This window comes from Labrys sp. WJW, from assembly GCF_001676615.1.
GTDB classification, from domain to species: Bacteria; Pseudomonadota; Alphaproteobacteria; order Rhizobiales; family Labraceae; genus Labrys; species Labrys sedimenti.
The window spans coordinates 1-115,343 of the sequence record NZ_LYXZ01000001.1; the positions used below are offsets into that span (position 1 = coordinate 1).

Annotated in this window: 91 protein-coding genes and 1 pseudogene (1 of these 92 running past the window's edge); 51 read left to right on the forward strand and 41 right to left on the reverse strand. The window is 64.7% G+C overall.

Annotated features, from left to right (window positions below; translation table 11 throughout):
* Positions 1-95: 95 nt before the first annotated feature.
* Together BA190_RS00005 and BA190_RS00010 are read right to left on the reverse strand one after the other, a co-directional pair.
* Positions 96-1,034, reverse strand: coding sequence for a hypothetical protein (locus tag BA190_RS00005; RefSeq protein WP_068281364.1), 939 nt, complete (start codon positions 1,032-1,034; stop codon positions 96-98).
* Positions 1,035-1,160: 126 nt separating this feature from the next.
* Complete coding sequence (locus tag BA190_RS00010) at positions 1,161-6,776, reverse strand: autotransporter domain-containing protein (RefSeq protein WP_305773769.1); 5,616 nt, start codon at positions 6,774-6,776, stop codon at positions 1,161-1,163.
* Between the two features lie 407 nt (positions 6,777-7,183).
* Between BA190_RS00010 and BA190_RS00015 the strand changes: the two genes are divergently transcribed.
* The 3 genes from BA190_RS00015 (at position 7,184) to dapF (ending at position 9,702) form a co-directional block, all read left to right on the forward strand.
* The gene (locus BA190_RS00015) at positions 7,184-8,044 is read left to right on the forward strand and encodes a helix-turn-helix domain-containing protein (RefSeq protein ID WP_068281366.1); all 861 of its coding nucleotides are present in this window, start codon (positions 7,184-7,186) and stop codon (positions 8,042-8,044) included.
* 179 nt (positions 8,045-8,223) lie between these two features.
* Entirely contained in the window at positions 8,224-8,667 is a 444-nt protein-coding gene (locus tag BA190_RS00020) for an SRPBCC family protein (protein WP_068281866.1), read from the forward strand.
* A gap of 51 nt (positions 8,668-8,718) precedes the next feature.
* Complete coding sequence (dapF, locus tag BA190_RS00025; RefSeq protein WP_245314455.1) at positions 8,719-9,702, forward strand: diaminopimelate epimerase; 984 nt, start codon at positions 8,719-8,721, stop codon at positions 9,700-9,702.
* Between the two features lie 38 nt (positions 9,703-9,740).
* Here the strand turns inward: dapF and BA190_RS00030 are convergent, their stop codons facing one another.
* Positions 9,741-11,219, reverse strand: a complete 1,479-nt coding sequence (locus BA190_RS00030) for an aldehyde dehydrogenase (RefSeq protein WP_068281368.1) — start codon at positions 11,217-11,219, stop codon at positions 9,741-9,743.
* Positions 11,220-11,293: 74 nt separating this feature from the next.
* Positions 11,294-12,784 (reverse strand): APC family permease, encoded by a 1,491-nt coding sequence (locus BA190_RS00035; RefSeq protein ID WP_068281369.1) that lies wholly within the window; start codon positions 12,782-12,784, stop codon positions 11,294-11,296.
* A gap of 287 nt (positions 12,785-13,071) precedes the next feature.
* Between BA190_RS00035 and BA190_RS00040 the strand changes: the two are divergent.
* The 11 genes and pseudogenes from BA190_RS00040 to hpaH form a co-directional block, all read left to right on the forward strand.
* A pseudogene (locus BA190_RS00040) lies at positions 13,072-13,848 on the forward strand (IclR family transcriptional regulator); the annotation flags it as partial.
* Positions 13,849-13,916: 68 nt separating this feature from the next.
* A complete protein-coding gene (locus BA190_RS00045; protein WP_068281370.1) occupies positions 13,917-15,170 on the forward strand; it encodes a Tm-1-like ATP-binding domain-containing protein in 1,254 nt (417 codons plus the stop codon).
* Positions 15,167-15,817 carry an HAD family hydrolase gene (locus tag BA190_RS00050; protein ID WP_068281371.1) on the forward strand — a complete coding sequence of 217 codons (651 nt, stop codon included), beginning with the start codon at positions 15,167-15,169 and terminating at the stop codon, positions 15,815-15,817. The genes BA190_RS00045 and BA190_RS00050 overlap by 4 nt, the downstream gene beginning before the upstream one ends.
* An 11-nt stretch (positions 15,818-15,828) precedes the next feature.
* Positions 15,829-17,187 (forward strand): aspartate aminotransferase family protein, encoded by a 1,359-nt coding sequence (locus tag BA190_RS00055; protein ID WP_068281868.1) that lies wholly within the window; start codon positions 15,829-15,831, stop codon positions 17,185-17,187.
* Position 17,188: 1 nt separating this feature from the next.
* Positions 17,189-18,472, forward strand: coding sequence for an aspartate aminotransferase family protein (locus tag BA190_RS00060; protein WP_068281372.1), 1,284 nt, complete (start codon positions 17,189-17,191; stop codon positions 18,470-18,472).
* A gap of 7 nt (positions 18,473-18,479) precedes the next feature.
* Entirely contained in the window at positions 18,480-19,490 is a 1,011-nt protein-coding gene (locus tag BA190_RS00065; RefSeq protein WP_068281373.1) for a phosphotransferase enzyme family protein, read from the forward strand.
* A gap of 57 nt (positions 19,491-19,547) precedes the next feature.
* Positions 19,548-19,934 carry a 5-carboxymethyl-2-hydroxymuconate Delta-isomerase gene (locus BA190_RS00070; protein WP_068281374.1) on the forward strand — a complete coding sequence of 129 codons (387 nt, stop codon included), beginning with the start codon at positions 19,548-19,550 and terminating at the stop codon, positions 19,932-19,934.
* 37 nt (positions 19,935-19,971) lie between these two features.
* Positions 19,972-21,489 carry a 5-carboxymethyl-2-hydroxymuconate semialdehyde dehydrogenase gene (gene hpaE, locus BA190_RS00075; protein WP_068281375.1) on the forward strand — a complete coding sequence of 506 codons (1,518 nt, stop codon included), beginning with the start codon at positions 19,972-19,974 and terminating at the stop codon, positions 21,487-21,489.
* 226 nt (positions 21,490-21,715) lie between these two features.
* The gene (gene hpaD, locus BA190_RS00080) at positions 21,716-22,696 is read left to right on the forward strand and encodes a 3,4-dihydroxyphenylacetate 2,3-dioxygenase (protein ID WP_068281376.1); all 981 of its coding nucleotides are present in this window, start codon (positions 21,716-21,718) and stop codon (positions 22,694-22,696) included.
* Positions 22,697-22,788: 92 nt separating this feature from the next.
* Positions 22,789-23,661: a fumarylacetoacetate hydrolase family protein gene (locus BA190_RS00085; RefSeq protein ID WP_245314457.1), complete on the forward strand. Its 873-nt coding sequence runs from the start codon at positions 22,789-22,791 to the stop codon at positions 23,659-23,661.
* Between the two features lies 1 nt (position 23,662).
* On the forward strand, positions 23,663-24,466 hold the full coding sequence (gene hpaH, locus BA190_RS00090) for a 2-oxo-hept-4-ene-1,7-dioate hydratase (RefSeq protein ID WP_068281378.1): 804 nt from the start codon (positions 23,663-23,665) through the stop codon (positions 24,464-24,466).
* 184 nt (positions 24,467-24,650) lie between these two features.
* Here the strand turns inward: hpaH and BA190_RS00095 are convergent, their stop codons facing one another.
* Positions 24,651-25,430: an HAD-IIA family hydrolase gene (locus BA190_RS00095; RefSeq protein ID WP_068281379.1), complete on the reverse strand. Its 780-nt coding sequence runs from the start codon at positions 25,428-25,430 to the stop codon at positions 24,651-24,653.
* A 309-nt stretch (positions 25,431-25,739) separates the two neighbouring features.
* Here BA190_RS00095 and BA190_RS00100 point away from each other — a divergent pair, with 309 nt between their 5' ends.
* The 4 genes from BA190_RS00100 (at position 25,740) to BA190_RS00115 (ending at position 31,098) form a co-directional block, all read left to right on the forward strand.
* Positions 25,740-27,302, forward strand: coding sequence for an ABC transporter substrate-binding protein (locus tag BA190_RS00100; RefSeq protein WP_068281380.1), 1,563 nt, complete (start codon positions 25,740-25,742; stop codon positions 27,300-27,302).
* Between the two features lie 79 nt (positions 27,303-27,381).
* Positions 27,382-28,362, forward strand: coding sequence for an ABC transporter permease (locus BA190_RS00105; RefSeq protein ID WP_068281381.1), 981 nt, complete (start codon positions 27,382-27,384; stop codon positions 28,360-28,362).
* A 2-nt stretch (positions 28,363-28,364) separates the two neighbouring features.
* Positions 28,365-29,273, forward strand: a complete 909-nt coding sequence (locus BA190_RS00110) for an ABC transporter permease (protein WP_068281382.1) — start codon at positions 28,365-28,367, stop codon at positions 29,271-29,273.
* Position 29,274: 1 nt separating this feature from the next.
* Positions 29,275-31,098 carry an ABC transporter ATP-binding protein gene (locus BA190_RS00115; RefSeq protein ID WP_068281383.1) on the forward strand — a complete coding sequence of 608 codons (1,824 nt, stop codon included), beginning with the start codon at positions 29,275-29,277 and terminating at the stop codon, positions 31,096-31,098.
* A gap of 200 nt (positions 31,099-31,298) precedes the next feature.
* Here the strand turns inward: BA190_RS00115 and BA190_RS00120 are convergent, their stop codons facing one another.
* Entirely contained in the window at positions 31,299-32,525 is a 1,227-nt protein-coding gene (locus tag BA190_RS00120; RefSeq protein WP_068281384.1) for an allantoate amidohydrolase, read from the reverse strand.
* A gap of 7 nt (positions 32,526-32,532) precedes the next feature.
* The gene (locus BA190_RS00125; protein ID WP_068281385.1) at positions 32,533-33,933 is read right to left on the reverse strand and encodes an amidase; all 1,401 of its coding nucleotides are present in this window, start codon (positions 33,931-33,933) and stop codon (positions 32,533-32,535) included.
* Positions 33,934-34,254: 321 nt separating this feature from the next.
* Between BA190_RS00125 and BA190_RS00130 the strand changes: the two genes are divergently transcribed.
* Positions 34,255-35,208 carry a phosphotransferase gene (locus BA190_RS00130; RefSeq protein WP_068281386.1) on the forward strand — a complete coding sequence of 318 codons (954 nt, stop codon included), beginning with the start codon at positions 34,255-34,257 and terminating at the stop codon, positions 35,206-35,208.
* The gene (locus tag BA190_RS00135) at positions 35,208-36,167 is read left to right on the forward strand and encodes a choline kinase family protein (protein WP_068281387.1); all 960 of its coding nucleotides are present in this window, start codon (positions 35,208-35,210) and stop codon (positions 36,165-36,167) included. The genes BA190_RS00130 and BA190_RS00135 overlap by 1 nt, the downstream gene beginning before the upstream one ends.
* Before the next feature lie 291 nt (positions 36,168-36,458).
* Here the strand turns inward: BA190_RS00135 and BA190_RS00140 are convergent, their stop codons facing one another.
* Together BA190_RS00140 and BA190_RS00145 are read right to left on the reverse strand one after the other, a co-directional pair.
* Positions 36,459-37,409, reverse strand: coding sequence for a helix-turn-helix domain-containing protein (locus BA190_RS00140; protein ID WP_068281388.1), 951 nt, complete (start codon positions 37,407-37,409; stop codon positions 36,459-36,461).
* Between the two features lie 111 nt (positions 37,410-37,520).
* Positions 37,521-38,447: a DeoR/GlpR family DNA-binding transcription regulator gene (locus BA190_RS00145; protein ID WP_245314459.1), complete on the reverse strand. Its 927-nt coding sequence runs from the start codon at positions 38,445-38,447 to the stop codon at positions 37,521-37,523.
* A gap of 293 nt (positions 38,448-38,740) precedes the next feature.
* Here BA190_RS00145 and BA190_RS00150 point away from each other — a divergent pair, with 293 nt between their 5' ends.
* The 3 genes from BA190_RS00150 (at position 38,741) to BA190_RS00160 (ending at position 41,216) form a co-directional block, all read left to right on the forward strand.
* Entirely contained in the window at positions 38,741-40,081 is a 1,341-nt protein-coding gene (locus BA190_RS00150) for an aspartate aminotransferase family protein (protein ID WP_068281389.1), read from the forward strand.
* 241 nt (positions 40,082-40,322) lie between these two features.
* The gene (locus tag BA190_RS00155) at positions 40,323-40,847 is read left to right on the forward strand and encodes a hypothetical protein (RefSeq protein ID WP_156771298.1); all 525 of its coding nucleotides are present in this window, start codon (positions 40,323-40,325) and stop codon (positions 40,845-40,847) included.
* Positions 40,848-40,946: 99 nt separating this feature from the next.
* On the forward strand, positions 40,947-41,216 hold the full coding sequence (locus BA190_RS00160; RefSeq protein WP_256390515.1) for an Hpt domain-containing protein: 270 nt from the start codon (positions 40,947-40,949) through the stop codon (positions 41,214-41,216).
* Positions 41,217-41,232: 16 nt separating this feature from the next.
* Here BA190_RS00160 and BA190_RS00165 read toward each other — a convergent pair whose 3' ends face one another.
* From BA190_RS00165 to BA190_RS00195, 7 genes are all read right to left on the reverse strand, one after another.
* Positions 41,233-42,660 (reverse strand): glycosyltransferase, encoded by a 1,428-nt coding sequence (locus BA190_RS00165; protein ID WP_068281392.1) that lies wholly within the window; start codon positions 42,658-42,660, stop codon positions 41,233-41,235.
* Positions 42,657-43,652, reverse strand: a complete 996-nt coding sequence (locus tag BA190_RS00170) for a HEAT repeat domain-containing protein (RefSeq protein WP_245314460.1) — start codon at positions 43,650-43,652, stop codon at positions 42,657-42,659. Before BA190_RS00170 ends, BA190_RS00165 begins: the two co-directional genes overlap by 4 nt.
* A gap of 44 nt (positions 43,653-43,696) precedes the next feature.
* Entirely contained in the window at positions 43,697-45,460 is a 1,764-nt protein-coding gene (locus tag BA190_RS00175; RefSeq protein WP_068281394.1) for a YaiO family outer membrane beta-barrel protein, read from the reverse strand.
* Entirely contained in the window at positions 45,457-45,852 is a 396-nt protein-coding gene (locus BA190_RS00180; protein WP_068281395.1) for a response regulator transcription factor, read from the reverse strand. The genes BA190_RS00175 and BA190_RS00180 overlap by 4 nt, the downstream gene beginning before the upstream one ends.
* Positions 45,853-45,874: 22 nt before the next feature.
* Positions 45,875-47,014 (reverse strand): hypothetical protein, encoded by a 1,140-nt coding sequence (locus BA190_RS00185; RefSeq protein ID WP_156771299.1) that lies wholly within the window; start codon positions 47,012-47,014, stop codon positions 45,875-45,877.
* A 449-nt stretch (positions 47,015-47,463) separates the two neighbouring features.
* Positions 47,464-47,859 carry a response regulator gene (locus tag BA190_RS00190; RefSeq protein WP_068281397.1) on the reverse strand — a complete coding sequence of 132 codons (396 nt, stop codon included), beginning with the start codon at positions 47,857-47,859 and terminating at the stop codon, positions 47,464-47,466.
* Positions 47,860-47,863: 4 nt separating this feature from the next.
* Complete coding sequence (locus BA190_RS00195) at positions 47,864-50,299, reverse strand: ATP-binding protein (RefSeq protein WP_068281398.1); 2,436 nt, start codon at positions 50,297-50,299, stop codon at positions 47,864-47,866.
* Positions 50,300-50,607: 308 nt separating this feature from the next.
* Here BA190_RS00195 and BA190_RS00200 point away from each other — a divergent pair, with 308 nt between their 5' ends.
* Entirely contained in the window at positions 50,608-53,736 is a 3,129-nt protein-coding gene (locus tag BA190_RS00200) for a LysM domain-containing protein (protein WP_068281399.1), read from the forward strand.
* A gap of 54 nt (positions 53,737-53,790) precedes the next feature.
* Here the strand turns inward: BA190_RS00200 and BA190_RS00205 are convergent, their stop codons facing one another.
* Positions 53,791-54,834 carry an EscU/YscU/HrcU family type III secretion system export apparatus switch protein gene (locus BA190_RS00205; RefSeq protein WP_068281400.1) on the reverse strand — a complete coding sequence of 348 codons (1,044 nt, stop codon included), beginning with the start codon at positions 54,832-54,834 and terminating at the stop codon, positions 53,791-53,793.
* A 142-nt stretch (positions 54,835-54,976) separates the two neighbouring features.
* Between BA190_RS00205 and BA190_RS00210 the strand changes: the two genes are divergently transcribed.
* A complete protein-coding gene (locus tag BA190_RS00210; protein ID WP_068281401.1) occupies positions 54,977-55,801 on the forward strand; it encodes a lipopolysaccharide assembly protein LapB in 825 nt (274 codons plus the stop codon).
* A 37-nt stretch (positions 55,802-55,838) separates the two neighbouring features.
* On the opposite strand, the gene BA190_RS00215 is transcribed toward BA190_RS00210, so the two are convergent.
* The 3 genes from BA190_RS00215 to sctV are packed head-to-tail and all read right to left on the reverse strand — an operon-like array spanning position 55,839 to position 59,911.
* Positions 55,839-56,312 (reverse strand): hypothetical protein, encoded by a 474-nt coding sequence (locus BA190_RS00215; RefSeq protein ID WP_068281402.1) that lies wholly within the window; start codon positions 56,310-56,312, stop codon positions 55,839-55,841.
* Between the two features lie 14 nt (positions 56,313-56,326).
* A complete protein-coding gene (locus BA190_RS00220; RefSeq protein ID WP_245314461.1) occupies positions 56,327-57,700 on the reverse strand; it encodes a type II and III secretion system protein family protein in 1,374 nt (457 codons plus the stop codon).
* Positions 57,701-57,748: 48 nt separating this feature from the next.
* A complete protein-coding gene (sctV, locus tag BA190_RS00225; protein WP_068281404.1) occupies positions 57,749-59,911 on the reverse strand; it encodes a type III secretion system export apparatus subunit SctV in 2,163 nt (720 codons plus the stop codon).
* Between sctV and BA190_RS35635 the strand changes: the two genes are divergently transcribed.
* Complete coding sequence (locus BA190_RS35635) at positions 59,904-60,281, forward strand: hypothetical protein (protein WP_156771300.1); 378 nt, start codon at positions 59,904-59,906, stop codon at positions 60,279-60,281. The genes sctV and BA190_RS35635 overlap by 8 nt on opposite strands.
* Here BA190_RS35635 and BA190_RS00235 read toward each other — a convergent pair.
* From BA190_RS00235 to BA190_RS35640, 3 genes are all read right to left on the reverse strand, one after another.
* Positions 60,236-60,673 carry a hypothetical protein gene (locus BA190_RS00235; protein WP_068281406.1) on the reverse strand — a complete coding sequence of 146 codons (438 nt, stop codon included), beginning with the start codon at positions 60,671-60,673 and terminating at the stop codon, positions 60,236-60,238. The genes BA190_RS35635 and BA190_RS00235 overlap by 46 nt on opposite strands.
* Entirely contained in the window at positions 60,670-61,578 is a 909-nt protein-coding gene (locus tag BA190_RS00240; RefSeq protein ID WP_162275030.1) for an FHA domain-containing protein, read from the reverse strand. The genes BA190_RS00235 and BA190_RS00240 overlap by 4 nt, the downstream gene beginning before the upstream one ends.
* 235 nt (positions 61,579-61,813) lie before the next feature.
* Positions 61,814-61,990 (reverse strand): hypothetical protein, encoded by a 177-nt coding sequence (locus BA190_RS35640; RefSeq protein WP_156771301.1) that lies wholly within the window; start codon positions 61,988-61,990, stop codon positions 61,814-61,816.
* Between the two features lie 211 nt (positions 61,991-62,201).
* On the opposite strand from BA190_RS35640, the gene BA190_RS00245 reads away from it, so the two are divergent.
* The 3 genes from BA190_RS00245 to BA190_RS00255 all read left to right on the forward strand — a co-directional run bounded on the left by BA190_RS00245 (position 62,202) and on the right by BA190_RS00255 (position 71,038).
* On the forward strand, positions 62,202-63,071 hold the full coding sequence (locus tag BA190_RS00245; protein WP_245314463.1) for a MurR/RpiR family transcriptional regulator: 870 nt from the start codon (positions 62,202-62,204) through the stop codon (positions 63,069-63,071).
* Positions 63,072-63,154: 83 nt separating this feature from the next.
* Entirely contained in the window at positions 63,155-70,750 is a 7,596-nt protein-coding gene (locus BA190_RS00250) for an SH3 domain-containing protein (RefSeq protein ID WP_068281409.1), read from the forward strand.
* 108 nt (positions 70,751-70,858) lie between these two features.
* On the forward strand, positions 70,859-71,038 hold the full coding sequence (locus BA190_RS00255) for a hypothetical protein (RefSeq protein WP_068281410.1): 180 nt from the start codon (positions 70,859-70,861) through the stop codon (positions 71,036-71,038).
* 238 nt (positions 71,039-71,276) lie between these two features.
* Here the strand turns inward: BA190_RS00255 and BA190_RS00260 are convergent, their stop codons facing one another.
* Positions 71,277-71,960, reverse strand: a complete 684-nt coding sequence (locus BA190_RS00260; protein ID WP_068281411.1) for a L,D-transpeptidase — start codon at positions 71,958-71,960, stop codon at positions 71,277-71,279.
* Between the two features lie 279 nt (positions 71,961-72,239).
* Between BA190_RS00260 and BA190_RS00265 the strand changes: the two genes are divergently transcribed.
* From BA190_RS00265 to BA190_RS00325, 13 genes are all read left to right on the forward strand, one after another.
* A complete protein-coding gene (locus tag BA190_RS00265; RefSeq protein ID WP_156771302.1) occupies positions 72,240-72,914 on the forward strand; it encodes a type III secretion protein in 675 nt (224 codons plus the stop codon).
* Entirely contained in the window at positions 72,911-73,093 is a 183-nt protein-coding gene (locus BA190_RS00270) for a hypothetical protein (RefSeq protein WP_068281412.1), read from the forward strand. The genes BA190_RS00265 and BA190_RS00270 overlap by 4 nt, the downstream gene beginning before the upstream one ends.
* Positions 73,094-73,143: 50 nt before the next feature.
* Positions 73,144-73,578 carry a hypothetical protein gene (locus BA190_RS00275; RefSeq protein ID WP_068281413.1) on the forward strand — a complete coding sequence of 145 codons (435 nt, stop codon included), beginning with the start codon at positions 73,144-73,146 and terminating at the stop codon, positions 73,576-73,578.
* 32 nt (positions 73,579-73,610) lie between these two features.
* A complete protein-coding gene (sctJ, locus tag BA190_RS00280; protein WP_068281414.1) occupies positions 73,611-74,423 on the forward strand; it encodes a type III secretion system inner membrane ring lipoprotein SctJ in 813 nt (270 codons plus the stop codon).
* On the forward strand, positions 74,420-75,034 hold the full coding sequence (locus tag BA190_RS00285) for a hypothetical protein (protein ID WP_068281415.1): 615 nt from the start codon (positions 74,420-74,422) through the stop codon (positions 75,032-75,034). The genes sctJ and BA190_RS00285 overlap by 4 nt, the downstream gene beginning before the upstream one ends.
* A 3-nt stretch (positions 75,035-75,037) precedes the next feature.
* Positions 75,038-75,661, forward strand: a complete 624-nt coding sequence (sctL, locus tag BA190_RS00290; protein WP_068281416.1) for a type III secretion system stator protein SctL — start codon at positions 75,038-75,040, stop codon at positions 75,659-75,661.
* Positions 75,658-77,010: a FliI/YscN family ATPase gene (locus BA190_RS00295; protein WP_068281417.1), complete on the forward strand. Its 1,353-nt coding sequence runs from the start codon at positions 75,658-75,660 to the stop codon at positions 77,008-77,010. Before sctL ends, BA190_RS00295 begins: the two co-directional genes overlap by 4 nt.
* Positions 77,011-77,020: 10 nt before the next feature.
* Positions 77,021-77,503: a YscO family type III secretion system apparatus protein gene (locus BA190_RS00300; RefSeq protein ID WP_245314464.1), complete on the forward strand. Its 483-nt coding sequence runs from the start codon at positions 77,021-77,023 to the stop codon at positions 77,501-77,503.
* Positions 77,504-77,510: 7 nt separating this feature from the next.
* Entirely contained in the window at positions 77,511-78,590 is a 1,080-nt protein-coding gene (gene sctQ / locus BA190_RS00305) for a type III secretion system cytoplasmic ring protein SctQ (RefSeq protein ID WP_068281419.1), read from the forward strand.
* Positions 78,583-79,236, forward strand: coding sequence for a type III secretion system export apparatus subunit SctR (sctR, locus tag BA190_RS00310; RefSeq protein ID WP_068281420.1), 654 nt, complete (start codon positions 78,583-78,585; stop codon positions 79,234-79,236). The genes sctQ and sctR overlap by 8 nt, the downstream gene beginning before the upstream one ends.
* Before the next feature lie 24 nt (positions 79,237-79,260).
* Positions 79,261-79,533 (forward strand): EscS/YscS/HrcS family type III secretion system export apparatus protein, encoded by a 273-nt coding sequence (locus tag BA190_RS00315; RefSeq protein ID WP_068281421.1) that lies wholly within the window; start codon positions 79,261-79,263, stop codon positions 79,531-79,533.
* A complete protein-coding gene (gene sctT / locus BA190_RS00320) occupies positions 79,533-80,339 on the forward strand; it encodes a type III secretion system export apparatus subunit SctT (RefSeq protein ID WP_068281422.1) in 807 nt (268 codons plus the stop codon). Before BA190_RS00315 ends, sctT begins: the two co-directional genes overlap by 1 nt.
* 222 nt (positions 80,340-80,561) lie before the next feature.
* On the forward strand, positions 80,562-81,347 hold the full coding sequence (locus BA190_RS00325; protein WP_156771303.1) for a putative hydro-lyase: 786 nt from the start codon (positions 80,562-80,564) through the stop codon (positions 81,345-81,347).
* Positions 81,348-81,363: 16 nt separating this feature from the next.
* On the opposite strand, the gene BA190_RS00330 is transcribed toward BA190_RS00325, so the two are convergent.
* From BA190_RS00330 to BA190_RS00380, 11 genes are all read right to left on the reverse strand, one after another.
* A complete protein-coding gene (locus BA190_RS00330) occupies positions 81,364-82,434 on the reverse strand; it encodes an LLM class flavin-dependent oxidoreductase (protein ID WP_068281424.1) in 1,071 nt (356 codons plus the stop codon).
* Between the two features lie 156 nt (positions 82,435-82,590).
* Positions 82,591-83,475: an ABC transporter permease gene (locus tag BA190_RS00335; RefSeq protein ID WP_068281425.1), complete on the reverse strand. Its 885-nt coding sequence runs from the start codon at positions 83,473-83,475 to the stop codon at positions 82,591-82,593.
* Positions 83,472-84,410 (reverse strand): ABC transporter ATP-binding protein, encoded by a 939-nt coding sequence (locus tag BA190_RS00340; RefSeq protein ID WP_082979349.1) that lies wholly within the window; start codon positions 84,408-84,410, stop codon positions 83,472-83,474. Before BA190_RS00340 ends, BA190_RS00335 begins: the two co-directional genes overlap by 4 nt.
* Before the next feature lie 47 nt (positions 84,411-84,457).
* Complete coding sequence (locus BA190_RS00345) at positions 84,458-85,456, reverse strand: ABC transporter substrate-binding protein (protein ID WP_245314498.1); 999 nt, start codon at positions 85,454-85,456, stop codon at positions 84,458-84,460.
* A gap of 191 nt (positions 85,457-85,647) precedes the next feature.
* A complete protein-coding gene (locus BA190_RS00350) occupies positions 85,648-86,682 on the reverse strand; it encodes an NADP-dependent oxidoreductase (protein WP_068281427.1) in 1,035 nt (344 codons plus the stop codon).
* Positions 86,683-87,008: 326 nt separating this feature from the next.
* Positions 87,009-87,446 carry an RpiB/LacA/LacB family sugar-phosphate isomerase gene (locus BA190_RS00355; protein ID WP_068281428.1) on the reverse strand — a complete coding sequence of 146 codons (438 nt, stop codon included), beginning with the start codon at positions 87,444-87,446 and terminating at the stop codon, positions 87,009-87,011.
* Positions 87,447-87,491: 45 nt separating this feature from the next.
* Positions 87,492-88,259 carry a triose-phosphate isomerase gene (locus BA190_RS00360; protein WP_068281429.1) on the reverse strand — a complete coding sequence of 256 codons (768 nt, stop codon included), beginning with the start codon at positions 88,257-88,259 and terminating at the stop codon, positions 87,492-87,494.
* Positions 88,260-88,322: 63 nt separating this feature from the next.
* Positions 88,323-89,276 (reverse strand): sugar-binding transcriptional regulator, encoded by a 954-nt coding sequence (locus tag BA190_RS00365; protein WP_068281430.1) that lies wholly within the window; start codon positions 89,274-89,276, stop codon positions 88,323-88,325.
* Positions 89,277-89,304: 28 nt separating this feature from the next.
* On the reverse strand, positions 89,305-90,237 hold the full coding sequence (locus BA190_RS00370) for a sugar phosphate isomerase/epimerase (protein WP_068281431.1): 933 nt from the start codon (positions 90,235-90,237) through the stop codon (positions 89,305-89,307).
* A gap of 7 nt (positions 90,238-90,244) precedes the next feature.
* The gene (locus BA190_RS00375) at positions 90,245-91,786 is read right to left on the reverse strand and encodes a glycerol-3-phosphate dehydrogenase (RefSeq protein WP_068281432.1); all 1,542 of its coding nucleotides are present in this window, start codon (positions 91,784-91,786) and stop codon (positions 90,245-90,247) included.
* Positions 91,783-93,381, reverse strand: a complete 1,599-nt coding sequence (locus BA190_RS00380; RefSeq protein WP_068281433.1) for an FGGY-family carbohydrate kinase — start codon at positions 93,379-93,381, stop codon at positions 91,783-91,785. The genes BA190_RS00375 and BA190_RS00380 overlap by 4 nt, the downstream gene beginning before the upstream one ends.
* Before the next feature lie 728 nt (positions 93,382-94,109).
* Here BA190_RS00380 and BA190_RS00385 point away from each other — a divergent pair.
* The 8 genes from BA190_RS00385 to BA190_RS00420 all read left to right on the forward strand — a co-directional run bounded on the left by BA190_RS00385 (position 94,110) and on the right by BA190_RS00420 (position 106,220).
* Positions 94,110-94,766, forward strand: coding sequence for a DUF2291 family protein (locus tag BA190_RS00385; protein WP_068281876.1), 657 nt, complete (start codon positions 94,110-94,112; stop codon positions 94,764-94,766).
* A complete protein-coding gene (locus tag BA190_RS00390) occupies positions 94,763-96,307 on the forward strand; it encodes a sugar ABC transporter ATP-binding protein (protein ID WP_068281434.1) in 1,545 nt (514 codons plus the stop codon). The genes BA190_RS00385 and BA190_RS00390 overlap by 4 nt, the downstream gene beginning before the upstream one ends.
* A 128-nt stretch (positions 96,308-96,435) precedes the next feature.
* A complete protein-coding gene (locus tag BA190_RS00395) occupies positions 96,436-97,479 on the forward strand; it encodes an ABC transporter permease (protein ID WP_068281435.1) in 1,044 nt (347 codons plus the stop codon).
* A gap of 106 nt (positions 97,480-97,585) precedes the next feature.
* Positions 97,586-98,533, forward strand: coding sequence for a D-ribose ABC transporter substrate-binding protein (locus BA190_RS00400; protein WP_068281436.1), 948 nt, complete (start codon positions 97,586-97,588; stop codon positions 98,531-98,533).
* A gap of 139 nt (positions 98,534-98,672) precedes the next feature.
* Positions 98,673-99,539 (forward strand): DeoR/GlpR family DNA-binding transcription regulator, encoded by an 867-nt coding sequence (locus BA190_RS00405; RefSeq protein WP_068281437.1) that lies wholly within the window; start codon positions 98,673-98,675, stop codon positions 99,537-99,539.
* Positions 99,540-99,607: 68 nt separating this feature from the next.
* Positions 99,608-101,131, forward strand: coding sequence for an FGGY-family carbohydrate kinase (locus BA190_RS00410; RefSeq protein WP_068281438.1), 1,524 nt, complete (start codon positions 99,608-99,610; stop codon positions 101,129-101,131).
* Between the two features lie 39 nt (positions 101,132-101,170).
* Positions 101,171-102,826 carry a glycerol-3-phosphate dehydrogenase/oxidase gene (locus BA190_RS00415; protein ID WP_068281439.1) on the forward strand — a complete coding sequence of 552 codons (1,656 nt, stop codon included), beginning with the start codon at positions 101,171-101,173 and terminating at the stop codon, positions 102,824-102,826.
* Positions 102,827-103,388: 562 nt separating this feature from the next.
* A complete protein-coding gene (locus tag BA190_RS00420; protein ID WP_068281440.1) occupies positions 103,389-106,220 on the forward strand; it encodes an autotransporter domain-containing protein in 2,832 nt (943 codons plus the stop codon).
* 65 nt (positions 106,221-106,285) lie between these two features.
* Here BA190_RS00420 and BA190_RS00425 read toward each other — a convergent pair whose 3' ends face one another.
* From BA190_RS00425 to BA190_RS00450, 6 genes are all read right to left on the reverse strand, one after another.
* Positions 106,286-107,908, reverse strand: coding sequence for an MFS transporter (locus tag BA190_RS00425; RefSeq protein WP_068281441.1), 1,623 nt, complete (start codon positions 107,906-107,908; stop codon positions 106,286-106,288).
* On the reverse strand, positions 107,905-109,038 hold the full coding sequence (locus BA190_RS00430; RefSeq protein ID WP_068281442.1) for an HlyD family secretion protein: 1,134 nt from the start codon (positions 109,036-109,038) through the stop codon (positions 107,905-107,907). Before BA190_RS00430 ends, BA190_RS00425 begins: the two co-directional genes overlap by 4 nt.
* A 217-nt stretch (positions 109,039-109,255) precedes the next feature.
* On the reverse strand, positions 109,256-111,067 hold the full coding sequence (gene edd, locus BA190_RS00435; RefSeq protein WP_068281443.1) for a phosphogluconate dehydratase: 1,812 nt from the start codon (positions 111,065-111,067) through the stop codon (positions 109,256-109,258).
* Positions 111,068-111,200: 133 nt separating this feature from the next.
* The gene (locus tag BA190_RS00440) at positions 111,201-111,983 is read right to left on the reverse strand and encodes an ATP-binding cassette domain-containing protein (protein WP_068281444.1); all 783 of its coding nucleotides are present in this window, start codon (positions 111,981-111,983) and stop codon (positions 111,201-111,203) included.
* The gene (locus BA190_RS00445) at positions 111,983-113,065 is read right to left on the reverse strand and encodes an ABC transporter permease (RefSeq protein ID WP_068281445.1); all 1,083 of its coding nucleotides are present in this window, start codon (positions 113,063-113,065) and stop codon (positions 111,983-111,985) included. The genes BA190_RS00440 and BA190_RS00445 overlap by 1 nt, the downstream gene beginning before the upstream one ends.
* A gap of 104 nt (positions 113,066-113,169) precedes the next feature.
* Positions 113,170-114,204: a sugar ABC transporter substrate-binding protein gene (locus BA190_RS00450; RefSeq protein ID WP_068281446.1), complete on the reverse strand. Its 1,035-nt coding sequence runs from the start codon at positions 114,202-114,204 to the stop codon at positions 113,170-113,172.
* Positions 114,205-114,536: 332 nt separating this feature from the next.
* On the opposite strand from BA190_RS00450, the gene BA190_RS00455 reads away from it, so the two are divergent.
* A protein-coding gene (locus BA190_RS00455; RefSeq protein ID WP_068281447.1) for an ROK family transcriptional regulator crosses the window boundary here: on the forward strand, positions 114,537-115,343 show its 5' portion. The gene runs 450 nt beyond the window's last position; the window shows 807 of its 1,257 coding nt (coding positions 1-807); it begins with the start codon at positions 114,537-114,539; the stop codon falls past the right edge of the window.

Sequence of the window (115,343 nt, forward strand, 5' to 3'; positions counted from 1 at the left end):
ATCGAGCCTGATCTGTGAATCAGACTCGATGCTGTAAGTTCTTGTTGTCGCATCTCTTTTGCCGAAAACCGGCACCCACTTTTCGGCGCGATGCTCTAAGTCCAGGCGTTGAGGTCGCTGACGAGCTGCCTGTCCAGCGACAGACTTTCCAGGCCGCTGGAAAGCAGGATACCGCCGCGGTTGTGGTGTCCGCTTCCGCCCAGATTGCGCTTATGGTGCAGGAAGTGGCCGACTTCGTGCGCCATCACGCCGATGAAAGCCTCGCCATAATCGAACACCCCCGGATTTCCCTGGTCGACGACCACGCAGACCTGCTCGTCGGGCAGGAATTGCCCGGCCGCTTCGCTGGCCATGGCATCGTAGTCGCCGACGAGAAAGCAGGTGAGATCGGCGCCGCTCTGCTTGCGCGGCACGATGTCCTGGCGGAAGACATCCCGCATGATCTTCGGCCCCAGGGCCTTTTCCACCGTGATCCAGTCGGCGCCGGCCGGGGTGAAGAAGATGTTGGTCTGGGCCCCGAAAATCCAGTTCAGGCGGGTGAGGAACCAGGACGCGTCGTCGGGCTTGAATTTCGTGGCGTTGACAACCTGGCCCGCCTGGTCGAAATGCCTGAGGAACTTGAAGGCGATCGAGTAGCTCTTGCGCGGCATGATGGCGACATCGAGCTTGATGACCGTGCCACCGCGCGTGCCGGTGAGCGGGGGAATGCCGGTCCCTCTGGCCTGGACCTTGAGGGCGCGTGCCCCGGCCTGCGGCCGTATGGTGCCATAGAGCGCGGTGCGCAGGCGTAGCAGCTGGTCGTCCCGCTCCTGGCTTTTCTGCGCACCGTAGCGCACATCGATATAGTCCTGGGCAACACTTTCGACCTGCTCGAGCTTGACGTCGTCGACCTGCAGCCGGGCATGATCATAGGCCAGGTGCACGCCCTTGGCATCCCGCAGGCAGACCAGGTTGAAGCCGCCCTCCGGGACCACCAAGAAGTTTTGAGCGGCAAACACACCGGAATATTGCAGGAACTGCACGAAGCTCGCCATGACGTTCCCCAGCCTCGATCCGCGATGATGCCGCGCCCGACCCGACTATGAGCCGTCATTACTGTCGGGGCTGGTGAATAATATACCGGAAATCAGCTTTGCGAGGCAATCGACAGGCGCCGGACGTCAAAACCTCCAGTTGAAATTCGCCTTGAAGGCATGCTGCTGGGCTGAGGCGGCGAGCTGCCCGTCATAGGACAGACCGAGGGTTGCGGTGCGCGAGAGCGCCACGTCGATGCCGGCTTCCACCACCGCTGCATCCCGGGCGATCGGCACGGCCGCCACAGTGAAGGCGTTGCCGACGGAAAAGGCCTGGGTCGAGAGCGGCGTGGTGGTACCGAAGGCGTGGCGCCAACCGAGCGAGCCGCGCAGCGTGGCGGTGGTGCCACCGACATCGACATTCGTCGAGGCCCTCAAGCCGAGGGTCGAGAAATAGGTATCGGTGGCCTGGCCGTCGGCATGGAGCGCTGCCGCACCGCCCTGCTCGGTGAAGGAGCCCGTGTCGAGGCTGACATAAGCGAGATTGGCGAAAGGCTCCAGCGACGCATAGGATGTATCCACCCGATAACCAAGATCGCCGAAGGCCTGGAAGGTGCCGGCGCGATAATCGCCCTTCAGGCTGTCGATGAGGCCGGGAATGATAACCGAGCGGCTGGTGTCGATGTCGTGCCAGCTATAGGCAAGGCCAGTGCGCAGGCCGAGCCGGCCGCCTGGCACGCTCCAGCTCGTGCCGCTATAGAGGCCAAAATGGTAATTGTCGCTGGTGCCGGAAGAGGCACGATCCCGGGCCTTGAAGTCGCTGCGGCTGTAGCCGGCGAGCACACCGAAGCGCCAGGTCTCGAAAACCGGCATGTCGGCGCCGACGAGGAAGCCGCGGGTCGAGGTCGAGAGCTTGGCGGCATTGCCGTCGCTGTCGATCCGGCCCCAGGCGCCGAAGCCCTGGCCCCAGACGGCAAGCCGATCGGCGGTGGGCGAAGCCGCCTGCGGACCGCCCACGCCATAGACGGTGACTGGCAAGGACGAAGCGCCGACATCGCCGAAGGCGGCGCGGATACGGCCGGTGGCAGCATCGCGAATGAAGCGGCTGTCCTCGATCAGCGCGCTCTTGGCGGAAGCATGGATCTCACCGGAGAGCTGGTCGAAAGCCGCGCGGATCAGCGCCTTGTCGTCGGGCAGGAGGGCGATCGCGTCGTAGACCGGATGGCCTGCAGCCAGCCCGATGCTCTCGATGCCGCCGGCCGTCGCCCGCTGGTTGCGGGTCTGGCCGACGCTGCTGAAGTCGATGAAATTGCGCTTGAGGTTGAGATCGACGGTGCCCGCCCCATAGTCATAGGCGAGCTCCGGGGTCAGGAAGGCGAAATCGGTCGTGACGCTGTCGAAGCTGCCCGACAAGGTGCCGTCGGCGGACAGGATCGTGTAGCTTGAGCGCAGCTTGTAGGCACCGTCAGCGCCGATATGGGCGACGGAGCCCCCTTTCAGCGTGGCATCGCCGGTGACATGGACGAGATCGGCATCAGTGCCGGCGGGATCGACCTCCACGGCAAGATGCGAGCCCGCGTCGAAGACGAGATTGCCGTTGACGGTGAAGGTACCGATGGAGTTGCCCGGCGCGAGCGTGCCGCCGGAAGCGATGGTGATGACGGAACCGACGCCGGAACCGACAGTACCGTGGCCGCCGAGCAAGGCGCCATCCTCGACGTTGAGCGAACCGCCGAGCACGGCACTGGCATGGCCGGCGTCAGAGCCGACGATCAGCGCGCCGGCGGTGACGTCCGTCGTCCCGGCGAAGGCCGAGCTGTCGCCGTCATAGAGGAGCGTGCCCGAGCCGGCCTTGATGAATTTTCCGGTCCCCAGGAGGGAGCCGCCATAGAAGGCATTCGTCGCCTGGTCGAAGGTGAGGGATGCGCCGGTGGCGATCTGCGCCCTGCCGCCGAAGCATTCGGCGGCGCTGGTGAGGTTGCCGGCCTCAATCCCCCAGTCGAGACTGGAAATGCCAGTGAGGGTGAGGCTGCCAGTCCCACGCTTACCCATGACACCGGAAGCCCCATCGAGGCCGACGATATCGCCGGCAAAGCTGGCATCAATGGCCTGGTCGAACAAGACGATCCCCGCGTTGCCGATATTGCCCGAGATCGAGGCGGCATTGCCGATCAGGCCGCCCTCGCGCACCAGGGTGTTGCCATAGGCATTGCCGGCATTGTCGAGGCGCAGGATCCCGCCTCCGGTCTTGAGCAGGTCGCCTGGCCCGGAGACGGCACCGGCCAGGCCCAGGACGGTGTGGCCGCCGACATTGAACTCGCCGGCCTGCGCCAGCGTGATGGCGCGAGCCATGTCGAAGGTCTGCGTCGTCGCCAGCTTGCCACCGTTGAAAATCAGGCCGCCGGAAGTCGCGCCGAGATTGGCGTCGGCCGAGATCTGCAGCGTACCGTTTCCGATCTCGGTGCCGCCCGTGTAGGTGTTGGTGCCGGCCAGGATGGTCGTACCGCTGCCGGCCTGCCAGAGCCCGCCCGAACCGGAGATCACGCCGGACAAGGTCAAGGTGTTGGAACGATTGATGGCAAGCAGGCCGTCATTGGCGATATCGCCGAGAACCGAGCCGGTGGTGCCTCCATTGCCGAGTTGCAGCGTGCCGCCCTCGATCCGGGTCCCGCCGCTGTAGCTGTTGTCGGCCTCGAGGATCAGTCGGCCATAATCGGTCTTTACCAGCTTGTTGGAGCCGGTGAGCTGGGAGGCGATGGTCGCCGTCATGGCACTCGCCGGATTGCCGTCGCCGACGCGGATGATGCTCTCGCCCGGGGGCGCCGCGAGGGCGATGGCATCGCCCTCGATACGATAGCCGTCCACGGCGAAATTCATGCCGGCGGATGCGATCGCGCCGGCGCTGGCGTCGACGCGGATAGTGCCGGCCGTGCCCTGGAAGACCGCAAAGGTCGGGTTGGGCTGATAGGGGCCATTGATCGAGCCGTCCTTGTCGGTCCAGTTGCGCCCGTCGGCGCGCCAGACGCCGCCGCCACCGTCCACGGCGCCATTGTCGCGCTGGCCGGCATTCTCGCCGTCCCAGAAACCAAGCGCCATACCGGCGGTGGAGATGAGGTTGACCTGACCGGCGACCGAGGTCTGGATGGTCAGGTTGTCCGGGACGACACCGACCGGCAACGTGCCGATCTCCAGTCCATTATCGGTCAAGCTGCCGCCGTAACCGATGAAGGTGTAGACGCCGGGGCCGAAGCCGCCCTGGTCGGTGACGTTGAGCGTGCCGTCGAGCGTGAGGTTGCCGCCGACCTGGAAGAGCGGTGTCGCCGAGGCCGAACCCAGGGCAACATTGACGTTCGTGCTGGAGGCGAGGTCGAGATTGCCGTCGACGGTCAGAGTCTTGCCGGCCGCCCCCGTCAGAACGCCGCCGGAGAAAACGAGATCGCCTTCGATCGTGCCCCCGCCGGTCACCGTACCAGAGCCGTACACATCGACCCGACCGCCGAGCACGCCGTCCACGGTGAGGGTCCCGCCCGTGACTGAAGTGGCCGCGCCGAGCTGGCCGGCGATCACGAGATTGCCGCCGACAACACTGGCGCGGCCTGTGAAAGCGCTGCTGTCGCCCGTCAGCCGCGTCGTGCCCTGGCCGCGCTGCAGGATCCCGCCGCTGCCCGACAGGGTGCCATCCAAGGTCAGGTTGTCGGATCGATTGAGAATGAGAGCGCCGTTGACCGCCACATTCCCGACGATCGAGCCACCCGTGCCGCCATTGCCGAGCTGGAGACTCGTGCCGACGGCGATCGTCGTACCGCCTGTGTAGGTGTTGGCACCGGTAAGGATCTGGATACCCTCCCCCTGCACGACGAGGCCGCCCTGGCCGTTGATCCCGCCGCCGAAATCGACCGATGTGGCGGTGTTCAGGATCAGGGAGTTGCTACCCAGGGATACCGCGGTGCCGGAGACACCTGCGAGCGCGCCGATGGCCTGATCACCAGATCCAAGGCTGATATCAAAGGCCGCGCCAGGGCCCGACAGTGTCACGGCGCCATTGGCAGCCAGCCTGCCCGCGCCCGTAAGGGCCAGGGTACCTCCGGCTACGGTGGTGCCGCCGCCATAGGTGTTCTGCCCGGACAGGGTCAGTGTGCCCGCCCCCTGCTTCACGAGCCCCCCGGTACCGGTGATGGCCCCTCCATAGGTCGTGTTGAAGGCAGTGCTCGAGGTCAATGTGTTCGAGCCGAGCATAATCGTGGTGCCCGCATCACCGGCGAAGGCGCCGATGGTCTGGTTGCCGCCCGAAGCGCTGATATCGAACCTGGCGCCCGCACCGGTGATGAACACATCGCCATTCACCGCGAGGCTGCCTCCAGCGCCAAGGGCCAGCGTGCCTTTCTCGATGGTGGTCCCGCCGCTATAGGTATTCGCGCCGGTCAGGATGGTGGTGCCGGTGCCCCTCTGCACGAGCGCCCCGCTACCCGAGACGACACCGGACAGCGTCGAGGTGTCAGAACGATTGACGACCAATAGGCCGTTGTCCGTCACGTTCCCCACGATCGAGCCCGAGGTGCCGCCGGCGCCGAGCTGCAATGTCCCGGCAGAGATGCTGGTGCCGCCCGTATAGCTGTTGTCGCCTGACAGCACGACCGTGCCGCCGCCTGTAGCCGTGACCTGCCCCGCGCCGGATATCACGCCTGAAATCGAAAGATCGCCGTCGGTCGTGTCGAACGTCACCGAGGAGCCGGTGCCGAGTGTGATCGCATTGCTCACCACCGGCACACCGGCCTCCTGTGCGGCTATTGTCGCAGCAGCGTTGGTGATCAGCTGGACGTCGCCCACCAGCATCGAGGTGGACCACAGTTTCAGCGTATTGCCGGTCCCGCCGAAGCGAATGGAGGCACCATGGGTCAGGCCATTGGCCTCGAGCCCGCCACTGATCTTCCCATGATTTTGGATGGTGCTGTTGCCGTTGGTCATCACACCGATGCCGGCTTCGGCGCCATTGGCAGCCCCACCGACAATATCCGCCCAATTGATCAGGTTGACGCCGCTGCCGACCAGGTTGACCCCGGCGCCACTGTTGCCTCCGATCGATCCGCCCGTGCCGCTTCCGCCAACGCCCCCGACGATCGTTCCCAGGTTGGCGATGTTCGTACCGTTGCCGAAAACCAGCAGCCCGTCGCCACCGCCACCGCCGCCGCCCGGGTTTCCGCCGCCACCACCACTGCCGCCATTACCTCCCTGGATCAGGCCCTGGCTGCCGATGACGGTATTCGGCTGAATGGAGACCACGCCCGCGCCACCACCGCCGCCGCCACCGCCATTGCTTGCCGAGCCCGACGTTCCGGAACCGCCTGTGCCGCCATTGCCGCCCTGGAGAGCCCCGGTGCCGGTGACGCTGAGATTCGTTCCGTTGATATAGTTGCCGCCGCCGCCGCCGCCGCCGGATGAAAAATTGAACCCATCCGATCCGGGCAGGCCGTCGTCGGCCTTGACAGGTGTAGCCACAACCACGCCACCAATGACCTGGCGCCCGCCGCCGGTGCCTCCCGCGCCGTCCCCTGCCCCTCCGGTCCCGCCCTCGCCAGTATCCCCAGGAGTGCCGGGGATTTGCACCGTGGCGCCGTCAGGCTCGAAGGCGGTGCCATTGCCGCCACCGCCATTGCCGGCCCCGCCGATGCCGCCGCGGTCGTAGCCTGCACCGCCGGCGGCGTCGCAGGCGGTGGAATCGATCGTACAGGCTCCGGCCCAGGCGGGGGCCGCCAGGCTGGTCACACCGAGCATCATTGCGAGAGGAGAAACCGTGGCCAGCGCCCATCGACGGCGCCTTTTCAACCTCGTCCGGGAATAGCCGCCACGCCGGCCGCCAGACTGCTTTGCGGCGGAACTGGCCGCCGCACCTTCCCATGTCGTCACCGTAATGCCCCCGGCGGCCGTCGACAGAATATCGAAGGGTCAGGACCGATCACGGCAACGCCGGCCACTGACGAATCCAACGCGCTGCGCCACGGTGGATAGAACAGCAACATTCACAATAAATCTTCATCTGACTATTACCCGAAGGGGTATGATTGTGCTGATATGGGTGTCGATCGTGGAGCGTTACTGCGGCAGGTAGGTTCTGCAATCGGTGAAACGACGCAAAAACTGAAATCGCACCCCAGATTTTTCCGCAGGATCCCATGGACAGGGACAGCAAACTCGATACCGAGATCATTCGCCTTTACGAAGCGGAGCCGGATCTGCAGACGCTTCCCGCTCTACTATTCGCCGCCATCGGCCGCCTGGTCGATGCGGAAGTGGTAAGCTTCACGGAATTTCACCATCCCAGCCGTGACTTTCGCGCCCTGGTATCCGTCGGCGACGATCCCGGCCGGCGGGCCAACGCCATGCAGGCCTTCGCGCGGCATATGCACTCTCATCCGTTCTGGCAGCATGATCCGTCCTTCTATGGCGATAAGGCCCTGCGCGAATCGGACTTCTTCAGCGATGAGGAATTCATCGAACTCCCGATCGCGAAGGAAGCGTTCCTGCCGTCCGGAGCCCGCCGGATGATCGGGATCGTGATGGAACACTCAGGCTATGCCGTTTCGATCGTCGGCCATCGCATCGTGGGTCGGCCGGCCTTCAGCGATGACGATCGTGATCGGCTGCAGGCATTCCGCGCCCATATCCTGCGATGCTACCGCCAGGCCCAGGAACGCACCCTGGCCAAGCTCACGCCGGCCCACCGGCTGCGATTGGCATTTCCCACACTGACGCCGCGCCAGGTCGAGGTGGCATCCTGGATCGCCCAGGGCAAGTCGAACCAGGAAATCGCCGGTATTCTCAAGATCGGGCTCGACGCCATCAAGGCCCATGTCAAGGCGATCAATTTGAAAGTCGATTCCGACAGCCGGCGCGCGGCGATCGTGATCGCCCATACCACGCCTCCCTTCGCAAAACTGCCGCCGCTGTGGAAGCTCGACCTGGAAAGCTGGAGCGGCGGCGGTGAAGCCAGGCAGATCCGCTTGCCGGAACGCCTGCCTTCCGGAGGAATGTGAAGGCCCCCTTCGACCGGACCATTCCTCGATGGAATCCCCGCGAGGCTTTGGCTGATGGAGGCAGGAGCCAAAAAAATCTGCGCCCCTCTGTCGGACGGGCGGAACGGTGTTCGTCCTCGGAGCATGGCAAATGCCTTCGACCATGACTTCCCGCTCTCTCAGTCAAGAGGACAATGACCATGCCCAGCACCATCCGCCTGCACCGCGTTGTCGCCACCAGCCCAGAGAAGGTCTACCGGGCCTTCCTCGAAGCGGATGCCCTCGCAAAATGGCTGCCGCCGAACGGCTTCACCTGCACGGTGCATCATTCCGAGCCGACCGTCGGCGGTACGTTCAAGATGTCGTTTCGCAACTTCACCACAGGGCATAGCCATTCGTTCGGCGGCGAATATCTCGAGCTCGTGCCGGGCGAGCGGCTGCGCTACACGGACAAGTTCGACGACCCCAACCTGGCAGGCGAGATCGTGGTGACGGTAGCGCTGAAGAAGGTATCCTGCGGCACTGAACTCAACATCGAACAGGCTGGCATTCCCGACCTCATCCCGCCCGAGGCCTGCTATCTCGGCTGGCAGGACTCGCTGCGCAACCTGGCGCGGCTGGTCGAGCCCGAGATCAATCAATAGTTTCGTCCCAAGTGGCCGGGCACCCGGCATTGTGTGCCCTGGTCGTATTTCATGCTTGAAGAGGTCGCTCCGGCAAAGGCGGCCTCTTGCTCTGTCTTTCGCAGGCAATTGCTGGAAGACCTGTCGACCCGGTTGCCTGGCGCCTGGAATCGACCCAATCTCGGCAGCGACGCGGCGCACTCTGTACAGCCCGTCGAACAGCCTCCCGAGCCAGCCATGTCACTCCACTTCCAGAAAATGCATGCCAATGGCGACGACTTCGTCATCGTCGATCTGCGCGGCCAGGCAAATATCATCGACCGCGATATCGCCAGGCGTCTGGGAGACCGTAATCGCGGCATCGGCTTCAATCAGCTCGCGGTCATGACCGATTGCGAGGACGCCGCAGCCCGCCTGACCTTCTGGAACCCGGATGGCTCGACGCTCGACGCCTGCGGCAGCGCTACGCGCGGCGTGGCCTGGATGATATTCGAAGAAACCAAGTCCGCCTCCACGATTCTGAGGACAAATCGCGGGCTGCTGGCCTGCACGAGGGAACCGAACGGCCTGATATCCGTCGACATGGGCGCGCCGCTCATCGACTGGCCGGACGTGCCGATCGCCGAGGCGCTGGATACGCTGAAGCTACCACTGCCCGGCGAACCCGCAGCCTGCAGCATGGGCAATCCGCACTGTACCTTCTTCGTCGAGGATGTCGAAGCCATCGATGTGGCGAGGCTCGGGCCGCGGATCGAGGCGCATCCGCTGTTCCCTGCCGGAACCAACGTGCATTTCGTCGAGATCATCAGCCCGACACGCATCCGCCTGCGCATCTGGGAGCGCGGCGGCGGCATTCCGCTTGGCTCGGGATCCTGCGCATGCGGCGCGGCCGTCAATGGCATGCGCCGCGGCCTGCTGGCGGCCTCCGTTGAGGTCGAATGCGACGGAGGGACGTTCACGGTCCGCTGGAACGGTGCGGGAGGCGTCCTACTGAAAGGGCCGGTCGAGCCGAGTTTCAGCGGGGCCTGGTCCGGCTCGGTGACGGGGGCTGCCTGATTCCACTGGGGGAGACTGACCGCCGGACCTGCCTCCCGTCAAAGCTGGATCCAGGCGGTCTTGAGATCGCTGTATTTGTCCAGGGCGTGCAACGACTTGTCATGCCCGTTGCCGGACTGCTTGACGCCGCCGAGCGGTACGGTGTTGTCGGCGCCACCGTAGGTGTTGACATGCACCACGCCGGCCCGGATGGCGCGGACCATGCGATGGGCGCGCGAGAGGTCGGCGGTCCAGACGGCGGAAGCGAGGCCGTAATCGCTGGCATTGGCGATGGCCACAGCTTCGGCCTCGGTCTCGAAGGGGATGATCGACAGGATCGGGCCGAAGACCTCTTCCCGGGCCAGCGTCATCCCCTGCGTGACGTCGAAGATGGTCGGCTGCATGTAGAAACCGCCGCTCTCCTGCAGGATCTGCCGGCCGCCGGTCCTGAGGTGGGCCCCTTCGCCCAGGGCCTGTTCGGCATAGGCCAGATCCTTCTTCAGCTGCGCCTCGCTGGAGACGGCACCGATCTCGGTCGAAAGCTGCAGGGGATCGCCGACCTGCATGGTAGAGGCAATGGTGGCGAGCTTTTCGGAAAAGGCCTCGTGAATGGAACGATGCACCAGCAGCCTCGAACCGGCGACGCAGACCTGGCCGGCATTGCGGAAGATGCCATGGGCCGAGACCTTTGCCGCCCGATCGAGGTCAGGCGCGTCGGCGAATACGATGTTGGGCGACTTGCCGCCAAGTTCGAGATAGATGCGCTTCAAATTGGAGCGCGCCGAATATTCCAGCAGCCGGCGCCCGACGCCGCCTGAACCAGTGAAGGCCAGCACGTCAATGTCTCCGTGCAGGCCAAGCGCCTCGCCCGTGACGGCGCCCTTTCCGGTGACGACGTTCAGCACGCCTTCGGGCAGGCCGGCCTCGGCGCAAAGCGAGGCCAGTTTAAGCAGGCTGAGCGAAGCCCCCTCCGCCGGCTTCAACACCACGCAATTGCCGGCCGCCAGCGCCGGCGCGATCTTCCAGGCCCCGATCATCATCGGGAAATTCCAGGGAACGATGGCGGCGACGACACCGACCGGCTCGCGATGGACGAGCCCGAGCACGTCGCTGGCCGTCGGTGCGATCTCGCCATAGATCTTGTCGATCGCCTCGGCGTAATAGCGGAAGGTCGCGGCGGCACTGCCCGGCTCGGCCTTCAGGGCCATGGCGATTTCAGTGCCGTTGTCGCGGACGCCCAGCACGGCGAGATCGAGGGCGTCGCGCTCGATCAACTCGGCGATGCGCAGCAGCACTTTCTTGCGCGCCGATGGCGCGGCCTTCGACCAGGAGCCTTTCTCGAAGGCAAGGCGGGCAGCGCGCACCGCGCGGTCGACATCCCCTGCCCCGGCATCGGCAATCGTGGTCAGCGTACGTCCGTCGATCGGCGAGATGACATCCAGGACAGCACCATCGAGCGGCTCGCTCCAGCTACCGCCGATGAACAGCGATTGTGGAGCGACGGCAAGCTGCCGGCGGCGGTCGATCTGGTCCTGCATTTCTCAATTCTCACAGACAGGGATGGCAGGCACTACGCCCACCATCGAGATTGGAATGATCGCGTACCCTCAGCCTACGCCTCCTGCCCGACACCCAGCCGGGCAAAGGCCTTCGCGTCGGTGGATTTCAGCCGGATGGCCGCCAGGAAGCCGATGATGCCGGCAATCGGAACCAGGCCCGGCAACAGCACGGCAAGCACGCCATTGGCACCGGCGAGTGCCCCGAAATTCACCGCGATGAAATAGACCAGCGCCAGCAAGATCAGGCCTGTCACCACCGGCAGGATCTTGGTCACCAGCACATTGCCCTCGAGCCCGGGATTGCGGGTGAAGAAGGCGACAATCGCCAGCGCCGTGAAGGCCATCAGCAGGATGATCGCCAGGGTCGCGACATTGGTGAGCCAGGAGAACAGGGCCAGCACCGGATCCTGCCCCGTGGCGGCAAAGAGCGCGACCACCAGCGCGGCGATGACGGTCTGGATCATCGAGCCGACATGGGGGCTCTGGAACAGGGAATGCGTCACGCCGACCGATCTCGGCAGAAGCCCCTCGCGGCCGGCGACATAGATGTAGCGCGCCACGCCATTGTGGAAGGCGAGCACACCCGCGAACAGGCTGGTGATGAACAGAAGGCTCATCACCACGGTGATCCAGTGGCCGACATAGCGCTCGGCAAGGCCGAAGAGGAAGGTCGTCGGATCGGCAAGGCCCTGCAGCTGCGGTACGAGCTTGTCGACACCGGCACCGTTCACCATCAGCCACGAGGTCAGCATGTAGAAGATGCCGATGAGCAGCACGGAGATATAGGTCGCCCGTGGCACGGTCCGGTGCGGTTCGCGAGCCTCCTCGCTGTAGATCGTCGTCGCCTCGAAGCCGATGAAGGCGGCAAAGCAGAACAGGATGCCGATAGCGGGCGTGCCGCTCAGAAACGCCGCCGGCGTGAAGGGTGTCAAGGTGAGGCCGGCATCACCACCCTTGAAGAAGATCGCCGCATCGATGACCAGCACGACCAGATATTCGAGCGCGACCAGCACGGTGAGGATCTTGGCCGAGAGGTCGACCCGGCGATAGCCGAAAATGGCCACCGCGGCGATGCCGACATAGGTCCACACCCACCAGGGCAAATCGAGGCCGAACTGCTCGGCAAAGAAGCCCTTGGTCGCGGCACCGAACATGCCGAATACGCCGATCTGCATGCAGTTGTAGGCGAGGATGGCGATGAGGGCGGCAGCACCCCCCATCAGGCCGCCGAGCCCCTGCGCGGTATAGGCGTAAAAGGCGCCGGCATTGCGGATATGGCGGGCCATGGCGACATAGCCAACGGCAAAGAGCAGCAGGATCAGGGTGACCAGCACGAAGGTCAGCGGGATACCGGGGCCATTGCCCAGCAGCATGGACAGAGGCACGCCGCCGGCGACCGCCGTCAGGGGTGCCGCGGCCGAGACCACCAGGAAGGTGATCGCCCCCACGCCGAGGCTGTTCTTGCGGAGCTGGTTGGATGATTGGCTTTGCGAGGCTTGCTGCGTGTCTGGTCGCGTGTCTTGCCGCGAATCCTGGATGGTCATGGGCGTTGGTTCCCCTGGTTGAAGGCGCCGGCATGCGTGGGGAAAGCCCGCCCGCCGTCTTGTCAGAAACGGCGGGAGCGATGCTGCCCCTTATTCTTGTTGATCGCCTGTATTGGTGCGCAAACTTCGGTTCAATATTTGAACCGTTACTTCAAATATAGACTTGCAAAGAACCGCGGCAGCTGTCAAGTTATTTCGCATGTTAAATATCTCGGGTCGCGGCAGAAGAACCCGCAAGGCTATCGGTGCGCTGGAAGCCGAGACGAACCGACCCCGGAGGAGGAAGAATGAGCACGATCGGCAAGGCCCTTTCATTGCTGGATACCGTGTCGCGCCTAGAGGAGGAGGCGGGGCTCACCGACATCGCCCGGCTCTGCGCCCTCGACAAGGCCACCACCCGCCGCTTCCTGGTGGAACTCACCAGGCACGGCTTCGTCGAGCAGGACCCGGTGACCCGCAAATACCGCATCGGGGCGGCGCCGGTGCGCCTCGCCCGCATCCGCGAGGCCCGCTATCCGTTCCTGAGCATCGCCCTGCCCCATATCAAGGCGCTGGCGGAGACCTCGGCCGAGACGGTGCATCTTTCCGAATTCGCGGGTGGCCGGCTCGCCACCATCCATGTCGAGGATTCACCCAAAGCCCATCGGGTCATCGTCGATGTCGGCGGCATCCTGCCCTTCCACGCGACCGCTTCCGGGCTCGCCTTCCTGGCCTTCCGCCCCGCGGGCGAGATCGAGGCCGCCTTGGCCTCGCCGCTGGAACGCTTCACCGAGCATACGATCACCGACCCGGCGCAGATCGGCGAATTGCTTCGGGAGACCAAAGCGAGGGGCTTCTCGATCGGCCATCAGGGCTTCGAGATCGGCGTCGTCAGCGTTGCCGCCCCGATCCGCTCGCCCAGCGGCCAGCCGATCGGATGCATCGCCGTGGCGGCCCCGACGGTGCGTGTCGGCAAGACAGCCCTGCAAGCCCTGGGCATCGAGGCCGTCGCCACGGCCGAGGCCATTTCGGAACAATATTACGGCCTGAAACGGCCCGTGGAGACCAATGCTCGTCCAGGAAATGCGGATCTTGGAAATGCGCGTCCTGGGAATGCACGTCCTGGGAATGCACGTCTTGGGAGGACTGGCTGATGCGTTCGCCGATATCGGCCCCCAAGATACTCGTGATCGGAACGGGTGACACCAAGTCCGACGAATTGCAGTTCATGGCCTCCGTCATCCGGGAGGCGGGTGGACGCCCAGCTCTGGTTGATGTGAGCATCCTGGGCGATCCATCCTATGTCCCCGATCATTCGAGGCATGATGTCGCCGCGGCCGCCGGAACCTCCATCGATACCATCATCGCCAGCGGCGACGAGAACAGCGCGATGGCCCTGATGGCCCAGGGCGCGGCAGCCCTCGTCCTCGACCTCTACCAGGCCGGCAATGTGGATGGCATCATCGTCCTCGGCGGCTCGATGGGCACCGACCTCGCCCTCGACGTATCGGCCGTCCTGCCGGTGGGGGTGCCCAAATTCATCGTCTCGACGATTGCCTATTCCCACCTCCTTCCGCCCGAGCGTATCGCGCCCGACTTGATGATGATCTTGTGGGCCGGCGGCCTCTACGGCCTCAGCGGCATTTGCTGCGCCGTGCTGTCGCAAGCCTGCGGCGCCGTAGTGGGTGCAGCCCGGCATAGCCGCAAGCCGGATAGCGCCCGCCCCCTGATCGGCATGACTTCCCTCGGTTCAACCTGCCTCAAATATATGAAACATCTCAAGCCGGAGCTGGAACGGCGCGGCTATGACGTTGCGGTGTTCCATGCCACCGGCATGGGCGGACGCGCTTTCGAGGCGATTGCCGAGAAGGGCGGCTTCGCGGCGGTCTTCGATTTCTGCATCCAGGAAGTCAGCAACCATCATTACGGCAGCATCGTCACCTCCGGCCCGGACCGTCTGGAAAATGCCGGCCGCGCCGGCATCCCCCAGATCGTTGCGCCGGGCGCCGTCGACATGGTCGACCTGCCGTCCTGGCGCGCGCCGCCGCCGATCCTGGCTGACCGCCCCTATCACGCCCATAACCGCCTGATCGGCTCGGTGACCGCCTCGCCCGAGGGCCGGCGCGAGATCGCGCGCGTGGTCGCCGCCAAGCTCGATCGGGCCACCGGCAAGACCGCCTTCCTGCTGCCGATCGAAGGATTGCAGGAATGGGACAAGCCGGGCGAGCCGCTGCACGATCCGGCGGGACATGCGGCCTTCGTCGACGAAATCCGCAAAGCCCTCCCCGCTCACGTCGAGTTCCGGGAGATCGGCGCCCATATCAACACGCCGCATTTCTCGCAAAAGGCGCTCGAACTCTTCGACGCCTGGGTGGCCGAGGGCATCGTGCCGGAGGGGCGGCCATGACCGGCGATCGCGCCCTCATCCTCGATTTCGGCGGCGTCGTCACCCGCACCCTGTTCGAGACCCATGACGTCACCGAGCGCACGCTCGGCCTGGCGCCTGATACGCTTACCTGGCGCGGCCCCTTCGCTCCCGAAACCGATCCGCTCTGGGTCTCGATGCAGGCTCACGAGATCAGCGAACGGGACTACTGGCTCACCCGTGCCCGCGAAGTCGGCCGGATGGTCGGCGAGGACTGGACGGATATGCAGACCTTCGTGCGTCGGGCCCGCGGCGCCGAACCCGAATTGGTGCTGCGGCCCGAGGCGCGCGAGGCCATCCTGCGGGTCAAGGCGGCGGGATTGAAGCTCGCCATTCTCTCCAACGAGCTCGACCTGTTCTACGGCGTCGAGTTCCGCAGGCGCTTTCCGCTGATCGACCGCTTCGACTTGATCGTCGACGCCACCCATACCGGGATACTGAAACCCGATCCGCGCGCCTATGAACAGGTGCTGGCCGAGCTCGGCCTGCCGCGCGAGCGCTGCGTCTTCGTCGACGACCAGCTCAAGAACATCGAGGGCGCCAGAGCGGTGCACCTGCCCTTTGTCCATTTCGACGTCACCCGGCCGTCCCAGGGCTATGCCCAGGCCCTGGCCATGCTCGGCCTTTGAGAGGAAGAATGATGCGTGAGACCAATTTCCTGATCGAGAACAATGCCCGCCAGCTCTGGCATCCGATGGCGCATCCGGCCGACATGCAGGCCAATCCGCCGCGCATCATCACCTCGGCCAGGGGCGTCGAGATCACCGACATCCATGGCAAGACGGTGCTGGACGGCGTCGGTGGCCTGTGGAACGTCAATCTGGGCTATTCGAACGATCCGGTGAAACAGGCGATCAAGGACCAGCTCGACGAGTTACCCTATTACTCGACGTTCCGGGGCACCACCAACGCACCCTCGATCGAGCTCGCCTATGAACTGGCGCAATGGTTCAGGGAGGACGGTCTCAGCCGCGCCTTCTTCACCTCCGGCGGCTCGGATTCGGTGGAAACCTGCCTGCGGCTGGCGCGGCAATATCACCGGGTCAACGGCCAGCCTGAACGCACCAAGTTCATCGCCCTGAAGAAGGGCTACCACGGCACCCATTTCGGCGGCGCCTCCGTCAACGGCAACCAGCATTTCCGCCGCAACTACGAGCCTTTGCTGCCGGGCGTCTATCACCTGCCGGCGCCCTGGCCCTATCGCAATCCCTTCGGCACCGAGGACGGCGCCGAGATCACGGCGGCGATCGGTCGGCTGTTCGAAGAGGAAATCGCCTTCCAGGGCGCCGATACCATCGCGGCCCTGATCCTGGAGCCGGTGCTCGGCTCGGGCGGCATCATCGTGCCGCATGAGAGCTTCCTGCCGCTGATGCGCGAGATCTGCGACCGGCACGGCATCCTGCTGATCGCCGACGAGGTGATCACCGCCTTCGGCCGCACCGGCGCCTGGACGGGATCGCGCCTGTGGGGCATCAAGCCCGACCTGATGTCGACGGCCAAGGCAATCACCAACGGCTATTTCCCCTTCGGCGTGGCGATGATCTCGGAGACGATCGCGCAGGCCTTCGAGAGCGACAAGGCGGGCAAGGCTACCATCAGCCATGGTTACACCTATTCCGGCCACCCGATCGGCGCGGCGGCGGCGATTGCCACGCTGAAGGAAACCCGCCGGCTCAACGTGGCCGCCAATGCCGGCGCACGGGGCGTCGAACTCGGCCAGGGGCTCGAAGGCCTCAAGGCCCGGCACGAACTCGTCGGCGACGTGCGCGGCATCGGCCTGATGTGGGCGCTCGAACTGGTCGGCGATCGCGCCAGGAAGACGCCCGCCGCCAAGGACGTGGTGCAGAAGGTGCAGGACGTCGCCTATGAGGCCGGCGTGCTGGTGCGGACCTCCGGCGCCAATGTCATCATCTCGCCGCCCCTGGTGATCAGCGCCGAGGACGCCGCGCGCATCGTCGCCGCGCTCGATGCCGGGCTGAGCGCCGCGGGAGGGCGCTGAGATGGACGGCAACGCCGCTCTGCTCGCCCGCCGCGAAAGGTTGCTCGGCCGGAACATGTCGCTGTTCTACGAAGAGCCGGTGCATTTGGTGCGCGGCGAGGGCGTCTGGCTCTGGGACGATGAGGGCCGGCGCTATCTCGACTGCTACAACAATGTGCCGCATGTCGGCCATTGCCACCCGCGCGTGGTCGAGGCGATCACGCGTCAGGCCTCGACGCTCAACACCCATACGCGCTATCTGCATGAGGGTATCCTCGATTATGTCGAGCGCCTGACCGGGACATTCGATACCAGCCTGAACGCGGCCATCCTCACCTGCACCGGCAGCGAGGCCAACGACGTCGCCCTACGCATGGCGCAGGCGATGACCGGCAAGACCGGCGTGATCGCCACCGACCACACCTATCACGGCAACACCGCCGCCGTTTCTCAGCTTTCCACCCGGATGCCGCCGGTCGGCGGCTTCGGCGGCCATGTCCGCCATGTACCGGCGCCGGACAGCTACCGCCCGCTCGGCGGGGAGCCGGGCGAAGCCTTCGCGGCGGCCTTCGCCGCCAAGGTCGAGGAGGCGATCGCCTCGCTCCAGGCGAGCCCACATGGCTTTTCCGCCCTGATCATCGACCCCTTTTTCGCGAATGAAGGCTTTCCCGATTTGCCGCCGGGCTTTCTCGACCGGACCGTCGCGGCCGTGCACAAGGCGGGCGGGCTCGTCATCGCCGACGAGGTCCAGCCCGGCTTCGGCCGCACCGGCAGCCATATGTGGGGCCACCAGCATGCCGGTTTCGTGCCCGACATCGTCACGCTGGGCAAGCCGATGGCCAATGGCCATCCGGTCGGCGGCGTCGTCGCCAACATCGATACCATCAACGCCTTCCGCAAGGCGTTCCGCTATTTCAACACTTTCGGCGGCAATCCGGTTTCCTGCGCGGCCGCGATGGCCGTCCTCGATGTGATCGAGGAGGAAGGATTGATCGAGAATGCCAGGATTGTCGGTGCCTACACCCGCGCCGGCTTCGAACGGCTCGCCGACAAGCACACTTTGATCGGCGACATCCGCGGCAGCGGCCTGTTCATGGGCACCGAATTCGTGCTCGACCGCACCAGCAAGCAGCCGGCACCGGAACCGGCGACCCGCATCATCAACGCCATGCGCGAGCGCGGCGTGCTGATGGGTAAGATCGGCGTGCATCAATGCGCCACCAAGATCCGTCCGCCCATGCCGTTCTCCAAGGAGCATGCCGATCTCATGCTCTCCACACTCGACGACGTGCTGTCGGACCTGTGAGGCGGTGATGGCGGATAATCTGGCGCCGGCGTTGAAGGAAGCTCTGTTTGAGCGGGCCGCTGAAGCCTTGCGGCACTGGCCGGCACCGGCTCAGCAGCCGCAATTGCTGAAATATCGGGAGAATGCGGTTTTCCGCGTCATTCTCGCAGATAACAGGCCGGCCGCCCTGCGGCTGCATCGCGCCGGCTATCACGACGAGCGTGCGCTGCAATCGGAGCTCGCCTGGATGACGGCCTTGCGCCAGGGCGGCCTCGCCGTGCCCGCCTCCATTCCGGCGCAGGACGGGCGGGCGCTGGTGCCGCTGTCAGGCAATGCCAGCTTCGAAGAGCAACATGCCGATATCGTCAGCTGGATCGACGGGGTGCCGGTGGGCCAGACGGGCACGCCCCTGGCGCAGCCGCCCGCAAAACAGGCCGAACTCTTCTTCAGGATCGGCCAGGCCATGGCGGCCATGCATGACCTCGCCGATGGCTGGCAACCGCCGCCGGATTTTCACCGGCAGGCCTGGGATGGCGAAGGGCTGCTGGGCGAACGCCCGCTCTGGGGGCGGTTCTGGGAGTGCGCGGCGCTTGCCCCGCGCGAACGGGAAACGCTCGCCGCAATCCGCGCCCGGCTCCGCCGCGCCCTCGACGCATACGCGCCTCGCCTCGACTACGGGCTCATCCATGCCGATCTCGTCCGCGAGAACGTCTTCATGACCAATGGCGGCGTGGCCTTCATCGATTTCGACGATTGCGGCCCGGGCTTCCGCCTGTTCGACATCGCCACCACGCTGTTGAAGAACCGGCGCGAACCGGCCTATCCGGCCATCGAGGAGGCCCTGATCGCCGGCTATCGCAGCCGCCGCACCCTGAGCGATGATACCCTCGCCGCCTTGCCGCTGTTCCTGACAATGCGGAGCCTGAGCTATATCGGCTGGCTGGCGCAGAGGCCCGAGACGCCGGACGCCGGCGAACGCCTGGCGCGCTACCTGAAAGAAAGCCTGCAGCTTGCCGGAACACTGCAAATCGCTGCTTGACATCGCCCATCAAATTATTAACATGTTAATTAAATAGATGAGGGAACGCCAGGGGCCATGCCGCATCTCACCATTGAATATTCCGGCAATCTCGAGGGGCGCGTCGATATCGGTGAGCTCTGCGATCGCCTGCACGGGGTGATCCTGGCCACCGGCCTGTTCGAGCTCGGCGCCATCCGCGTGCGAGCCCTGAAGGCGGAGTATTTCGCCATTGCCGATCGCCTGCCCGAGAACACCTTCATCGACCTCAACTTCCGCATCGGCCGGGGCCGCAGCGCCGATGAAAAAAAGCGCACGGGCGAAGCCCTGTTCGCCGCGGCGGGCGAAGTGCTCGCGCCCCTGTTCGAAACCCCTCACTTCGCGCTTTCGCTGGAGATCCGGGAAATCGATTCCGAGCTGAGCTGGAAGCGCAACGCCATCCATCCGCGCCTGCGCGGCAAATAGCCCGCGCGACGGCCCCCGATCATCGAGAGACCCATTCATGTCGAAACTGCAGGAAAACCTGGCCAAGGCCGAAGCCTATCTGGCTCGCTTCAAGGGCGGGGTGGTGCCCAACCGCATCGGCGGCGAGGACGTCCAGGCCACCGACGGCGCCACTTTCGAGACGATCTCGCCGATCGATCTGAAGCCCCTCGCCCGTATTGCGCGTGGCACCGCCGCCGATGTCGACCGCGCCGCCAAGGCAGCCAAGGCAGCCTTCGCCGACTGGGCGGCCATGCCGGGCCCGACGCGCAAGAAGCTCCTGCACAAGATCGCCGACGCCATCGTGGCACGCGCCGAGGAAATCGCCTTCGTCGAGTGCACGGATACCGGCCAGGCCCTGAAATTCATGGCCAAGGCGGCCTTGCGCGGCGCGGAGAATTTCCGCTTCTTCGCCGACCGGGCGCCTGAGGCACGCGACGGCAAGTCGCTGCGCGCCGAGGGCCAGTTCAACGTCACCACGCGCACACCGATCGGCCCGGTGGGGATCATCACCCCCTGGAACACGCCCTTCATGCTCTCGACCTGGAAGATCGCGCCGGCCCTGGCCGCCGGTTGTACCATCGTGCACAAGCCGGCCGAGTTTTCGCCGCTGACGGCAAGGCTGCTGGTCGAGATCGCCGAGGAAGCCGGCCTGCCCAAGGGCGTGTGGAATCTGGTCAACGGCCTCGGCGAGGATGCCGGGCGCGCCCTCACCGAACATCCCCTGATCAAGGCGATCGGCTTCGTCGGCGAAAGTCGCACGGGTTCGATGATCATGAAGCAGGGCGCCGATACCCTGAAGCGCGTGCATTTCGAACTGGGCGGCAAGAACCCCGTCATCGTCTTCGCCGATGCCGACCTCGAGCGGGCCGCCGATGCCGCCGTCTTCATGATCTATTCGCTGAACGGCGAGCGCTGCACCTCCTCCTCGCGCCTGCTCGTGGAAGCCAGCATCTATGACCGCTTCACCGCGCTGGTCGCCGAGAAGGCCAGCCGCATCAAGGTCGGCCATCCGCTCGATCCGGAAACCGTGGTCGGGCCGCTGATCCACCCGGTGCACGAGAAGAAGGTCCTGGACTATATCGCCATCGGCCAGGCGGAAGGCGCAAAGGTCGCTGCCGGCGGTGCCAAGGTCGAGGGGCCGGACGGAGGCTGCTATGTCACGCCGACCCTGTTCATCGGCGCCAACAACGGCATGCGCATCGCCCAGGAAGAAATCTTCGGCCCGGTGCTGACGGCGATCCCCTTCGCTGACGAGGACGAGGCCCTCGCGCTCGCCAACGACGTCCAATATGGCCTGGCCGGCTATCTGTGGACCGCCGACCTCGGCCGGGCCCTGCGCTTCACCGAGCATCTCGAGGCCGGGATGATCTGGGTGAATTCGGAGAATGTGCGCCATCTGCCCGCGCCTTTCGGCGGGGTCAAGAATTCCGGCATCGGCCGCGACGGCGGCGACTGGTCCTTCGACTTCTACATGGAGACGAAGAACATCGCCTTCGCCACCAAGCCCCACGCCATCGCGAAGCTGGGCGGCTGAGTAGCCGCTCGCCAGAAATACTCCGTCATCCCCGGCGGGGTCGAAGACCCCGGGAAGGGGATCCAGGGGCTGAACGACTCGACTTACGGCCCCTGGATCCCCTTCCCGCCACCTGCGGTGGCGCCGGGGATGACGCCTCAAACCGGTACTTCATGAATAGGCCTCAGGCCTGGCCGTCATAGAATACAGCCCGCCCCTCAATGGGAGCGGGCGGGAGGAAGATCCGATGCCCCTACCCCAACCCGTTCTCCATCCGCCCTTCAACATCGTCAGGCTCAGCCATGTCGAGCTCGCCGTGACCGATCTTGCCAAGTCGCGCGCCTTCTATGTCGACATTCTCGGCCTGCAGGTGACCGACGAGACCTCGGACACGATCTATCTGAGAGCCATGGAGGAACGCGGCCATCACTGCATCATCCTCAAAAAGGCCGATGCCGCCGAAGCGCGTGACCTCGGCTTCAAGGTCTTTTCGGAGGACGACGTCGACAAGGCCGCGCATTTCTTCAAGGACAAGGACCTGCCGGTGGAATGGATCGAGCGACCCTACCAGAACAGGACTTTCCGCACCCGCGATCCGCAGGGCATTCCGCTCGAATTCTATTCCAAGATGGACCGCCTGCCGCCGATCCATCAGAAATATGCGCTCTATCGCGGCGTGAAACCGCTGCGCATCGACCACTTCAACTGCTTCTCACCCAATGTCGACGCATCCGTGGCCTTCTACAATGAGATCGGCTTTCGCGTCACCGAATATACCGAGGACGAGGAAACCGGCCGGCTCTGGGCTGCCTGGACCCATCGCAAGGGCGGCGTGCACGACATCGCCTTCACCAATGGCCGCGGCCCGCGCCTGCATCACACCGCCTTTTGGGTGCCGACGCCCCTCAACATCATCGACCTGCTCGATTTGATGGCGACCTCGGGCTGGGTTGCCAATATCGAGCGCGGCCCCGGGCGCCATGGCATCTCCAACGCCTTCTTCCTCTATATCCTCGACCCGGACGGCCATCGCATCGAGATCTACTGCTCGGACTACCAGACAGTCGATCCCGATCTCGAGCCGATCAAATGGGACCTCAAGGACCCGCAGCGCCAGACCCTGTGGGGAGCTCCCGCCCCCCGGTCCTGGTTCGAGCATGGCAGCCCGTTCGCGGGCGCGCCTGTTGTCGAACCGGAGCTGAAGGCGCAGCCAATCGTCGCCCCCTGATCGCCGGATCGGGCATCACCGCCCCGAAACAAACGAAACGGAGCGTGTTCGGTCCTGAATGCGCCCTGCCCTAGACCGTCAAGGAGATGAAAGTGACCGACAGGCCCCGTTTTGCCGGCTTCTCCCATCAGGGAACCCTCAAATATGGCCTTGCGAAGGGCGAAGGTATCATCGACCTGTCGAAACGCCACAGCGAGCGCTGGCCGAGCCTGCGGCAGGTGATCGAAGCCGGCGCCTTGGCACAGCTTGCCGAGGAAGCGTCATCGCTGCCCCCCGATTACGCCCTGTCGGACATCACCTTCGAAATCCCGATCCCCGCGCCGGAAAAGCTGATCTGCGTGGGCGTGAACTTTCCCGACCGCAATGAGGAATACAAGGACGGCCAGGCCGCGCCGGCCAATCCATCGCTCTTCATCCGCTTCCCGCGCTCCTTCACCGGCCACGGCCAGCCGCTGATCCGGCCGCCCGAAAGCCCGCAGCTCGACTATGAGGGCGAGATCGTCATCGTCATCGGCAAGGGCGGCCGGCGCATCGCCGAGGCCGAGGCGCTCAGTCACATCGCCGCGCTGTCGCTGTGCAACGAGGGCACCATCCGAGACTGGGTGCGCCATGCCAAGTTCAACGTCACCCAAGGCAAGAATTTCGACCGCACCGGCTCGATCGGCCCCTGGCTCGTTCCCTATACTGACAGCGCCCAGCTCGCCGACATCGAGCTCACCACCCGCGTCAACGACGAGCTTCGCCAGCAGGACCGGACCAGCCGGATGATCTTCTCCTTCACCAGGATCATCGCCTATATCTCGACCTTCACCACGCTGGTGCCCGGCGACGTCATCGTCACGGGCACGCCGACCGGCGCCGGCGCGCGCTTCGATCCGCCGATCTGGCTCAAGCCCGGCGATGTCGTCGAGGTCAGCGCCGAGGGCCTCGGCACGCTACGCAACACCATCGCCGACGAGGCCTGAGATGCTGACACCAGCCGAAATCCAAGCCGCCGCGGAAAGCCTCGATGAGGCCGAGCGCACCCGCATCCAGACCGGCCTGCTCTCCCTCAGGCATCCGGGCATCGAGATGGCCGACGCCTATGCGATCCAGAGCGCCTGGGTGACGAAGAAGATCGGGCGCGGCGCCAGGGTGATCGGCTGGAAGATCGGCCTCACCTCCAAGGCGATGCAATCCGCGCTGAACATCGATATTCCCGATTCCGGCGTGCTGTTCGACGACATGGTGTTCGAGGACGGCGCGACCGTACCCGCGGATCGCTTCATCCAGCCGCGCATCGAGGCCGAACTCGCCTTCGTGATGAAGGCGCCGCTGCGGGGGCCACGCGTCAGCGTCTTCGACGTCCTGAACGCCACCGACTATGTCACCCCAGCCCTCGAAATCCTCGATACGCGCATTCTTCGCGTCGACCCCGAGACGAAGAAGACCCGAACCATCTTCGACACCATCTCGGACAACGCCGCCAATGCCGGCATCGTCACCGGCGGGCGGGCGATGCGGCCAGACAAGGTCGATCTGCGCTGGATCGGCGCCATCGTCTCGCGCAATGCCGAGGTCGAGGAAACCGGACTCGGCGCCGGCGTGCTTAACCAGCCGGCACGCGGGATCGCCTGGCTCGCCAACCGGCTGGCCAAGTATGGCCAGGGCATCGAGGCCGAGCAGATCGTGCTCGCCGGCTCCTTCATCCGCCCCATCGAGGCGCGGCATGGCGACACCATCGTGGCCGATTTCGGCCCCTATGGCACCGTGAGCGCTTATTTCGCCTGAGGGTGGGAAGGACTAGGGTCGGAGGGCGAGTCCCCGCAGCTTGACTCAGAGACCGAGGCTGGGCCGAGAAATGCTCCATTTTGTCATGCCCGGGTTTCGTCCCGGGCATCCATTCACCGCCGTTCTATGAGTTCGTGGCTTCTGGATCACCGGGACGAAGCCCGGTGATGACAAAGGTCGAGGTTTAGCTCCCAATCAATTCCAGCAGGCTAGCCACCTCGATATCGGGGGTGACGTCCGGCCTGGCGACCGGGGCCACGCCGGTCGTCACCAGCACGGAACGCAGGCCCGCCCGCTGGCCGGCCAGGATGTCGGTAGCGATCTGATCGCCGATCATGATCGTCCCCTCGCGTGGCGTGCCGAGAAAGCCGAGCGCCTCCTCGATCATCAGCGGCTCGGGCTTGCCCACCACGATCGGCCGGCAGGACGGCACCGCCGCCTGCACCGCCGCCGCCAGCACGCCGACACAGGGCTCATAGCCGTTCTCGACGGGCACCAGCAGGTCGGGATTGGTCACTACCACCGCCGCACCACCCAGCGCCGCGCGCACCGCCGTGCTCAATTTCGCGTAGTTCAGCTGATAGTCGAAGCCGAGCACCACGACCTCGGCATCGTCCCCGGCCAGGGTGAAGCCAGCTGCCTCCAGGGCCTCGAACAGGGGCTGTTCGCCGATGGCGAAGACCCGCGCTCCCGCGGGCCAGCGCCGGCGCATCAGGCTGGCCGTGGCCGAGACCGCGCAGAACACCTGCTCGGGCGCGGTCGCAATGCCTATCCGCGTCAGCTTGGCGGCGAAATCGGCCGCGGATTTCGTGGCGTTGTTGGTGACAAAGGCATAGGGAACGCCACCCGCATGCCAGCGCTGGAAGGCCTCGACGGCATCGGGAATGGGGCTGTCGCCGCGATAGGCCACCCCATCGAGATCCGAGACGATCCCCTTCAGATTCATGGCTTCGAATGACGGCATCGACGAGGTTCCCTGACACGATTCGGCGGGGATCATAGGCCGGCCCGGCACGCAGCGGCTATTGCCTGAACTCCTCCATTCCTGTGCCGGCAACCGCCTCGATACATGGTGCCGTTTCCATGCCTCTTGATTGGGCATGGCGCGAGAAGGGTCAGCAATGGAATCGTGGAGCGGCAGGCATCAGGCTCTGGCGCCATCTGGTCTAGAGTTTCATCACCCGCCAACCACAAGGCGGAACGGCTCGGCACTGCGTCGGATCGGAAGGCGAGCCCCGAAAAACTTCTGCGCCCCCATTCAGAGGAACGAGAGATGATCAACCGCAGAGACCTTATGCTGGGCGCGCTGGCTGGAGCCGGCGCCTTCGGCTTCGGCCGCGTCAACCCCGACTTCCTGGTCAGTTCGGCCTTCGCCGCCGAAGGCCGGCCGCTGCGCTTCCTCGGCGCCGAAGCGCTGACCGGCAATTGGGATCCGACCACCCATACCAATCTCGGCCAGCTCATCGTCGAGGGCTTCGTCTTCGGTTATCTCACCCGCGCGCCGATGAAGCCGGACAATCCGGAAGAACTGGTGTTCGAGTTGGCCGAGTCCCTCAAGCCGATCGACACCTACACGCTCGAGGTAAAGCTGCGCAAAGGCGTGAAGTTCCATGACGGCACGCCCTTCACCTCGGCCGACGTCAAGGCCACCTATGAATATGGCTCCCAGCCTGATCGGCCGGCGCAATGGTATCCGGGCCAGGTCAAGGTCGACATCGTCGACGAGCACACCTGCCACATCAACACCAAGGACTATGGCTACCCGGCCGCGCTCTATTACTACCTCTCGTCCTTCCTGCCGATCATGGCGGCCAAGGACGTCGCCAACAAGGCGCAGCTCTCGGCTCGCATGAACGGCACCGGCCCCTTCAAATATGTCGACCAGAAGGGCGACACCACCATCCTGGCCGCCAATACCGACTTCATATTCGGCGCGCCCAAGATCCCCGGCGTCGAATATCATTTCGTCGGCGACACCACGACGCGCACGCTGTCCCTGCTCAACGGCCAGGCCGACATTATCGAGCGCCTGGAGCAGGAACAGGTCGACACCATCGCCAAGGACGATCGTTTCGCCATCCACAAGGCGGTTTCGGTCGAGAACAAATATCTGTTCTTCCGCTGCTCCAAGAAACCCTTCGACGATCCGCGCATCCGCCTCGCCGCCTGCCATTCGATCGACCGCAAGCAGATCCTCGAGATCCTGGGCGTCTCCGGTACCTTCTCCAAGGCCCATATCTCGCCGGTGAAGTTCGGCTACACCGAGGTCGCCGACTATCCCGAATATGATCCGGACAAGGCCCAGGCGCTGCTGGCCGAGGCGGGCTTCCCCAAGGGCGAGGGCCTGCCGGAACTGACCTATTATTCCTCGGTCGGCTTCTATCCCAAGACCAAGGAATATGCCGAGCTGATCACCGGCATGCTGGAAGAACAGGGTTTCAAGGTGAACCTGCAAACCCTGGAAGTCGCGGCCTGGGGCAATCTGCTCTACGACAAGCCGGGCGGCGGCGAAGGCAACATGATCGACTGCGGCTGGTGCACGGGCTCGCCCGAGCCGGACCTGGTGATCCGCACCCATTTCCACTCCTCCTCCAAGCGCATCACCGGCATCGTCGACAAGGAAATCGACGCGGTGCTCGACAAGGAGCGCAATGCCGCCTCGATCGAGGAGCGCAAGAAGATCCTGCAGACGGAAACCCTGCCGACCATCGCGCGCAAGGCGCCGGCGCTGGCTTTGTTCACCTCGGTGTTCATCCACGCCTACTCCAAGAAGCTCGACGGTCTCTACATCTACCCGAACGGCATGCAGGACATGAGCAAGGCAAACCTGGCCTGAGCCGCAAGGGACTGGAGCCGGTCCCCCCGGCCGGCTCCTCTTTTTTCCAGCGGTTGATTGCACGCGAGACCGTTTGCCGATGCTGATTGTCGAATTCCTGATCAAGCGGATCGCCCAGGGCCTGCTCATCGTGGCCCTGACGTCGCTGATCATCTTCACGCTGCTGCGCGTGGTCCCCGGCGACCCCGTCCGCCTGATCGTGGGCGGCATGGCGCCCGATAACGTCGTCGAGGAAGTCGCCACCAAGATGGGCCTGCGCGACCCGATCATCGTGCAGTATGGCCGCTACATGATGGGCCTGGCCAAGGGCGATCTCGGCCAGTCCTATATCAGGCCGCGCAGCGGCGGCGTTGCGGCGGGCGGGCAATATGTCGACCCGACCAAGGCCGAGATGGCGCCGGTGGCCGACCTCATCCTCGAGCGCCTGCCATTGACTCTGCAGCTGGCCGGCGTCGCCCTGGTCTTCGCGCTGCTGATCTCCTTTCCGATCGGGCTGGCGGGCGGGCTCAACCAGCATGGCTGGCAGAACGCGCTGGCCTTCGGCGTGCAGTCGCTCTTCGTCTCCATCCCGAATTTCTGGCTCGCCATCGTGCTGATCCTGTTCCTGTCGGTGAAGCTCGATTGGCTGCCGGCACTGGGCTACAAGGGCTTCAGCTATGTGCTCCTGCCGGCCTTCGTGCTGGCGGTCGAAATCTCGCCCTTCATCATCCGCACCCTCACCACCTCCCTGGGCGAGGTGATGCAGGCGCCCTTCATCGACGAAGCCCGGGTGCGTGGCCTGTCGCGCCGGCGCATCGTCTATTCCCACGCCCTGCGCAACGCCTCGGTGCCGCTGGTCAACCTGCTCGGCATCCAGCTCTCCACCCTGATCGGCGGCGTGCTGGTGATCGAATACATCTTCGACTATCCGGGCCTGGGCAATCTGACCGTGGTCTCCGTGCTCGGCCGCGACTTTCCGGTGATCCAGGGCATCGCCATCACCACCAGCGCCGTCTTCGTCTTCATCAACATCCTGGTCGATCTCGTGGCCTATCTCATCGACCCCCGCGTGGAGATCTGAGCATGAGCACCGTGACCAGCGACGCCGCTCCCAGCCTCGAGCGGGCCCAGTCGATCAGCCGCCGCATCCTCGCCAGCGCCTGGGCCATGCCGAGCTTTCGCGTCGGCCTGTTCGTCTTCCTGGCGCTGCTCCTCACTTCGGCGATCTATCCGGAATTGTCCTCGATCTCCGCCACCAAGATGGTGGTGAAGGACAAATTCATTCCCCCGCTCTTCCTCGGCGACAAATGGACCTGGCTGCATCCGCTCGGCACCGACCAGCTCGGCCGCGACATGCTGCTGCGCTGCCTGATCGGCCTGCGCTATTCGCTGCTGATCGGCGTGGTCACCGTTGCCCTCGTCTTCCTGATCGGCTGCGGCCTCGGCTTGCTCGCCGGTTTCAAGGGCGGCTGGTGGGACACCATCATCATGCGCATCACCGACGCGCAGCTCTCGATCCCGATGATCATCCTGGCCATCACCATCCTGGGCGTGACCAAGCCGGAGGTGCACACCATCATCATCGTGCTGGCCCTGTCCGGCTGGCCGCTCTATGCCCGCGTCGCCCGCAGCGCCGCCGTCACCGAGCGCGGCAAGGAATATGTGCGCGGCCTGCGCGTGCTCGGCGCCGGCGACTGGCGCATCCTGCTGCTCTACGCGGCACCGAACATCCTGCCACCGATCGCCTTCGTCGCCGTACTGGACGTCGCCCGCATGATGATCTTCGAGGCGATCCTCGGCTTTCTCGGCCTCGGCATCCAGCCGCCGACACCGAGCTTCGGCTCGATTATTTCTGACAGCCGCAAATATCTCATCAATGCCTGGTGGATCGCCACCAGCCCCGGCGTGTTCCTGGCCCTGGCGCTGACATCGATCAACCTGATGGGCTCCGCCCTCGAAAAGGCGCGCAACAAGATCTATGGAGGCGCCTGAGATGGACAATTCCCCGATCCTGGAAACCCGCCATCTCACCGTCGGCTCGCCGCGCGACGAGGCCCCGGTTCTCGACGACATCGCGCTTACCCTCCACACCGGCGAGATCCTCGGCATCTATGGCGAGAGCGGCGCCGGCAAGACGGTGCTGAGCCGCGCCCTCGCCAACTGGCTGCCCGAGAGCCTCGCCTATCGCCGCGGCTCGGTGCTGTTCGCCGGCAAGGACGTCACGACAGATGCCGCCGGCAACAGTTTCATCGTCGGCCGTGACATCGCCTATATCGGTTCCAAGCCCCAGAGTTCGCTCGACCCGACCCAGCCGGTCGGCGTGCAGATCTGCGAGAAGCTGCGCAGCGTACGCCCAGCCTGGAGTCGGAAGGAATGCCAGGAGCGCGTCGTCCAGCTGCTCAGCGAAGTACGTATCCCCTCCCCCAGGGAACGCTACTTCGAATATCCCTCCAAATTCTCCGGCGGCATGATGCAGCGCGCCATGATCGTCGACGCGATCTGCGCGGAACCGGCCGTGCTGATCGCCGACAACATCACCCAGCCGCTCGACGTCACCATCGCCGCCCAGATCGTGGCGCTGCTGCATGACCTCTGCCAGCGCCACAACATGGCGACGATCTACCTGTCCTCCTCGCTGGCGACGCTCGGCCAGTTCGGCGGCCGCACGGCCGTGCTGCATCAGGGTCGCCTGGTGGAGGAACAGCCTTTCGCCGAGTTGATGCAGGCACCCGGCGACGACTACACCCGCCGTGCCATCGCCAGCGTGCCCCGGATCTGGTCGACGCGCGAGCAGCCGGTCTCGCGCCGCAATGACACCGACGCGCCACTGATGCGGGTGGCCGAGGCCCATCGCACCTATCTTGCCCGCAAGCGCGGCACCTTCAACACCTATCGCCACATCCAGGCGGTGCGCGGTGTCAGCTTCGACATCCTGCCGCGCGAGAATTTCGGCATCGTCGGCGAATCCGGCTGCGGCAAGTCGACCCTGACCCGCCTGCTTGCCTGGCTGGAGGCGCCGGACCAGGGTGACATCATCCTCGGCGGCGTCTCGCTGCGCACGCTCTCCGCCCAGCAATTGCTGGCCAAGCGCGGCGAGTTCCAGCTCCTGCTGCAGGATCCCTACAACGCCCTGCCGCCACGCACGACCGTGGGACGGATGATCGAGGAGAGCCTGCTGATCCGCGGCAGCCATTCCGGCAAGGCCCTGCGCGAGCGCGTGATTTCGGCCATGCAGGAGGTCGGCCTGTCGCCACGGCTCTACGACGAATTGCCGAACGCCCTCTCCACCGGCGAGCGCCAGCGCATCTCGATCGCCCGTGCCCTGGTGCTCTCGCCCAAGCTCTTGATCCTCGACGAGACCCTGTCCGCCCTCGACCAGCGCGAACAGGCCAAGCTCATCGAGCTGTTCTCCAGCCTGCAGGAGAAGAACGACCTCACCTATGTCTTCATCTCCCATGACCTCGCCATGGTCCGGAAGGTGTGCACCCGCATCGCCGTGATGTATCTGGGCGAGATGGTCGAGATCGCCGACAACCACGATCTCTTCTTCGAGCCGCAGCATCCCTATACCAAGGCCCTGCTCTCGGCTGCGCCGACCTTGGAGGAAAAGCCCTTCGACCCGCAGGACTACCTGCTCGAAGGCGAACCGCCGAGCCCCATCGACATCCCGCCCGGCTGCAGCTTCGCCTCCCGCTGCCCCAAGGTTTTCGCGCGCTGCCGCACCGAGACGCCGGCATTGAAGGAACATCGCCCGGGCAGCTTTGCCGCCTGCCATCTGCTCGACGCTAGGGCAGATGAGAAGTCGGCGGCGGCTTGAGTGGGTCGAACGGTTTAGAATAAAGCGCAAAAAAGCCTTCTCCCCTTGCGGGAGAAGGTGGCCGAGCGCAGCGAGGTCGGATGAGGGGTGGCAGCGGATACCTGCAAGGCTGCGTTTCACCCCTCATCCGCCCCTTCGGGGCACCTTCTCCCGCAAGGGGAGAAGGCTGAATGAGCCTCATCCGGGAAGGACAGCCTCTCCTACTCTTCCGTCACCAGGCGCCAGAGCACTTGCGTGAGCACCGCCAACCCCTTGTCGAGTGCGGCTTCGTCGGTGAATTCGGCGGGGTTGTGGCTGAGGCCGCCTTGGCTCGGCACGAAGATCAGCGACGCCGGCATACGCTTGTTGAGGGCCAGCGCATCATGGCCGGCGATCGTTTTCATTTCCATCGAAGACAGCTCCAACTCCCGGGCAACCGCCGCAATCAGTGCGGCACCGTGCGGATCGAGGGTTGCCGTGCCGCGCTGCTCGTCGACCGCGACTTCGATGTCGACACCCAGAGGCGCTATCGCAGCCCTTGCCTCGGCCAGGAAAGCATCGCCGAGGGCAAGTGCCACAGCCGAATCCTCATGGCGAAACTCGAACCAGACCTGCACGCGGCTCGGCGTCACATTGGGCGAATTGGGATCGACGGTGATGCGGGCCGCCGAAGCATGGGCACCGCTGCCGCTCGCCTCGATCAACTGGTGATGCAGTTCGATCGCCCTGGCGGCCGCTCGCAGCGCATCGCGGCGGCGAGCCATGCGGGTCGGCCCGGTATGGGAGGGCTCGCCAAGGAAGACCAGCGACAGCTTGCGGGCCGCCCAGCAGCCGGTGACGACGCCGATCTCGGCGCCTTCTTCCTCCAGGAGCGGCCCCTGCTCGACATGAAGCTCGACATAGCGGCTTACCTCCAGGGGCAGGTCCCCCGTGCCGCGATAGCCGATGGCGGCCAGCGCCTCGCCCAGGGTGACGCCGGCGCCGTCGGCAAGAGCGAGGGCAGCGTCGAGCGCCAGCGTACCGGCGAAGACCGAACTGCCGGTCAGGCTCGGCTGGAAACGGGCGCCCTCCTCGTTCGTCCAGTTGGCGACAACCAGATTGCGCCTGGCCTTGCCCGGTTCGGCCGCCGCGCGCGCGGCAACCGCTTCCACCGCCAGCAGGCCCGCGAGCACACCATAGACGCCGTCATAGCGCCCGCCGGTCGGCTGGCTGTCGAGATGGGAACCGACCATCACCGCCTCCTGCGACGACGGCGCCAGGGGAGCAATGCCGAACATGTTGCCGATGGAGTCGACATGCAGGTCGAGTTGGCGGCTGATGATCTCGGCGGCAAGGCGCACCCGCGCGCCCCCATCTTCAGGCGTTCCGGTGAGGCGGCAGACCCCACCATCCGGCGTGGCGCCGATCTTTGCAAAGATCTGCAGCAGGCGGTTCAATGTCGAACTCATGCGCGCCTCATGCCCGGGGCTGGAGCGGCCAGTCCATGGTGATCGGCCTGAGGTCCTCCAGCGCCTTGGTCACCTGCAGGACGCCGAGATCGTCGCAGCGATGGCCGATGACCTGGATGCCGATCGGCAGATGCCGCTCGTCGAAGGCGGTGCAGACGGTGGAGGCCGGCTGGCCCGTCTGGTTGAAGAGAGCCGTGAACACGGTGTGCGCCAGCGGTACCTCGCGCGAGACGCCCGGTTCCTCGGCGGGGAAATTCACCACGGGCAGGGTCGGGGCGATCACATAATCCCAGCCCTCGAAGGCCGCGAGCAGGGCTGCCTTCATCCTGGTGATGGCACCGAGGCTGCGGAAAAGATCCTCGCCCGAATGCGAAGCCCCCTGCAGGGCCCAGTCCCGCACATAGTGGTTGATGCCGTTGCCGTCATGCGGCGGCAAATCGCTATACTCGACGAAGCCCCGAACCTGCAGATAGAGGTCGATGGGCGCATAGGCGTCGTGATCGAGTGGCGAGACGAAGGGCTCGACGATTGCCCCTGCCCCCTCCAGCAGCCGGCCTGCGGCCTCCACGGCGGCCCGCACGGCGGGTTCCGGTTTCGGCCCGAACCCCATATCGGTGAGGACGCCGATGCGCAGCCCCTTGAGGTCGCGCTCGAGATGCCGGTGATATTGCATACCGTCCCCCGGAAAACTCCAGGTGTCGCGCTCGTCGGGGCGCGTCAGCACGCTCAGCATGCGGGCGATATCCTCGACGCGCCGTCCCATCGGGCCGGCCATGCGCATGGTATCGGGCGGCAGATGCGGCACCCGGCCATGGCTCGGCTTGAGCGAGGCGAGCCCGCAATGGGCCGCAGGCAGGCGCACCGAGCCGGCAATATCGGTGCCGACCGATAGGAACCCCATGCCGGCAGCGACCGAGGCGCCGGCGCCGGCCGAGGAGCCTCCGGTGTTCCAGGACAGGCCCCAGGGATTGCGGGTGATCCCGTGCAGCGAACTGATGCCGGATGCCATCAGCCCGCAATCGGGCATGGTCGTCTTGGCGAAGATGGGAGCCCCGGTCTCCATGAGAGCGAGGGCCGGCGGCGAATTGTAGGTAGAGGCCGGCTGGTCGCGATTGGCGGCGATGCCGTGGGTATAGGGCCAGCCCACCATGGCGACGCTGTCCTTGACGGTGACCGGGATGCCGTCGAGCACGCCGGCCGGCGTGCCGGCACGGTAGCGGGCCTCGGAGGCCCGGGCCGTGGCGAGCGCCTCGTCCGGCCGCAGGCAGAACAATGCGTTCACCGCGACATTGGTCGCCTCGGCGTGTTCGATCACCGTGCGCGTGACCTCGACCGGGGATAGCTCCCCTGCCGCATAGGCGTCGACGATCTCACCGACACTCATGGCGACAAGGCTGGTGATGGACATGGAAGGCTCCCTGTTCCGGCGCGGATTCGAGCGCCGGTGATATCGCCGACCTAACGGGTTTTGCAGAAGGTCGGGTAGGGGCGCGGTCTGCCGGACAAGAAATCATGGAGCATCAGGCATCCTCACCGCAGCCTTTCGCGGCAAAGATAGGCTCGGGGCACTGGCCTGCGCCATCGCCTCCAAAATCACCATCGCTAGGGCAAAATGCGTCAAACGAAACGCTCCTGCTCTAGCTCCTAGTTTCGACATGCCTTTGCGATTCCAAACGATTTCGCAAAGGTCTTGGCGATATCGCAAAGGTTCCGGGGGACCGACGACGGAATGAGCATGTTCGAGGAGGAGCGGGCACGGGTAGAATCCCATGTCCGGCAGCTGCCCGGCTGGGCAGCGCGTACGATCACGACGGAGCCCGCCATACCGGTGCTTGCCTCACCGAGCTGGCGGGGTGTCGACGGTTCACCCTGGCGGGTGCGCGACAAGGCGAGTGGCGAAAGCCTGTTCGTCAAGCTCATGCATCCCGACGCCGCCTTCTATATCGACGTCGCCTGCGCCTTCCAGGCGGCGCGGCGGGCCTCGGAACTCGGCATCGGCCCCCATGTCCATGTGGCGGATGAGAATGCCGGAGCCCTGGTCATGGAGGATCTCGACGCCGGCTGGCGTACCGCCACCCTGGAGCGCCTGCTCGATCAGGACGTCGTCGATCGCGTTCTAGCCGCACGCCGACGTTTCCAGGAAGGTCCGGCGCTTTCCCGAACCAGCAGCGTATTCGACGAGATCGAACGCTTCCATCGCGATACCCGCGCGGCCAAAGGCCAATTGCCTGCCGATGCGGACTGGCTGCTGGCGGAACTGCGCTATGCCGGGGCAGCGCTGGCGCCAGGCCGAAAGGCGCCGGTGCCCAGCCATGGCGACGGCAATGTCTCGAATATCATGATCAGCGAGGCCGGCGAGATCCGTCTGGTCGACTGGGATCGCGCCGGGAACGCCGATCCGCTCGAAGATATGGGCAGCTTCCTCGCCGAGGCCTTCGACCAGGAGCCGGAGGCACGCGACGCCTTCGCCCGCACACAGGGAGGCTTCGAAGAGGCCGCCTACAACCGCGCCTGGCTCTATGGCGTGGCGGACGACCTGCGCTGGGGCCTGATCGGTACATTGGTGGCCGCCCGCTCGCCGCGAAACACCCTGGAATTTCATAAATTCGCCAGCTGGCGCCTGGTGCGCTGCCGGATGGCCGTGCACTCGCCGCGTTTCGGCGAAGCGCTGCGGAGGATCTGATGTCGGTCAAGAAACGTCTCGGCGAGGCCGCCAGCGAAGCCGAACACCGCCTGGAACAGGCGGTCGCCAGGGTGCCGTCCTGGCAGGGCCGCAACATCAACTACACGGCTCTCGTCGGCGGGTTGATGAACCAGAACTGGGTTGCCGAGATCGAAGGCGATACCAGGCGTTACTTCATCAAGGTGCCCGGCGCGGGCTCGGAAATGTTCATCGACCGCGTCGCCGCCAACGAAGCCGCCCGCAACGCCCATGCCATCGACGTGGCGCCGGAAGTGGTGTTCTTCGATGCGGCCGACGGCCTGGAGATCAGCGAATTCCTCGACGGCTACCGGGCCTGCACCAATGCCGATTTCTCCGATCCCGCCATCCAGGCTGACGTGCTCGGCATCTATCGCCGCCTGCATGCCAGCCCGGCGCTCGGCCTGACCAAGACCATCTTCGACATGATCGAGGAGCATATCGAGCAGGGCCGCGAACTCGGCGCGCATTTCCCGCCGGCCATGCCGTGGATCGAGCACCGCTACCGCCAGGCCAAGGCTGCCTTCCTGGCCTCCGGCCTCGATCTCGTGCCCTGCTTCAACGATCCCATGCCCGGCAACTTCCTGATCAGTGCCGATGGCGCCCCCAATTCGAGGCCGATGAAACTGATCGACTACGAGTTCGCCTCCAACAATGAACGGGCCTACGAGCTCGGCGTGCTGTTCGCCGAGATGTTCTACGACGAGCGCAAGACCCTGGAACTGATCGAGGAATATTGCGGTTCCGTCCGGCCCGACATGGTCGCCCGCGTCATGCTCAACCGAGCCCTGGCCGATGTGAAATGGGCGAGCTGGGCGGTGGTCAACCGCAAACTCAACAGCTGGGATTTCGACTATCAGAAATATGGCGTGTGGAAATATATGCGCGCGCGCCAGGTCATGTACGACCCGCGCTGGGAAAGCTGGCTGCGGCAGATTTGAGTTTGCTTCTGGGTGCGCGGACGTCTCGTCCGCTCTTGAGACGCACCGCGCTTGAGACAGGGAAGGCGCGGACGAAACGTCCATTGGCGCTAACCTTGCAAGGAAAGGCGCGCGAAACCTGGTGCGCCGATCTCCTCAGCTCCATCAAGTGATGGAGCGGGATCGGCATCTTCCTGCCGGCAAATGCAGCATTTCCAAGATGGTCGATCTGGAGATCGACCCACCAGATCTGCGCCAAATCCCGCAAAGTTAACGCCTATGGACGAGACGTCCGCGCACCCGGAACTGCTATCAGGGCGAAGCCTGCAGAGTATGGGCCGTAAAGCCGCGGCGCGGCAAGCGTTCCTGCGTCTCCACCGCCGGCAGCGGCATCTTCAGCTCAGGCGTCTCCTGCGCGGAACGACGGGCATCGCGCGGCGCCATGCTGAACTGGCGGCTGAAGCTGCGGGAGAAATGCGAGACGTTCTTGAAGCCGACCTGATAGGCGATCTCCGAGACCGTGAGGCGTCCCCCCGGATCGGCCACGAGCAGTTCATAGGCCCGCTGCAGGCGCCTGAGCTGCATGAACTGGCTCACAGTGGTGTCGTCGTCGTTGAACAGGCTGTAGAGATAGCTCAGCGAGATCCTGCTGCTGGCGGCGATCTTGCGGGGCGTCAGCTCCTGGTCGCCGAGATTCTTCTCGATGAACTCGAAGATGCGTCGGCGCAGATGGTAGCGCGCATTGCGGACATCGACGGTCGAACCGCGGTCCTCCGCGCCGATGGCGAGGGCTACGAAACTGAAGATCTCGGTGGCGAGCGCTTCGGGATTGGGCGGCGGGCAATCGACGAAGACCTCTGCGACGCTGCGCAGCAGATCCACCATGAGGCGCGTCATCTGCACATTGGCGCCGAAGCGGCGGCCGATGTGGTCGTCGACCGATGTCAGCCGTCCCCGCAATTCCAGCACGGGAATGCGCAGGATCATGAGCGTGGTATTCGCCTGCGCGGCGAATTCGTGAAACTCCATCTGGCTGAGCAGTACATATTCTCCTGCCCCGACACTGCCCGTACGACCGGCCTGCGCATAGTGCAGCCTCCCGCTCAGGGGAACCAGGAGCATGTAGCAGGCCTCGCCTGCGCCTTTGGCCGGCTCGCAGTGACTGACCCGCTCTCCCTCGGCCTGCGTGATTTCCAACGTGAGCCGGCCGATATGGATCGGCCGTGATGCCGCGGGTCGCGTGCGGATGGCAGGATGATGCATGAGGTGGCCCCGTTCCGTCTGTCTGGATGATGTTCGGTCTTGTTATGGCTGGCCGGCAATCTGGTGATGACCGGGCCTGTCAGCGGCTCTGCGGCCACCTGGCGTGGAGGGTCAGCGTGTCCCCTCCCCGGTATTCTCGCTTCGCGGACCGGCGACGATCACCTCGGTGCCGGCCTCCTTGAGGCCACCGGCGAGCGAGCCTTGCGGCTGCCGATCGGTGACCAGGCGGTCGATCGCATCCCAGCGCGAGCAGATGGCGACCGCGAGCTGATCGAATTTGGCGTGATCGGCCACCACGATCGCCTCGGCCGCACGCTGGACCATGGCGGCGTAGACGGCGCCGGCTTCCTCGTCGGCATCATAGATGCCGCGGGCGCCCAGGCCCGTGGCCCCGACGATGGCGCGATTGGCCTCGTAGCCATTGATGCTGGCGATGGTCTGCGATCCCAACAGATAGCCTTCGCTGGCGTGGAGGCGGCCGGCACAGAACAGCACGCGGATGGTCGGATTGGTGCCGAGCGCCATTGCGGCGGCGAAGTCATGGGTGATGACGGTGATGTCGCGGTTGCGCGCGGCCAGGAAGCGGGCAACGTGATAGGTGGTGGTGCCGCCGCCCAGCATCAGCACTTCCTTGGGCAGGATCATGGCCGAGACGGCGGCGGCGATGGCCTCGCGCTCGGCAATCATCACATGGCGACGGTCGCTGCGCGAGGGTTCGTGGGCGAAGGGCCGGGAAGCACCGCCATAGGTGCGGTTGATCAGGCCCTGTTCATGCAGTTCGAGCAGGTCGCGCCGGATGGTCTCGCCGGAGACACCGAGGGCAGCGGCAAGTTCCGAGGCCCTCAAGGTCGGCGCAGCGGAAAGCTGGGCGATGATGCGTTGCTGGCGCACTTCCTTGGAAAGCCGGTCCCGCTCCTGGTTCGGCTGAGCCGAGCGGGGATATCTGTCTTCCTTCTCCGCGGACGGCGCATCGCTTGCCATCGATAACCCCACCAATTGGCGTCGCTGCTGGAAAGGGGACTTGGCGTCCTCTTCCATGATCTTGTTCCGATAAATGTGGAATGTCCACAAAAAATGCGGAACTTTCCTCACATCCACATAATACCGCCTTCCCGCGACCGCTTGCTTTCTTGACCAAATGGATAAAATCCATGTCGGTTTTCGTATAGTTTTCTGGGTACAGTGGAACTGGATGTCGATATTCTTCAAATTGTGTGCTGAGCGTGTTTGACGATTGTGGAACCTCACACACAATTCGATGGTGGTTGCAAAGTTGCGCATCTCCTCGGCGAGATGTCGGCCAGCCCATCGAAACCCGTCCGGACCCTGCCATGCAGATCGAGAAGGAAATCCTCGCCCTCAACGCCTATGACCCACAGGCGGCCGAACCGAGCGACGAGCAGGCGCGCCGCGCCGTGGAGCGGCGCCTGGGTGCTTTCGGGCATGGCGCCGTGCTGTTCTATCGCGAGCCCATCGAGGCGGTGAGCGCCGAGGGCGTGTGGATCCAGGGGGCGGACGGCAGGCGCTATCTCGACGTCTACAACAATGTGCCATCGGTAGGGCATTGCCATCCGCGCGTGGTCGAGGCGATCCGGCACCAGGTCGGCACGCTGAACATCCACACGCGCTATCTCAATGCGGTGGTCGACAGCTATGCCGAGCGCCTGCTGGCGACCCTGCCCGCCCCGATCGGCAATGTGGTTCTCACCTGCACCGGCAGCGAGGCCAACGACCTGGCCTTGCGCGTCGCCCAGGCAGCCACCGGCGGCACGGGTTTCATCGTCTCCGAGATGGCCTATCACGGCAACACGGCGGCGGTGACCGACATCTCGCCGTCGTCGCGACCCGGCCGGCCGCTCGCGCCGCATGTACGCACCGTCCCCGCTCCGGACAGCTATCGCAAGCCGGACGAGCATCCCGGCGAGGCCATGGCTGCCGCCGTGACCGCGGCAATCGCGGACATGGCGGACAAGGGCATCCGCTTTGCCGGCATGATCGCCGACACCATCTTCTCGAGCGATGGCGTCCATGCCGATCCGCCCGGCCTGCTGGCACCGGTCATCGCCGCCGTACACGCCCAGGGCGGCCTCTTCATCGCCGACGAAGTCCAGCCGGGTTTCGGGCGCACCGGCGATGCTCTCTGGGGCTTTCAGCGGCACGGCATCGTCCCCGACATCGTCACCATGGGCAAGCCGATGGGCAACGGTTTCCCCATGGGCGGCATGGCGCTGAGCCCAGACCTGCTCACCGCCTTCAATGCCCGCGACAAATATTTCAACACCTTCGGCGGCAATCCCGTAGCCGCCGCCGCCGGCCTCGCCGTGCTCGACGTTATCAGCGACGAAGGTCTGATCGAGAATGCCCGCGATGTCGGCCGCTATCTGCGCGACAGCCTGCGGGAGATCGCCAATCGCCATCTTGCCATCGGCGAAGTGCGCGGCGCGGGCCTGTTCATCGGCCTGGAATTCGTCACCGACCGCGAAAGCAAGACACCGGCGCCGGAAACGGCCAGCGCCATGATCAACGGGCTGCGCGAGCGCGGTGTCCTGATCGGCGCCGCCGGCGCCTATGGCAACACTTTGAAGATCCGCCCGCCCCTCTGTTTCGCCCGGGAGCATGCCGACGCCTTCGTCGACCATTGTGACGCCGTGCTGCGCCGGATCCAAGGCTAGAAAAGCGGTTTCGCGGCCCTATCGGCGGGCCGGATCGGCGCAAAACCGGCCTGCAAGGACTCGCAGGCAGCGTTAGAGCATCGCGCCGAAAAGTGGGTAGCGGTTTTCGGCAAAAAAGATGCGGCAACAAGGAATTTCAGCATCGAGCCTGATTCAGAAATCAGGTTCGATGCTGTAGGCCTCACTTACTCCACACCGGGGTGATCACATTTGTGCAGCCACGGTTGAGTAGGAGCGAGTCATGCATAGTTCGTCTCTCGTCACGATCTTGTCGTTGTCGCTTGCGGCAGCGACATCGGCATCTGCCCAGATGCTCGGCGAGAAATACACGCGATATCCCGACCAGCCTGCCTGCACGCTTTTCGTCTCCCTCGACAAGATCAAGGCAGGGCGTCCGCTTCCCTCCGATTGCATCAAGCTGCGGCGATTCCAGAAGGTGACCTATCAGCGCAATGTCGGCGGTTACGAAGTCGTCGATGTCGGTGGCCGCATCTATTTCACCTTCGGAAACTGCAATTATGCCGGCAATACCAGCCCTTCTAAGAGTTGCTTCACCTTCAGGTCCAACGCCGCGGACATGAAGGCCGACGACGTCAAATCCGCCGAACGCAAGGCCGCTGACACCAAGCGGCGGCTGGACAAATGCCTGAGACAGGAAGCGCCGGCTCGCCCCGGCGAGCGGAAGGCTGCACCTCAAAGCTGCATGCCACTCGCTGCAACCTACAGGAACGACAAGATGAATCTGGATCGAATTCGCGCCCAATAGATTGTGTGCTGCACATGCCGCCCGGCGCTGTAGGATGGATGCGGTTCTTTTCGGACACAGGAGGCTTCGATTATTGAAGATCCCATTGCGCGCCTGCGGCTGCGGTTCGTCGAACGCGCGCAAGGGCAACTCGCCGCCCTGAAGACGCTTGCCGGAGATCCAATGCCGATTCCTCCGGAAAAACAAGCGGATCTGGTCAAGATCGTGCATTCGCTGTCAGGCGCCGCTGGCACTTTCGGGTTTCCCGAAATAAGCCGCTGCGCATTCGAGCTCGAAACGGCCCTCACGGCACCCGAGGGCACGGATCCAGCGGCCGCTCACCGGCTGCTCGCCCGGCTTATCGCCGAGCTCGAAGTTGCTTTGGCCTGACGGGTGCCGCAAAGCGCTATTTGCGTGCCCCCGACAAGCCAGTCCTGGTCATCTCGCCCCAGTTCTGGTCGGCGCGCAGATATTGCCACCACCCCTTGATGCGCCAGAAATTGTTGAGCTGGCGGTAGCCGAAATTCTCGACCACGGCGGCCAGGGTCAGGATGGCGATGTCACGCGCTCGCGGAAAACGCTGCAGTTCCATTTCCTCCAGCACCAGGGACCCGACACTGACGCAGACGCCATAGACGAAGACCAGCGCGGCGAAGGCCAGCATATAGGGCGTGGAGAGGAAGCCGAGGAACCAGCTTACCGGAATCAGGACATAGCCCAGCACCTCGGCGATCGGCCCGAGCACGTCGACCACCAGGATGTGACCGAGGCCAAGGAAGCCTACGCGGCCATAACGCGGCCTGAACAGCATCGAGCGATAGCGAAAGAAACATTCGAGCGCGCCACGTTGCCAGCGCGAACGCTGCCGCCCGAGAACGCCGAGCGTCTCCGGTGCCTCGGTCCAACATACCGGTTCGGGAATGAACTGGATGCGGTAGGCCCGTCCGGCATCGATCATGTGGCGATGTAGCTTGATGACGAGATCGAGATCCTCGCCCATCGAACCCTTGGTGAAGCCGCCGACGGCGACGACTTCGGCGCGGCGAAACACGCCGAAGGCACCGGAGACCAGCATCAGGGTATTGATACGGCTCCAGGCCAGCCGCGCCATCAGGAAGGCCCGCAGATATTCGACGATCTGGAACAGCGGCAGCCAGCGCGCGGGCAGCTTCACCTCCTGGACCCGGCCGCTTTCGATGCGCGAACCGTTGGCGATGCGGATGGTCCCCCCCACCGCGATCACACGCTCCGGATCTTCGATAAAGGGCTGCACGGCGCGCATCAGCGCATCCGGCTCCAGGATCGAGTCCCCGTCGATGACGCAGAAGACCGGAGCCCGGCAGACATTGATGCCGGCATTCTGCGCATCCGCCTTGCCGCCGTTCTCCTTGTCGACCACGAACAGCCTTTCGTTCATGGGCGAGGAGTAGAGGCCACGGATCGGCTTGTGCTTGAGGGCGTCTTCATGCGGCCGCTGGAACTTCACCAGCCGAAAGCCCTCGATCAGACGCTGCAATGTCTGGTCCTTGGAGCCGTCATTGACCACCACGACCTCGAAATTGGGATATTCGAGTGCCAGCATCGAATGGACGCTCTCGACGATGTTCATTTCCTCATTGTAGGCAGGCACGATCAGGGCGATGGGCGGCGCGATATCGGCATAGCGATGCCATAACAGGGCCGAGCGCGTAACGGGCGGCCGCCGCGAAAGCGCATAGGCGGCCACCAAAAGCTGCAGCAGATAGACCAGCGTCTGAATCAGGCCCAGGGCAATGATGAGCCAGGCGAGAATGCCCGCCCCTACGGTAGCGTAGTGAGACCAGTCCGACATCATGCAGGTCCTTCCGCGAGAACGAGCGAGGCCATGCGCTGGCGGAGGGAGGTCTCACCCGCGGCGACTTCGCGCAACCTGTCCTCGCCCAAGCGCGGGATACCCCGCATGGCCTTTGCTGCCGTATAGCTGACCATCCAGATCTCGTCGTCGAGGAGAGCGACCAGAGGCGCGACGAAATCCGGCAACCCCAGGCGACCGGCGGCTTCGGCGGCCTCGGCCCGGACGCTCCAGTCGCCATGGGCCATGGCCTCGGTGAGAACGGGTATGGCATCGGGATGCCCGAGCAATCCCAAGGCCCGGACAGCCGCAGCCGCGACGTCGGGAATGGCCTCTCTGGCTGCCCGCTGGAAGAGGTCGTTGAGCCGGTGATCGCCTGTCCGCGCCAGCGCCTCGATCGCGGCAGACTTGACGAAGGCCGTGGTATCGGGACGGGCGATATGGGCCTTCAACTCGTCGAAACGATCGGCGGGCAGACGCCGGAACAAATCGACCAGGCGCCGCGAGCGCTGGCCGGTCAGGCCGATGTGGCGCAAGACGGTGTCGAGTGGAGGCAGTGCGCCGAGGTCGCAAAGAGCGATCGCAGCCGCAAAACGGACCTCCCGCGAGCGATCCCGTTCCAGGGCCATCTGCAGCGCGGCCGTCGTGTCGTTCCCTTTGAACTTGGCCAGCATCTCGGCGGCATGAATGCGCGCGGCAGCGTTGCCCTTGCGGAGCTGGCGACCTGCCTCGGCAGGTAGTCCGCACTCGGCGAAAAGCGCGATGACCGCATCATGCTCGTCTCCCCGCAACAGGGCCAGGAATTCGAAACCCGCATCCAGGGCCACGCGCGGCGGGACGCCGGCTATCACTCGCTTCAGCGCTTCGCGATCGCGGTCGTGGGAGAAGGTGATCAATGCCCTGAGCACGTTCTGGCCGGATTGTGCCTCGGCTGCCTTCCGGCGCTGCTTGAGCATGCGCCGAAGGATCAGGATGCCCATGACCAGGAGTGACAAGAGGCTCAGGACAATCGAAATGGACCATATCAGCCAGAGCATGATCAGAACCGGGCAGTCAGGCCAAGACCGAAGGTGTTGCGATCGAACGCTCGCCGCCTTTCATGGGCGAAGCTGGCCCGCAGCGTCAGGTCGTCGGTCAGATCATAGGCAGCCCCACCGAAGACGGAGCGGGTTGGCACCAGCGAGCCGTCGGAAATCTCGGGAGCATCGGCATAGCCCGCGAACAGCGACAATCGAGGCGTCACCACCACATCCGCCCGAAGCACATAGCCGTCGGCCCGGGTATCGGCATCATCGCGCGCATGGACCCAGCGGGCCGACAGGCCGAGACGGCCATCGAAGACATAACCCTGGATCCAGGGCGAAATCGTCGTCACCCGCGTGTCTGCGAAATCATCATAGCGGGCATCGACATTGAGAAACAGCGGGCCGACGCCATTCGTGCGGGAAACCGCCTGCCAGGAAGCACCGGCGCCGACGGAATAGCGGGCCAGGAAATCCGCGCTCGGTGTCGCGGCCACCAGGGCATAGGCCGAAAACCGGGAGGAGAAAGCATGGTCGATACGTCCTTCGACCTGTACGTCCGTCTGTCCGAAACGCGTGGCGAGGCGGGTCTTGCCCGATAAGGTGGTGCTGGGCGTCAGGCGGTAGGACAGGCCGACGATGCTGTCCGTCCAGTTTCCCTGGCCCGCCGTCAAGGCGCTGACCTCGCTGCCGATGTCGAAACGCCATTTGCGAGGCGGCGGCACGGCCAGCCTCTGCGCGATATCCTGCGAATTGGGCTCGATGGCCAAAGCCTGGCGATAGGCCTGCCGCGCCGCATCGTCATCGCCCTCTGCCCGGCTGATATCGCCAAGCCCCACCAGGGCCTCGCCGTTGCGAGGCTCCCGCGCCAGGACCTGGCGGTAGGCCTGGGCAGCGCGAACATGGTCGCCCTCAAGCATGGCGATCCGCCCCTCGAGGACAAGGGCTTCAGAATTGCCGGGTGCCTCGGTCAGAATGGCGTCGATACGGGCCCTGGCAAGCGCGACGTCGCCTTGCCAGAGGGCGAGCCGCACCTTGCCGAGCCTGGCGTCCAGCAAAGAGGACTTGATCCGCAGAGCCTCATCGAAAAAACGGTCCGCCTCGCCGAATTTCTGCTGGAAGCCCGCGACCAGGCCGAGTGCCACCAACACGTCCGTATTGCGCGGTGCCCGCTTGAGGGCATCGCGGTAGATCTGCTCGGCCTGGGCAAAACGCCCCGCATTTCTGAGCTTCCGGCCCTTCTCCAGCAAGTCCGCAACGGGGTCCGGGCGCGGCTTGGATGGGGGAGGCTTGGACGGGTGAGAAGCCTTGGCGGGGCTGGGTTTTACGGGTCTGGCGGTCACCACCTGCTTCTTCGCCGCCTGCGCCTTGCGGAGATTGGCGAGGAGCTGGGCAAAATCGCCATTATCGGGATGCTCTTTCGCAAGCGGTTCGACGAGCCCGAGCGCCGCATCCAAATTCCCGGAGCGGAACTCGATTTCCGCGAGCCCGAACTTGGCATCCGCATAGGCGGGCGCGAGAGTGAGCGTCTTGGAGAAGGAGTCACGAGCAGCCGCGAGATCGTTACGGCCAAGCTCGACGAAGCCCAGTTGCACGAGAGCGTCGGTGTTATCGGGCTTTTGCGCCAATACACGCTTGAACAGGTCGGCAGCCTCGTCGAAATGCTGCTGCTGGCGGGCCTTCACGCCGGACGCATAGAGCTCGTCGGGCGTCTGGGCGGACGCAGCCTGCCCCAGCGCCAGAAGGAGCGTCAATGCGACGGCGCCCGCCCGCCCCTTCATCCGCGCCTGCCCTGCCGCCGTGAAACCAGGCGTGCCAGCCGCGCCAACAATTCCTCCGGAATGAAAGGCTTGACCAGATAGTCGTCCGCACCTTTCTCCAGTGCCGAAACGATATCCTTTTCTCCCTTGCGGGCCGTCAGCATCACGACGGGAATCGCGGACAGGTCGGGATCGTTCTTGATGCGGGCCAGAACCTCGAATCCGTCCGATTTCGGCATCATGGCATCGAGCACGACGATATCCGGCCGCTCCCCGCCCACCCGGGAAAGCGCTTCCGCACCATCGACCGCCTTGACGACGTCATAGCCCTTTGCCTGCAGCCGGAACTCCATGAGTTCCAGCAGCAGGGGATCATCGTCACAGATCAGGACCTTTGTCTTTGCAGCACTCACTTGGACTGTCCCACGTCAACCGTCACGGCCCCGACCTCAACAATTCATGGACCAGCAAACCGCCGAACCCAGGCCATGCCGGCAATGTCCGCTCTAGCCTTCTTCGAGCCTCTGCCAGGGTCTGAGGAGCACTCATAAAGCTGATTCGCGATGAATTCACCTCAACTTCATGACTTAGCGAAAAAACAGGTTTAGTTTTTGAATCTGAAATCTGTTCAGGCAATATTCGTACAACTACGCCCTCTCCCGAACGATCAAGCACCACCTCGCCGTGCGGCGCTCGAACATAAGTTCTGTGATATTCGTCGGGAACCCTACCGTTCTCGAGCGCGATGCCAACCGGAATTGCATCAGCGCCCCTCCAATTCAGCCATGGCTGCGCTATCTGCTCGACGACGGCAGGATCGGTGCGATACGCCATTACAGCAATTGCCTGGATCGATCCACGCACGCTCTCCAGGGCCTGCTCGCCCGCGACATCATCGAACATCCAGAAGGGCACCACGACTTCGACGGGTTCCCCGAGCACCTGTGAGAGCGCCTTGACGGTCGCCGCCCACTCCCGCCATCCGGCAGCGCGATCGGCAGCATATTCGGGCCGGAGATAGGGCTCGATGTCGTATTGGAAGGAACGTATCCCGGGGGCGGCCTGCTTGAAGCGCCGCAATATCCTGGCCCGGTCGAGCGCATGGGCACGCCCGGCTGGCGTGGCCATCGCCGCATCGCCCTCCACCGCATGCGCGGCAATATCGGCGCGGCCGAGGATGTCGATCAAACGGGCAATCCGGACAGCATCCTCGACCTGTCCATCCTTGATGCGCAATTGCAGATAGAGGCGATCGACCCTCGCGCGCCTGGCTTCTTCCACCAGTCGGTCCGGATCGGCCAGCCAGGGCCGCAGGTCCCAAATCCAGCTCCCGGTTCCCCGATGGTCCCCGATACGATCGGGGACCAGGTGCAAACCCGAGATCATCGCCACGGCATCATCCTGCGGGCAGGTCACCACCAGGTTGCGGATGCCGTCCGTGTTGCGCCAGCTCGCCGAGGGGATGGAAGCCGGAAGGGACTGCATGCCGCCGGGCGGAGCATCGGGCGCGTCCTGGCCCGGAGCGGTCAGGGCCAGGCCGAAGCCGGTCGAGCTTTGCCCTTCGATGAGCAACACGCCCCGCATGCCAGGCGGAAGCCGGTATCCGGCCGCGCCGAACACCACGCCGGCCGGTCGATGTCCCCGGGAGCATCGGATGACGACGCCCGCTGCATCCGGCGACAGCCGGACACGCTCCTCCACCCCGAAAATGCGATGATCGAGGAGAGGGAGCAAATTAGCCTCGAAGGGCAAGGAGGCCGGCCGTGCCGGCTGCTTGCCGCCGTCCTCCTGAGGCCGGACGACCTCGGTCGGCTTGAAAAGCCCATTCTCCTTCACGCCGATGACGACCAGCTTGTCGGGCGTAGCCGTCAGACCCGCCATGGGAAAAGACCATTGCTTGTCCTCCGAAGCGGAGGCAACCGATATGAATGGAGACAAAGCCATGACCTCCACGGCAGCGACCAAGGCTATCGCATAGGCCCGGTTGTTCCACCCTGTCCGCATGAACCGCACCGGTCAGACCTTCACAAAAGCTGTCGACCTGAGCCGCGTTCCTGGAGCAATCTCTTCACATCCTTCGCCAAGGTCATGGGATCAAACGGTTTTGCAACCACGCCAATGGCACCCATGGCTCGATATTGCACGACCTCATGCGTCTGGGTCCGGGCAGTGACGAAGGCGACGGGAATCGAAGCCGTTCGGGATGATGCAGCCAGCTGGCGCAACGTTTCGGGGCCATCCATGCCAGGCATCATGACGTCCAGCAAGACCAGATCCGGCTGCCACTCCGCGGCATCGACGAGCGCCTTGCAGCCCGAGGCGGACGAACGCACCTCGAATTGCGGCTCGAGCTCCAGCGAGATCTGAGCGATTTCCCGGATATCATCCTCATCGTCGACATAAAGGATCTTGGTCGGCATCGCTTCACTCTCCCGATGTCGTCATGTGGATATGAATATCGAAGGTGGGCAGCAAGTTCCTGACCAGCTTTGCCACATCAAGCTCGGACGTCTTGGTCTTGGTCATGATGGCCCTGACGCGATCGCCGAGATTTTGGTCGAGTTCCACGGCCGAAAACACGATGACCGGCGTATCGAGGGGCAAATCCTTCAGCAGGTCGAGGCCAGACCCGTCCGGCAGCCCAATGTCGAGAATGACGAGATCAAAGCGCTGCAGTGCAATCGCCTCCTGGGCCTGGGCCAAGGAGCGAGCCGACGAAATGCAGACATCCGGCCCCAATCCCTCCGACATCACGGTCAGGACACCCTCGTCATCCTCGACATGCAGGATATTGGGCCGGCGGTCGATCTTGCGGGTGACGATCTTTTCGAGCGCGGCATGAAGACGGTCGGGATCGACGGGTTTCTCCAGCCAATCCACGATCCCGATCGCAGATCCGTTCAGGGAGCGCCGGGTTTCGTCGGCGACCGCGGATATCACGATGACGGGGATGTTCGCATTGGTGGCGGAGGCTCGAATATGGCGGAAGAGCTCGATGCCCGACTCCCCGGCCAATTTGATGTCCAGCGTCATCGCCACATAGTCGCGTGTTCGCAGAAGGGTTTTGGCCGAGGCGATGTCGGGAGCGACGTCGCTCGTGAAGTTTTCCGCATCGAGAAGCATGGCCAGCACGGCGGAGATGTCCGCCTCGTCTTCGCAGATCAGCACCCTCAGCCGATTGTCCCGCTTGCGGACGATGACGGCGGGCTCCGGCCTGGGCGGCCGCTCCGCTTCGGAAAGCTCGACGTGAAAGGCCGTGCCGGTTCCCTCTCCGGTTTCGAAAGACAGGGTACCGCCGAGCTTTTCGACGATGGTCTTGGCAATGCTCAGGCCAAGCCCGGTACCGCCCTTGCTGCGGGTGCTCGAGGCATCGGCCTGGGCGAACTTCTCGAAAACCTGGTCCTGGAACGTATCGGGAATGCCGCCGCCGCGATCGATCACCGATATGCGCAGCTTTCTGCCCTGCTGGCGCTGCAATCGGAGGATTACCGTCTCGCCGTCCGGGGAGAACTTGATGGCATTCGACAGGAGATTGGCCAGGACCTGATGCAGCCGATCCGGATCGAGAACGGCTTCCGCCCGGGGAGCATCGTCCATCAGGGCGATGCGGATCTGCTTTTCGGACATGTAGTTGGTGCTGCCCGCGATGGCCTGCTCCAAGATCGGCCGCAGCGCCGTCCTGGCGACCTGGAACACCATCTTGCCCGACTCGATCTTTTCCATGTCGAGGATGTCGTTGATGAGATGAACCAGCCGCTCGCTGTTGGTGTGGGCGATCTTGACGAGGTTGGCGGCCTTGGGAGGCAGTGTGCCCGAGACACCGGCGGCAATGAGGCCGAGAGAACCGCGGATCGAGGTCAGCGGCGTCCGCAATTCATGGCTGACGGTGGAGATGAATTCATTCTTGAGCTGGGCTGCACGCCTCTGCTCCGTAACGTCGCGATTATAAGTGATGATGCCGACGATACGCCCGCCCTCGTCGCGGAACGGCGCCTTCAATGTCGCTACCCAGCCCTTCCGCCCGTCCGGAAAAACGGCCGGCTGATCGATCCGCACCGTCTCGCCACGCTCCAGGGTCGACACTTCGTCCTGTCGGAACTTCTCCGCCAGATCGGGGGGAAAGAAATCGAAATCCGTCTTGCCGATCAGGGCATCCACCGAGCCAGCCCGCATGAATCTGGCTGTTGCCGGATTGGCGGCGATGAAGCGACCCTGACTGTCCTTCACATTGAGGCAGTCCGGCAGCTCTCGCACCATCGCACTGAAGATCAAATTGGCTTCCGCCAGTTCACGTCGGCGCCATTGCCTGTCGAGCAGGACCCCAATGATGATCTGGCTGACGAAGATGAACGACAACAGCGGAAAGCCGGCCTGTTTGAAAATCTCGATACCGGCATATGAAGGAAACAGCACGAAGCCGATGGCGCTGCCCGCAGCTACCGCAGCGCCCAACCCCAGGATATCCACCGACTTCCGGCGTCGGCCGCCAATGAAATAATGATAGCCCAGCCCGACAGCCGCCGAGATCAGGATGCCCATCACGCCTGGCCATGCCCCTGCGCCGCCGAGATAGAGCCGGAAGGCGATCGCGCACAGGGTCGTAAAGGCCGCCGCTCTCCATCCCCCGAAAAAGGCGGCGGAAGCGATGAAGGCGGACCGCAAATCGACGATGAAGCCGGAGGCAATCGGCATAGCCAACAGCATGGATATCACGGCTCCACCCGCCATCACCGCACCCAGGAAGAGGTCCTGAACTTTCCTGGATGTTCGCCTGGCGAGATCGGAAATGATGTCCCATCCCACCAGAAAAATCGAGACGAGTGCAAGATTTGCCAGAAGTGATTGCCAGATCGTACCCATGCCGGCCCCAAATCTTGATCAGACGATTCGCCGTCGACCATCGCAGATGGAAATTTCCCGGCAAGCAACTCGCCGATATCACACGTGATATACGACGATAGTCCAGGCTTTCACGAGGGGCCAGTCCAGGATCTGCGGTGTCCGCCATCGCCTCGCGGAATCCACCAGACCCGCGCCGGATGGTCCCGGCGTGTCATCAAACCATCATCCACCCCCGGTCATAGTGCTGCCCACAAACTGGCCGCGCAGCCGCTCGCGGCGGATGCGCCGTCGCCATGGCACGACTGACTCTGGCGGGGTAATGCAGCATGTCTTTTCGCATAGATCCGAACGCACGGTTTCGCTTCGATCCGATCCGCAATGTGAGCTTCGCGCTCCCCCCGCAGCAGCAGAAATTCTTCGAATCGCAGATCGACAAGGCCGTGCGGGAGCGGGCCGATGCCGGCGGGCCCAAGCAGCTCGATCCGAAAACGGAGAAGACGGTCATCGTCGAACAGGGCGACAGCCTGTGGAAGATCGCCGCCGAGAGCAACGTCAAGTTCGCGGACCTTATCGCGGCCAACAAGGGGCATCTCGACGCCAATGGCGACTTGATCCACCCCAATGATGTGATCATCGTCCCCGAAAGCGCGCCCGAGCTGGTTGCCAAGTCCCCGGCCGGTACCGGCGGCGCGCCGTCCGGCGAGAAGGCCTTCCTCGACGATCTCTATGGCCAGGGCAACAAGCTCGGCTACCAGGACGGCATCTCCCTGGAGGAGCTGAAGGCCGGTGGTGCGGCGATCAAGGCCGATATCGGGGCCTATCTCGATGCTCTGCCGCCATCCCAGCGCCAGGCGGCTGCCCTCAGGATCGCTGCCTATGACTGGTCGGATGGCGGGCCGGCCAAGGCCAGCGCCGAAGCGGCAATTCACGAGCGCGGGCTGGAGACCGATCCGGAAGAGGCCTTTGCGAAAGGCCTCTACGAACGCGGCAACAAGGGCGCCGATTCCGACGACCCGACCTACGATTTCGCGGCCGAGCAGAAACAGCTCACTGCCGACACCAAAGCCTATCTGGCCGGCTTGCCGGAAGCCGAGCGGCCGGCCGCGCTGCAGCGCCTGTTCGATCGCGACTGGACGGATGGCGGCCCTGCGCAGAGCGCCATCGAGGCGGCCGGCAAGGATCTCGGCATCGCCCTGCGCCCCTCCGGCCATGCCGGGCCGCAGGTGGAAGCCGCGGCGCGCAAGATCATCGACGACGCCAAGGCCGCAGGCAGCCCCGGCAAGGCCTTCGAGAAGATGGCCGAGGGCTACACCAAGGCAACGCCCGAGGTGAAGCAGGCCATCGCGAATTCGCAGGATGCCCTTGCCCTCATCCAGGCAGCCGCCGACGAGGCGACGCAGCAGTTGAAGGACTACGATCCCAAGACGGCGGTCAGCGACCAGGGCGATGCTGCGACGATGATGTACAATCTGCGCGGCCTGGTGGACAAGGCCGATCCGGACCTGGCGGTGAAGCTGATGCAGGCAGCCCTGCCCATCATCGAGGCCGCCAATGCCACGCGGCAGCGCGAGGTCGGCACCGATCTGATCGGCATGGAAGGCCTGTCCAACCTGATGGCGATCATCGACAAGATAGGCGATGCCCCAGGCGCATCGACCATCGTCGCGCGCTTCGCCGAGATCGGAAGCTACGACATCAATTCCATTCCCCAGGCCATCGCCGGCGGCTCGCGCCTGGATTACCCGCTTGCCCTCGGCTATCCGGTCGATGAAACCGTCATTCCCAATGTGCAGCAATTTGCGGCCGGCAGCGTGAACAAGGACGTCGATGCCTATCTGGAACACACCAAGGAGCTGCAATATCTGATCGCCAGCAAGGGCCCGCTGATGACGCCCGAGCAACTCACCCAGGCGATCGCCGACTACAAGACGGGCAAGGGCCCGCAATGGCAGCAGAAGGAGCAGGACCTCGCCGCCAAGATCAGCGAGGACGGCAAGAAGCTCCTGGTCCAGATCGACCAGTTGGGCAATCTACCGCCCGAACTGGCCCAGTATCAGAAACAGGCCAACGACGCCGTCGCCAAACTGCTCGCCGACGACAAGACCGCGATGGCGCTCAACATGACGCTGACGCAGGAGCCGACCCTGCTCGGCCTGCCCAAGTTCGACAAGCTCGCAGGCACGCTGCGTCTGACGGATCGCGGCCGCAAGATCGTCGAGGAAGCGGCAACCCAGCTGATCCGGCGCACCGTGATCCCCGGCTTCGCCGATTTCGACCCAAGCAATCCGGCAACGTTCAGGAAGGTCGACGATGCGCTCGTCTCCTTCAAGGACGGCAGCATGGCCAAGATGCTCGGCGTCAAGCAGAGCGAGCTCGACAAGGCCATCAAGCTGGTCGAGGATTCACTGCCAAAGGCCGGTGACACGCCCGCCGAAGTGGAGCGCAAGATGCGCCAGCTCAATGCCGGGCTGGATGACATCACCGACACCAATGGCATCAAGGCCTTCAAGAACGACACGACGCCGGGCAAGATCCTGCGCATCATCGGCACTGCCGCCACCCTGGCGGGCCTGGTCAATACCGGCGTCAACTTTGCCAATAATCCGACCTGGAAGGGCGGGCTCAAGATGGTGATCGACGCCGCCGGCGTCAGCCAGCGTGCGATCGAGCTCTCGCACGGCTTTGGCCTTCTCTCGGGCGGCAACAAGACGGTGGAGGTGTTCGGATCCAGCAGCAAGCCGGCCGTCAAGGTCCTCGGTGCGGTCGGCGCGATCTTCGATGTCTGGAATGCGGTCGATTATTTCAAGGCGGGCGATCCGACGATGGGCAGCCTCTCCCTCGTCGCCGGCGGCGGCACGGTGATGGCCGCTCTCGGCACCGGCACAGCCTTCGGGCCGATCGGGCTGGCCGTCGTCATCGGCGCGGTGATCGCCCAGTTCGTCGTGGCGGGCAATCGTGACAATCACGAATTCGAGACCGCCGACGCGACCGCCTTCCTCGAACATGCCGGCCTGTCGGAGGAAGCCGCCGCCGCCCTCATGAACCAGAGCCGCGAAGGCTACAGCCCCGTGCCGCTCCTCATCCAATATGGCGAGCTCAAGGGCTTCAAGATGAACGATCCCACCAGCCGGCAGACCTTCATCGACTGGATCAACGCCATGCCCAAGGCGGCGCGCGACACGCTGGTGAGCAATCTGCACCATACGCTCGCCGGCCTTAAGGGCGATGCCACCAAGCTCCCGCAGACGGCCTCGTCCGACTCCACCTATACGGATCCCTCGCGGTTCAACGCCCAGGAGGATTTCACGGCGCCCGACGACTACGGTTCGGGCGAAGTCACCGTGCATATCGACAACCCCGCCTCCAAGGTTCGCAAGGGCGAGGCCGGGCCTGCTTCGGTGACGCAGATCGATGTGGCGCTTGCGGCGCTCGGCATCGCCATCCCGGTGGCCTGACCGGTTCTGGAAAACGTTCGCGTCAAAGCCGAAGCCATAACTGGCGCCCCCGCCCTAGACCAGCCCGTTCTTGACCAGGTGGGCGACGATGGCCGGGAAATAGTCGGGCTCGACATAGGCGCCGGGGGCGGTGCGCTCGAACAGGGCTTCGGCCAGGGCCGCATCCTCGACGATCGCCAGATCGAGCTCGCGGGCCTGCGCACGCAGGCCCGGCACGGCAGCGCCCTCGCCCTTGCCGACCAGGACCGGAACGGGCGTTTCGCCGCGCACATAGCGAAGGCCCACCAGGTACTCCGCGCCGACGACGACCAGCACCGCATTGGCGAGGCCGAGCCGGTAGGGCCGGCTGGTCACGTCGCGACGCTGACGTTGAAGTTCCTGTCGAATGAGAGGATCTCCCTCCAAATCCTTGTGTTCTCTCTTGTACTCAGTCTTCGTCATCCGCATGTCGCGCAAGAAGAGCCCGCGCTGGATCGGCATGTCGATGAGGCCGACCACGATGAAGGCGAGGGCCGCCGCCGCCCCCAGGGGCGTAAGGATGGCAAGCAGCGTCGGCTCCAGGCAGGACTGGCCGCAGGCTGGAACCTCGAAGAGCGGCTGCAGCCAGGCGGCCATGATGGCGACGAAGACGGCCGCCAGCAGCAGCGTCTTCATCAGGCTCTTGGCGAACTCCACGACATTGCGCAGGGATGCGATGCGCTTGAGCCCCTTGGCGGGATTGACATGCTCGAATTGCGGCTTGAGCGGCTCGAAGGAAAACACCGGGCCACGCGTCGCGATGGTACTGACCAGGATCGTCGCGGCGACGACGACCCCCGCCAGCGGCACCACGATGTAGAGAAGCGTGAGCATGGCCTGGTGAATGAGGGCACTGGCGGTCTGGGCGAAGGGAACCGACTGCGCACTCGCGACAAGCTCGGCGAATTGCTTGATGCGGTCCATGATGCCGGACCCCGCGATATAGAGGAAGGCAAGGGCCGCGAAGATCGAGAAGCCCGAAACCAGGTCCCGGCTGTTGGAAACCTGGCCTTTGCGTCGTGCATCGCGCAGTTTCTTTTCCGAAGCGGGAAGCTTTTTCTCTTCGCTTTCCTGGGACATGTCAGCGCCCTATACCATGCGTGATGTCGCTATTTCCTGCGCGGCCGCGCATCTTTCCGAGGTTCTTCGTGGATGACCTGCGTATATGGTTTCCGCGGCAGGAGGCTTGCGATATGATCCGGCGGCTTTCAGGAGGATCGGCATGCGGCTGCGCACGGCGTTTTGTCCCGTCTTTGCGATGATGGTGCTTTCGGCCTGCACCACGGCGCACACTGCCAACACGCCCGCTGTCGGCCTGGGCAGCGCATCGAACACGCAGTCTTCCCGCCTGATGCGGCTGGCGGCCGATGTCGAGTCGCATGGCGACAAGGGAACCGCGCTCGCCCTTTACGAGAGGGCAGCCGCTGCACCCGACGCCTCCGCGACGGCCAATGTCGAGGTCGGGGATGCCTATGTCCGCGCCGGTTCCTATCCCAGCGCGATAAGCGCCTATCGTACCGCGCTGGCGAAATCGCCGAAGGACGGCAAGGCCCTCGTCGGGCTGGGCTCGGCGATGATGGCGACCGGCGACAACGAGGCCGGGCTCCGCGCCCTCGGCGAAGGCGCTGAGATCGTCAACACATCCAGCGCCTATAACCGGCTCGGCGTGGCGCAGACCGTGGCCGGCCAGACCGGTGCGGCCGAGGCCTCCTTCTCGCGTGCCCTGGCCCTGACGCCCAGCGATCTCGACATCAAGGCCAATATGGCGCTCGCCGCATCCCTCGCCGGCGACGCGCCGAAAGCGATGCCGTTCATCCAGCAGGTCGCCGCCGCTCCGGACGCGCAATTGCATCACAAGCGCAACCTCGTGGTCTGCTACGGCCTGCTGGGCCAGGACAGCCAGGTTCGCGCCGCCCCGCCCGTCGGGCTTTCCAGCAGCGAGGTCGACGCGCTGCTGGCCCGCACCCGCTCGATCCGCGCCAAGGCCAGCCCCAAGGAGCGCGCCGAGGCGCTCGGCCTGATGAACGCGGCGACCAGCGCCAGCTAAGCGATGGCCCGATGCTTCCCTGGACCAGGATCCGATTCTAGTCGGAGGACTGTTGCGTCGCGCTGCCGCCGGCACCGCCGAGATTTTCCGATGAGGATGCATCCCCCTCTTTCTCCCCCAGCAGATATTTGCGGGCCGCGCGCGCGGTCGTGACGCCGGCAGCCGGGCCCATGCGCCGACCTTCGACAAGGTCCCCCTGCCTCTCGGTCATGCGCTGCAGGTTGTAGGCATTGGCACAGCCCGGCGGCAGATGGGCTCCGAGATCGGGCATCGCCGCTTCCACCGTGCCCCAGGCGGGGCGCTGCACGTCGGCCGGAGGCCCAAGGCAGGCATCGGGCACCAGCACCGAACCTGTGGCGCCCTTGGCTGAACCCTGGCCGGCATTGGTCGCCACATAGCTGTAGCCGGGGGAATAATCGGCCGTGGGGCCGGCCGAGCAACCGGCAAGCCCCATCACGCCGAGGAGAGCCAGACCCCGGCAAAGGCCGGCCCGCAGGAAATTCGCGCGCATTGCTCCCGTCCTCCCTATTTCACGATGAGGCCCATGCCGGCGGTATTCGCCGGCTTGCGGGCCTTCTTGGTTCGGGCCGGCCGGTCGATCGGAGTGGCAAGGTCGTGGCCTCGCACCGGCTGGACGAGATAGGGCGTGACCAGGATCACCAGTTCGGTTTCCTCGCGCTGGAAACGCTCGGACTGGAACAGCGTGCCGAGCACGGGCACGTCGCCCAGGAAGGGGAATTTCTGCAGGCTTTTCGCAAATCTCTGCTGAAACAGTCCCGCGATCGCGAAAGTCTGCCCGCTTGCCACCTCAACGGTGGTGTCGGCCCGCCGCACCACGAAGCTCGGCAGGTTGAAGCCGTTCAGGCTGACACCGCCGGAATCGGAGATCGAGCTGACCTCCGGCTTGACGTGAATGGCAATGTGGTTGTTGGGGAGCAGGGTCGGGGTGAAGTTGAGCGAGACACCGAAGGACTTGTATTCCACCGTCACGGTATCGCGGCTTTGCGGGATCGGCACGGGGATCTCGCCACCGGCGAGGAAACTGGCCGTCTGGCCAGTGACCGCGGTCAGGTTCGGCTCGGCCAGAATCTTGACGATGCCGTTGCGCTGCAGGGCCTCGATGAGGGCGCTGACATTGACGGCATTGGATCGCAGGCCAATGCCGAGATTGCCGCCGCCCTCGCTCACGCCGCCGGTCTTCAACAGGCCGAAGGAGAAATTTCCCGAATTGGCGAAGACGCCCCAGTCGACGCCGAAGGACAGCAATTCGGAGCGCGAGATCTCGGCAAAGCGCACGCGGATGTTGATCTGCTGCGAACCTGAGATGGTGGTGTCGTTGATCGGCGGCCGGTCCGGCTGCGAATAGGTGCGCGCGACATCGTCGGTATCGAGCGCTTCGTCGACGCTGCCCGCATTGCCGCTGGCAACGATGCGGTCCCCGAAAATGGTGAGATTGGTCGCGCCGCGCGGCTGCATCACCTTCTGGGCCCGCTGGGCAGGCCTGGGATCGGTGCTGACCCGGAATTCGGTGGTCGCCTCGACCTTCTGGTCGGCCGTCACGGCGATCAGATTGGTCAGGCCCGGCTTCAGCCCGAAGACATAAACCAACTGCGGCGAGACGATCTGCAGGTCCGCAATGGTGGTATCGGCCACCAGCACGGATTCGATAGGCTGCTTGAAGCGGAACAGCCGCCCCTGTCCCACGGCGAGGTCGACGCTAGGCTTGCTCGGCAGGCTGGTCATGGTCTGGGCGTGGGCGCCTGGCATCAGGCCCAGCAGGAGAAGCGCGAAAACGGCAAGCACGGCCAGTTGCCGATACAGGAGAGACCAACCGATTTCCGGGGCGAGGCCCGTTGCATGTGTGACCATGCAAAGGCCGGCCCTGCCGTGACTTGTCATTCCGTTCCTCTCCTGTCGTCTGTCGGTGGCGCCCGTGCCTGCCCCGTGTCAGGCGGCCCCCTCATGTTGTTTGGCCGGGCGGGTGGTTGCGAGCGAGGGCCGGGCCGCGCCCTGGCCCTGCAGGCTGGTGATGGTGGCGAGCGGCTGCACGTTGAATTCCGGTGCGAGCTCCTGATAGGACAGAACCGCAAGCTCGATGCCGTGCTGCTCCAAGAAAGTGCGCAAGTGCCGCCGGACGTCTCCCGCCGTCAGGACGACCGGCGCGGCGTCGGGCGCGGTTTCCCGGAGAGCCCGGCCGATCTGCGTGACGATGGACTGGGCTTGCTCCTCCGGCAGGCCGAGGAAGCCGCCCATCGCCGCCGTCTGCTGGCCGGCGCGCAGCAGTTCCTCTGCCGAGGGTTGCATGACATAGGCAGCGATGACGCGGTTGCGGTCGGCGGCACGAAAGCTGATCTGCCTCTTCAGCGCAACGCGCACATGCTCGGCAAGCAAAGCCGGATCCGGCTGGTGGGCACCCGCCTCCACCAAGGCTTCCAGAATGATACGCAGATTGCGGATCGGCACGTTTTCCGCCACCAGGCGGCGCAGCACCTCGGCAATCTTCTGCAACGGCACGGCCTCACGCGCTTCCCTGACCAGTTCGCCATAATCCTGCTCGGCTTCGGAAAGCAGCGCCCGGGTTTCCTGGATGCCGACGAAATGCCCGGCATAGCGCCTCAACACGTCCTCGGCCCATTGGCCGACGACCTCTCCCGGCTCGAAGGAGACCAGCCCAGCCTCGGCCAAAGCCGATGCTGCACCCGCATCGACCCACAAGGCATGCTCCCGCGGGCCGACAGGACGTTCCTCATAGGCAAGGCCGAGCAGAGCGAGATTGGCGGCATCACCCTCGACCCTGAGGCGGCCTTCGGGCAGATCCGCCTCGAGGACCGGCGCCTCTTCCACGTCGATGCGGACATGCTGACCCGGCAAGGCCGGATCTTCATAGACGCCGATGCGGGGCAGCTCGACGCCCAGATCGTCGTAGAGGCGCTGGCGAATACCGCCCACATGGTCGTCCAGCACGGCCCTGTCGAGCAACGTGCCCTTGCCGTAGCGGACCAGGATCCGGGTCGAAGGCAGGGTCTCCTCCCCTTCCTCGGCCGCGAGGGAGTCGGAAGCCACGCCGGACCGCGCGACATCTGGGGCGATCGCGGAAGCCGAGCCCCGTACCTCCTCCTTTGTTCCCTTGGCATTGCGGTGCATGGCATAGGCGCCTGCCCCCAAGATGGCACCGAGGATCAGGAAGATGATGGCGGGAAAGCCAGGCACCAGGCTGAGACCGGCCAGGATGACCGCAGCCAGGCCCAGCGTGCGCGCATCGCGCAGCAATTGCCCGGCGATCTGGCCGCCGAGATCGCCTTCCCCCTCCGCTCCGGACACGCGGGTGATCATGGTGCCCGAGGCCACAGCCACCAGCAGGGCCGGGATCTGGGCGACCAGGCCGTCGCCCACCGTCAGCAGGGCATAGGTGGAGGCGGCCACGCCGACCGACATGCCGTGCTGCAGCGTGCCGACGGCGATACCGCCGATCAGGTTGACCAGGATAATGACGATGCCGGCAATGACGTCGCCCTTGACGAATTTCATGGCGCCATCCATGGCGCCGAAGAGCTGGCTTTCTCGCTCGAGGCGCTGGCGGAGCCGGCGCGCCTCCGTCTTGTCGATGTCGCCATTGCGCAATTCGGCGTCGATGCTCATCTGCTTGCCGGGCAAGGCATCCAGGGTGAAGCGTGCGGCGACTTCCGCAACGCGCTCCGCTCCCTTGGCGATGACCAGGAACTGCGCGATGGTGATGATCAGGAACACCACCAGTCCCACCGCGATGCTGCCGCCGACCACGAAGGTGCCGAATGCCGTGATGATCTGGCCGGCATCGGCCTGGAGCAGGATGAGGCGGGTCGTGGTGATGGTGATGGCGAGGCGAAACAGCGTCGCCACCAGGATCACCGATGGCAGGGACGAGAAATCCAGCGGATGGGTGACGTAGAGTGCGGCGAGCAGTACCAGCACGCTGATGGCGATGTTGATGGTGATCAGCACGTCGACCAGCTCGGTCGGCAGCGGGATGAGCATCATGATCACCGCCACCAGCATCATGATCGCGATGACGAGATCGGCGCGCTTGGCGGCCTTGGCAAGGAACGTCAGAATGCGGTCAGGCATGCTCATTCAGCTCTCGTTGCGCAAGAAAGTCCTGAAAGGACCGCCGCGCTTCCACGGGGCGCCCCGCCGCCAGCAAGGCCTTGCCCTTGAGCAAGGCGAGGGCGGGATGATCGGCGCTTTCCAATTCCTCCAGCCTTTCGATCGTGGCGAGCGCCTTGCCCGCCTCACCGCCCAGCACGAGCAGATGGGCCAGGGTCTGCAGGACTTCCGCATTCGCCGGCTCGAGCTGCGCCGCGATCAGGAGATAGGCCGTGCCGCGCTTGACCTGGCCGTGGCGACCATAGAGATAGCCCAGCAGGTGCAGCAGCTTGACGGTGTCCTGCCGGTCGGTCAGCTTTCGGTTTCCTTCTGCAGGCGCGCCATCAGGTCGCGATGACGTTCGATTTCCTCTTCCATCAGCGATTGGGCGAGGCTGCGAAGCTGGTCTCCGCCCTCCAGCTGGGGCACTAGGTCGGTGATGCAGTAGCGCAGAATGGGCACCGAGCGGCGCAAGATGGCCGAGCCGGCTCCCTTGGGCATCACGAAATCCTGGAGCTCGTCGTCGAGAGAACGCTTGGCCGATAGCCCTGCCGCCCTGCCCGTCGATCGCGCCGCCGTTTCCGAGCGCTCGCTCCTGCCGGCCTTGCCGGCCTCTTCGGAGCGTGAGTCGATCGAATGCAGCCGCCGCCGGTTGACCGGGGGGCCCTGCAAGCCCTTGACGTTCGTCTCCTGGCTGGACGAACCAAGATTGGGGGCATCGAGGCGAATTGCATCCAGCCGTCGGGTCATCGGTATTTCAAGGTGAGCGTCGAACCGTTCTTGGCCAGCCGCAGGTCATCCTCGCCGATCTTCTCGATGATCCAGCCGCCGGCAACGAATGCCCCTTCATGGTAACGCGCACCATCACCGGCGATGACATAGGGCCGCTCTCCGAACCAGATCGCCCGCAGAGTGAGCGGAGGCGACTGCGCCGGCTTGCCCGTCTCGACACGCGAAACGAGCGGCACACGATCGCCATAGGCCTGGTCGTAGCGGGCCTGGACGTTCCGCCAAGCCTCGCCCTGCAGTGCCGGCAGCACGCCCGAGACGACCACGCGGTCCTTTTCGGCAGCAATGGTCAGATTGGAAAATCCGGCAGCCGCCAGACGCCCCGCCAAGTCGTCACGAGCGCGGCTCGCCAGAGCAGCCGCATCGGTCGAACTCACGACGGCCGGCTGCGCGGCGGGTTTTTCGGAGATGTCGGCAAGCGGCTGCGGCACGTCGGTTCGGTGGGGCTGGGAGGAAAATGCCGTGGCGCTCGGCAGCCAGTTCAGGGCGAGCGAAGCTCCCACCACAGTAAGGATCACGGCGCCGCTCGCGAACAGCAAGCGCCCGAGCCACGTTCCGCCGCCCAGACGTGCCGCCATTGCCGATCCGCCCCGGGATTCCAGGCGAAACCGTGCTTCGCCGATACCGACGTCGAGCGGCAGGCGGCAGCGGCGGCCATGGCCCTCGGGCAGGATCTCCGCCTTTGCAAGGTCGAGTGCTCCGCCGATGGCCTCGATTTCCACCCGGCGTCCCCGGCAGCGCAGGCGCGCATGAAGGGGGGCAATGCCAGCATCCCTGAGGACGATGTCGGCATCCGGTCCTGAGCCGATCGTGTAGTCCGCCTCGCCCAATCCGATACCGGCCCCCTTGTGGAGGCCATCGGTCACCAGGAAATCCATGACCGATTCGGATTCGAATCGGGTCTTGTCCGCATTCGCAGCCGGCGGTGACGAGGGCCGACGCAGGGCACGCGCCTCACCTTGAGCCTTGTCGATCAATCCGGTGGGCATCGTTCCAGTCCCCAATCCCCAATCGGGCCGCCTTTTCCGATCTGCGCCTGCGCAAAACGGCTCCGACAATACGGTTCAAGCGCCGCCAGCCCAGGCCGGCGGCGCTTGTCACTCAGGTCTTGCTGCCGCGGGTAATGTTGTCGGCGGCCTTGTTTTTGACGCCGATTTCAGTCGTCGCCACCTGAAGCTTCAGGTTCAGCAAGAACATCTTTTCCATTTTCGCGATCGCATCGTCGACAGCCCCGCTGGGGGTGCTGGATGCATTTGGATTTAGGGAAGACACGGACATCGTTCACTCCTTGAATCGCGCTTCGAACGGCGAGATCACAAGACCGCGAAGGGCATCGCTCGGATCGCCGTCACCGGCATGCTAGTGAATCTTAGAATGAAAGTCCATTTGGAATGCGTGCTATTAATAAGTTCCAATTGTTGCATTGGCGAAGGCCATGTCATACTCTTGTCATCAATAGATTTGGGTCGTCGCAATGAGAGAAGGTCCGTTGACGCAGCTCCTGGTCGAGCGGTTCGAGACCATGCCGTCGCAACTGAAGCTGGCGGCCCGGTTCGTTCTGGACCACCCCCAGGAAGTGGCGCTGATATCGATGCGCGAGCAGGCGCAGCGGGCTGGCGTCTCGCATTCCACCATGATGCGTCTGGCCCGCTGGCTGGGCCTGGAAGCCTATGAAGACATGCGCGCTCTCTACGCGCAGGCACTACGTGAGCCAGGCGCCAAATCGGCCGCCAAACCGGCGGAAGCGGTGGAGACACCGAACGTGGCGGAGGACGGCCAAGGCTATTCGACAGTCAGCGCGACTACCGACATGCTCGCCGCCCAGGTCGCCCGCCTGGGCGAATATACGAGTGCCATGCAGCATGTCGCCGTCGCCGACATCCTGATCGGCGCGCGGCGTGTCTATTGCCTGGGGCTGCGCTCGGAACAGGTCGTCGCGACTCACTTTTCCCGCCTGCTTTCGCTGTTCGACGATCGCGGCACACTGCTCGACGCTGCCGCCAAGGGCGAGGTCGACGCCCTTCGCCATGCCGGTCCCGGGGACGTCATGCTGGTGGTCGGCATGGCGCCCTATGCCCGCGCCACCGTCGAGGTGGCACGCCGTGCGGCCAAGCGCGGCGTGACCATCGTGGCAATCACCGACAGCCGCGTGTCGCCGCTGGCTCGCCTGGCCCGTGCCAGCGTCATCGTCACGGTCGAATCCCATTCCTTCTTCAGGAGCGTTACGCCGGCCCTCGCGGCGGCGGAGATCCTGATCGCCCTCATCGCTCAACGGTCCGGCGTCGACGTCAAGGAAGCGATGCGTGCCGTGGAACAGCACCTCACCGAATACGATGTCTACTGGACGCCTTCACGATGAGGCGGCCACCGTCACTTTGAGATCCGGCTCAAGCGTTCCGGTGGAGGTGCGCAGGAGATCGGGCTGCTTTGGAGATACAACGCATGGTCGTTCGTCCCATCTTTTTGCCGCCGCCACCACCGAAGATCACCCCCAAGAATAACATCGACCGCATCGCAGAACTTCGGGCTCAGGCGCAAAAGCTTCGCGAGCAGATCCGGCTCGCGCAGAAGATGGGCGAGGCCGAAGAGGCCACCAAGCTGCAGAAGGAACTCAAGCAGACCAATACGGAACTGACGAAACTCGAGCCGCCGCCGGCGGCACCGAGCCCGGTCGTTGCGCCGCTGGCCCTGGCGAGCAACACACCCCTGTTCAAGACGTCCGGCACGCCGACGGTGACCCCGGCTTTGTTCCTCACGCCGCAGAGCGGCACGCCGGCGGTCGTACAGGTCGACAATCCGGCTCCCGTCGATACGCCGAAACCGGGAGCGGATGCCGGTGCGATCGTCAAGGACGTGCAGGCAGGCAAGAGCGTCGACCAGATCGCCACCGAACGCGGATTGACGCGCGACCAGGTGCTCAATGAGCTCAAGGCCGGCGGCCTCGGCATCAAGACGACCGACCCGAAGAGCGACAATGGCGACGTCCGCACCACTGAGATCAGCGATCCCAAGACCGGCCAGACCGTCACTGAATATTACGATTTCCAGCACGGCACCTACTACACGCAGGTGAAGGACGCCAAGGGCAAGGAAACCGACACACCGGTGCGCGACGAATCCGGCCAGAAGATCACCACGAACTATGACCCGAAGACGGGGACGACGACGACCCGCCGCGAGGACGATCTGGGAACCGGAACCATCACCCAGACGACGCAACTTTCCACCGGCGTGACGACGGTGAAGACGACCGGAGCGGACGGCAAGTCCACCACGGTGGTAACCGACGCCAAGGGGCAGAAGACGACGCTCGCCGCCAACCAGGATCCGACCCGCAAGGGGGCCGAGGGTATCGAGAAGGATGTCGCCGCCGGCAAGAGCATCGACCAGATCGCTGCCGAACGCGGGTTGACCAAGGAGCAGGTGACCGCGCAGCTCGCGGCTGCCGGCCTCGAGGTCAAGACGAACCAACCCACCAGCGACAATGGCGACGTGCAATCGACCGAGATCGTCGACCAGAAGACCGGCAAAACCGTCACCGGCTATTACCAGGACTATCAGCACGATTCCCGCACCGTGCGCACGACCGACGACAAGGGCAATGCGGTCACCACCAGCACGGAAGCCAATGGGACCGAGACCAAGAGTGTGGTCGAAGGCAATGGCCGCACCACGCGCACCGTGAAGCAGGGCAAGGACACCACCGTCTCCGTGACCTTCAACGGCTACACGCTGACCACCAAGCCGGATGGCAGCATGACGCTGCACGATGATGCCAGCGGACGCGACGTCAAGGTCAAGCCCGACAGCGCCGAAGCGGTACTCGCCCAGACCCTCGTTTCCATCGATCCCAAGAGCGCCGATCCGAAGGAAGCCAAGAAGGCTGAGATCGTCAAGACCACACTCGACGGCATCTTCGCCGGCGAGGAACTGCCCGACCTGCAGCAGGCCGTCACAGACCTGCACCAAAAAACCCAGGACGCCATCGGAAAATATGGCGAGGGCCAGCCCGGCACCAATCCGACGGCGGAAAACCCCTATGGCACCCCGCCCCCCGGCAAGGCGCCGTCCGGTGGCGCTTGGGTGCCGATGAACGGCAAATGGGTCGACCCGGTGGTGGCCAAGGCGATGGCCGCCGAAAACGTCGCCATCGGGCAGCGGGCCGAGGCCAGTGCCAAGGTCAACCAGTCGCAGGCGCAATTGAACGTCTATGCACTCGATCCCGCCTATAAGGGCGCGATGGCCGACGCCAAGGCCCTGCTCGACGACAAGCTGGCTCCCTTCGGCCTGCAATGGAACGCGCCGACGCCGGAGGGTTCGCTCGCCGATGCCAAGAAGGCCCTCACCGACGCCAACACCCAGCTCACCAATGCGACCACGGCGCGCGAGGCCTACGAGAAGGCCCAGAGCCTTCTCGACCAGGCGATCACCAAGCAGGCGACATTGCCGCCTCCGCCGCCCCTGCCCGGGCAGGCGACGGTAAGAGCCACGGCCGCCAACGATCATACCAATTACGAATTGAAGGACGCCCAGTCCAAGGCGGCCCATGACGACGTGACCGCGCTGTTCTACCAGGCCGGGCTCTCTTCCAGCCAGGGCGACAAGGCGCTGGCGGACTATCTGGTCGGCGTCCGGCAGCAGGAGGTCAACGCCACCAAGCCGGGTACGCCCGAGCGCACGGCGGCTGAGAAAAATCTCAGCGATGCCAAGACATTGAGCGAGAATGCCGGCAAGCAGGTCGATGCGGCGACCGCCTATTCCAACTTCTATTCGGCCACGAGCACGCTTTCTGGCCAAGAGGTTCAGGCCACCGATCTCAGGCAGAAGATTCTGGCACAGTACCAAGCCGCCCATCCGGACATGTTCGATTGGAACGAAGAATATTCCACTGCTGGCGGCGACTATCTGGGCAAGATCAAGGAACAGAACGTCATAGAGGATCCCAAGGATCATCAGCTCTATCTGGAGACCAAATACGAGCACGATACCAAGCGGGTTCAACTGACCTTCGCGGCCAGCGACAAGAACATCCGCGAGGACCTGCGCAACGGCGAGCTCAACAAGCAGTGGCAGGCGCTTCTCAACAACCCCGCCAACGCCAATATGTGCTACGCCGACGGCCGGGGCGGCCTGGCGGCGGCCAAGGCGGCGCAGGTCTCCGCCGGCCAGCAGATCCAGGCGATGATGAAGGACCAGCTCGGCCTGGTGCGGGACGGTCTAGACAAGCAGATCACAGGGCTCAAGACCGATCTCGACGGCGCCCTCAAGCAGCATGGCCCGGGCAGTGTCGAGGCGCCGGCAGGCCTGCTGCCCCCGGGTACCCAGCCCGTGGAAGTCACGGTCGATGGCCAGAAGGTTGGGGTAGCACCCGACATGGCCGGCGACGTGCAGCGCGGCGGTATCGATGCCATCGTCAAGGCCGGCAAGCCTGTTCGCATGGAGATCAACGGCCAGTGGCTGTGGGTGCATCCCGACGTCGCGGCGGCGCAGATCCGGCTCGACGCGGCGCAGGATCAGCGCGCCAGCGTCGAGAATGCCCGCCAATCGGCCGAGCGTTCCGAACAATGGTATTCCTTCCTGCTGACCCAGCCGCTCAAGCTGTTGGACGATGCGGGATCGGCGCCCTACTACGCCCATCTCCAGAGTGTCTATCTCGACGACCATCGCGACCAGGCGATGTCGGTCTACCAGGCTACGTTCCAGAACCTCTACAATTCCGGCTACAATGACCAGTTCAAGCCGCTCGAGGGTCGCCAGGCCCAGGAAGGGCTGGTTGCACGCACGCTCGGCTTGGATACCTCCAGCGAAGACGGCCGCACGACCCTCGACAAGGTGGTCGACGAGATCCGCGACATCGGCGGCAACACCACCTCCGTCAAGGTCGTGCCCCTGTTCTATGTCGACGACAAGGTCGGTGCGCAACAGGTCTCGCTTTTCGCCGTCCAGGACGGCGAAAAGACCTGGTATGTCGACGCAACCGGCCAAAAATTCGAGTCCATCAAGGATTTCCAGGACAACAACCGCCAGTTCCAGGAAAGCGGCAAGCTGATCGTGCCGACCGGTCTCAACATGAAGCCCGGGGCCGACGGCAAGATCGACCTGGAGGTCGTGCAGGCCCGCAATGTCTCGACCTTCGACAAGATCGTCGATCCGATCGTGGGCATCGGCACCGCCCTCGCCACGGCCGTCGCCGTCATACCCAATCCCTTCTCGCCGCTCGCCGCCGGCGTAGCCTATGCCGGGGGCGCCTATCTCGGCACCCGCGCCGTCATCAAGGAAGTGGACTATCTCCACCATGGCGGCGAACTGGGCGACATGGAATCGATGATGAACATCGGCACGGTGGCCACCACCGTCCTGCCGATGGGATCGAGCGTGCTGCGCACCATCGGCATGGCGAAAACCACGGAATTGTCGGTGACGCAGGCGTTCCGGGCCAGCATCGGCATGACGGGGCAAGGCACCTCCGTCGCCACGACGGCAGACGCCTATATGAGAAGTTCGGGCGGGCTCAACCGCACCGCGCGGGGCCTCGACTGGGCAGCCATCGGCACGGGCGTGCCGCTGACGGCAGTATCGGCCCATGACCTGGCCGCCTATGGCGACCAGATGAGCGGCCTGGAATTCGCCAGCGCGCTGACCAGCCTCGGGGTCGGCGTGGCCGGCACGGGCCTGGGTGTCAAGGGACTGCGAGCCACCCGGCCACTCGCGGCCGACGAGTCGGCCGGGGGATCCCACCCGACGACCTTGCCTGCATCGGTCAATACACGCTCGTTCGGCTCGGAAAACGGCCGCACGCTGAACTATCTTCCCGACGGCACGGTGAAGATCGGCGGGCAGCCTGTCGCTGCCAAGGACCTTTCGATCGGGCTGTCCAACAAGGGCGCGATCGACAAGGACACCTTCCTCGTGATCGCCGACGAGACCAACCTGCCCGGCGCGACCCAATTGATCGCAGACCTGCGCAATACCGGCTATCGCGACGGCCAGAGCATCACGATCCTCGCCTGCCGCGCCGGTTCCCTCGACCATCAAACCGGCAGTCCCCTCACGCGGTCCCTCGCCGGCGAGGTGGCAGACAGGCTCGGCGTGCGGACGCGCGCCTATGACGGACCTGTCGAGCTTGCCGACGCCATCAAGCCTGCCGAGGGAGGCAAGGAGGTGGTGGAACTGCCCGGCCTGCCCCTGACCGATATTTCCGGGGGAGCAACGCTCCAGCAGCCCAACCATGCCGCTCAAGAGGGCTTCTGGTTCAAAGGTGGCAAGAATACTGCGCCTCCTGCCTCCCCGAGCAACGTGCATGTTGCCGGCGATGGCCCCATCGACCCGATCACTCTGGGCAAGAAGACCGGCCCCAATCCTTCGGGGCAATCGCCGAAAAGCACGCCTCCCACGCGCAAGCAATTGCAGACCACCGATCCCAAACAGTTGGACTTCACCCAGCTCAACGCCAAAAACGTGCCCTGGCTGAAGCCAGACCAAGTCGCTGCGTTCACGCCCAAGCAATGGGAAGCCTTCAAACAAGCCGGACTGCAGGGTTCGCTCACGCGCAGCCAATTGCAGGCGATTCCGGAAAACAGGATCAGGAATATCGACGCCGGATCCCTGACGAAATCCCAGGTTCGCTCGCTGACCAAGGCTCAGGTTGCGGCCCTCAATGGCAAGCAATTGCAGGGGCTCCATCAGGCGGGCCTGCAGGAGCATCTGACTCAGGGCCAGATCGGGGTGATACCCGACAATCGCGTCCAGTATCTCGATAGCGCCAGTTTGACGAAAAGACAGATCGAGGGCCTCTCTCAGGCCCAGATCGCGGCAATGACCAACAGCCAATGGAAAGCCTTCAATCAGGCCGGGCTGCTGCCTCATCTGTCGCGGTCTCAAACGCGCTCGATTCCGGAGAACCGCATTGCAGACCTGAATATCGGCTCCATGCTGCCCAAGCAGGTCTCCTGGCTGACCTTGAAGCAATGGGAAGCCTTCAAGCGATCCGGCCTGCAGGGGCAGCTGACGCAGGCCCAGATCGGTGCGATCCCGAGCAATCGCGTCAAATATCTCGACATCGCCAGTCTGGACGCCAACCAGGCCGGATGGCTGAAACCCGATCAGCTTTCGGCACTCACCAAGTCGCAGATCAGAGCCTTTTCCGGCGAACAGCTGCGCGCTCTGCCCAATGCATCCGTCGCAGATATGGCAGCCACTCTGACACGCGAACAGATTCCTGAATTGACGCTGGCGCAGATGGAGGCGGTTGGCGACACCCAGAAGAAAGCGATGAGCGAGGAAGGGCGCAAGCTCCTGGACGAACTCATCGAGGTCCGCAACCTGTCTCCGGATGACATCGCCCGCCTCTCGCCGAGCGGAATCATCAATCTCACGCCGGATCAATTGAGGGATCTGACGCCGGATCAGTTGCGCGCCATTGCGCCCAAACGCATCAAATATCTCGATCTGGCCGAGCTCAGCCCCTCGCAACTGGCTGAGTTGACGCCAGAGCAGGTGAAAAAACTCAGGCCGAGCCAATTGGCAGGCCTGAAGGACGATCAATTGCAGGCCCTCACGCCAGCCCAGGTCGATGTGCTCAAGCCTTTCCAGACCGCCCTGCTGAAGGCCAACCAGCGCTCGGCCCTCAACGGCTACACGCCCGCCTCGGCGCCAGTGCGGGCGCTGGCAAAAATGCGCGCGATGGGCGTCGACGATCTCGTTCTCACCACGACCGCCACGGCCACCTTTGCCGCCGTCTGGCCAGCCCTGCCACCGCATATCCAAGCCTATATGCGAGCCGGCGGTCTCGCCTGGCGCGGTCTGACCATGAGCGCCACTGCGGCCCTGCCGGGCAAATGGACGGCGCTCCACACGCCGCTGGGCCGCATCATGAAGATCGGCGATGCCTTGAGCTATCTGCCGACCCAGGCGGCCGGCATCCCCACCTCGGTCACTCTGGGCGGTGCCGGCGGAGCCTTGTTTGAAGGAAGCAACGCCTTCTATTTCGCCAAGGCCGTGCGCGAAGCCCGCACCGGGCGGCCGACCATGCCGATGGCTGACAAATGGAACCTGCCCTCCTATGCGATCGGGAGCGGCCTCTCGCTCGGCGATTCCATCCCCAAGGACGGCTCGAACCTCTCGAGCCTGCCTGGCATGCCGGATTTCGTGTCAAAAGGGTTCGACTTCGTTCCGGGCGCCGCCGATACGGTCGACAATGCCGCCTTCCTCCTCGGTTCGGCCTATCTGTGGGCACGCGGTGCCCGGACGGGACTGGGACGCGGGAAATGGGAGCCTAGTATGTCAGGCTTCGATCGTGTCGTCTTCGGTGTCACCTTCGGCGGCGGCATGATCCTGTTCAGCGGCATCGTGGTCGCGAACTGGCTGGATCAGCAGAACAAGACAAATGCCCCCGGGGTACAGCCCTCCGGCAACACCACCTCCACGCCAACGCCGACAACACCGGTGCCGACAACGCCAACACCGACGCCGTCAAAGACGACGCCAGCACCCACGACCTCGCCTACGGCCACGAGTTCCTCAACCCCCTCGCCGACCACGACGAAGACGGGGCCGAACAAGCCTCTTCCGAGAGAACCCGGCACGCCCGAGGCGACGCCGGCCCAGTTCGTCGTCTCGGCGGATGACGGGCTCAATCTGCGCGGAGAGCCGGCTGGCGATTCCGGTGTGGTGACAGTGATCCGGCCGGGCTCCCTGGTCAAGGAAACGGGTGTTTCCAAAACCGACGAATCCGGCAAGACCTGGGTTCCCGTCAGTGCCCACGGTGCGGATGGCACGGAGCATATGGGCTGGGTCGAGGCCAGTTTCGTGCAGACCCATCCGGCCGGGGCGCAGGATGGCGAGGGACGCCTCAATCCCGAGCTCGAACGCCAGGGTTACCAGCCGATCATCGCCCGCGATGGCGATACGATGGGTGGCATCGCGCGCAACCATTCGGCCGATGTGCGGGAAACGGTATTGCTCAACATGGGCCATATCGCCATTCCGGACGTCATCTTTGCCGGGGACCGCATCTACCTGCCCGGCGCGACGGCATGAGATGAGTTCGGAAGCGTTCGTCGCCCGCGGCAGTCCGATCTTGCCTTGATTCAAGTCAATGCAGGGCACCGGTGACAGGTCCACTCTGCCCCAGCTTCGAAGCGAGCCATGGGGGCACAGATGGGCCTGATCATTCGATTGTTGCTGTTCGTGGCGGCGCCCGTCGCCGCCCTTTTCGTGGCCAAGGATTCCCTGAATTTCCAGATCGCCCAGGTGTTTTTCGCGATGATGATCTTCATCGCTATCGGGGTGATCGCGGCATTCTGGGCTGCCGGCAAAAAGACCTGATTCTTCCGGTGCGGCCATCCCCGGGAAGCCCAAAGGCCAGGCGATTCAAAAAATCGTGCAAGAACAATTGGTTACAGAAGGGCACGGCCAGGTAAGAGTGTTTCTCGCCCGAAGCGGCCGATAGGCTCGTTCTAGACGCCAGCCCCGGTTCGGCAGGCCGGCGCAGCACCCGGAACGGTTGCGGCATGCGCCTACCGGCAATTTCTACAAGAATTTATCAGTATTTTCGTACCTCCTGCTAACGCACGACGACCTCGGCGCCAATCGAGGCGCGTTGATAGAGATCAATCACGTCATCGTTCGTCATGCGGATGCAGCCCGAAGAATTGGCCGTGCCGACAGTCCAGGGCGCGTTCGTGCCGTGGATGCGATAGAGCGTGTTGCCGATATAGAGCGCGCGCGCACCGAGCGGGTTGTTGGGTCCACCGGCCAATCGCACCGGCAGGTAATGGCCCTGCGCGGCCTCTCTTTCCCGCATTTCGGCAGGCGGACGCCAATCAGGCCATTCCTTCTTGTCGAGAATGCGGTCCCGACCCGACCAGGAAAAGCCCTCGCGCCCGACCCCGATGGCATATTTGAGTGCCTTGCCATCACCGAGAACGTAGTAGAGGCGGCGTTCGCCCGTGTCGACGATGATCGACCCCTTGGGATGGGGTTCGGCGAAGGCCACGACTTCACGCGCGATCGGCGGCGTGCGCCTCGTCGCCGGCTGGCGAGTGTCCCCTGGGGCAGGCTCGTCAACGACGTCCCCCGGATTGTCCGAAGGCGCGATGACCACGTCCTGCTCGCCGTCATAGACCCATGTACGCGGATCGTAGCCGCCAGCCTGGGCCGCGGCGATACCCATCATCGACAATGACACGATGCCGGCGATGGCGACAGCCATCGTGGCTCTGCGCAGCAAGGCGGCTCGCAGGATCATGGGTTTGCCACGCAGCCGGCGGCACGCAGGACGACGCCTTGCTTCAACCGTCATTTCCCCTGCTCTCCCCTGCGCGCCGCCCCGTTCGAAAACCGTAACAACGTACCTCCAGCCGCAACACGAATCTGAAGCATTTGGCACTTGTCTATGGCTCTATAATCCAATTGGACTTTCATTTCAGCGACGATCACGATAATGTGCGGCACGGTTTGGCAGGCAAATCATGCCGCACGGGACTCACGCTCGAAGAGCGAATGCGTCGTTGCACAGGTAAGGGGCATGGAATTTGAGACCAGCAGGATGGCCATGGGGACGCGTCGTCGCTCTCCCGTCATTCTCGGCTTCGCAGTCGGATTTTGCCTGTGCGTGGCTGTTTTACCCGCGCGCGCAGCCGAACCTGACTGGCCCGCCGGTCCCTACAGATACATCACCATCGACCAGTCGGTACGCGACGCCTTGACTGAGTTCGGCCGCAACATCCATGTCCCGGTCAAGCTCAGCGACGGCGTGAAGGGTCGCCTGAGTGCCGGTATGCCGATGGGAACGGCGCGCGAGTTCCTGCAATGGGTCTGCGACCGCTACGGACTGGTCTGGTATTATGATGGCTCTAGCCTGGCCGTGGCGACCGAAGCCGAAATGCGTACCGACATGTTCAAGGTCGACGCAGCCACCCTGCCCGGCATCCCTGGCCGGCTGCGGGAACTCGGCGTCGCCGATGCACGCTACCCCATCAAGATCGCCCAGAACGAGCGGGTCGTCTCGGTTTCCGGCCCACCCGCCTATATCGACGCCGTCCGCAAGGCGCTCGGCGTGCTGACCGAGCCGTCCGGCCCAACGCGGGCGCGCGAAGTCGACGGCTCGGCCGAGAATGTCGTGCCCGTGCGTGTTTTCCGAGGCCGGCGCGCCGAGGTCGAGACCCCGCCTGCCGCCAAGCATCCAGGAGAGAGCAAATGAAGATCGAGAGCAACGGTATCAGCCCGACCAATCAGCCCGACCCGAGCAAGGAAAGCCAGGAGGCGGCCCTCCAGAAGCAGATGGAAGAAACCCTCGCCAACTTTGCCGTGAGCATGGCCCAGCAACAGGGCGACCGGGCTCTGGAGGGCATGCAGCAGGCCCGCAACGAGGAAGGGTGAGCTGGGCCCAGCAGGCAGGTCCCCCAATCGGCGATCGATGAGGATTGAACATGCAGCTTGCAGACGCTGCCATAGGCGCGGTTTCGGCGGCACCCACCCAGTTCCAGCCGACCCAGCCACAGGCGAATGTCGAGCATCAGCTCTTCGACTATCTCGTGGAGATGGAAAAGAGCGTCGGCAGAACCGGGCAGCCCAATGATCCCGCCGCTCTCGTCGGCGGTGCCCTCCACTCGCTCGAAGGGGTGGTGCAGCAGGCCCAGTCGGCCTTCGCCAAGAACGGGCCTCAGGCGGGTTCTGCCCCGCCGGCCGGCGAAGGGAGCGGCAATGTAGCGGCCGGCAATGAAGGGCCGCCGGGCCAGCCGAACGCGGATATGACGCTGGATCGCGCCATTTCCTTCATGTGGGCGGCAGCCAATGTCTCCGTCGCCATCAACAGCGTGACGGCCGCCACCGGCTCGGTCAACACGCTGATCAAACAGCAATAGTGCGTGGCGGGGGCTCTGTGAGGCCAGTATCGATGCATCGGTTGCCGGCCTGGCTGCGCCGGTTCGGCACCGTCTTTGCTCTTGTCGGCGTGCTGTTCCTGCAGGCCTGCACGGTGGAACTCTATACCGGCCTCAGCCAGCGCCAGGGCAACGAAGTGGTCGCCGCCCTGGTGCGCAAGGGCATTCCCGCCCAGCGCCAGATCGAAAAGGAAGGCACGGTGACCGTCCTGGTCGACAAGGCGCGTTTTGCCGAAGCCATGTCCGTGCTCGACGCGATCGGCCTGCCGAAGGAGAAATTCGCGACCCTGGGCCAGGTGTTCAAGCGCGACGGGCTCGTCTCCTCCCCGGTGGAAGAACGCGCGGCGATGATCTACGGCCTCAGCCAGGAACTCTCGCAAACCATCTCCGACATCGACGGCGTCCTGTCCGCCCGCGTGCATCTCGTCCTGCCGGAGAACGATCCGCTCAAGCAGCAGCTGGTGCCATCCTCGGCATCGGTCTTCATCCGCCATCGCACCTCGGTCGACATGAAGGAACTGGTGCCGCAGGTGAAGATGCTGATCGCCAACGGCGTCGCCGGGCTGACCTATGACAATGTTTCGGTCATCCTCGTGCCGGTCGCGACCCCTGTCGAGCCGGCGACGAGTGAGCCCGGCCTCACGAACTTCATGGGCATCTGGCTGCATCCCGACGACCTCGCACGTGCCATGTGGATCATCTACGGGCTGGTCGCCGTGGTCGTGCTCCTTGCCGGGAGCCTGGCCTATCTTCACTGGCGGCGGCGGCGCGATGTCTACGCCCTCGACAGCGCTCCTCCCCTTCGCGCCGTGAAGAGGGCGCCATGACCGGCAAGACCGACGCGGCCGACGCCTGGCAGTCCTTTCTGCACAAGCCGGCCCTTCATGCGATCGCCCCCCGCCTGGCTCCCTGTTTCGGCGGCACGCTGGGTGACGAGGCCTGCGCACATCTGCTCACCGCCGATCGGCTGGAGACAAGGCTTTCAAGCCTGATCGGCGAGCATTACGGTTTTTCTCCTCAGGAGCCGCAGGTCGAGGCGGGCGACCGGGCCATCGCGCTCTGCGATGCGGACCGGCTGGCCGATATCGCGCTGAAAGCCGGCGCGATCTACTGGGCCACCGCCTTCGCCGGCGTGATCCGTCGCGAGACGACGACGGCGCTGCATGCGCAACTCGGCGAAGCGCTGTGCGAATTCGCGGTGCTCAACCGCGACCTCGCCGGTCCCGAACAGGACCTCGAGCCGATCGCCGATCTGGCGGGGCGGGTTGCAGCCGATGGCTGGCGCTGCCTCGGCGCCTGGTGCAGCATCATGCCGGCGGGTGTCGGGGCGCGGGTCCGCCTGAAGCTGCCTCCCAGCCCGGAGCTCGACGACATCGCACCGGCGCCTTTCGCGCAATTGGGCCCGCCGATCGTGCGGCGGGCCGCGGGTTCGAGGTAGGCTATGGCAGGGCAGGACACAGGCCCCCTGGCCGATCGACCCAAGCGCCCGACAGGGCGCATCCTGCGCGCGACGGAGGCAAGGGCCTGGCAGGACGGCTACGGCTTTCTGGAAACCGCACGGCAGGACGCCGAACGCCTGCGCGAGGCAGGCCGGCGGGCCTATGCGGCCGAATATGCGCAGGGCTATGAGGACGGGCTTGTCGAAGGCAAGCGCGAGGCAGCGCGCCTCGTCACCGAGACGACGGCCAAGCTCGACCGCTATTTCGAGGGCGTTGAAAACCAGGTCGGCGACCTGGTGCTGGAAGTCGCCCGGCGCCTTCTCGGCAGCTTCGACCTCGACGAACTCGTCGCCAGGATCGCCCGCCAGGCCGTCGCCGAGGTGAGGCAGGCCAAATATCTCAGGCTCACCGTTCACCCCGACGCGCATGACAGGGTTCGCGAGGAATTGGGCGCACTCGCACGGGAGCGCCAATTCGGCTTCCCCATCGAGGTCGAGACCGACCCTGCCCTCGCGCGTGATGCCTGCATCGTGGCGAGTGAGGCCGCCGTGATCGATGCCGGGATCGGCACCCAGCTCGATGCCATCGCCGCTGCGCTCGGATCGACGAGAAAGGCGGCGTCATGACCGAGGCCTCCATCGACATCGACGCGCGGCTCGCCAATATCGTCCCGCGCCTCGGCAAGCGGCTGCGGGAGGAAAACCAGCGGGGCCGCAGCGGGCGGGTACGCGAAGTCGTCGGCGTCATCATCCATGCCACGGTGGAAGAGGCACGGCTCGGCGAGATCTGCGACCTCGTCGATCCGAAGACGGGCCGCCGCGTCAGGGCCGAGGTCGTCGGCATTGCCGACGGCTCTGCCGTGCTGGTTCCGCTCGACGACCTCGCCGGCCTGTCGAGCCTGACCGAAGTGATACCCGTCGCCGCCCAGCTGCAGATCGGCGTCGGACCGGGCTTGCTCGGCCGCGTGGTGAGCGCCCTTGGCGAACCGCTCGATGGCCGGCCACTCGATGGCGACGCGATCGAGGATCAGCGGCCCGTGCACGCCTTTCCTCCTTCACCGCTCTCCCGGGGGTTGATCAGCGAGCCGATCCAGCTCGGCATCCGCGCACTCGACGGCATGCTTACCTGCGCCCGCGGCCAGCGCATCGGCCTGTTCGGTGAGCCGGGCATCGGCAAATCGACCCTGCTCGCCAATATCGTGCGCGGCACCGACGCGGATGTGGCCGTGGTCGCGCTGGTGGGTGAGCGCGGCCGCGAGGTGCGCGAATTCGTCGAGCATGCGCTGGGCCCCGAAGGCATGGCGCGCACCATCATCGTCGCCGCGACCTCCGACCGGCCGGCCATCGAACGCGTCAAGGCCGCCTTCGTCGCGACCACCATCGCCGAATATTTCCGCGACCGAGGCCAGCACGTCCTGCTGGCGATGGACAACATCACCCGCTTCGCCCGCGCCCAACGCGAAATCGGCCTGGCTTCGGGCGAACCGCCGACGCGGCGCGGCTTTCCGCCCTCGCTGTTCGCGGCGCTGCCGCGCCTGCTCGAACGAGCCGGCCCGGGCCAGACCGGCACCATCACCGGCCTCTACAGCGTGTTGCTCGAAGGCGATGGCACGCTCGACCCGGTGGCCGAGGAGTTGCAGGCCCTGCTCGACGGCCATGTCTTCCTGTCGAGCGATCTGGCCCGCCGCGACCATTTCCCGGCGATCGACATCCTGCGCAGCAGAAGCCGCCTGATGAATGCGGTGGTCTCGCAACAGCACCGGGCCGACGCGACGCATATACGCGAGCTGATGTCGCGCCACGCCGAGGTGGAACTGTTGGTGCGCATCGGCGAATACCAGAAAGGCAGCGATGCCGTCGCCGACGAAGCCGTCGCCAAGATCGACCGGATCAACGCCTTCCTGCGCCAGCCCTCCGACCAGCAGGAAACCATGGAGCACACCGCCGAACGCTTGCGGGACATCGTTCATGGCTAAGCAGGCGGTCATGTCCCAGCTTCACAAGATCCGCAGCCTGCGCGAGCGACGCGCCCTGGAAGCGGTTGCCCGTCAGCAGCGCCTGGCCCGCGAAGCGCAGGACCAGGCGCGATCGGCGGCCACCGCGCTCACCACCCGCCTCGAACGGGCTGCGGCCGACGAACGAACCTCGTTCGCCGATCTGATGGGCCGGCCGCTGTCGGCCCAGGACCTCCTGGCGTTGCGCGGGCGCTTCCAGCTTACCGCCAGCGAAGTGGAGCAACTGCGGCAGGCGACGGAAGAGGCAAGGCAGGCAGAAGCCGGGCAACAGCGAAAGCTGGCGCGCACACGCGAGGACCATCACGTCCGGCGCAAAGCTGTCGAGAAACTGTCCCGTCTCGCCGACGAGATGAGATCGCGCAGCGCGCGCCGGCTGGAAGCGATCGAGGAAATGACGATCGAGGAGGAAGCGAGCCTCGCGGCCGCGTCAAGGCTCAAGCCAGGAAGAGCGTGATTTTCGCATGCATCAGAGACTAGCGGCACTTGGAAAAACGCGACAGCGCCCTGCGGCCGAAGCCACGGTCTCAGCGGCACGCCTGCAAGCGATCGCCCCTGCCGATGCCGCGGCGCTCAATGCCTTCTATCGCAATCGTCCGCCGGTGAAGATCCGTCTTGCTGGCGAGGAGTTCCTGCTTTCTGCCCTGTGGCAGCCGGTGATGGCTCCGGGCGCGACCACCGTCATCGACTTCAAGGTCGGCGCGGCAACGGGCCGGCTTTGTCTCACGCCTGCACTGTTCGAGCGCTGGCTGGCGCGGGCCAATCCCGGCGTCACCGCCGGGCCGCCGGCTCCTGCACATGCTGCCCTGCTCCTGGAATCCTTCCTGCGCGACGAGATCGCCTGGCTGGAACAGCAGCTGGACGGAGCGATCGAACTGATTGCGGCCACATCGCTCGACGGCCGGCCCGAGATGCCCTTCCGGTTTGGGCTCCGGCCCACCGGCCAGGCCGAGAGCATCTGCCTTCTGCAGGCGGACGCAGCGCTCGCTACCAAGATCGGCCGCATCCTTGACGCCGCATCGGGCAGGCCTGCCGCCCACCGGCTCGAATTGCCCCTGCCCGTCAGCCTCTGGTGGGCTGCGACCAGCCTTTCCGTAGGGGAGCTGCGTTCCCTGCAGCCAGGCGACATCGTCATGACCGATGGCTGGACCCGCGGCGCGCAAACGGTCCTGGTGGTGCTGGCCGGGCGTCGGGCAGCACTGGCGGAACCGATCGGACAAAGCGGCAGACTTGTTTCGGCGCCAATGCCGATCAGCAAAACGAGATGGGGATGGATCATGGATGAACCACAATCGGCAAGCGGACAGCCTGACGACACGGGCCTGGAGGATTTGCCGGTGACGCTCGTCTTCGAACTCGCCCGCATGACGATGCCTTTGCGCGAGGTCAGCCGGCTCGCTGCCGGGTCCATCGTGCCGCTTCCCGAGCTTTCCGAGCCCGCCGTCGATCTCGTGGCCAATGGCAAGCGCATCGGTCGCGGAGAGATCGTGAAGGTCGGCGACGGCATGGGAGTGCGTATCGTTCGCATGGCGGCCGATGCTTGAGGGCTCGCCCAATCTTCTCGGCCTTCTCGTCGCGGTCGGCCTGGTCGGCATCCTGCCGCTGGCCGTGGTGACCATGACCGGTTTCCTGAAGATCTCCGTCGTCCTCTTCCTTATCCGCAATGCGCTCGGAGTCCAGCAGACACCGCCCAACCTGGTGATCTACGGCATCGCCCTGGTGCTGACGGTCTATGTGACGACGCCCCTGATCGGTGAAATCTCGGGACGGTTGCAGCAGGAGAACATCCAGTTCCAGACCACGCAGGACCTGACGCGCACGGCCGAGTTGGCGCGCGAACCGCTCAAGCAGCATCTGCTGCGCTACACCCAGCCCCAGGAACGCCAGTTCTTCCTGGACGGCACCAAGCGGCTGTGGCCGGAACAGGCACGAGCGGAAGTCAGGGATGACGACCTGCAGATCCTGGTACCGGCCTTCGTCGCCTCCGAACTGACGCGGGCCTTCGAGATCGGCTTCCTGCTCTATCTGCCCTTCCTCATCATCGATGTGGTGGTCGCCAACGTGCTGATGACGTTGGGCATGATCATGGTCTCGCCGACGCTGATATCCATTCCGCTGAAACTACTGCTGTTCGTGGCGATCGACGGCTGGTCGCGCCTGATGCACGGCCTGATCCTCAGCTACAATTGACGGTTGCACCGCAAGGACCGCCCGATGGCCAATGATTTCATTCTTGCCAAGGTCCAGAGCGCCCTGTGGATGGTACTGATCCTCTCGGGGCCTGCCATCGTGGCGGCGCTGGTCGTCGGCCTGCTCATCGGCTTTGCCCAGGCGCTGACCCAGATCCAGGACCAGAGCCTGCCGCAGACCGTCAAGCTGGTCGTGGTCCTCGTCGTCATCCTGCTGGTCGGTCCGCTCCTCGGCTACCAGATCGCCAATGAGGCTTCCAAGGTCATGGACGAGTTTCCCGTCGTGACGCGCCAGTGATGGAAAACCTGTTTGCATCCCTCAAGGGGCTGGAAACCCTGGTCCTGGCCAGTGCCCTGGCCACGGCGCGCATCGTCGGCCTGGTCGCGCTGATGCCGCTGTTTTCCCGTACCCGGCTCGCAGGGATCCTGCGCACCGGCGTGGCTCTGGCGCTGGCGCTGCCGGTCATCCCGATGACCGTCGACATTGCCGGGCGCGGCCATGTCGACGCGCCCATGATGCTCATGCTGATGCTCAAGGAAGTGGTGATCGGCGCTTTGCTCGGCTTCGTGCTCGGCATACCCTTCTGGGCGGCGGAGGCTGCCGGCAACATCGTCGACCTGCAGCGCGGCTCGACCATGGGCACGCTGATCGATCCGATGATGACCCATGAGACGAGCGCCACCGGCACGCTTCTGATGATCGTCATGGTGGGTATCTATCTGGCCGCCGGCGGCCTCCATCACACCTTGAGTGCGCTGTACGACAGCTATGCGCTCTGGGCGATCGACAGCCTCTCGCCGATCTTCAGTCGCGATGCCGGCGCCATCCTGCTGACCTTGCTGACGCGAATTCTCGGCATGGCACTGACACTGGTGGCACCGCTGATCGTCAGCCTGCTGCTTTCGGACGTCGTGCTCGCCTTCCTCGCTCGCGCCTCGCCGCACCTCAATATTTTCGCCCTGTCGCTGGTGGTGAAGACCCTCGTCTTCAGCCTCGTCTCGGTGCTCTACGCCGCCTTCCTCATCCACTACATGACCGGCGACCTCGCCTTCCTGAACCAGGGGGTAAGCGACCTCAAGGCGCTTGTCGGTGGAGCGAGGTAGCGATGGTCGCAAAAGCCGAAACAAACTGCCCGGTCATAAGGAACATGTGCGAGCGCTCGGGCCGGCAGCCGAACAACAAAGAGCCGTTCCAACCATCGAAGAACCAAAAAAATATAATAATTCTAATAGCTTGCCCAGGATTTCTCTACTCCTGCGACAAGCTGGGGGCCACAGAAATCAATGGGACGTCCACATATCGCGACGAGGTACGAAGAATTCCGCATGGTCGGCGCGACCAGCCTGCGCGAGGCGATCAGGCTCGGCCATTATCGCGGCCACACCGCCGGCCTGGCGGATGGCAAGCTGCAGGCAGACGTCATCATCCTGCCGAACGGCCTTGCCGACGACTTCCTGGACTATTGCATGCGAAACCCCAAGTCGCTGCCCCTGGTGGGCGTCAATCGGGCCGGAGATCCCAGCCTGCCAACTCTCGGCGAAATCGACGTGCGCACCGACCTGCCGCAATATGACGTTTTCCATGCCGGCCCGCAGACCTGGAGCAGGACCGACATCATCAGCCTGTGGCGCGACGATCTGGTCGCCTTCGCCCTCGGCGGCACGTTCAGCTTCGAGCACATGCTCCGGCAGAACCGGATCGAGGTCCGCCATGTCGCCATGAGCCAGAACGTGCCCCTCTATCGCTCTTCCATCCGTACCCAGAGCGTGGGCGTGTTCGGCGGCTACATGGTCGTCTCGATGCGGCCGATCCGGAAGGATCTCGTCGACAGGGCTCGCGCCATGACGGCGCGTTTTCCGCACGCCCATGGTTCGCCGGTGCATGTCGGCGATCCCGCGGAGATCGGCATTGACGACCTCGACAGCCCCGACTGGGGCGATGCCGTCGATGTCCATCCCGACGAGATTCCCGTCTTCTGGGCTTCCGGCCTGACGGCGCAGAGCGTGCTGAAATGCTCGACGCCGGAGATGTTCATCACCAATACGCCGGGCCACATGCTGATAACCGACCTCGACGCCGATGCCGATGTCGGTCAGATCAGGTTGTTCTAGCTGCCCGGTGCCGGCATCAATCGCGCAGCAGCGGCAGCAATTGTTCGCCCTGGCGCTTGATCTCGGAGAGGTAAGGCGTATCGGAAAGCACGAAATGCCCGATGCCGAGCTCGCGGTATTTGCGCAGCGAATTGGCGACGTCGGCGGCCGAGCCGACCAGCCAGGTGGTACCGGCGCCGCCTCCGCCGAACTTGCCGGGGGCGGTATAGAGATTGTCGTCGAGCACGTCGCCGCGCGAGGAGAGATCCAACAGCCGGCGCTGGCCCTCGGCGACGGCCTGGCGATGGTCCTGCCAGCCAGCGCCATTGGTCCTGGCCATCTCGGCAACCTTCGCCTCGGCATCGGCCCAGGCCTGTTCCCTCGTGTCGCGGACCAGCGTGGTGATCCGCAGACCGAACTCCAGGGGCGGAAGATCCCGGTCCAGCGCCTTGCTCAAGGCCTTGAGGCGTTCGATCCGCTCGCGCACGCCGCCAAGCGGCTCGCCCCAGAAAAGCTGAACGTCGGCCTCGGTCGCGGACACGCGTTCCGCCGCCTCCGAGGCGCCGCCGAAATAGAGCCTGGGATGCCTCCGCCCGCCACGCGGGGAAAGGCGCGGCGCCACAGTGGAGCCGGAAACCCGGAAATGCTCGCCTTCGAAGGTGACGTTCTCTTCAGTCCAGAGCCTGCGCACCAGGCGCATGAATTCTCGGGTACGGGCATAGCGATGCGCCTGTTCTCCCTCGGCATCGCCATAGGCTGCCAGATTGTCCAGGCCCGACACGACGTTCACGCGCACGCGGCCGCCGCTCAGCTGATCGAGCGTCGCAGCGGCGGAGGCGAACTGGGCCGGCTGCCAATAGCCAGGCCGGATGGCGATCAGCGGCTCGAAGGTGGAAGTCCGCACGGCAAGGGCCGTGGCGAGGGTGAAGGTATCGGGCCGGCCCCAGCCGGTACCGATCAGAGCGCCCTTCCAGCCATGGTCTTCCAGGGCGCGGGCATGGCTGGTCAGTGTCTCCAGGCTGTTGTGATCCGCGGTGGCCGCGTCGCCGCGATGGCCGGCCCTGACGTCATTGGGGATGTACCACAGATATTCGCTGGTCCCGCTCATGGCTTCGGCCCGCCATTGCCCGCGGCTGCGAAGCCACGATGGTTGCCGGCGTGGCGTGCGTTGATCCTCGACATGGTCGGTCTTTCCGTAAGCATTCCTGATATCCTCACGGGCTGCCGCCGGTCGAGGACGCGGTTCCGGGCAGGCGAGCCACGATCAGCGCACCTGCCCCCAGCGGCGGATTGTGATCCTTTCCAGCGTCGCGAACACCACATTCTCCATGACGAGCCCGATCAGAATCACGAGAGCGAGGCCGGCGAAGACACGGTCGGTGTAGAGCTCGTTGCGGTTTTGAAAGATGAACCAGCCGAGCCCGCCCTTGCCGGACGAGGCGCCGAACACCAGCTCGGCCGCGATCAGGGTCCGCCACGCAAAGGCCCAGCCGATCTTCAGCCCCGAGAGGATGGCCGGCAAGGCTGCTGGCACCAGGATCTGAAAGACGTAGCGCACGCCCCTGAGGCCGTAGTTGCGGCCCGCCATGCGCAAGGTTTCGGGCACGGCCTGGAAACCGGCGAAGATATTGAGGGAAAGCGGCCACAACACTGAATGGATCAGCACGAACACCAGGCTGCCGGCACCGAGCCCGAACCATAGCAGCGCCAGAGGCAGCAGCGCGATGGCGGGCAGCGGGTTGAACATGGCCGTCAGCGTCGACAACAGGTCCCGGCCCAGTTGGGTGGCGACGGCGAGCGTGGTCAGGGCGAAGGCGAGCACGATGCCGGCCAGATATCCCTGGACGAGCACCAGGAGAGACAGCCTTACCCGCTCGGGCAGCTCGCCGCTGGCCATGTCGGCAATGAAGGCCCGTGCGGTCGCGGTGAAGGTCGGCAACAGCAGGTCATTGTCCTGGTAGCGGGCAAGAACTTCCCACAGGAGCGCGAGGGCAATGAGGATCAGGCTCTTGCGCAGCCAGCCCTGCCGCCACAGGCGGGTCGCCAGCGGCAGCCGGCGCTCGAGCGCCACTTCGACGAAGGGCGGGAGGTCGCGCTCGAATTCCTCGCGGACCGGCGGAACGAGCGATCCGTTCACGGCCATGCTCATGCCTGTCCTCCCGAGCCGATCCTCGCCTCCCCCCTCTCCCGCACCTCTTCGCTCTCCTCCTCGAACAGCAGGCGATGGATACGCTGGCCTGCGGCCTGGAAAGCCGCCCCGCCACTGCTCGCCAGGTCCCATTCATGGCTGTTGATCTCTGCGCGCACCCGGCCCGGGCGCGGCGAGAGCAGCGCCACGCGATTGCCGACGACCAGCGCTTCCTCGATGGAATGGGTGACGAACAGGAGAGTGAAGCGCACCTCGTCCCACAGGTGCAGGAGTTCCTCCTGCATCTTGCGCCGGGTCAAGGCATCGAGCGCCGCGAAAGGCTCGTCCATCAGGAGAATTTCCGGCTGCATGGCGAGCGCCCTGGCAATCGCCACGCGCTGCTTCATGCCGCCCGAGAGCTGGTGCGGGAACGCGTCCGCAAAGGCGGCAAGCCCAACCTTGTCGAGATAATGCAGGGCCCGTTCCTGCGCCTGGTGGCGCGGCAGGCGCCCGGAAGCGACGAGCGGGAAGACCACGTTCTGCAGCACCGTCTTCCATGGCGGCAGCTGATCGAACTCCTGGAAGACGACGATGCGGTCGGGCCCCGGCCCCCGGATCGGCCGCCCCCTGAGCACGAATTCGCCTTCGACCGGCCTGATGAACCCCGCCGCCGCCTTCAGCAGTGTGGACTTGCCGCAGCCCGAAGGCCCCAGCAGGACAAAACGATCGCCTTCATAGACATCGAGGTCGACCCTGTGCGTGGCCCGGACCACCTGATGGCGGGTCGCATATTCCAAGGTTACCGAGCGCGCCTGCAGCAAGGGGGCCGGCAGGACGTCCCCGACAACGACCTGCACCGCTCGTGGAGCCTCGTGCGGCCTGGCAAGAACCGGCTTGGCAAGAACCGGCTTGGGAAAGGCCGGTTTGGAAAAACCCTGCAGAAGACTGTCCGTCATGCGGTGTGCCGATCACCCATCTCAGTAGCGTCCTTGGAACAGAGCACTCAGCTGCCGCCGGATATGCGCGGTTCGTCGAAGAAATAGTCCGACAGGCTTTTCGGCTCGTTCCTGATGGCACCGACGCGATGCAGGAACTGGCCAAGCCCCAGCGTGTTGTCGGGTGCGATCTTGAAGCTCACTTCCGGATTCTTGATGATCTTGAGGAGTAGATTGCGGTCGGTCTTGGCGCCGGCCACCTCCAGATAGATATCGGCCGCCGCCTCGGGATTATCGCGGACGAATTTGGCGGCTTCATCGAGACCGTCCAGGAAGGCCCTGTAGGTCTTGGGGCTCTCCTTGACGAATTTCTCCGTGGCGTACAGTACCGTCGAAGAAGCCGGCCCGCCCTGGACGTCATAGGATTTGAGCACGACGTGCGCCTTGGGATTTTCGGCGAGTTCCTGTTCCTGGAAAGGCGGGTTGCCGAAATGGGCGGTGATCTCGGTACCTCCCTTGATCACAGCCGCGGCAGCCTCCGGATGCGGCAGCGCGACCGAAATCTTGTCGAGCCTGGCATAGTCCGCATCGCCCCATTGCTTGGCCGAGGCCCATTGCAGGATACGCGACTGCACGGAAACGCCGACGGCCGGCAGTGCGATGCGGTCCTTGTCGGTAAAGTCGGCGATCGTCTTCACATTGGCGTTGTTGGTGACGAGGTAATAGGGGAAATTGCCAAGCGAAGCGACGCCCTTGACGTTCTGCTTGCCATGGGTGCGATCCCACAGCGTGAACAGTGGCCCGACCCCTGCACCCGCAATGTCGATGCTGCCCGACAGCAGCGCATCGTTCACCGCTGCGCCGCCGGAGAGCTTGACGAATTCGACATCGATGTCGACGCCCGCAGCCTTGCCGTGCTTTTCGAACAGTTTCTGCGCCTGCGCGACGTTGAGCGTGAGGTAGACGACGCCGAATTGCTGGGCAATGCGCAGCTTGCCCTCCTCAGCCTGTGCCGCCGAGGCAATCAGCAATCCTGCGCCGGCCAGAAGACCAACAACCGCCCGCATATGACGTTTCATCAAACCCCCGCTCGTTGCTCGACACCTCCAAATATAGAAAGTCTATTGAATTAGTCAATTTTATACAACGAGCGAACCTTCTCCCGAATGCGCGGACGTCTCGTCCGCTCCTGGAAAACATTGCGGCTGTTTGGTCGGAAGAGGCGGACGAGACGTCCGCGCACCCGGGAGCGGCGCTGCTATTCGGGGGCGACACGCACCACGAGCTTGCCGAAATTGCGGCCCTCGAGCAGGCCGATAAAGGCTTGCGGCGCCTTGTCCAGGCCGTCCACGAAATCCTCCTTGTAGCGGAGGCGCCCCGAAGCGATCCATTCCGCCGCCTCGCGATAGAAGGCCGGACGCTGGTCGGCGAATTCGCGCTGGATGAAGCCACGGATGAGAAGGCTCCTGCTCAGGACGTCCCGCATCACCGACGGCAGGCGGTCGGGCCCGGCAGGGGCATCGGGGCCGGCATTGTACTGCGCGATCAAGCCGCAGACGGGGATACGCGCAAAATCGTTGAGCAGCGGAAACACCGCATCCCATACGCGGCCGCCGACATTCTCGAAATAGATGTCGATCCCCTCCGGGCAGGCGGCAGCCAGTTGGGCGGCGAAATCGGGAGCGTGATGATCGACTACGACGTCGAAGCCGAGCTCATCGCGCACGAAGGCACATTTGCCGGCACCGCCGGCGATTCCCACGGCGCGGGCGCCCTTGATCCGGGCGATCTGGCCGACGACCGAACCGACGGCGCCCGACGCAGCGGCGACGACGACGGTCTCGCCGGGCTTGGGCTGGCCGATGGTCAGCAACCCCGCATAGGCCGTGAAGCCGGGCATGCCGAGCACGCCGAGCGCCGTGCTGATCGGCGCTGCCCGGGGGTCGAGCTTGCGCAACCCCGCGCCATCGGAAAGCGCGAAGCTCTGCCAGCCGGAATGGGAGAGCACGATATCGCCCTCCCGGTAATCGGGATGGCGCGAGCGTATCACGCGGGCGACGGTGCCTCCCTCCATGACATCGCCGATCGCCACGGGCTTGGCATAGGATTTGGCCGCGCTCATGCGGCCGCGCATATAGGGATCGAGCGAGAGATAGAGGACCTGCAGGAGGAGCTGCCCGTCCGAAGGCTCGCCGACGGGCGCATCCTCGAACCGGAAATCGTCAGGGGAAGGAGCGCCGACGGGCCGGGAGGCGAGCACTATTCGCCGATTGATGAGAGTTGACGTCGTCATGATCGAGCCGGCCTCCGTTCTGTCTGTTTCAAGAACGCCCGTTTTCCGGCCACCGAATGTCCGGCGCCGGGAACAGGACGCCAGTTGCATTTAAGCGCGCTTGCGGAAATGTCATCGCCGGTGCCGCTCATATTTTTCGCGATGGAGCACCGGCCCGGATGACGGATCACCCAAGCCGCGAGGCGACGGCCACAACGGCGACCTGCCGGGAGACGGCCCTTGCCTCCCGCGCATCATCTCTCCTTTGGCTGCCTGCTTCCCACCCTTTTCGATGCATCACAGACGGAAGCCCCAGGAGGCTTCCGTCTCTCCCCGAAGGCCGTCGATCACTTTCGGGCGTCGAGCTGATCGATGGCTTGCACGTTGCCGGCCGAGGGGCCTTCAGGATCGAAATTCGACGACAGCCAGGTATCGACGATGGCCTTGGCCAGTTCCGGACCGACGACGCGCGCGCCCATGGTGATGATCTGGGCGTTGTTCGACTTGGCGGCCCGTTCCGCCGAATAGGTGTCATGGGTGAGGGCCGCCCGGATGCCTGGTACCTTGTTGGCGGAGATGCACACGCCGATGCCGGTGCCGCAGAACAGGATGGCGCGATCATGCTTGTGATCAACGACGTCCTGGCCCACCTTGGCGGCAAGATCGGCATAGTAGCCCGCCTGGCTGAGATCGGTGATCTCGAGGTCCGGGCGATTGGCCAGATGCGCGGCGATGACGTCGAGCAGGGGCTTGCCCGCGCTGTCGGCTCCAAGTGCGATTTTCATGATGGTCTTCCTTCCTTGTATAAGTGAGATCGGTTGCCCTGGCGGCTATGCCGACAGGGCCCGGGCCGTGCGATCGAGGATGTCGAGGTAGCCTTCGGCCTGCCAGGCGGAGCGCCCGATGAAGAGCCCGTCGATATGGGGCTGGCCGATGAGGTCGGCGGCATTGGCCGGATTGACGCTGCCGCCATAGAGAACTGAAGGGGACGTCCCGAGGCGGTCCGCCGCCACCCGCTTGATCAGGGCCTGCTGGCGATCGGCATAGTCGGCGCTGGCCGGAATGCCGTTTTCGCCGATGGCCCAGACCGGTTCATAGGCGAAGATGATCTCGACGGCAGGCTTGCCGTCGCCAAGCTGCGAGAGTGCCCCTGCGACCTGGGCCGCGAGCACCTCTTCGGCCTTGCCGCTCTCGCGCTCCGCCAGGGTTTCTCCGACGCAGACCAGCGGTATCAGGCCGTGCTTGATCGCCGCCGCCGTCTTCAGGCCGACGGTACGATCCGTCTCGCCGAAATGTTCCCGCCGCTCGCTATGCCCGAGCTCGACCAGGTCCAGGCCGCAATCGCGCAGCATCGGCGGCGAGATTTCGCCGGTCCAGGCGCCTGCATCGGCCCAATGCATGTTCTGCGCGCCGACCTTCACGCGCGTCCCGGCGAGCGCCCGCTTGACTTCGCGCACCAAAGTGAAAGGCGGGATGACGAAGGGCTGCAGGCGATCGTCGACCGAAGCCAGCTCTTGGGCCAGGGCTTTCGCGAAAGCCAGACCCTCTTCCAGGGTCTTGTTCATCTTCCAGCTGGTGCCGACCCAATGACGTGTCATTTTCCATGTCTCTCCGTGCCTGCCACGACCGGCCGGCTTGCAAATCCGTATGTCTGAAGAGGCCTAGCCGAGCAGCGCCCGCGCCGTGGCCTCGTCGGTGATCAGTCCCCTGAGGCGGCCGCTGAGCAGCACGGCCCGGATCGCCTCGAGCTTGTGCGTCCCACCTGCGATGCCGACGATGTGATCATCGGCCCGTCCGTTCAGGGCCACGCCCAGGGTCCGCGCGGTCAGCGAGTTTTCGAGCACCCGCCCCTGGGCGTCGAAGAAGTAGCCGAGCATTTCGCCCACCCCACCCTCTGCCTTGATCTCCCGGATCTCCTGCGGGTGCATCATGCCGGACGAAACGAGCTGGGCATCGGCATCGACCGAGCCGATGCCCACAACCTTCAGCTCCGCACCATTGGCCATGGCGAGCACTTCGCTGATGCCGCGCTGGGCGAGAAGCACCGCCTTGTCCTCGGCGGAATTGGCGAAGAACGGCACCGGCATCACATAGGCCTGTGCGCCGGTCTTCTCAGCGATGGAGTGCATGACGTCATGCGGGTTGACCGCATAATTGCGGGTGAGCACGCCGAGCAGTGAGACGAACCGGATCGGGCCGGCGGCGATGCGCGACATATGCGCGACGGCCGACGTCAGGGTGCGCCCATGACTGAGGCCGATGGTGCCATGGTCGCCGCGCTCGATCGCGCGTCGCAGGAACCCCGCCCCGGCCTGGCCGAGCGCGCGCAGCGGGATGCCCTCCTCACCGAGATCGGGGGCGACCTCGCAATGATCGAGGTGGAAGCGCCGGCAGAGCTCTGCTTCCAGCTCGACACATTCGATGATGTCGCCGTCGATGGAGACCTTGACCACCCCGCTCGCCACCGCCCGCGCGATGAGGCGATGGGTCTTCACCGAGGGCAGGCCGAGCCGCTTGGCCACCGCTGCCTGGGTGAGGCCGCCGACATAGTGCAGCCAGGCCGCTCGGCGGGCGAGGGATTCCTCCAGTTCGTTCTCGGTGACGGCGCGTCCCATCCCGCCTCCCCGCCCCGTTCGCTCCGCGTCAGACATGAAGATCCCCCGCGCCTGTCTCGATGAAAGGCGCCCAGAAGGCGATGCTCTCGGCGATCTGGGGAACCACCTGGCGATCGTTGGGCTCGCGCTCCTTGAAGCTCAGCTCCAGGCAGATCTCGTTGTCTTCGGCGCCGCCCTCGGCAAGGGCGGCCAGCAACGGCTCGGGCTGGATCCGGCCCCTGGCATTGAACTCGGCCGTGAAGGGGCGATGGCCGCCCTTGTCCATCAGGCTCTGCTTGATGTGGATGATTGGGGATACCCTCGGCACGGCACGCGCCCAGGCATAGGGGTCGTAGTCGTCGGGGTTGGACGAGGTGACGTCGCCATGATCGATATCGGCCATCATCCACATCGGTATGGCCATCTCGGCCGCCGTCAGGCGCCGCTGCAGCGACAGGCAGGCCTCGATGGTCTCGCCGAATTCGCGGCCGATGCTCATCGGTTCCCAGAAGACGGAGGTCAGGCCGGCGGCCTTGGCGTGCTCGGCGACTTCGGCCCAGCAGTCGATGGCGATCCGGATCAGTTCCTCGCGCCGGGCGGCATCGTCGTAATCGGCAAAAGTGAAAATGGCGAACTGCGTGCCGACCGACGAACCGCCGAGATCGCCGATGATGTCGGCGAAGGTCTTGAACCAGTCGACATAATAGCGCCGCACCTCCGGATCGGGATGTCCAAAATGGTTGAGCCGGCCATAGGGTCCGGTCATGCCGCTGGTCACGCGCACGCCGGTGCGGGCCAGGGCACCGCTCATCTGGCGGACCAGGCGCCGTATGGTGGGCGCCGGCCAGCTCGGATTGATGAATTCATGCGTGAGCTGCAGGTCGCGCAGCCTGAGATCAACAGCCACCGTGTCGATCAGATCGTCGGGATCGGCGAAGCGGTTCACCAGCGGATTGGTATTGAGGGACAGCGTCAAAGGCATCGGGCCCTCAGGCGGAAGCGTTGGAATAGGAAGTCGGCGCCACTGCGCCCGTGGCAGCGATCTCGCGCTCGAACCAGGCGGTGAAGGCCGCCTTTTCGGCGTCGCTCAGGTGGAGATAGTGCTTGGTCCGGCGCAGCAGGACGTCCTCGGCGCTGCGGGCCCATTCATGCCCGGCGAGATAGCGTGCCTCGGCTTCGTAGAGGCAGCCGCCGAAATGGCGGCCGAGATCCGCGAGGCCACGAGCCGAGCCGACGAGCTGCGCCGTGCGTGCGCCATAGGCATGGCCATAATGCTGGAGCAGCCGGTTGGGCATCCAGGGATAGGCTGTGCGCAGGGTCTCGACGAAGCTCACATAATCGGCATTCTCGATCTCACCGCCCGGCAGCCGGGCCTCGCGCGTCCAGTCGCCGCCCATTTTGGGGAAGAACTTGCCCAGCCTGTGCATGGCGCGCTCGGACAGCTCGCGGAAGGTAGTGATCTTGCCGCCGAAGACGTTGAGCAGCGGCACCCCGCCGGTCTCGTCGAGATCGAAGACGTAATCGCGCGTGACGGCGGACGGATTGCCCTTGCCGTCGTCGAAGAGCGGCCGGACGCCGGAGAAGGCGTGCAGCACGTCCTGCCGGCGCAGCTTCTGCTTGAAATAGCGGTTCACCGCCGTGATCAGATAGTCGATTTCCTTCTCGTCGGCGGCAACCTCCTCGGCGGCCCCCTGATAGGCGATATCGGTGGTGCCGATCAGCGCCATGTCGCCCTCATAGGGATTGATGAAGATCACGCGCTTGTCGTGGTTCTGCACCAGATAGGCCTGCTGCCCTTCCCAGAATTTCGGCACGATGATGTGGCTGCCCTTGACCAGGCGCACATTGCGGGTGGAATTGGAGCCTGCCACCTGCGCGATGATATCGGAGACCCACGGCCCCGCCGCGTTGGCGATGCAGCGCGCCCGATGCGTGCGGGTTTCGCCTGTCACGGTATCGCGGGTGGTGACGGTCCAGGCCCCCTCCTCCCGCCGCGCCGAGACGGCCGCCGTGCGGGTGAGGATGGTGGCGCCCTTTTCCGCGGCACCGAGCGCATTGAGCGCGACGAGGCGTGCATCATCCACCCAGCAGTCCGAATATTCGAAGCCCTTGGCATATTGGTCGAGGATGGGCGCGCCGACCGGATCGCGCCTGAGATCGAGCACGCGCGTGCCCGGAAGCTTCTTGCGGCCGCCGAGATGGTCGTAGAGGAAGAGGCCGAGGCGCACTAGCCAGGCGGGCCTGTCCTGCGGGCTGTGCGGCAGCACGAAGCGCATCGGCCAGATGATGTGGCAGGCCGAGTTCAGGAGGACCTCGCGTTCGATCAGTGCTTCGCGAACCAGGCGGAACTCGTAATATTCCAGATAGCGCAGCCCGCCATGCACCAGCTTGCCCGAGCGCGAGGAGGTGCCCTGGGCCAGATCGTCCTTTTCCACCAGCGTGACGGACAGGCCGCGGCCTGCCGCATCGCGGGCGATGCCGGCACCGTTGATGCCGCCGCCGATCACCAGAAGGTCGATCATCTCACTCATACTGCAAGGCTCCTTCCCGCGGCCGTCGCCGCGCCCACAGCGGCATCATGCCGGACGGCCGCGAGCGCATTCCAGGCGGGGGTCAATTCGAGGCGCGCGGCCCTGAAGGCGGGGAATAATTGGTCGTAGAGGGTGGCCAGGGCCGCATCCGGAGGCTCCGGCGGGCCCAGCAGCGGCGTCACCCATTGGGCGACGCAGGCATCCATGTCCTCGAAGGCACCGATGGCGACCGCCGCCATCATCGCCGCGCCGGCGGCGCCGGCCTCCTCGCGCGAGGAAACGCGCAGCGGGGCGTTGATCGCGGCTGACAGCACGCCGCGCAAGGCGCGCGAGCGCACCGCACCGCCGGCCAGGCGCAGTTCGGCCGGCAGGTCGCCCATGGCGGCGTAGCAGTCGCGCATGGCCATGCCCAAGCCCTCGACGACAGCGCGCACCAAATCGGCATAGCGATGCCCGGCGGACAGGCCGATGAAGCCGGCCCGCGCCTCGGCATCGACGAAGGGCCCGCGCTCGCCGGCGTCCGAAATATAGGGATGGTAGATCAGCGATCCTGGGCGGCTGTCGGCCAGCCAGCCGTCGATGCGCTTCACCAGGTCCTGGTGCGTCACCTTCTGGCCCATCTGGGCGAGGATGTCGGCCGCGATCGTCAACACCCAGTCGATGTTGAGCGTCGCCGCCATGTTGGTCTGTACCTGGGTGACGACCCCGGGGACCGGCAGGGCGATGACATAGCCGGTGCCCTCCGCGTTGAGGTGGACGTCGGCTGCTTTCTTGGCGCGCATATGGACGCCGGTCGAGCCGATGGTCGAGCAGGCCGCGTCGCCGGAACCGCCATAGACGCCCGCCCCCAGGGCGGCCATGACCATGTCGACATAGCCAAGGCTCACCGGCGTGCCCGCCAGCAACCCCGTCTGCTCGGCCGCACGCGCCGTGAGGGCATGCGTAGCCTGGCTGCCATCGATGATTTCGGGCAGCAATTTGCGCCGATGGCTCAGGCCGAGAGCCTCCACGACCCCATCGTCATAGCGGCGGGTACGGAAATTGCCGAAGGTGAAGCTGGCTTCCGACGGATCCGTGGCCCGTACGCCCGTCAGGTTCAGATAGAGCCAATCCTTGCAATGCAGGGCGACCTCGGCCTTGTCGAGTAGATCCGGGCTGTGAACGTCCATATGGGCCATTTGCGAGCCCTGCTGGCAGGTGTTGAGCCCTGTGCCGGTCGCCTCGAAGCGTGCCCGGTTCAGCGGGGAGGCTGCCAGCTTTTGCACCGTGGACGCCGCCCGCGCATCCAGCCATAGCCAGGCGTCGGCCGCCGGCGCATTACCCGCGCCGACCAGCCAGGTGCCATCGCCCTGGGCCGTGACGGCGAGTGCCGCCGTGCGGGCGGCGAGATTGTCGACCTTGCCGGCCAGCCCGCGCAGTGCCGCGACGCAATCGGCCCAGGTCGCCTGCAGCGATTGAGTCGCCGATCCGTCTTCTCCACGCAGGTAGCGATTGGGCACCGAGAATGCCCCGACCTGGCGGCCACTGAAATCGAAGGCGACGGCCTTGATCACAGACGTCCCGGCATCCACCCCGATCAGCAGATCAGCGGGCATCACAACATCCTTCGCGAACGGACAGCTCGACAGTTCCGCGCATGATCCATCTCCCAGGCAGGGCCAGGCCTCCCACTCATCGCCGGCGATTTCCGCCTTGCGCGTCGATCTGTGATCTTCGTGATTTTATATATCATAAAGATATCATACGTCACGTAATTTATTACTTCTATAACACATTATTTCAGGAGACGCCGCCCGCCTGCAGAAAAGGGAAACATATCCAAAAGCCGAAACTCGCCCTCCGATCCCTCCGTCAGAGCGAAGCGGAAAATCCCCCTGCGTCACACTTGCTTTGGCCTGCGTCGTGAATTTAACTATTTGATTTAATTGTTTAAAATTTCAAATTTCCGATTTTTTCCCGCAACAATGCACTAGACCAGCAGCTCCGCAGCGGACCGCGCCACCCTGCCAGGAGCTCGCCGCATCTCCGAAGGACCAACAGTCGGAAACCACCCTTTCCGGAAAACTTTTTCGCCGAGCCAGCGAGTCAAGATTATAACTCTGTTGACGTTTTATAAAACACAGATATAACATATCTCAATGATCAGCGAGAGAGCCGTTCCGGCCCGTGAGAGCGGGCCGCATCAGCGGCAGAATGGGAGGAGCCATGCTGCGCATTCCGCGCACCGGGTCCGCGCTTGCGGCACAAGCCTGGGCAAGCCTCGGCCGGGTATTCCCCCATCCCCGCTTCCTGATCGCACGCAGCGAAAATGGTGGGCTTCGTCATGAGCAATAGTCATGGTGCATCCGCGAGGGCACCGGCCGCCGGCGGCTGGCGTCGGCTGATCGTGCCGGCGCTTGCCGTTCTTGTTGTCGCGGGAATCGCCTTCGATACCCGCATCGTGCAGATCGGTTCCAAGGACGATGTGCGCCAGGCCGCCTTTTCGCCCGACACCTACGGCGCCGAGCATTTTCCGCAGGTCAAGGCGGCCATCGAGCAGCGTGCCGTCGAGGCCAAGACCCTCGCGCCGGCGATTCTCGCCGACAAGGCGGCAGCGGCCACCAAATATGGAACGGCAGCCTCTACCGGCTCGATCATCCCCGTCCGCCTGACGGGTGTCGCCGGCGAGCAGAAGGCGGGCATCTACAAGCTCACGGTGGACGGACTACCAGCCTCCATCGGCGTGCGTGTGCAGACCGGCCCCGCCATCAATGGAACCGACCTTCGCGACGCGCCGGGCGATATCGCCTTCGGCCAGTTCAAGAACCAGATCGAGTATCAGAACGCCGGCTCGGCCATCAATCGCGAGATGAAGAAGCAGGTGCTCACCGACATCGATACGGCAAATCTCACCGGCAAGACCCTGGAGATCGTCGGTGCCTTCCGCTTGGTGAACCCGGAAAACTGGCTGATAACGCCCGTGGCGGTGACGGTGAAATGAGCGGCGAGCCCTCTCCGTCCGGCGCACAGGCGCCCGAGGTCGTGCTGGCCGCGCGCAACGTGGCCAAGTCCTACGGCAATGTGCACGCCCTCAAAGGCGTGAACTTCGACATTCATCGCGGCCAGGTCACCACCCTGTTCGGCGAAAACGGCGCCGGCAAATCGACCCTGATGAAAATCCTGTCGGGCATCGTGACCCCGACATCGGGCGAGATCCTCCTCGACGGTGAGCCCGTGGTGTTCTCCTCGGCATCGGATGCCCGCGACCGCGGCATCTCGATCATCCACCAGGAACTCTCCCTCGCGCCCAATTTGTCGGTGCGCGACAACATCTTCATGGGCCGCGAGATCATGGGCCTCACCGGCGTCGACTTCGCCAAGGAGGAGGAAGAGACGCGCGCCTTGATGGCCGAACTCGAAGAGGACATCGATCCCCTCACCCCGGTCGGCGAATTGCGGCTGGGACAGCAGCAGATCGTCGAGATCGCACGCGCCCTCTCGGTCCGCAGCCGCATCCTGATCATGGACGAGCCGACCTCGGCCCTGTCGGCGACGGAAGTGGCGGTGCTGTTCAAGGTCATCGGCGACCTCACCAGCCGGGGCGTCTCGATCGTCTACATCTCGCACCATCTCGAAGAGGCGCTGGAGATCACCAATCACGCCGTCGTCCTGCGCGACGGCACCATGACGGCCTATGCCCCGCGTGCCGAGATCGACCTCAAATGGATCGTGCGCAACATGGTGGGCGAGAACTATGACCTCGGCTCTCCGCCGGAAGGATACGAGTTCGGCGCCACCGCGCTTTCGGTGCGCGAGCTCACGGTGCCGGATCCCGCCGGCGGCGGCTACAACGTGGTCGACAAGCTGTCGCTGGACGTCAAGGCCGGCGAGATCGTCTGCATCTATGGCCTGATGGGCGCCGGCAGGACCGAATTGCTGGAAACCCTGGCCGGGCGCCTCAAGGCCTCGTCCGGCCAGGTCCTCCTGGAAAATGACGAGGTCTCGGGCCTGACGATCGCCCGGCGCATCCAGGCCGGCTTGGCCCTGGTCCCCGAAGACCGGCAGCGCGACGGCTTGGTCCAGACCATGAGCGTGGGCCAGAACCTGTCCCTGGCGTCGATCGCCGATTTCACCCGCGGCCTGTTCACCTCGCTGAGGATCGAGCAGCAGCTGATCGACGACACCATCCGCAAGGTCACGGTCAAGACAGCAGGCGGCGGGGCGCCCATCGGCTCGCTGTCCGGCGGCAACCAGCAGAAGGTGGTGATCGGCAAGATGCTGGCCACCAACCCGAAGGTGATCCTGCTCGACGAGCCGAGCCGCGGCATCGATATCGGCGCCAAGGCCGAGGTGTTCCGGCTCCTCGCCGAGGGCGCGCGCCGCGGCCTCGCCGTCATCTACTCCACCTCCGAAGTCGGCGAATGCCTCTCCGTCGCGCATCGCATCATCGTGATGCGCAAGGGCCGCATCGTCGCCGAATTCGGCGCAACCGCAAGCAAGGACGAGATCATGGCCGCCTCGGGCGAAGCCGTGGTCCATTGATCCTCCAGAGCAAGGTGCCTTGGCATGAAATCGCATCCTCGCTCTAACTTTTTGTTTCGACACGACTTTGCGACCCCTGCCGGTGTCGGCAGATCGCAAAACGCTCTAGGCTTTTAGGAGGCCTGCCCATGTCGCACACCGCTGCAAGTACGAGCGCCAAAGGGCAGAAATCAGGCCCCGGCCTCGGCCGGCTGCTCCTCGAAGGACGGGCCTTCTTCGCGCTGATCCTCATCGTCGCGGTCTTCTCGTTCTTGTCGCCGAACTATTTCACGATCGGCAATTTCCTGACGATGGCCTCGCACGTCGCCATCTACGGCATCCTGGCGCTCGGCATGCTGCTGGTGATCCTCAATGGCGGAATCGATCTTTCGGTAGGCTCCGTGCTGGCCCTGTCCGGCTGCGTGGCCGGCTTCCTGATGGGCGGCGTGACCTTGCAAGTCGCCGGCGTCATCCTCTACCCGCCGGTCTGGGCCATCGTGGTGCTGACCCTGGTGGTCGGCGGGCTGGTCGGCGCGCTGAACGGCGTGCTCATCGCCTGGTTCCGGGTGCCCGCCTTCGTGGCCACGCTGGGCGTGATGTATGTCGCCCGCGGCGTGGCGCTGCTGATGACCAACGGCCTCACCTACAACAATCTCTCCGGCCATGCAGATCTCGGCAATACCGGCTTCGAGTGGCTGGGCTTCAACCGCCTGTTCGGCGTGCCGATCTCGGTGCTGATCCTGGCTGCGCTCGCCATCGTCACGGCCCTGGTGCTCGGCCGCTCCGCTTTCGGCCGCTGGCTTTATGCCTCGGGCGGCAATGCCCGCGCCGCCGAATTGTCGGGCGTGCCGGTCAAGCGCGTGCAGATCACCGTCTATACCGTCTCCGGCATCCTGTCGGCGATCGCCGGGCTGGTGCTGTCCTCGCAGCTGACCTCGGCCGGCCCTACGGCGGGTACCACCTATGAACTCACGGCCATCGCGGCCGTGGTGATCGGCGGCGCCGCCCTCACCGGCGGGCGCGGCACGGTCCAGGGCACGATGCTCGGCGCCTTCGTGATCGGCTTCCTGTCGGACGGCCTGGTGATCATCGGCGTGTCCTCCTACTGGCAGACCGTCTTCACCGGCACGGTGATCGTGCTCGCCGTCCTGCTCAACTCGATCCAGTACAAGGCCCGCGGCCGGCAAGGCTAGGAGTCCGCGCAGAAACTTTCCCATTTCGGCAACAACAACAGATCTGCAGTGGGATCGTTGCCGTCTTGCGACGGCAGACAACTTCACCAATCAAGGGAGATGCCCAATGTTCAAAAAAGGCATGCGTTTACTGGTTGCGGCCGTCGCCGTGACCCCGTTGCTGATCGGCTCGGCCTCGGCGGCGGGCCTGATCTCGATCATCGTCACCGATCCGGCCAATCCTTACTGGTTCACCGAGGGCGAGGTCGCCAAGAAGACCGCCGAGCAGCTCGGTTACACCGCCTCGGTCGCCGCCCATAAGGGCGACACCAACACCGAGAGCACGCTGATCGACACCGCCATCACCAACAAGTCCGCTGCCATCATCCTTGATCCGGCCAATGCCGACGGATCGGTCGGCGCGGTAAAGAAGGCCGTCGATGCCGGCATTCCGGTGTTCCTCGTCAATGCCGAGATCAACAAGGAGGGTCTGGCCAAGGCCCAGCTGGTCTCGAACAATGCGCAGGGCGCTGCCGTCGGCGCAGAGCAGTGGGTGAATTCGGTCGCCAAGTCGGGCAAATATGTCGAATTGTTCGGCAACCCCGCCGACAACAACGCCGCCACCCGCTCCAACGGCTATGAAACCGTGCTGACGCAATATCCCGACCTGACCAAGTCGGCCCAGGAAGTCGCCAACTGGGATCGCGCCCAGGGCTACCAGAAGATGCAGTCGATGCTGCAGGCCCATCCCGACATCATCGGCGTGATCTCCGGCAATGACGAGATGGCCCTCGGTGCCGTCGCGGCGCTGAAGGAAGCCGGCAAGCTCAAGCAGGTCAAGGTCGGCGGCTTCGACGGCTCGCCGGACGCGGTTGCCGCGATCAAGGCTGGCGAACTGCAATACACCGTCCTGCAGCCGGTTGCCGTCTTCTCCAAGGAAGCCGTCGTCCAGGCCGACACCTTCATCAAGACCGGCAAGACCGGCGCGGCGACCGAAAAGCAGCTCTTCGACTGCGTCCTGATCACCAAGGACAATGTCGACAAGTATGTCTCGGCCTTCACGCTCGCCAAGTAATGACGAAGCCGGGATGGCTGTTGGCCATCCCGGCTCTCGCAGGGCGTGTCGCGTCCTTCCACAGCAGTGATTGCTGCAGGCAGGCATATTCCGGCACTTCGGGATATCCTGCCGTCGCTCAATCCGGAAACAGACCGACATGACATCGACGAGAGCCACGCAGGACGAAACGCTGGAACAGATCATCGCCGATCAGGTGCCGAGCGACAGCCGCCATGCCCGCCAATTGGCTCGCCGCCAGCTCATCATGCAGGCGGTGATGGCCGAGGGCACGATGCGCATCGAGGAATTGGCGGAACGCTTCGCCATCAGCCTGATGACCGTGCATCGCGATCTCGACGAGTTGATCAACCGCGGCCTGCTGCGCAAGTCGCGGGGCATCGTGTCGGCAACGCCCACCAGCCTGGTGGAATCGAGCGATGTCTACCGCTCCATGCGCCAGGCAGTGGAAAAGCGCGCCATCGCCCAGGTCGCCGCCCAGTTCCTGGAAGCCGGGCAGGCCGTCTTCTTCGACGATTCGACCACCGTGCTGCAGATGGCTCCGCATATTGCGGCTCGCGTCCCGCTGACGGCGATCACCAACTCGATCATCCTGATGAACGAGCTGAAGGAAATGAACGATGTAACCCTGCTTGGCCTGGGAGGGCGCTACTACAATTGGTGCAATGCCTTCATGGGCCCAGCCACCACGGCCGAGATCCGCCGCCTTCGCGCCGACTGCGTCTTCCTGTCGATGTCCGCCATCACCGACGACATGGTGTTCCACCAGTCCGCTGAGATGGTCGAGACCAAGCGGGCGATGTTCGACAGCGCGGCCAAGCGGATCCTGCTCGCCGACCATACCAAGTTCGAGCGCCGTGCCCTGCATGCCATGGGTAATCTGAGCGAATTCGATGCCATCATCGTCGATGACGGCATGGCCCCGCTCCAGGTCGAATTGCTGCGCTCGCGCGGCATCAACATCGTGATCGCGCCGATCAAGCAGCGCGCATCGCACGCCGTATGACGTGACCAGGCGTTTCGTCCGACGGCCCGCAATTTCTGCAACAACCCTTCGCGACGGAGTGCCTGCCAATGCCGACCCTGCTTGGAATCGACAACGGGTTGACGGTGACCAAGGCAGCCGTCTTCGATGAAAGCGGCACGCTGCTGGCGGTGGCCCGCCGGCGCATTCCCCAGATCATCCCGCATCCCCACCATGTCGAACGCGACATGGCGGGACTCTGGCAGGCGACGGCCGAGGCCATCGCCGAAGCACTCGAACAAGCGGGGCGTCCCGCCAGCGATGTCGCGGCGGTTGCCGCGACCGCCCATGGCGACGGCCTTTATCTTCTCGATGCGGAGCGCCGGCCGCTGGGCAACGGCATCCTCTCGCTCGATAGCCGTGCCGCGGAAATCATTGCCGGGTGGGACGGGGATGGCACCGCCGCCACGGCGCTCGCCCGCACCGGGCAGGTCGCGCATGCCTCGGCTCCCTCGGCGCTGCTGGCCTGGATCAAACGCCACGAACCCGAGCGGTTCGCCCGGATCGCCCATGTCCTGGCCTGCAAGGACTGGCTGCGCTTTTGCCTGACCGGGACGCTCGGCACCGATCTCACCGAGGCGAGCACGTCGTTCACGGCCGTCGAAAGCCAGGTCTACGAACCGGGCATCCTGTCGATCTTCGGCCTCGATGGCCTTGCCGGCGCCCTGCCTGCTGTTACCCGGCCAGACGAGATCGTCGGCACGGTTTCGCAGGCTGCCGCCGCCGCGACCGGCCTGACGGCCGGGACCCCGGTAGTGGCCGGCGTCCACGACGTCGTCGCCTCTGCCCTTGGCATCGGCGGCCATCGCGAAGGTACCGTGGCGATCGTGGCGGGGACCTATTCCATCAATGAGACGATCGCCAGCACGCCGAAGACCGATGTGCGCTGGTTCTGCCGAAACGGCATCAAGCCGGGCGAATGGAACCATATGAGCATATCGCCGGCCTCCGCCGCCAACTATGACTGGTTCCTGGATACGCTCTGCGCCATCGAACGACGCGCCGCGGAGGAGACAGGCGGCTCCATCCACGCCGCCATCGGCGCCGAGATCGAGGCCGCGCTCGCCCGGCCCTCCACCGTGCTCTTTCACCCCTATCTCTACGGCTCTCCGCATGGCGCGACCGCCAGCGCCGGATTTCTCGGCCTGCGCGGCTGGCACGATCGCGGCGACATGCTGCGTGCCGTCATCGAAGGCATCGCCTTCAACCACCGGGTGCATGTCGACGCCTTGCGCGAAGGCTTTTCTCCAGGCGCCATCAGCCTCACGGGTGGCATTTCGAAAAATCCCCTCTACGCCCAGATCTTCGCCGATGCGCTAGGCCTGCCTGTTACCGTGAACGAGACCGAGGAGGCAGCGGCATGGGGCGCCGCGCTGTGTGCCGGCGCCGGTGCCGGCCTCTATGCGTCGCCGACGAATGATCCCCGCGATCTCGGAGCTCTCGCCCGGCACTACCGGCCGGATCCCACGCGCAGCCGGCAGTTGCAGGAGCGCTATGCTCTGCATTGCGACATCGCCACCCAGCTGGCGCCCCTCTGGCCGCGCATCGAGGCCCTGGCCTCGCAGGCGGCCTAGCACCCTGGCTCGCTCGGCACAGTCCTATCGGTATTTGACATGACCAAAGACATTGACGTTCTCATTCTCGGCGCCGGCATCAACGGTGCGGGCCTGTTTCGCGATCTCTGCGAGCAGGGCCTGACCTGCCTGATCGCCGACAAGGGTGATTTCGGCTCAGGCACTAGCGCGGCCCCGTCGCGGCTGATCCATGGCGGCATCAAATATCTGGAGACGGGGGAGTTACGGCTCGTCGCGCAGTCGACGCTGGAACGCAACCTCCTGCTGCGCAATGCGCCGCATCTGGTCGAGCCCTTGCCGACCGTGATCCCGATCTTCTCCTGGCTGCAGGGCATCCCGGCAGCGTTGCGCACGCTCTTCGGCTCGACTACGGCGCCGCGCAACCGTGGTGCCGTGCTCATCAAGATCGGCCTGGCGCTCTATGATTTCTATGGCGCCCGCCATCGCGTCATGCCCAAACATGCCCTGTGGTCCCGCGGTCGCGCGCTCACCGAAATCGCGCCGATGACGCCGAAGATCGTCGCCGCCGGCACCTATTACGATGCCAAGGTCACCTGTCCGGAGCGGCTGGTGCTGGAACTGCTGCAGGACGGCATGGCGGCCAGCCCGGGCTCCGAAGCCCTGAACTATACGAACCTGGTGTCGGCCGAGAACGACGTCATAGGCCTGCGCGGACCAGACGGCACGGATCGGAACGTTCGCCCGCGGATCGTCGTCAATGCGGCCGGCCCCTGGATCGACCATGTCAACGGCGCTCTCGGGTCGCCCACCAAGCTGATCGGCGGCACCAAGGGCTCGCATATCCTGCTCGACCATCCAGATCTGCTCGCGGCACTCAAAGGACGGATGATCTATTTCGAGGCCAATGACGGGCGCATCTGCCTGGTCTACGACTATCTCGGCCGGGCCCTGGTCGGCTCGACCGACATCCGCGCCGATGATCCCGACACGGTTCGCTGCGACGACGAGGAAATCGACTACTTCCTCCAGAGCCTGCGCGATCTCCTGCCCGGCCTGGCCTTTTCGCGTGACCAGATCGTCTACGCCTATTCCGGCATCCGCCCCCTGCCCGCCTCCGGCAATACGGCTGCCGGGCTGATCAGCCGCGACCATTCGGCTCCCGTGCAGGAGCCCACGGATCGCCGGCCCTATCCGATCGTTTCACTGGTGGGCGGCAAGTGGACGACCTTTCGCGGCTTTGCCGAAGAGGTCTGCGATCTCATCCTGCGCCGCCTCGGCCAGGCGCGCCGGCGTGGCACGCGGGACCTCGCCATTGGCGGCGGGCGCGACTATCCGGACGAACCCGCCAGCCATGCCCGTTGGATCGATCAGACGGCAAAGGCAACCGGCGCATCCGCCGCACGCACCGCCGAATTGCTCGGGCGCTATGGCACGACGGCACGGGCCATCCTCGCCCATGAAGGAGCGCAGCCGGCCCGACTGGCAAACGCGGGCGACTACTCGCTGGCTGAAATCGACTGGCTGGTACGCCACGAAAAGGTCGTAGCGCTCGAGGACATCGTGATGCGGCGCAGCACCCTGGCCATCACCGGCCGCCTCAGCGGCCGTGACCTGGCGGCGATTGCCGACATCGCGGCCCAAGCGCTTGGATGGAACGAAGCGCAACGCAACGAACAGCTGGCAAAAACGCAGGCGATACTCGCGGCACGCCATCGCATTCGCTTCGAAAAATAGCCCGCTTCAGCTGGGGGACCACCGGTGTCGTGCCCCTTGGCTCCCTTTGCCTTCGACCGGCGCGATCGCAAAGCGCACCTTACCAGAAGCGACGCCGGGATCTGCGATCTCACAGCGCGGCCAAAGCCAACGCTTCGTTGGGGCTTCCCTCACGGATCCTCAAGACTGGACATTCCGCACGTGCATCAGTCCGTAGAGACGGTGGCAGGCCATGATCCCTCACGACAAATGGCATGGCTAGAGATACACGGGCCTCAGCAAAAACTTCTGCATTCGGCAAACGATTCGAAATCTCTCGCCGATTGTATCAATTCAATATGCACACACTATTCACAATCAATGATTTCAGGATAATTTATGATTTCATATAAACTTAATATTGAAAAATCATACACTTAAAAGTCTCATTAGAACGTATAAATTTTGACTCATATTCTAAGGAATAATGAGATATATCTCATATTCCCAACGTTCGGCGTGCCTGTTTCAAGAGCACCCGGCAGGCCCTGTCAGGCGGTTGCTCAGGCCTGAACTGGCACGGCAACGTGGAAGGAGGAATCCCATGAGGTCGTCGATCGGAAACGCACGCGTTCGCTCCCGCCTGCCCGGACGCTCGCTCCTGAGTTTCCTGTTGGCATCGAGCGCCGCCATGCTGTGCCAGTCGGCCTATGCCCAGGTCACGGCCAGCGGCGGACAGACTGTGCGCATCACGCCCGCCCAGGCCACCTGCAAGAACGAGATCTGCTTTCACGCCATCGACCAGGGCTCGCTGCTTTACAGCAATGCCGACACACCCATCGACGTCACGGTACCGCCTGCCTCGAATGGCGACGACTACGACATCGGCATCTTTGCCGAGGATGGGGCGACCATCAATCTGAAGGGCGGAGGAACCGTTCGCGTCGGCGGGAGCTCGACGGGGCTGCAAGCCAATTGGGGAGACGTAGCGGGGGCCACGATCTATGCGACCGATCTGAGCCTTGACGTCGCGGACGTTGCCAGGGGTGCGATAGCTTCCCGGAGCAGCCGCATGACGTTCAGCGGCCAAACCACCCTGGTGGGGCATGGTGCCTGGTCGGATGGCCTTTCTGCCCAGTCCGACAGCATCATCACCGTGAATGGCCCGATCAACGCCAGTGGTGCCTGGCTCTACGTCGCCAACAGCAGCGATGGCAGCCGGGTCGATCTGAAAGGCGGCGGAACCATTTCACTGACCGGGGCAGGCCAGGGTGTTTTTTCGGCGGTCGCCGACGGAGTTCTGACGGCGACCGGCATGAAGATCCATGCCGATACCAACCAGAGCAGTGGCACCTCCTTGCTGAGCGGCGGCAGTATCAGCACCATCAAGGTCTCCAACAGCGAGCTGGATGGCGCCAATTCCGGGGGAGCGATCTGGGGCATCCACGTCTCGAACGCCGTGACGGAAAACGCCATCTTCGTCCTGGACGATAGTCGGCTTACGATGAACTCGGCCGGAGCGGCCATCTATGCCGATGGTGGACGAGCCACGGTGCGCCTGACCGGTACGGACGTCACGGCCTTCAAAGGCAGTGGCGGCTTGCTCGCCAATGTCGGAACGGGCCGGATCTTCCATCTGCCCAGCGCACTCAACCTGAGCGCAATCGATTCCACGCTCTCCGGGGACATGGCGGTGGATGCACCTGCCGCGGGCGGAGCAAACACCCTGTCGGCCAGCCTGCGCGGCACCACGACATGGACCGGCAATCTGACTGTGAGCGGCGCCTCGCGAGGCAGTGTGACCCTGGCCGATTCTGCCCATTGGACCGGTTCGACGAGCAATGCGACAACTGTCGTGCTGAGCTCTGCCACGGCCCTGTGGGCGATCCCCGGCAGCGGCAATTCCACCGTCTCCGGCACGGTGAAGAATGCCGGCAAGATCGCCTTCCAGGCCGGTGGCCCGACCACGCTGACGGTGCGCAACTTCGTCAATGACGGCGGCACCATCCAGGTGAACATCAATGCCGAGGGCCAGACCGACTTCATTCACGCCACCGGCACCGCCACCCTCAACGGCGGCACGGTTTCGGTCATCCCCGCTTCCGGCAGCTATACGATCGGCCGGACCTACAGGATCCTCACCGCCAATGGCGGCATCACCGGCCAGTTCGCCAAGGTGGTTGACAACGCCCCCTTCGTCGATCTCGGCCTGTCCCAGAATGCCAATAACGTCTATCTGAAGGTCACGCGCAACGACACCAGCTTCGCATCGGTCGCCAGCAGCGAGGGCCAGCGCGCCGTGGCCGACAGCGTGGAGACGCTGGCGAGCGGCAACACGCTCTATCAGGCCGTCGCCAAGGCGCCGGATGTTGCCAGTGCCCGCCAGGCCTTCTCGACCCTGTCCGGCGACATCCATGCCTCGGCCCGCAGCGTGCTGGTCCAGGACAGCGGCCTCATCCGTGATGCCGTGCTGAACCGGCTCTACACCGCCGATCTCGGTGCCATCGCACCGGCGGCCACACTCTCGGGCCCGACCGCCTATGCCGAGACCATGCCGGCAGCAGCGCCGGCGCCGTTCGGCTCGGCCACCCCGGCGGCCCTGTCCGGCCTCTGGGCCCAGGGCTTCGGATCCTGGGGCCATCTCGGCGGCGGTGGCCGCGATGCCCGGGTCGATCACGACACCGGCGGCTTCCTCATCGGCTTCGATACCCTGGTCCAGGGCTCGTTCCTGCAGGACTGGCGCCTGGGCGCCTTTGCCGGCTACAGCCATTCCAGCTTCGACGTCGATGCCCGCGCCGCCTCCGGCACCGCCGACAACTACCATGTCGGCCTCTATGCCGGCCGGCAGTGGAACGCCCTCGCCCTGCGGCTGGGCGCAAGCTACACTTGGCACGACATCGACAGCGACCGCACCGTGGCCTTGCCGGGCTTTGCCGACAGGCTCAGCACCAGCTACGACGCCGGCACGGCCCAGCTCTTCGGCGAACTCGGCTATCGCATCGATACCCAGGCCTTCCGCCTCGAGCCCTTCGTCAACGCCGCCTATCTCAACCTGCACACCGACGGCTTCCGCGAGACCGGCGGCGATGCGGCTCTGAGCGGCCGAGGCGAGACCAGCAACCTGGGCTTCACCACCCTGGGGCTGCGTGCGGCCACCAGCTTCGATCTCACCGAAGGCACCAGCGCCACCCTCCAGGCCACCCTGGGCTGGCGCCACGCCTTCGGCGACGTCAGGCCGACCGCCGCCCTCGCCTTGGCCAATGGCTCCGTCTTCAACGCCAGCGGCACGCCAATCGCCCGCGACGCCCTGGTGGTCGACACCGGCATCAGCGTGGCACTGTCGCACACGGCCAGCCTCGGCGTATCCTACAGCGGACAATTCGGCGAAAAGGCCGTCGACCAGAGCGTCAGGGGCAATTTCGTCTGGCGGTTCTAAGTTAACAGAAAAGATCAGGATATTCCGATAAGTCGAATTTAAATCTAGGAAAATTGAATTTTTTTCTAGACAGGAAGACGGTTTGGCCGGGGCAGCAGCGCGATCAGCAGGAGGCAGACGAAGGCGCCGCCGGCAGCGGCCAGGAAACCGTCGATATAGGACAAAACTGCCGCCTGCTTGGCGATCGCGGAGGACAACAGGCTCGTCGCCCGGGCGCTGGCGATCGCCACATCCGCCGTATGGGCACTGACGGCATTGCGATAGGCCGCGAGGCGGTCGACCGTTGCACCGGCAAGGCTGTCGACATGCAGGCCGATGAGATTGGAATGGACCTGTTCACGCACACGCACGAAGGTCTGCATGAAGGCCGTGCCGATCTCGCCGCCGAACATGCGGCTGATCTGCAGCAGGGCGCCGATCGTCAGCGCGTCGGCCGGATTGATCGACTGCACCGCCAGGACGACGAGTGCTGTGAGGGCGAAGGACTGGCCGAGGGCCTGCAGGATCTGGGATTGCAGGAAATCGTCGGTGGCCCAGGCGCTGGTGAGCTGCGCCGCCATCAGGCAGGCGATGCCGACCAGGGCCGTGCCGGCAGCCAGCACCCATCGTCCGTCGACGCGCTTGAGGACATAGCCGAGCGGCACCACGATGATGAGCTGAGGCAAGGCGATCCACAAAAGCACCGCGCCGACCTGCAATTCCCGGAAGTTCTGCACCGACTGCAGATAATTGGGAATGATGTAGGCGGTCGACAGGATGATGAAGCGAAAGCCCGCCAGCAGCATCAGCAACAGCAGGAGATGATGCTGCATCAGGAGCCGCAGGTTGAGGAAGGGCCTGCGGCTGACCCACAGCTCGCGGACGACGAAAGCCGCCGTCACCAGGCCGCCGGCGATCAGCAGGCCGTTGACCAGCCCGCTATTGGTCCAGTCGAGGCGGTTGCCCTGGTCGAGCCCGGCATAGAGCAGGCTGAAGCCCGCGCCGGCATAGACCAGGCCTGGCCAGTCGAAATGGTGCAGGAGCTCGGTCTTCACGTCCTCGCGCGGAATGCCGAACCACACGCAGGTGAACATCAGCGGCAGCAGGCCGCAATATTGCCAGCTGATCCAGCGCCAGGACAGATTGTCCGCGTACCAGCCTTCGAGCGAGGCCGCGACATTCTGCGAGAGCTCCGAATTCATGGCATAGACCGCGATGCCGTAGATGATCAGGCGCGGCGGCAGGCTGCGGGCAATGAAGCTGATGGTCAGCGGAATGAACGTCCCCGATCCGACCCCCGCCAGGAACTGGGCGGCCAGGAAGGCCCCGAGATTGGGAGATAGGGGCGCAAGCAGGCTGGCGACGAAGAGCAGGGTGATACCCAGCAGCAGCATGCGCCGCACCCCGAAAATCGCGCCGAGATAGGGGCAGGCCACCCCGACCAGCATCTGGCCGACGGCGAAGGTGGTGGTCATCCAGGCCCCTTCGTCGAAGCCCAGATGCAGGCCGCCGCGCAGATCGGCGAGGCCGAAGCTGGTGACGCGGCTGCCGAGCGTCGACATGATGGAGCCGAGCAGCACGCCGAGGATGCCGATATAGGGACGCAGCGTATCGGCCCGGAACCGCGGCGGTGCATGCGTCGCGGGTTCGAGGGCCGCGCCGGCGGCCGTCAGGGGTGCGGCTGTCGCGCTCACGGCTGCCGTCGTCATGGCGACGCTGCCGCGGCAACGCCTGACCTGTCGCCTGTATCGACGGTCGCGACCACCGACATGCCCGGCCGGATCAGGGTTCCCAGCGCCGGATTGGGATCGAGGGCGATCTTCACCGGAATACGCTGCACGACCTTGGTGAAATTGCCGGTGGCGTTGTCGGGAGGCAGCAGCGCGAAGGTGCTGCCAGTGCCGGGAGACCAGGCTTCGACGCGGCCGGTCAGGACCAGATCGGGAAAGGCATCGACGGTGACATGGGCCGGCTGACCAAGCCGAATATTGGTCATCTGCGTTTCCTTGTAGTTCGCCACCACCCAGATATTGGGCAGCGGCACCACCGCGATCACCTGCGTGCCGACATTGACGAACTGGCCTGGGCGAACCTGGCGCTGGCCGACGAGCCCTTTCGCCGGCGAACGGATCTTGGTGTAGCCCAGATTGTTGGTGGCGAGGGTGACCTGGGCCTCGGCGGCCTTGATCTGGGCCCTGACCTGCTGCTCCTGCACGTCGAGCCCGGCAAGCAGGGCCTTCTGCTGGTCGAGCTGGGCCTCGTAGAGCGCCTTCTGGGCCAAGGCGCGCTGGGCATTGGCATCGGCCTGCTCGACCGACTGCTGGGTGCCGGCCGTGCCGGTCTTGAGCAGGTCGCGCTGGCGCGTGGCTTCGAGCTGGTAGCGCCGCACATCCGCGCTGCCTGCATCGATATTGGCGCCGGCCTGCCGGATCAGGGCATTCTGCACGTTCTTCTGGTTGGCGACATTGGCGAGACTGGCTTCGGCCGCGGCAAGATTGGCCTGCGCCAGCGCGAGCTGGGCCTGATAGTCGGACGGCTCGATCTCAGCGATCAGGTCGCCGGTCTCCACCGCCTGGTAGTCATGGATCGGAACCTCCTTGATGTAGCCGGAGACACGGGCCGACAAGGGCGTGACATCGCCCACGATGAAGGCATTGTCGGTCTCCGCGAGGCGGGCCGCACCGGTCCAGCGGTTCCAATTGCCCGCGACATACCAGACCAGCCAGGCCGCGAGCAGGAGGAAGCCGACACGCAAGGCCGGATAGAGCCAGCGCGACCGCAGGCTGCGCGCGGGCTGCGGCGTTTCGGATACGGTCGACTTTTCCGTGGCATCCGACATCTGTGCCTCACACCCATACTCGAACGCTGCCGATCCTGGCGAAGGATTCCGGATGGCGATACAAAAATATTCCACTACGCACACCGGACTTGCCGAGCCCGATCGAACCGCTCTCAGCCGGATTTTATCAAGAAGATGGATCGCGGCCGGCACATGGAGCTTCGACACGCTCGGCAGCCATGTTCATGCCGGGGCACGCCTCGAAGTGAGGTCCCCATCATCCAAACAAGGGCGAGGCACCGTGTTCCGCCGCCGAGACCTGCCGGCGAAACAGCCCGAAGAGCTCGCGGCCGACGCCGAATTCGTTGTCGACGAGATCCGGCTGGATGTTCGCCCGCTCGAGCGCTCCTGCCGTCAGCACGTCGATCGTGCCCGCGACAGCGTCGACGCGCACGAGGTCGCCGTCCCGGAGCCTGGCAAGCGGTCCTCCGTCGAGTGCCTCCGGGCTGACATGGATCGCCGCGGGCACCTTGCCGGAAGCGCCCGACATCCGCCCGTCCGTGACCAGGGCGACCTTCAGCCCCCTGTCCTGCAGCACGGAAAGCATCGGGGTCAGGCTATGCAGCTCCGGCATGCCATTGGCCTTCGGCCCCTGGAAACGCACCACCACCACGGTATCTCCGGTGAACTCGCCGGCACGGAAAGCGTGCTTGACCGCTTCCTGGTCGGCAAAGACGCGGACCGGCGCCTCGACCACATGGCGCTCCGGCGCCACGGCCGAAACCTTCATCACGCCGGTGCCGAGATTGCCCTGGAGCCGCTTGAGGCCACCCGTCGGCTGGAAAGGCTCTCCGGCCGGCCTCAGGACCTTGGGATTGAGGGAGGCGCTCGTCCCTTCCGACCACACCAGGGCCCCGTCTATGAGTTTGGGTTCGCTTGTATAGCGGGCGAGCCCCTCGCCGGCCACGGTCCGCGTATCGGGATGCAGGAGGCCGACTTCGAGCAGTTCGCCGATCATGAAGCCGAGGCCGCCGGCGGCGTGGAAATGGTTCACATCGGCGAGCCCGTTCGGATAGACGCGCGCCATCAGCGGCGTCACCTCCGAAAGATCGGCGAAATCCTGCCAGTCGAGCACGATGCCGGCCGCCCGTGCCATGGCGATCATGTGGATGAGCAGATTGGTGGAGCCGCCGGTGGCATTGAGCCCGACGATGCCGTTGACGAAGGCCCGCTCGTCGAGCACGTCGCAAACCGGCGTATACTCGTTGCCCAGCTGGGAGATCGCCAAGGCCCGCCTTGCGGCCTCCACGGTCAGCGCATCGCGCAGGGGCGTGTTGGGGTTGACGAAGCTCGAACCCGGCAGATGCAGGCCCATGAACTCCATCAGCATCTGGTTGGTGTTGGCCGTGCCGTAGAAGGTGCAGGTCCCCGGCCCGTGATAGGCGGCCATCTCCGCTTCCATCAGCTTGTCCCGCCCGCATTGGCCGGTGGCGAAAAGCTGGCGCACCTTGGATTTCTCGTCATTGGCGATGCCGCTGGCCATCGGCCCGGCGGGCACGAAGATCGCCGGCAGATGGCCGAAGGCGGCGGCGGCAATGACCAGGCCCGGCACGATCTTGTCGCAGACCCCGAGATAGACGGTGGAATCGAAGGTGTTGTGGCTGAGCGCAATGCCGGCCGCCATGGCAATGGCATCACGCGAGAACAGCGACAATTCCATGCCGGCCTGGCCCTGGGTGACGCCGTCGCACATCGCCGGCACGCCGCCGGCGACCTGCGCCGTGCCGCCGGCCGTGCGCGCCGCCGCGCGGATCAGGTCGGGATAGCTCTCATAGGGCTGGTGAGCCGAAAGCATGTCGTTATAGGCGGTGATGATGCCGAGATTGCCTGCGCCGCCCTTGACCAGCGCCGCCTTGTCGTCCACCGGCATGGCGGCATAGGCATGGGCCTGATTGCCGCAGGACAGGTGGGCGCGCACGGTGCCGGCGGCGCGGGCGCGTGCCATGCGCTCGAGATAGGGACGGCGAAGGGCGGCGGACCGCGCCACGATGCGATCGGTGACCCGTGCGAGCGTTGGGTTCAGCGCCATGGTGGCCTTTCTCGGGTTGGGAGACGATGCCGGCGTTGGTACGGCGCATCGCCTCCTGATGGCCTCGTCGATAAGGAAACGAAGCAAGAAACACGCCAGCCGAGGGGACAACGCCCCCCGACCCACGTCTGTGTCAGGCCGCGACCAGTTCCTCCGGCGGGGCCTTGGCGCCGGTCATGAAGGCAACCGCATCGGACATCGTATAGTCGCGCGGATTGATCACGCAGAGCCGCCGGCCGAGCCGGTGGATATGGATGCGGTCCGCCACCTCGAACACATGCGGCATGTTGTGCGAGATCAGCACGATCGGCAGCCCGCGCCGCTTGACGTCGAGGATGAGCTCCAGCACGCGGCGGCTTTCCTTGACGCCGAGAGCGGCAGTCGGCTCGTCCATGATCACCACCTTCGAGCCAAAGGCCGCCGCCCGCGCCACCGCGACGCCCTGGCGCTGGCCGCCGGAGAGGGTCTCGACCGCCTGGCCGATGTTCTGGATGGTCATCAGGCCGAGCTCGGTCAGCTTCTCGCGAGCCCGCTTTTCCATGGCCGGCCGGTCGAGCATCTTGAACCATTGCCCGAGGATGCCGGGTTTGCGGATCTCCCGCCCCAGGAACATGTTGTCGGCGATGGACAGCGCCGGCGACAAGGCCAGGTTCTGGTAGACGCACTCGATCCCCGCCTCGCGGGCATCGATGGGCGACCTGAAGCTGACGGCCTTGCCGTCGAGCCTGATTTCCCCCTCGTCGGGCGTGACTGCACCCGACAGGGCCTTGATCAGCGAGGATTTGCCGGCACCGTTGTCGCCGATCACGGCAAGGATCTCGCCGGGATAGAGGTCGAAGTCGCAATTGTTGAGAGCGGTGACCCGGCCATAGCGCTTGATCAGACCGCGCCCTGAGAGAATGGGTTCCTGTGCCATTAGCCTGCAACCTTTCTGATCCACTGGTCGACGGTCACGGCGCCGATGATCAGCACGCCGATGAGCAGGTAGGTCCATTGCGGGTCGGTGCCCACCAGCCTGAGGCCGAGCTGGAACACGCCGACGATCAGGGCGCCGAAGATCATGCCCAGGATCGAGCCGCGGCCGCCGAACAGCGAGATGCCGCCGATGACCACCGCGGTGATCGACTCGATATTGGCGAACTGGCCGGAGGTCGGTGAAACCGAGCCGAGGCGGCCGATCAGCACCCAGCCCGCCAAAGCGCAGATGACGCCTGATAGCGTGTAGACCTGGAGCAGCATCCTGTGGGTGCCGACGCCCGAGAGTTCGGCCGCATCGGGATCGTCGCCCACGGCATAGACATGCCGGCCCCAGGCGGTGTGGTTGAGCACGTACCACAGGACCGCGACTAGCAGCACCATGGCGATCACACCGGCCGTCAAGACCGCGCCGCCGAAGCGGAAGCTGGCGCCGAAGAGCTGCAGCAGCGGGGCCTGGGCCGCGATGTCCTGGCTGCGGATCGTCTCATTGGCCGAATAGAGAAAATTGGCGGCCAGGATGATCTGCCAGCTGCCCAGCGTGACGATGAAGGGCGGCAGCTTCATGCGGGAGACGAGCAGCCCGTTGATGTAGCCACAGAGTGCGCCGCAGGCGAAGCCGCACAGGATCGAGAGCGGAGCCGGCAGGCCGTAACGGAAGGTGAACTGCCCCATCACCACCGATGACAATACCATGATCGCGCCGACCGACAGGTCGATGCCGGCCGTCAGGATCACCAGGGTCTGGGCTGCGCCGACAATGCCGGTGATGGCCACCTGCTGCAGGATCAGCGTCAGCGAAAAGGCTGAAAAGAACTTGCTGCCCAGGAGGATGCCGAAGATGGCGGTGGACAGCACCAGCACGATCAGCGGCACCATGGCCGGGTTTCCGTGCAGGAAGTGCTGCGCCTTCTCCAGGGCTGATTTGTTGTGGACGTCGAAGCTGGCTACGCTTGTGTCGCTGCCCGAGAGGACTTTTTCGAAGTCCTGCGGACGCCCGACATTTGCCGAAGGATCGGTCATATCTTTGGTCTCCTCCCGTGGGGCGGTCGCCCCTCGTAAAAGGAGCGGCGCGGCGGCCGCTCCCCTGCAAGAACAAGATCGAACGTTAGCGGGCTGGCCTCAGGTCAGCCCCAGCACAGATCCTTGCCTTTCTTCGTATCGATGGATTCGACGCCGGAGGCCGGCTTGTCGGTGACGAGGGTGGCGCCGGTATCGAAGAACGCCTTGCCTTCGGTAGGCTTGGGCTTTTCGCCGCCATCGGCGAACTTCTTGATGGCCTCGATGCCCATGGCCGCCATCTTGAGCGGATATTGCTGCGAGGTGGCGCCGATGACACCCTCCGCGACGTTCTTCACGCCCGGGCAGCCGCCGTCGACCGAGACAAGCAGCACGTCCTTCTCGCGGCCGACGGCCTTGAGCGCCTCATAGGCGCCCGCGGCGGCCGGTTCGTTGATGGTGTAGACGACATTGATCGTCGGGTCTTTCTGGAGGCAGTTCTCCATGGCGGCCCGGCCGCCCTCTTCATTGCCGTTGGTCACGTCGTGGCAGACGTTGCGGGCATCGCCCCAATCCTGGATCTTGGTCGGATTGGCGATCTTGGAAATGCCGAAGCCGCTCATGAAGCCCTGGTCGCGCAGGACGTCGACGGTCGGCTGGCTCGGATTGAGATCGAGATAGGCGATCTTGGCTTCCTTGGCCTTGTCGCCGAGCGTGGCCTGGGCCCATTGGCCGATCAGCTCGCCGGCCTTGAAGTTGTCGGTAGCGAAGGTGGCATCGGCCGCGTCGATCGGCTCCAGCGGCGTATCGAGTGCAATGACCAGGATGCCGGCGGCGCGGGCTTTCTTGACGGAATCGACGATGGCCTTGGAGTCCGAAGGCACCAGCAGGATGCCCTTGGCGCCATCGGCGATGCAGGATTCGATGGCCGAGACCTGGCTCTCATTGTCGCCATCGATCTTGCCGGCATATGCCTTCAGGTTGACGCCAAGCTCCTTGGCCTTGGCGGTCGCCCCCTCTTTCATCTTCACGAAGAAGGGGTTGGTGTCCGTCTTTGTGATCAGGCAGGCGCCGACATCGGCTGCCAAGCCTGGGGTCGCAAAGGCGCCGAGAGACAGGACACTGGCGCAGAACAGCGCCGATTTCAGGACCGGTTTCTTCATCATATTCCTCCCTTTTGGAACGCATGGCCGGCTAGCCGGGCCTCGCTTTCGGGGCGCCCCTCATTGCCGTGTCGGCGCCTGGATATGAAAAAACACCATCCCCGGTCGCCCTGTCAATAAATAAATAAGTCTTATTTAGTTATTTATTGACGGCCTTGCACGAAGCGCCCATTCTGGGTGAAAGGAACAATGTCGCCCAATGCGGCCTCCTCTCGTTCGAGCCACGGCCCCGAACGAGAGGAGGCCGCAGGATTTCAGGCATTTGCAGAATTTCTCGGTCTTGCCCGTTTGCGGGCACTATTGAGAAATTCCGCTCACGGGGAGGAAATGGGATGGAGGCTGGCACCCAGAAGGCCGGTTCGTCCGAACTGGCCGAAAGCCGTTTTCATCGCGGCACCAACCAGAGCGGCATGCGCGACCACAATGAGCGTATCGTGCTCTCGCTCGTCCGGGAGCATGGCGCCCTGGCCAAATCCGACATCGCCCGCATGACCAGCCTGTCGCTGCAGACCGTTTCGGTGATCATGCGCGAGTTGGAGGAAACGGGCCTGCTGACGCGCCAGGAGCCGGTGCGCGGTCGCATTGGCCAGCCCTCGATCCCCATGGCGCTCAATCCGGAAGGCGCCTATTTCCTTGGGCTGAAGATCGGGCGGCGCAGCGCCGATCTGGTCCTGATCGATTTTCTGGGCAATGTGCGCGCGATGCTGCACAAATCCTACCGCTACCCTGCCCCGGGCGAGACGATACGCTTCGCGCTCGACGGCATCGCATCCATCAGGGCGACACTCAGCCCGGCAGCGAACCGACGTATTGCGGGGCTGGGCATCGCCATGCCCTTCGAATTGTGGAACTGGGCCGATGCGGCGGGCGCCCCAGCCGATGTCCTCGACGAATGGCGCCATCGCAGCATCCAGGCCGACCTCCAGTCGAATTGCGATTTTCCGGTCTATCTGGAGAATGATGCCACCGCCGCCTGTGGCGCCGAACTCGTTTTCGGCCAGTTCTCGGGCGCGCGCGACTTCGTCTATTTCTATATCGGTGCCTTTGCCGGGGGCGGCATCGTGCTGAATGGCCGCCTGTTCGGCGGACAGACCGGCAATGCCGGCGCGCTCGGCTCCATGCCGGTTCCCGGTCCCGAC

What these genes read in the sequence shown, in the direction of transcription:
- BA190_RS00005 (WP_068281364.1), bottom strand. Translation starts at nt 1,034, where the DNA reads ATGGCGAGCTTCGTGCAGTTCCTGCAATATTCCGGTGTGTTTGCCGCT.
- BA190_RS00015 (WP_068281366.1), top strand. Translation starts at nt 7,184, where the DNA reads ATGGACAGGGACAGCAAACTCGATACCGAGATCATTCGCCTTTACGAA.
- BA190_RS00020 (WP_068281866.1), top strand. Translation starts at nt 8,224, where the DNA reads ATGCCCAGCACCATCCGCCTGCACCGCGTTGTCGCCACCAGCCCAGAG.
- dapF (WP_245314455.1), top strand. Translation starts at nt 8,719, where the DNA reads ATGCTTGAAGAGGTCGCTCCGGCAAAGGCGGCCTCTTGCTCTGTCTTT.
- BA190_RS00030 (WP_068281368.1), bottom strand. Translation starts at nt 11,219, where the DNA reads ATGCAGGACCAGATCGACCGCCGCCGGCAGCTTGCCGTCGCTCCACAA.
- BA190_RS00035 (WP_068281369.1), bottom strand. Translation starts at nt 12,784, where the DNA reads ATGACCATCCAGGATTCGCGGCAAGACACGCGACCAGACACGCAGCAA.
- BA190_RS00045 (WP_068281370.1), top strand. Translation starts at nt 13,917, where the DNA reads ATGCGTTCGCCGATATCGGCCCCCAAGATACTCGTGATCGGAACGGGT.
- BA190_RS00050 (WP_068281371.1), top strand. Translation starts at nt 15,167, where the DNA reads ATGACCGGCGATCGCGCCCTCATCCTCGATTTCGGCGGCGTCGTCACC.
- BA190_RS00055 (WP_068281868.1), top strand. Translation starts at nt 15,829, where the DNA reads ATGCGTGAGACCAATTTCCTGATCGAGAACAATGCCCGCCAGCTCTGG.
- BA190_RS00060 (WP_068281372.1), top strand. Translation starts at nt 17,189, where the DNA reads ATGGACGGCAACGCCGCTCTGCTCGCCCGCCGCGAAAGGTTGCTCGGC.
- BA190_RS00065 (WP_068281373.1), top strand. Translation starts at nt 18,480, where the DNA reads ATGGCGGATAATCTGGCGCCGGCGTTGAAGGAAGCTCTGTTTGAGCGG.
- BA190_RS00070 (WP_068281374.1), top strand. Translation starts at nt 19,548, where the DNA reads ATGCCGCATCTCACCATTGAATATTCCGGCAATCTCGAGGGGCGCGTC.
- hpaE (WP_068281375.1), top strand. Translation starts at nt 19,972, where the DNA reads ATGTCGAAACTGCAGGAAAACCTGGCCAAGGCCGAAGCCTATCTGGCT.
- hpaD (WP_068281376.1), top strand. Translation starts at nt 21,716, where the DNA reads ATGCCCCTACCCCAACCCGTTCTCCATCCGCCCTTCAACATCGTCAGG.
- hpaH (WP_068281378.1), top strand. Translation starts at nt 23,663, where the DNA reads ATGCTGACACCAGCCGAAATCCAAGCCGCCGCGGAAAGCCTCGATGAG.
- BA190_RS00095 (WP_068281379.1), bottom strand. Translation starts at nt 25,430, where the DNA reads ATGCCGTCATTCGAAGCCATGAATCTGAAGGGGATCGTCTCGGATCTC.
- BA190_RS00100 (WP_068281380.1), top strand. Translation starts at nt 25,740, where the DNA reads ATGATCAACCGCAGAGACCTTATGCTGGGCGCGCTGGCTGGAGCCGGC.
- BA190_RS00105 (WP_068281381.1), top strand. Translation starts at nt 27,382, where the DNA reads ATGCTGATTGTCGAATTCCTGATCAAGCGGATCGCCCAGGGCCTGCTC.
- BA190_RS00110 (WP_068281382.1), top strand. Translation starts at nt 28,365, where the DNA reads ATGAGCACCGTGACCAGCGACGCCGCTCCCAGCCTCGAGCGGGCCCAG.
- BA190_RS00115 (WP_068281383.1), top strand. Translation starts at nt 29,275, where the DNA reads ATGGACAATTCCCCGATCCTGGAAACCCGCCATCTCACCGTCGGCTCG.
- BA190_RS00120 (WP_068281384.1), bottom strand. Translation starts at nt 32,525, where the DNA reads ATGAGTTCGACATTGAACCGCCTGCTGCAGATCTTTGCAAAGATCGGC.
- BA190_RS00125 (WP_068281385.1), bottom strand. Translation starts at nt 33,933, where the DNA reads ATGTCCATCACCAGCCTTGTCGCCATGAGTGTCGGTGAGATCGTCGAC.
- BA190_RS00130 (WP_068281386.1), top strand. Translation starts at nt 34,255, where the DNA reads ATGAGCATGTTCGAGGAGGAGCGGGCACGGGTAGAATCCCATGTCCGG.
- BA190_RS00135 (WP_068281387.1), top strand. Translation starts at nt 35,208, where the DNA reads ATGTCGGTCAAGAAACGTCTCGGCGAGGCCGCCAGCGAAGCCGAACAC.
- BA190_RS00140 (WP_068281388.1), bottom strand. Translation starts at nt 37,409, where the DNA reads ATGCATCATCCTGCCATCCGCACGCGACCCGCGGCATCACGGCCGATC.
- BA190_RS00145 (WP_245314459.1), bottom strand. Translation starts at nt 38,447, where the DNA reads ATGGAAGAGGACGCCAAGTCCCCTTTCCAGCAGCGACGCCAATTGGTG.
- BA190_RS00150 (WP_068281389.1), top strand. Translation starts at nt 38,741, where the DNA reads ATGCAGATCGAGAAGGAAATCCTCGCCCTCAACGCCTATGACCCACAG.
- BA190_RS00155 (WP_156771298.1), top strand. Translation starts at nt 40,323, where the DNA reads ATGCATAGTTCGTCTCTCGTCACGATCTTGTCGTTGTCGCTTGCGGCA.
- BA190_RS00165 (WP_068281392.1), bottom strand. Translation starts at nt 42,660, where the DNA reads ATGATGTCGGACTGGTCTCACTACGCTACCGTAGGGGCGGGCATTCTC.
- BA190_RS00175 (WP_068281394.1), bottom strand. Translation starts at nt 45,460, where the DNA reads ATGAAGGGGCGGGCGGGCGCCGTCGCATTGACGCTCCTTCTGGCGCTG.
- BA190_RS00190 (WP_068281397.1), bottom strand. Translation starts at nt 47,859, where the DNA reads ATGCCGACCAAGATCCTTTATGTCGACGATGAGGATGATATCCGGGAA.
- BA190_RS00195 (WP_068281398.1), bottom strand. Translation starts at nt 50,299, where the DNA reads ATGGGTACGATCTGGCAATCACTTCTGGCAAATCTTGCACTCGTCTCG.
- BA190_RS00200 (WP_068281399.1), top strand. Translation starts at nt 50,608, where the DNA reads ATGTCTTTTCGCATAGATCCGAACGCACGGTTTCGCTTCGATCCGATC.
- BA190_RS00205 (WP_068281400.1), bottom strand. Translation starts at nt 54,834, where the DNA reads ATGTCCCAGGAAAGCGAAGAGAAAAAGCTTCCCGCTTCGGAAAAGAAA.
- BA190_RS00210 (WP_068281401.1), top strand. Translation starts at nt 54,977, where the DNA reads ATGCGGCTGCGCACGGCGTTTTGTCCCGTCTTTGCGATGATGGTGCTT.
- BA190_RS00215 (WP_068281402.1), bottom strand. Translation starts at nt 56,312, where the DNA reads ATGCGCGCGAATTTCCTGCGGGCCGGCCTTTGCCGGGGTCTGGCTCTC.
- BA190_RS00220 (WP_245314461.1), bottom strand. Translation starts at nt 57,700, where the DNA reads ATGACAAGTCACGGCAGGGCCGGCCTTTGCATGGTCACACATGCAACG.
- BA190_RS35635 (WP_156771300.1), top strand. Translation starts at nt 59,904, where the DNA reads ATGCTCATTCAGCTCTCGTTGCGCAAGAAAGTCCTGAAAGGACCGCCG.
- sctV (WP_068281404.1), bottom strand. Translation starts at nt 59,911, where the DNA reads ATGAGCATGCCTGACCGCATTCTGACGTTCCTTGCCAAGGCCGCCAAG.
- BA190_RS00235 (WP_068281406.1), bottom strand. Translation starts at nt 60,673, where the DNA reads ATGACCCGACGGCTGGATGCAATTCGCCTCGATGCCCCCAATCTTGGT.
- BA190_RS35640 (WP_156771301.1), bottom strand. Translation starts at nt 61,990, where the DNA reads ATGTCCGTGTCTTCCCTAAATCCAAATGCATCCAGCACCCCCAGCGGG.
- BA190_RS00250 (WP_068281409.1), top strand. Translation starts at nt 63,155, where the DNA reads ATGGTCGTTCGTCCCATCTTTTTGCCGCCGCCACCACCGAAGATCACC.
- BA190_RS00255 (WP_068281410.1), top strand. Translation starts at nt 70,859, where the DNA reads ATGGGGGCACAGATGGGCCTGATCATTCGATTGTTGCTGTTCGTGGCG.
- BA190_RS00260 (WP_068281411.1), bottom strand. Translation starts at nt 71,960, where the DNA reads ATGATCCTGCGAGCCGCCTTGCTGCGCAGAGCCACGATGGCTGTCGCC.
- BA190_RS00265 (WP_156771302.1), top strand. Translation starts at nt 72,240, where the DNA reads ATGGAATTTGAGACCAGCAGGATGGCCATGGGGACGCGTCGTCGCTCT.
- BA190_RS00270 (WP_068281412.1), top strand. Translation starts at nt 72,911, where the DNA reads ATGAAGATCGAGAGCAACGGTATCAGCCCGACCAATCAGCCCGACCCG.
- BA190_RS00275 (WP_068281413.1), top strand. Translation starts at nt 73,144, where the DNA reads ATGCAGCTTGCAGACGCTGCCATAGGCGCGGTTTCGGCGGCACCCACC.
- sctJ (WP_068281414.1), top strand. Translation starts at nt 73,611, where the DNA reads ATGCATCGGTTGCCGGCCTGGCTGCGCCGGTTCGGCACCGTCTTTGCT.
- BA190_RS00285 (WP_068281415.1), top strand. Translation starts at nt 74,420, where the DNA reads ATGACCGGCAAGACCGACGCGGCCGACGCCTGGCAGTCCTTTCTGCAC.
- sctL (WP_068281416.1), top strand. Translation starts at nt 75,038, where the DNA reads ATGGCAGGGCAGGACACAGGCCCCCTGGCCGATCGACCCAAGCGCCCG.
- BA190_RS00295 (WP_068281417.1), top strand. Translation starts at nt 75,658, where the DNA reads ATGACCGAGGCCTCCATCGACATCGACGCGCGGCTCGCCAATATCGTC.
- BA190_RS00300 (WP_245314464.1), top strand. Translation starts at nt 77,021, where the DNA reads ATGTCCCAGCTTCACAAGATCCGCAGCCTGCGCGAGCGACGCGCCCTG.
- sctQ (WP_068281419.1), top strand. Translation starts at nt 77,511, where the DNA reads ATGCATCAGAGACTAGCGGCACTTGGAAAAACGCGACAGCGCCCTGCG.
- sctR (WP_068281420.1), top strand. Translation starts at nt 78,583, where the DNA reads ATGCTTGAGGGCTCGCCCAATCTTCTCGGCCTTCTCGTCGCGGTCGGC.
- BA190_RS00315 (WP_068281421.1), top strand. Translation starts at nt 79,261, where the DNA reads ATGGCCAATGATTTCATTCTTGCCAAGGTCCAGAGCGCCCTGTGGATG.
- sctT (WP_068281422.1), top strand. Translation starts at nt 79,533, where the DNA reads ATGGAAAACCTGTTTGCATCCCTCAAGGGGCTGGAAACCCTGGTCCTG.
- BA190_RS00325 (WP_156771303.1), top strand. Translation starts at nt 80,562, where the DNA reads ATGGTCGGCGCGACCAGCCTGCGCGAGGCGATCAGGCTCGGCCATTAT.
- BA190_RS00330 (WP_068281424.1), bottom strand. Translation starts at nt 82,434, where the DNA reads ATGAGCGGGACCAGCGAATATCTGTGGTACATCCCCAATGACGTCAGG.
- BA190_RS00335 (WP_068281425.1), bottom strand. Translation starts at nt 83,475, where the DNA reads ATGAGCATGGCCGTGAACGGATCGCTCGTTCCGCCGGTCCGCGAGGAA.
- BA190_RS00340 (WP_082979349.1), bottom strand. Translation starts at nt 84,410, where the DNA reads ATGACGGACAGTCTTCTGCAGGGTTTTTCCAAACCGGCCTTTCCCAAG.
- BA190_RS00345 (WP_245314498.1), bottom strand. Translation starts at nt 85,456, where the DNA reads ATGCGGGCGGTTGTTGGTCTTCTGGCCGGCGCAGGATTGCTGATTGCC.
- BA190_RS00350 (WP_068281427.1), bottom strand. Translation starts at nt 86,682, where the DNA reads ATGACGACGTCAACTCTCATCAATCGGCGAATAGTGCTCGCCTCCCGG.
- BA190_RS00355 (WP_068281428.1), bottom strand. Translation starts at nt 87,446, where the DNA reads ATGAAAATCGCACTTGGAGCCGACAGCGCGGGCAAGCCCCTGCTCGAC.
- BA190_RS00360 (WP_068281429.1), bottom strand. Translation starts at nt 88,259, where the DNA reads ATGACACGTCATTGGGTCGGCACCAGCTGGAAGATGAACAAGACCCTG.
- BA190_RS00365 (WP_068281430.1), bottom strand. Translation starts at nt 89,276, where the DNA reads ATGGGACGCGCCGTCACCGAGAACGAACTGGAGGAATCCCTCGCCCGC.
- BA190_RS00370 (WP_068281431.1), bottom strand. Translation starts at nt 90,237, where the DNA reads ATGCCTTTGACGCTGTCCCTCAATACCAATCCGCTGGTGAACCGCTTC.
- BA190_RS00375 (WP_068281432.1), bottom strand. Translation starts at nt 91,786, where the DNA reads ATGAGTGAGATGATCGACCTTCTGGTGATCGGCGGCGGCATCAACGGT.
- BA190_RS00380 (WP_068281433.1), bottom strand. Translation starts at nt 93,381, where the DNA reads ATGCCCGCTGATCTGCTGATCGGGGTGGATGCCGGGACGTCTGTGATC.
- BA190_RS00385 (WP_068281876.1), top strand. Translation starts at nt 94,110, where the DNA reads ATGAGCAATAGTCATGGTGCATCCGCGAGGGCACCGGCCGCCGGCGGC.
- BA190_RS00390 (WP_068281434.1), top strand. Translation starts at nt 94,763, where the DNA reads ATGAGCGGCGAGCCCTCTCCGTCCGGCGCACAGGCGCCCGAGGTCGTG.
- BA190_RS00395 (WP_068281435.1), top strand. Translation starts at nt 96,436, where the DNA reads ATGTCGCACACCGCTGCAAGTACGAGCGCCAAAGGGCAGAAATCAGGC.
- BA190_RS00400 (WP_068281436.1), top strand. Translation starts at nt 97,586, where the DNA reads ATGTTCAAAAAAGGCATGCGTTTACTGGTTGCGGCCGTCGCCGTGACC.
- BA190_RS00405 (WP_068281437.1), top strand. Translation starts at nt 98,673, where the DNA reads ATGACATCGACGAGAGCCACGCAGGACGAAACGCTGGAACAGATCATC.
- BA190_RS00410 (WP_068281438.1), top strand. Translation starts at nt 99,608, where the DNA reads ATGCCGACCCTGCTTGGAATCGACAACGGGTTGACGGTGACCAAGGCA.
- BA190_RS00415 (WP_068281439.1), top strand. Translation starts at nt 101,171, where the DNA reads ATGACCAAAGACATTGACGTTCTCATTCTCGGCGCCGGCATCAACGGT.
- BA190_RS00420 (WP_068281440.1), top strand. Translation starts at nt 103,389, where the DNA reads ATGAGGTCGTCGATCGGAAACGCACGCGTTCGCTCCCGCCTGCCCGGA.
- BA190_RS00425 (WP_068281441.1), bottom strand. Translation starts at nt 107,908, where the DNA reads ATGACGACGGCAGCCGTGAGCGCGACAGCCGCACCCCTGACGGCCGCC.
- BA190_RS00430 (WP_068281442.1), bottom strand. Translation starts at nt 109,038, where the DNA reads ATGTCGGATGCCACGGAAAAGTCGACCGTATCCGAAACGCCGCAGCCC.
- edd (WP_068281443.1), bottom strand. Translation starts at nt 111,067, where the DNA reads ATGGCGCTGAACCCAACGCTCGCACGGGTCACCGATCGCATCGTGGCG.
- BA190_RS00440 (WP_068281444.1), bottom strand. Translation starts at nt 111,983, where the DNA reads ATGGCACAGGAACCCATTCTCTCAGGGCGCGGTCTGATCAAGCGCTAT.
- BA190_RS00445 (WP_068281445.1), bottom strand. Translation starts at nt 113,065, where the DNA reads ATGACCGATCCTTCGGCAAATGTCGGGCGTCCGCAGGACTTCGAAAAA.
- BA190_RS00450 (WP_068281446.1), bottom strand. Translation starts at nt 114,204, where the DNA reads ATGAAGAAACCGGTCCTGAAATCGGCGCTGTTCTGCGCCAGTGTCCTG.